This window comes from Amycolatopsis ultiminotia, assembly GCF_039536925.1.
GTDB classification, from domain to species: domain Bacteria; phylum Actinomycetota; class Actinomycetes; order Mycobacteriales; family Pseudonocardiaceae; genus Amycolatopsis; species Amycolatopsis ultiminotia.
Map to the genome: position 1 here is coordinate 56,566 of NZ_BAAAZN010000003.1, position 115,343 is coordinate 171,908.

General features: G+C 68.5%; 102 protein-coding genes (1 of these 102 running past the window's edge). 53 read left to right on the top strand and 49 right to left on the bottom strand.

Features of this window, described 5'->3' with window-relative positions; all coding sequences use genetic code 11:
- A protein-coding gene (locus ABD793_RS08000) for a VanZ family protein (protein ID WP_344857053.1) crosses the window boundary here: on the bottom strand, positions 1–456 show its 5' portion. 186 nt of this gene lie to the left of the window's left edge; only the first 456 of its 642 coding nucleotides appear in the window; the start codon lies at positions 454–456; its stop codon lies beyond the left edge, outside the window.
- A gap of 232 nt (positions 457–688) precedes the next feature.
- On the opposite strand from ABD793_RS08000, the gene ABD793_RS08005 reads away from it, so the two are divergent.
- Both ABD793_RS08005 and ABD793_RS08010 read left to right on the top strand, forming a co-directional pair.
- Positions 689–2,374 carry a bifunctional metallophosphatase/5'-nucleotidase gene (locus ABD793_RS08005; protein WP_344857056.1) on the top strand — a complete coding sequence of 562 codons (1,686 nt, stop codon included), beginning with the start codon at positions 689–691 and terminating at the stop codon, positions 2,372–2,374.
- Between the two features lie 205 nt (positions 2,375–2,579).
- A complete protein-coding gene (locus ABD793_RS08010) occupies positions 2,580–2,918 on the top strand; it encodes an MmcQ/YjbR family DNA-binding protein (RefSeq protein ID WP_425548670.1) in 339 nt (112 codons plus the stop codon).
- On the opposite strand, the gene ABD793_RS08015 is transcribed toward ABD793_RS08010, so the two are convergent.
- Genes ABD793_RS08015 through ABD793_RS08025 form a run of 3 tightly spaced genes read right to left on the bottom strand, consistent with a single transcriptional unit; the run spans position 2,908 to position 6,898 of the window.
- Positions 2,908–4,710: a VanW family protein gene (locus tag ABD793_RS08015; RefSeq protein WP_344857064.1), complete on the bottom strand. Its 1,803-nt coding sequence runs from the start codon at positions 4,708–4,710 to the stop codon at positions 2,908–2,910. The two genes, ABD793_RS08010 and ABD793_RS08015, sit on opposite strands and share 11 nt — an antisense overlap.
- A 24-nt stretch (positions 4,711–4,734) precedes the next feature.
- Positions 4,735–5,067, bottom strand: coding sequence for a GroES family chaperonin (locus ABD793_RS08020; RefSeq protein WP_344857067.1), 333 nt, complete (start codon positions 5,065–5,067; stop codon positions 4,735–4,737).
- A 1-nt stretch (position 5,068) separates the two neighbouring features.
- Positions 5,069–6,898 carry a thioredoxin-like domain-containing protein gene (locus ABD793_RS08025; protein WP_344858064.1) on the bottom strand — a complete coding sequence of 610 codons (1,830 nt, stop codon included), beginning with the start codon at positions 6,896–6,898 and terminating at the stop codon, positions 5,069–5,071.
- Between the two features lie 178 nt (positions 6,899–7,076).
- Here ABD793_RS08025 and ABD793_RS08030 point away from each other — a divergent pair, with 178 nt between their 5' ends.
- Entirely contained in the window at positions 7,077–7,652 is a 576-nt protein-coding gene (locus ABD793_RS08030) for a hypothetical protein (RefSeq protein WP_344857070.1), read from the top strand.
- 823 nt (positions 7,653–8,475) lie between these two features.
- On the opposite strand, the gene ABD793_RS08035 is transcribed toward ABD793_RS08030, so the two are convergent.
- The 5 genes from ABD793_RS08035 to ABD793_RS08055 form a co-directional block, all read right to left on the bottom strand.
- On the bottom strand, positions 8,476–8,934 hold the full coding sequence (locus ABD793_RS08035) for an SRPBCC family protein (protein ID WP_344857073.1): 459 nt from the start codon (positions 8,932–8,934) through the stop codon (positions 8,476–8,478).
- A 17-nt stretch (positions 8,935–8,951) separates the two neighbouring features.
- Positions 8,952–11,258, bottom strand: coding sequence for an oxidoreductase (locus tag ABD793_RS08040; protein ID WP_344857077.1), 2,307 nt, complete (start codon positions 11,256–11,258; stop codon positions 8,952–8,954).
- 277 nt (positions 11,259–11,535) lie between these two features.
- Complete coding sequence (locus ABD793_RS08045) at positions 11,536–12,309, bottom strand: amino acid ABC transporter ATP-binding protein (RefSeq protein ID WP_344857080.1); 774 nt, start codon at positions 12,307–12,309, stop codon at positions 11,536–11,538.
- Positions 12,306–13,265 carry an amino acid ABC transporter permease gene (locus ABD793_RS08050; RefSeq protein WP_344857084.1) on the bottom strand — a complete coding sequence of 320 codons (960 nt, stop codon included), beginning with the start codon at positions 13,263–13,265 and terminating at the stop codon, positions 12,306–12,308. The genes ABD793_RS08045 and ABD793_RS08050 overlap by 4 nt, the downstream gene beginning before the upstream one ends.
- Positions 13,266–13,283: 18 nt before the next feature.
- Positions 13,284–14,198: an ABC transporter substrate-binding protein gene (locus ABD793_RS08055; protein WP_344857087.1), complete on the bottom strand. Its 915-nt coding sequence runs from the start codon at positions 14,196–14,198 to the stop codon at positions 13,284–13,286.
- A 166-nt stretch (positions 14,199–14,364) separates the two neighbouring features.
- On the opposite strand from ABD793_RS08055, the gene ABD793_RS08060 reads away from it, so the two are divergent.
- From ABD793_RS08060 to ABD793_RS08070, 3 genes are read left to right on the top strand one after another with little or no spacing between them, the layout of a single operon-like run.
- A complete protein-coding gene (locus ABD793_RS08060) occupies positions 14,365–16,026 on the top strand; it encodes a circularly permuted type 2 ATP-grasp protein (RefSeq protein WP_344857088.1) in 1,662 nt (553 codons plus the stop codon).
- 13 nt (positions 16,027–16,039) lie between these two features.
- Positions 16,040–16,990: an alpha-E domain-containing protein gene (locus ABD793_RS08065; RefSeq protein ID WP_344858066.1), complete on the top strand. Its 951-nt coding sequence runs from the start codon at positions 16,040–16,042 to the stop codon at positions 16,988–16,990.
- Positions 16,987–17,829 carry a transglutaminase family protein gene (locus ABD793_RS08070; RefSeq protein ID WP_344857090.1) on the top strand — a complete coding sequence of 281 codons (843 nt, stop codon included), beginning with the start codon at positions 16,987–16,989 and terminating at the stop codon, positions 17,827–17,829. The genes ABD793_RS08065 and ABD793_RS08070 overlap by 4 nt, the downstream gene beginning before the upstream one ends.
- On the opposite strand, the gene ABD793_RS08075 is transcribed toward ABD793_RS08070, so the two are convergent.
- Together ABD793_RS08075 and ABD793_RS08080 are read right to left on the bottom strand one after the other, a co-directional pair.
- Complete coding sequence (locus ABD793_RS08075; protein WP_344857094.1) at positions 17,830–18,810, bottom strand: FecCD family ABC transporter permease; 981 nt, start codon at positions 18,808–18,810, stop codon at positions 17,830–17,832. It lies immediately after the preceding gene.
- Positions 18,807–19,823 carry a FecCD family ABC transporter permease gene (locus ABD793_RS08080; protein WP_344857097.1) on the bottom strand — a complete coding sequence of 339 codons (1,017 nt, stop codon included), beginning with the start codon at positions 19,821–19,823 and terminating at the stop codon, positions 18,807–18,809. Before ABD793_RS08080 ends, ABD793_RS08075 begins: the two co-directional genes overlap by 4 nt.
- A gap of 62 nt (positions 19,824–19,885) precedes the next feature.
- Here ABD793_RS08080 and ABD793_RS08085 point away from each other — a divergent pair, with 62 nt between their 5' ends.
- Entirely contained in the window at positions 19,886–20,893 is a 1,008-nt protein-coding gene (locus ABD793_RS08085; protein ID WP_344857099.1) for an ABC transporter substrate-binding protein, read from the top strand.
- A 38-nt stretch (positions 20,894–20,931) separates the two neighbouring features.
- Here ABD793_RS08085 and ABD793_RS08090 read toward each other — a convergent pair whose 3' ends face one another.
- Positions 20,932–22,353 (bottom strand): M20/M25/M40 family metallo-hydrolase, encoded by a 1,422-nt coding sequence (locus ABD793_RS08090; RefSeq protein WP_344857101.1) that lies wholly within the window; start codon positions 22,351–22,353, stop codon positions 20,932–20,934.
- Positions 22,354–22,711: 358 nt separating this feature from the next.
- Here ABD793_RS08090 and pdhA point away from each other — a divergent pair, with 358 nt between their 5' ends.
- The 11 genes from pdhA (at position 22,712) to ABD793_RS08145 (ending at position 37,656) form a co-directional block, all read left to right on the top strand.
- Positions 22,712–23,974, top strand: coding sequence for a pyruvate dehydrogenase (acetyl-transferring) E1 component subunit alpha (pdhA, locus tag ABD793_RS08095; protein ID WP_344857106.1), 1,263 nt, complete (start codon positions 22,712–22,714; stop codon positions 23,972–23,974).
- Positions 23,971–24,963: an alpha-ketoacid dehydrogenase subunit beta gene (locus tag ABD793_RS08100; protein WP_344858068.1), complete on the top strand. Its 993-nt coding sequence runs from the start codon at positions 23,971–23,973 to the stop codon at positions 24,961–24,963. Before pdhA ends, ABD793_RS08100 begins: the two co-directional genes overlap by 4 nt.
- A 16-nt stretch (positions 24,964–24,979) precedes the next feature.
- Complete coding sequence (locus tag ABD793_RS08105) at positions 24,980–26,386, top strand: dihydrolipoamide acetyltransferase family protein (protein WP_344857110.1); 1,407 nt, start codon at positions 24,980–24,982, stop codon at positions 26,384–26,386.
- A gap of 188 nt (positions 26,387–26,574) precedes the next feature.
- On the top strand, positions 26,575–30,360 hold the full coding sequence (locus ABD793_RS08110) for a Pls/PosA family non-ribosomal peptide synthetase (protein WP_344857113.1): 3,786 nt from the start codon (positions 26,575–26,577) through the stop codon (positions 30,358–30,360).
- 68 nt (positions 30,361–30,428) lie between these two features.
- The gene (locus ABD793_RS08115) at positions 30,429–31,028 is read left to right on the top strand and encodes a TetR/AcrR family transcriptional regulator (RefSeq protein ID WP_344857116.1); all 600 of its coding nucleotides are present in this window, start codon (positions 30,429–30,431) and stop codon (positions 31,026–31,028) included.
- A gap of 20 nt (positions 31,029–31,048) precedes the next feature.
- Entirely contained in the window at positions 31,049–32,977 is a 1,929-nt protein-coding gene (locus tag ABD793_RS08120) for an ABC transporter ATP-binding protein (RefSeq protein WP_344858071.1), read from the top strand.
- A 375-nt stretch (positions 32,978–33,352) separates the two neighbouring features.
- Positions 33,353–34,276: an alpha/beta fold hydrolase gene (locus ABD793_RS08125; RefSeq protein ID WP_344857120.1), complete on the top strand. Its 924-nt coding sequence runs from the start codon at positions 33,353–33,355 to the stop codon at positions 34,274–34,276.
- Between the two features lie 94 nt (positions 34,277–34,370).
- The gene (locus tag ABD793_RS08130; protein ID WP_344857124.1) at positions 34,371–34,955 is read left to right on the top strand and encodes an ABC transporter ATP-binding protein; all 585 of its coding nucleotides are present in this window, start codon (positions 34,371–34,373) and stop codon (positions 34,953–34,955) included.
- 61 nt (positions 34,956–35,016) lie between these two features.
- The gene (locus tag ABD793_RS08135; RefSeq protein ID WP_344857127.1) at positions 35,017–36,201 is read left to right on the top strand and encodes a hypothetical protein; all 1,185 of its coding nucleotides are present in this window, start codon (positions 35,017–35,019) and stop codon (positions 36,199–36,201) included.
- A 439-nt stretch (positions 36,202–36,640) separates the two neighbouring features.
- Positions 36,641–37,141, top strand: coding sequence for a P-loop NTPase family protein (locus tag ABD793_RS08140; RefSeq protein WP_344857130.1), 501 nt, complete (start codon positions 36,641–36,643; stop codon positions 37,139–37,141).
- Positions 37,142–37,185: 44 nt separating this feature from the next.
- Positions 37,186–37,656, top strand: a complete 471-nt coding sequence (locus ABD793_RS08145; protein ID WP_344857133.1) for an FxsA family protein — start codon at positions 37,186–37,188, stop codon at positions 37,654–37,656.
- Between the two features lie 965 nt (positions 37,657–38,621).
- On the opposite strand, the gene ABD793_RS08150 is transcribed toward ABD793_RS08145, so the two are convergent.
- The gene (locus ABD793_RS08150; protein ID WP_344857136.1) at positions 38,622–39,077 is read right to left on the bottom strand and encodes a very short patch repair endonuclease; all 456 of its coding nucleotides are present in this window, start codon (positions 39,075–39,077) and stop codon (positions 38,622–38,624) included.
- An 82-nt stretch (positions 39,078–39,159) separates the two neighbouring features.
- Here ABD793_RS08150 and ABD793_RS08155 point away from each other — a divergent pair, with 82 nt between their 5' ends.
- Positions 39,160–40,464, top strand: a complete 1,305-nt coding sequence (locus ABD793_RS08155) for a DNA cytosine methyltransferase (RefSeq protein ID WP_344857139.1) — start codon at positions 39,160–39,162, stop codon at positions 40,462–40,464.
- Here the strand turns inward: ABD793_RS08155 and ABD793_RS08160 are convergent.
- From ABD793_RS08160 to ABD793_RS08170, 3 genes are all read right to left on the bottom strand, one after another.
- Entirely contained in the window at positions 40,457–42,154 is a 1,698-nt protein-coding gene (locus ABD793_RS08160) for a DEAD/DEAH box helicase (RefSeq protein WP_344857142.1), read from the bottom strand. The genes ABD793_RS08155 and ABD793_RS08160 overlap by 8 nt on opposite strands.
- Before the next feature lie 125 nt (positions 42,155–42,279).
- Positions 42,280–43,677, bottom strand: coding sequence for a ParB N-terminal domain-containing protein (locus tag ABD793_RS08165; protein WP_344857145.1), 1,398 nt, complete (start codon positions 43,675–43,677; stop codon positions 42,280–42,282).
- Between the two features lie 72 nt (positions 43,678–43,749).
- A complete protein-coding gene (locus tag ABD793_RS08170) occupies positions 43,750–44,430 on the bottom strand; it encodes a hypothetical protein (protein ID WP_344857149.1) in 681 nt (226 codons plus the stop codon).
- A gap of 815 nt (positions 44,431–45,245) precedes the next feature.
- On the opposite strand from ABD793_RS08170, the gene ABD793_RS08175 reads away from it, so the two are divergent.
- Positions 45,246–46,055 (top strand): hypothetical protein, encoded by an 810-nt coding sequence (locus ABD793_RS08175; protein WP_344857151.1) that lies wholly within the window; start codon positions 45,246–45,248, stop codon positions 46,053–46,055.
- A 582-nt stretch (positions 46,056–46,637) separates the two neighbouring features.
- On the opposite strand, the gene ABD793_RS08180 is transcribed toward ABD793_RS08175, so the two are convergent.
- Together ABD793_RS08180 and ABD793_RS08185 are read right to left on the bottom strand one after the other, a co-directional pair.
- Positions 46,638–47,192 carry an SCP2 sterol-binding domain-containing protein gene (locus ABD793_RS08180; RefSeq protein WP_344858073.1) on the bottom strand — a complete coding sequence of 185 codons (555 nt, stop codon included), beginning with the start codon at positions 47,190–47,192 and terminating at the stop codon, positions 46,638–46,640.
- An 83-nt stretch (positions 47,193–47,275) separates the two neighbouring features.
- A complete protein-coding gene (locus tag ABD793_RS08185) occupies positions 47,276–47,920 on the bottom strand; it encodes an SCP2 sterol-binding domain-containing protein (protein ID WP_344857153.1) in 645 nt (214 codons plus the stop codon).
- A gap of 120 nt (positions 47,921–48,040) precedes the next feature.
- Between ABD793_RS08185 and ABD793_RS08190 the strand changes: the two genes are divergently transcribed.
- Positions 48,041–48,700: a TetR/AcrR family transcriptional regulator gene (locus ABD793_RS08190; RefSeq protein WP_344857156.1), complete on the top strand. Its 660-nt coding sequence runs from the start codon at positions 48,041–48,043 to the stop codon at positions 48,698–48,700.
- Here ABD793_RS08190 and ABD793_RS08195 read toward each other — a convergent pair.
- A complete protein-coding gene (locus ABD793_RS08195; RefSeq protein WP_344857158.1) occupies positions 48,689–49,528 on the bottom strand; it encodes a MaoC/PaaZ C-terminal domain-containing protein in 840 nt (279 codons plus the stop codon). The two genes, ABD793_RS08190 and ABD793_RS08195, sit on opposite strands and share 12 nt — an antisense overlap.
- Before the next feature lie 3 nt (positions 49,529–49,531).
- Positions 49,532–50,866: a 3-oxoacyl-ACP reductase gene (locus tag ABD793_RS08200; RefSeq protein ID WP_344857160.1), complete on the bottom strand. Its 1,335-nt coding sequence runs from the start codon at positions 50,864–50,866 to the stop codon at positions 49,532–49,534.
- 94 nt (positions 50,867–50,960) lie between these two features.
- Between ABD793_RS08200 and ABD793_RS08205 the strand changes: the two genes are divergently transcribed.
- Entirely contained in the window at positions 50,961–52,262 is a 1,302-nt protein-coding gene (locus tag ABD793_RS08205; RefSeq protein WP_344857162.1) for an acetyl-CoA C-acetyltransferase, read from the top strand.
- Between the two features lie 103 nt (positions 52,263–52,365).
- Here ABD793_RS08205 and ABD793_RS08210 read toward each other — a convergent pair whose 3' ends face one another.
- Positions 52,366–52,872, bottom strand: coding sequence for a DoxX family protein (locus ABD793_RS08210; protein WP_344857166.1), 507 nt, complete (start codon positions 52,870–52,872; stop codon positions 52,366–52,368).
- A 195-nt stretch (positions 52,873–53,067) separates the two neighbouring features.
- Here ABD793_RS08210 and ABD793_RS08215 point away from each other — a divergent pair, with 195 nt between their 5' ends.
- The 5 genes from ABD793_RS08215 to ABD793_RS08235 all read left to right on the top strand — a co-directional run bounded on the left by ABD793_RS08215 (position 53,068) and on the right by ABD793_RS08235 (position 56,522).
- Positions 53,068–53,817 (top strand): MerR family transcriptional regulator, encoded by a 750-nt coding sequence (locus ABD793_RS08215; protein WP_344857170.1) that lies wholly within the window; start codon positions 53,068–53,070, stop codon positions 53,815–53,817.
- Between the two features lie 169 nt (positions 53,818–53,986).
- Positions 53,987–55,177 (top strand): AAA family ATPase, encoded by a 1,191-nt coding sequence (locus ABD793_RS08220; protein ID WP_344857173.1) that lies wholly within the window; start codon positions 53,987–53,989, stop codon positions 55,175–55,177.
- 261 nt (positions 55,178–55,438) lie between these two features.
- Entirely contained in the window at positions 55,439–55,588 is a 150-nt protein-coding gene (locus ABD793_RS08225) for a hypothetical protein (RefSeq protein ID WP_344857176.1), read from the top strand.
- A gap of 259 nt (positions 55,589–55,847) precedes the next feature.
- Complete coding sequence (locus ABD793_RS08230; protein ID WP_344857180.1) at positions 55,848–56,234, top strand: hypothetical protein; 387 nt, start codon at positions 55,848–55,850, stop codon at positions 56,232–56,234.
- Positions 56,235–56,522 (top strand): hypothetical protein, encoded by a 288-nt coding sequence (locus tag ABD793_RS08235; RefSeq protein WP_344857184.1) that lies wholly within the window; start codon positions 56,235–56,237, stop codon positions 56,520–56,522.
- Here the strand turns inward: ABD793_RS08235 and ABD793_RS08240 are convergent.
- Entirely contained in the window at positions 56,510–57,085 is a 576-nt protein-coding gene (locus ABD793_RS08240; protein WP_344857187.1) for a peroxidase-related enzyme, read from the bottom strand. The two genes, ABD793_RS08235 and ABD793_RS08240, sit on opposite strands and share 13 nt — an antisense overlap.
- Positions 57,086–57,170: 85 nt before the next feature.
- On the opposite strand from ABD793_RS08240, the gene ABD793_RS08245 reads away from it, so the two are divergent.
- Positions 57,171–57,818 (top strand): hypothetical protein, encoded by a 648-nt coding sequence (locus tag ABD793_RS08245; RefSeq protein WP_344857190.1) that lies wholly within the window; start codon positions 57,171–57,173, stop codon positions 57,816–57,818.
- A gap of 3 nt (positions 57,819–57,821) precedes the next feature.
- On the opposite strand, the gene mctP is transcribed toward ABD793_RS08245, so the two are convergent.
- Both mctP and ABD793_RS08255 read right to left on the bottom strand, forming a co-directional pair.
- A complete protein-coding gene (mctP, locus tag ABD793_RS08250) occupies positions 57,822–59,486 on the bottom strand; it encodes a monocarboxylate uptake permease MctP (RefSeq protein ID WP_344857193.1) in 1,665 nt (554 codons plus the stop codon).
- Positions 59,483–59,761, bottom strand: a complete 279-nt coding sequence (locus ABD793_RS08255) for a DUF3311 domain-containing protein (protein WP_344857196.1) — start codon at positions 59,759–59,761, stop codon at positions 59,483–59,485. The genes mctP and ABD793_RS08255 overlap by 4 nt, the downstream gene beginning before the upstream one ends.
- 316 nt (positions 59,762–60,077) lie before the next feature.
- Here ABD793_RS08255 and ABD793_RS08260 point away from each other — a divergent pair, with 316 nt between their 5' ends.
- Entirely contained in the window at positions 60,078–60,347 is a 270-nt protein-coding gene (locus ABD793_RS08260) for a helix-turn-helix domain-containing protein (RefSeq protein ID WP_344857198.1), read from the top strand.
- A 688-nt stretch (positions 60,348–61,035) separates the two neighbouring features.
- On the opposite strand, the gene ABD793_RS08265 is transcribed toward ABD793_RS08260, so the two are convergent.
- The 11 genes from ABD793_RS08265 to ABD793_RS08315 all read right to left on the bottom strand — a co-directional run bounded on the left by ABD793_RS08265 (position 61,036) and on the right by ABD793_RS08315 (position 72,795).
- Entirely contained in the window at positions 61,036–61,611 is a 576-nt protein-coding gene (locus tag ABD793_RS08265; protein ID WP_344857200.1) for an EndoU domain-containing protein, read from the bottom strand.
- A gap of 45 nt (positions 61,612–61,656) precedes the next feature.
- Positions 61,657–62,934, bottom strand: a complete 1,278-nt coding sequence (locus ABD793_RS08270) for a DUF6297 family protein (RefSeq protein WP_344857202.1) — start codon at positions 62,932–62,934, stop codon at positions 61,657–61,659.
- Complete coding sequence (locus ABD793_RS08275; protein WP_344857204.1) at positions 62,928–63,533, bottom strand: ABC transporter ATP-binding protein; 606 nt, start codon at positions 63,531–63,533, stop codon at positions 62,928–62,930. The genes ABD793_RS08270 and ABD793_RS08275 overlap by 7 nt, the downstream gene beginning before the upstream one ends.
- Positions 63,530–64,423: an LLM class F420-dependent oxidoreductase gene (locus ABD793_RS08280; RefSeq protein ID WP_344857206.1), complete on the bottom strand. Its 894-nt coding sequence runs from the start codon at positions 64,421–64,423 to the stop codon at positions 63,530–63,532. Before ABD793_RS08280 ends, ABD793_RS08275 begins: the two co-directional genes overlap by 4 nt.
- Positions 64,424–64,525: 102 nt before the next feature.
- Positions 64,526–66,346: a phosphoenolpyruvate carboxykinase (GTP) gene (locus tag ABD793_RS08285; protein WP_344857209.1), complete on the bottom strand. Its 1,821-nt coding sequence runs from the start codon at positions 66,344–66,346 to the stop codon at positions 64,526–64,528.
- Positions 66,347–67,221: 875 nt separating this feature from the next.
- The gene (locus tag ABD793_RS08290) at positions 67,222–67,908 is read right to left on the bottom strand and encodes a hypothetical protein (protein ID WP_344857211.1); all 687 of its coding nucleotides are present in this window, start codon (positions 67,906–67,908) and stop codon (positions 67,222–67,224) included.
- A 127-nt stretch (positions 67,909–68,035) separates the two neighbouring features.
- Positions 68,036–69,862, bottom strand: a complete 1,827-nt coding sequence (locus ABD793_RS08295) for a dynamin family protein (RefSeq protein ID WP_344857213.1) — start codon at positions 69,860–69,862, stop codon at positions 68,036–68,038.
- Positions 69,859–70,305 (bottom strand): nucleotide exchange factor GrpE, encoded by a 447-nt coding sequence (grpE, locus tag ABD793_RS08300; RefSeq protein WP_344857215.1) that lies wholly within the window; start codon positions 70,303–70,305, stop codon positions 69,859–69,861. Before grpE ends, ABD793_RS08295 begins: the two co-directional genes overlap by 4 nt.
- A gap of 3 nt (positions 70,306–70,308) precedes the next feature.
- Positions 70,309–70,569, bottom strand: a complete 261-nt coding sequence (locus ABD793_RS42655) for a TetR/AcrR family transcriptional regulator (protein ID WP_425548674.1) — start codon at positions 70,567–70,569, stop codon at positions 70,309–70,311.
- A 39-nt stretch (positions 70,570–70,608) separates the two neighbouring features.
- Entirely contained in the window at positions 70,609–71,208 is a 600-nt protein-coding gene (locus ABD793_RS08310; RefSeq protein ID WP_344857217.1) for a hypothetical protein, read from the bottom strand.
- Between the two features lie 42 nt (positions 71,209–71,250).
- Positions 71,251–72,795 (bottom strand): dynamin family protein, encoded by a 1,545-nt coding sequence (locus ABD793_RS08315; RefSeq protein ID WP_344857219.1) that lies wholly within the window; start codon positions 72,793–72,795, stop codon positions 71,251–71,253.
- 167 nt (positions 72,796–72,962) lie between these two features.
- Between ABD793_RS08315 and ABD793_RS08320 the strand changes: the two genes are divergently transcribed.
- From ABD793_RS08320 to trmB, 8 genes are all read left to right on the top strand, one after another.
- Positions 72,963–74,144, top strand: coding sequence for a sensor histidine kinase (locus ABD793_RS08320; RefSeq protein ID WP_344858076.1), 1,182 nt, complete (start codon positions 72,963–72,965; stop codon positions 74,142–74,144).
- The gene (locus tag ABD793_RS08325; RefSeq protein ID WP_344857222.1) at positions 74,141–74,797 is read left to right on the top strand and encodes a response regulator; all 657 of its coding nucleotides are present in this window, start codon (positions 74,141–74,143) and stop codon (positions 74,795–74,797) included. Before ABD793_RS08320 ends, ABD793_RS08325 begins: the two co-directional genes overlap by 4 nt.
- A 231-nt stretch (positions 74,798–75,028) precedes the next feature.
- Positions 75,029–75,949, top strand: a complete 921-nt coding sequence (locus ABD793_RS08330; protein ID WP_344857224.1) for an ABC transporter ATP-binding protein — start codon at positions 75,029–75,031, stop codon at positions 75,947–75,949.
- 25 nt (positions 75,950–75,974) lie between these two features.
- Positions 75,975–76,724: an ABC transporter permease gene (locus ABD793_RS08335; RefSeq protein ID WP_344857227.1), complete on the top strand. Its 750-nt coding sequence runs from the start codon at positions 75,975–75,977 to the stop codon at positions 76,722–76,724.
- Between the two features lie 155 nt (positions 76,725–76,879).
- Positions 76,880–77,788, top strand: a complete 909-nt coding sequence (locus ABD793_RS08340) for an ABC transporter ATP-binding protein (protein WP_344857229.1) — start codon at positions 76,880–76,882, stop codon at positions 77,786–77,788.
- Entirely contained in the window at positions 77,785–78,528 is a 744-nt protein-coding gene (locus ABD793_RS08345; RefSeq protein ID WP_344857231.1) for a hypothetical protein, read from the top strand. The genes ABD793_RS08340 and ABD793_RS08345 overlap by 4 nt, the downstream gene beginning before the upstream one ends.
- 239 nt (positions 78,529–78,767) lie before the next feature.
- Entirely contained in the window at positions 78,768–79,262 is a 495-nt protein-coding gene (locus ABD793_RS08350) for a hypothetical protein (protein WP_344858079.1), read from the top strand.
- A 98-nt stretch (positions 79,263–79,360) separates the two neighbouring features.
- The gene (trmB, locus tag ABD793_RS08355; protein WP_344857233.1) at positions 79,361–80,068 is read left to right on the top strand and encodes a tRNA (guanosine(46)-N7)-methyltransferase TrmB; all 708 of its coding nucleotides are present in this window, start codon (positions 79,361–79,363) and stop codon (positions 80,066–80,068) included.
- Between the two features lie 297 nt (positions 80,069–80,365).
- Here trmB and ABD793_RS08360 read toward each other — a convergent pair whose 3' ends face one another.
- Both ABD793_RS08360 and ABD793_RS08365 read right to left on the bottom strand, forming a co-directional pair.
- Positions 80,366–82,633, bottom strand: coding sequence for an FtsX-like permease family protein (locus ABD793_RS08360; RefSeq protein WP_344857236.1), 2,268 nt, complete (start codon positions 82,631–82,633; stop codon positions 80,366–80,368).
- Entirely contained in the window at positions 82,630–83,325 is a 696-nt protein-coding gene (locus ABD793_RS08365; RefSeq protein WP_344857238.1) for an ABC transporter ATP-binding protein, read from the bottom strand. The genes ABD793_RS08360 and ABD793_RS08365 overlap by 4 nt, the downstream gene beginning before the upstream one ends.
- 248 nt (positions 83,326–83,573) lie before the next feature.
- Between ABD793_RS08365 and ABD793_RS08370 the strand changes: the two genes are divergently transcribed.
- Genes ABD793_RS08370 through ABD793_RS08380 form a run of 3 tightly spaced genes read left to right on the top strand, consistent with a single transcriptional unit; the run spans position 83,574 to position 87,315 of the window.
- Positions 83,574–85,301: a sensor histidine kinase gene (locus ABD793_RS08370; protein WP_344858081.1), complete on the top strand. Its 1,728-nt coding sequence runs from the start codon at positions 83,574–83,576 to the stop codon at positions 85,299–85,301.
- Entirely contained in the window at positions 85,298–85,948 is a 651-nt protein-coding gene (locus ABD793_RS08375) for a response regulator (protein ID WP_344857242.1), read from the top strand. Before ABD793_RS08370 ends, ABD793_RS08375 begins: the two co-directional genes overlap by 4 nt.
- Positions 85,949–86,007: 59 nt before the next feature.
- Positions 86,008–87,315 carry an amidohydrolase family protein gene (locus ABD793_RS08380; protein WP_344857245.1) on the top strand — a complete coding sequence of 436 codons (1,308 nt, stop codon included), beginning with the start codon at positions 86,008–86,010 and terminating at the stop codon, positions 87,313–87,315.
- A 110-nt stretch (positions 87,316–87,425) separates the two neighbouring features.
- Here the strand turns inward: ABD793_RS08380 and ABD793_RS08385 are convergent, their stop codons facing one another.
- From ABD793_RS08385 to ABD793_RS08420, 8 genes are all read right to left on the bottom strand, one after another.
- Positions 87,426–87,809, bottom strand: a complete 384-nt coding sequence (locus ABD793_RS08385; RefSeq protein WP_344857248.1) for a hypothetical protein — start codon at positions 87,807–87,809, stop codon at positions 87,426–87,428.
- 135 nt (positions 87,810–87,944) lie between these two features.
- Entirely contained in the window at positions 87,945–88,379 is a 435-nt protein-coding gene (locus ABD793_RS08390) for a hypothetical protein (RefSeq protein WP_344857250.1), read from the bottom strand.
- 296 nt (positions 88,380–88,675) lie between these two features.
- Complete coding sequence (locus tag ABD793_RS08395; RefSeq protein WP_344857252.1) at positions 88,676–89,353, bottom strand: SDR family oxidoreductase; 678 nt, start codon at positions 89,351–89,353, stop codon at positions 88,676–88,678.
- A gap of 17 nt (positions 89,354–89,370) precedes the next feature.
- Positions 89,371–91,050, bottom strand: a complete 1,680-nt coding sequence (locus tag ABD793_RS08400; RefSeq protein WP_344857255.1) for an arabinofuranosyltransferase AftB family protein — start codon at positions 91,048–91,050, stop codon at positions 89,371–89,373.
- Between the two features lie 84 nt (positions 91,051–91,134).
- Positions 91,135–92,589, bottom strand: coding sequence for a DUF7850 domain-containing protein (locus tag ABD793_RS08405; RefSeq protein WP_344857259.1), 1,455 nt, complete (start codon positions 92,587–92,589; stop codon positions 91,135–91,137).
- A 55-nt stretch (positions 92,590–92,644) separates the two neighbouring features.
- Positions 92,645–94,738 carry a PhoX family protein gene (locus ABD793_RS08410; RefSeq protein WP_344857263.1) on the bottom strand — a complete coding sequence of 698 codons (2,094 nt, stop codon included), beginning with the start codon at positions 94,736–94,738 and terminating at the stop codon, positions 92,645–92,647.
- A gap of 169 nt (positions 94,739–94,907) precedes the next feature.
- A complete protein-coding gene (locus ABD793_RS08415) occupies positions 94,908–96,128 on the bottom strand; it encodes an MFS transporter (RefSeq protein WP_344857265.1) in 1,221 nt (406 codons plus the stop codon).
- Positions 96,118–96,615 carry a MarR family winged helix-turn-helix transcriptional regulator gene (locus ABD793_RS08420; protein ID WP_344857268.1) on the bottom strand — a complete coding sequence of 166 codons (498 nt, stop codon included), beginning with the start codon at positions 96,613–96,615 and terminating at the stop codon, positions 96,118–96,120. The genes ABD793_RS08415 and ABD793_RS08420 overlap by 11 nt, the downstream gene beginning before the upstream one ends.
- A 65-nt stretch (positions 96,616–96,680) precedes the next feature.
- Between ABD793_RS08420 and ABD793_RS08425 the strand changes: the two genes are divergently transcribed.
- Positions 96,681–97,325: an HAD family hydrolase gene (locus ABD793_RS08425; protein ID WP_344857270.1), complete on the top strand. Its 645-nt coding sequence runs from the start codon at positions 96,681–96,683 to the stop codon at positions 97,323–97,325.
- Positions 97,326–97,434: 109 nt separating this feature from the next.
- Positions 97,435–98,292: an SAM-dependent methyltransferase gene (locus tag ABD793_RS08430; protein ID WP_344857272.1), complete on the top strand. Its 858-nt coding sequence runs from the start codon at positions 97,435–97,437 to the stop codon at positions 98,290–98,292.
- A gap of 43 nt (positions 98,293–98,335) precedes the next feature.
- Here ABD793_RS08430 and ABD793_RS08435 read toward each other — a convergent pair whose 3' ends face one another.
- On the bottom strand, positions 98,336–99,424 hold the full coding sequence (locus ABD793_RS08435) for an inositol-3-phosphate synthase (RefSeq protein WP_344857275.1): 1,089 nt from the start codon (positions 99,422–99,424) through the stop codon (positions 98,336–98,338).
- Positions 99,425–99,486: 62 nt separating this feature from the next.
- Positions 99,487–100,041 (bottom strand): PadR family transcriptional regulator, encoded by a 555-nt coding sequence (locus tag ABD793_RS08440; protein WP_344857277.1) that lies wholly within the window; start codon positions 100,039–100,041, stop codon positions 99,487–99,489.
- Positions 100,042–100,289: 248 nt separating this feature from the next.
- Between ABD793_RS08440 and ABD793_RS08445 the strand changes: the two genes are divergently transcribed.
- The 3 genes from ABD793_RS08445 (at position 100,290) to ABD793_RS08455 (ending at position 106,367) form a co-directional block, all read left to right on the top strand.
- Positions 100,290–100,691, top strand: coding sequence for a DUF5318 domain-containing protein (locus ABD793_RS08445; RefSeq protein ID WP_344857278.1), 402 nt, complete (start codon positions 100,290–100,292; stop codon positions 100,689–100,691).
- An 82-nt stretch (positions 100,692–100,773) separates the two neighbouring features.
- A complete protein-coding gene (locus ABD793_RS08450; RefSeq protein WP_344857280.1) occupies positions 100,774–103,698 on the top strand; it encodes a transglycosylase domain-containing protein in 2,925 nt (974 codons plus the stop codon).
- A gap of 374 nt (positions 103,699–104,072) precedes the next feature.
- Positions 104,073–106,367 (top strand): transglycosylase domain-containing protein, encoded by a 2,295-nt coding sequence (locus ABD793_RS08455; protein ID WP_344857282.1) that lies wholly within the window; start codon positions 104,073–104,075, stop codon positions 106,365–106,367.
- A gap of 83 nt (positions 106,368–106,450) precedes the next feature.
- On the opposite strand, the gene ABD793_RS08460 is transcribed toward ABD793_RS08455, so the two are convergent.
- Positions 106,451–107,515 (bottom strand): Gfo/Idh/MocA family oxidoreductase, encoded by a 1,065-nt coding sequence (locus ABD793_RS08460; RefSeq protein WP_344857285.1) that lies wholly within the window; start codon positions 107,513–107,515, stop codon positions 106,451–106,453.
- 56 nt (positions 107,516–107,571) lie between these two features.
- Between ABD793_RS08460 and ABD793_RS08465 the strand changes: the two genes are divergently transcribed.
- Both ABD793_RS08465 and ABD793_RS08470 read left to right on the top strand, forming a co-directional pair.
- On the top strand, positions 107,572–108,639 hold the full coding sequence (locus ABD793_RS08465) for an ROK family transcriptional regulator (RefSeq protein WP_344857287.1): 1,068 nt from the start codon (positions 107,572–107,574) through the stop codon (positions 108,637–108,639).
- Between the two features lie 36 nt (positions 108,640–108,675).
- Positions 108,676–110,265: a glycosyltransferase family 87 protein gene (locus ABD793_RS08470; RefSeq protein WP_344857290.1), complete on the top strand. Its 1,590-nt coding sequence runs from the start codon at positions 108,676–108,678 to the stop codon at positions 110,263–110,265.
- A gap of 44 nt (positions 110,266–110,309) precedes the next feature.
- On the opposite strand, the gene ABD793_RS08475 is transcribed toward ABD793_RS08470, so the two are convergent.
- Positions 110,310–111,083 (bottom strand): deoxyribonuclease IV, encoded by a 774-nt coding sequence (locus ABD793_RS08475; protein ID WP_344857292.1) that lies wholly within the window; start codon positions 111,081–111,083, stop codon positions 110,310–110,312.
- 108 nt (positions 111,084–111,191) lie between these two features.
- Here ABD793_RS08475 and ABD793_RS08480 point away from each other — a divergent pair, with 108 nt between their 5' ends.
- The 6 genes from ABD793_RS08480 to rpsR all read left to right on the top strand — a co-directional run bounded on the left by ABD793_RS08480 (position 111,192) and on the right by rpsR (position 115,342).
- A complete protein-coding gene (locus ABD793_RS08480) occupies positions 111,192–112,010 on the top strand; it encodes a hypothetical protein (RefSeq protein WP_344857296.1) in 819 nt (272 codons plus the stop codon).
- 129 nt (positions 112,011–112,139) lie between these two features.
- Complete coding sequence (locus ABD793_RS08485) at positions 112,140–113,057, top strand: hypothetical protein (RefSeq protein ID WP_344857298.1); 918 nt, start codon at positions 112,140–112,142, stop codon at positions 113,055–113,057.
- A 79-nt stretch (positions 113,058–113,136) separates the two neighbouring features.
- The gene (locus tag ABD793_RS08490; RefSeq protein WP_344857300.1) at positions 113,137–114,039 is read left to right on the top strand and encodes a hypothetical protein; all 903 of its coding nucleotides are present in this window, start codon (positions 113,137–113,139) and stop codon (positions 114,037–114,039) included.
- A gap of 123 nt (positions 114,040–114,162) precedes the next feature.
- Positions 114,163–114,489, top strand: a complete 327-nt coding sequence (rpsF, locus tag ABD793_RS08495) for a 30S ribosomal protein S6 (RefSeq protein WP_344857303.1) — start codon at positions 114,163–114,165, stop codon at positions 114,487–114,489.
- 18 nt (positions 114,490–114,507) lie between these two features.
- Positions 114,508–115,053, top strand: coding sequence for a single-stranded DNA-binding protein (locus ABD793_RS08500; protein ID WP_344857305.1), 546 nt, complete (start codon positions 114,508–114,510; stop codon positions 115,051–115,053).
- A 40-nt stretch (positions 115,054–115,093) separates the two neighbouring features.
- Positions 115,094–115,342, top strand: a complete 249-nt coding sequence (gene rpsR, locus ABD793_RS08505) for a 30S ribosomal protein S18 (protein ID WP_003098744.1) — start codon at positions 115,094–115,096, stop codon at positions 115,340–115,342.
- The last annotated feature ends 1 nt before the right edge of the window (position 115,343 follow it).

Consider the following 115,343-nt stretch of genomic DNA (forward strand, 5'->3'; position numbering starts at 1 on the left):
GGTGAGCTGGGTGATCTCGATGGCCAGTGACACGGCGCCGCCGATCAGCAGCGCGCCGACCACTCCACGGCGCCAGCACAGCCGGGCGAACAGGCCGAGCGGCACGAACAGCAGCACGTTCATCGCAGCCTGCTGGAAGGTCTGCGTGGTGAACCAGTGCGCGCTGGACAGCCCGTGCTTGAGCAGTTCGGTGTGGATGTCAGCAATCCACTGGAACGGATGCAGCTGCACGGTCTGTTCGAGCTGCCTGCTGTTCGGGCCGGGCAGCGGCAGGAAGACGACGGCGAGCGCGAGGCTCGCGTACAGGACGAAGCCCGCGGTGGTCGCGATGCGCCGCGGCCGCACCCGGCCGTAGCGCGCGAACTGCAGCACCAGCTGTGGGACGAGGATCGTCACCCACCCGGCGAGGAAACCGATGAGCCCGTACTGCAGGGCGGTGACCTGTGCGTTCGTCATACCCGAAACGTTATGGATGCCGCCCCCACCGGCACTTCGGTCGAAGAGCCGGACGGCCCGGCACCGGCATCAGCCATCCGGCCGATGCGGACGCACCGATCGGTCGGCCGAACGGCAGATGACATTTCCTCATCGGCCGACTTCTTCCTCTGGTGAGGTTCGCGGTCTTTGGGCAGACTGCACCGCCGGGCACCCGTTCCAGGGGACAACGGGTGCGAAAACCGGAGGAAACATGAGGTTCTTCACCCGGCTCTCGGTCGCCGCCGCGGCCGCGCTGGCCACTGTGGCCGTCGCGAGCGCGCCCGCATCCGCGGCCCAGCCGATCGACGTCCGGCTCATCACGCTCAACGACCTGCACGGCAATCTCGAGCCGCCGTCCGGTTCGAGCGGGCAGATCACGCTCGCGGACGGCAGCACGGTGGACGCGGGCGGCGCTGCCTACCTCGCCACCCACGTGAAGCAGCTCGAGTCGCAGGTCCGCAACTCGATCGTGCTTTCCAGCGGCGACAACGTCGGCGCGTCACCGGTGATCTCCGCGCTGTTCCACGACGAGCCGACCATCGACTTCCTGAACGGGCTGGGGGTGAAGGCCTCCGCGGTCGGCAACCACGAGTTCGACGAGGGCTACCAGGAGCTGCAGCGGATGCAGTTCGGCGGATGCCACCCGAGCGACGGCTGCCAGTTCGACAAGAGCTACGGCGGAGCGCACTTCCCGATCCTCGGGTCCAATGTGTCCTTCACCAACGGACTGCCCGCGCTGGCGCCGTTCAGCGTGCAGGTATCCGGCGGGGTGCCGATCGGCATCATCGGCGCCACGCTGAAGGACCTGCCTTCGGTCGTCGCGCCGGACGCGGTCAAGGGACTGAAATTCGGCGACGAGACCGAGGCGATCGACCGCACCGCGAACCTGCTCGACGGGCTCGGCATCAAGGCCCAGGTCGTGCTGCTGCACCAGGGCGACGAAGCGGTGCCCGGCGGTGGCCCTGACGACTGCAAGGTCGCGCCGGGCGGTCCGGCCGCGGCCATTGCGGGGAAGGTCAGCCCGAAGGTCGACGCGATCTTCACCGCACACACCCACCAGCAGTACAACTGCGTGCTCAACGACCCGGCAGGCCAGCCCCGTCCGGTGCTGCAGGGTGCTTCGTTCGGACGGCTGCTGTCCGTGCTCGACCTGAAGATCGACCCGCGCACCCGGGACGTCATCCGGGCACAGACCAAGGCGCACAACGACATCGTCACCCGCGACGGCACGCCGGACCCGGCGGTGGAGAAGCTCGTCGACGAGGCGAAGACCAAGGCCGCGCCGATTGCGAACAAGCAGGTCGGCACGATCACCGCGGACCTGCCCGCGGCAGGTGCGGCGTCCGGGGAGTCCCCGCTCGGCGACGTGCTCGCGGATGCCCAGCTGGAGGCGACCAAGTCGAACAACGCAGTCGTCGCGATGACCAACCCCGGCGGCATCCGCGCGGACCTCGCCTTCAAGTCCTCGTCGGCAGGCGAAGGCGACGGCGTGGTGACCTACGGCGAGGCGTTCACCGTGCAGCCGTTCTCGAACATCATGCAGACGATCACGCTCACCGGCGCCGACCTGAAGAACGTGCTGGAACAGCAGTGGGGTCCGAGCGGCACCAAGATCCTGCAGGTCTCGAGCTCGCTGCACTACACGTACTCGGCCGCGGCCCCGGTCGGCTCGCGCGTCTCGGCCATCACGGTGAACGGCACACCGGTCGACCCGGCCACGCCGTACCGGGTGTCGGTGAACAACTTCCTCGCCGCGGGCGGCGACGGATTCACCGAGTTCACCAAGGGCACCGACCTGGCAGGCGGACCGGTCGACCTGGACGCGTTCATCGCCTACCTCGGCGCACACCCCGGCATCGCCCCACCGCCGGCGGACCGCATCACCAGCACGCCCTAACGCCCCGCAAACCCAGCCAACCGGCCGGATCTGCCGCTGCGCAGATCCGGCCCGGCGTGGTGGCCGACCGAATACTCGAGCCGACTGATCACACCTTCCGACGGGCCTGCTTGGTCGCACCTTTTCGGACCACGAAACCCGAACGGCCACTGCGGGCTGGGCATCCGGCGTTTCGCCAAGACTTTCCGCCCCCGGCGCGCGCACGATGGTCCCCATGACAATGACCTGGGACGATGTGATCGCGCTGGCCGAACGGCTGCCCGAGACCGAGGTGTCGACCTCGTACCGCACCCCGGCGCTCAAGGTGGCAGGCAAGAGTTTCGCCCGGCTGCGCACCGAGGCCGAGGGTGGGCTGATGCTGTTCTGCGGTCTCGACGAGAAGGCGGCACTGCTCGCGTCCGGCGATCCGGCTTACTTCACCACCCCGCATTACGACGGCCACGGCGCGATCCTCGTGCACCTCGACCTGGTGGACCCGCAACAGCTGCGGGAGCTGCTCACCGACGCGTGGCGGTCGAAGGCCCCTGCCCGGCTCAGCACATGACGATCGGGCGCGGGGAGTAGGTGGTGGCACGGCTTTCCTCGCGGACCTCGGTGCCGGCGGCCAGGTCGTAGAACACCCGGGTGTCGGTGACACTGAACCCGGACGAACCCGCCGACGGCAGGCACGTGCCGCCGGGTCCGGGTCCGATCTGGACACTCGGCGGCACCTCGTCCGACTCCCCGCCGCTGCGGCCCTCGATGCGGTAATGCCTGGTGCCCCAGATCTTCACGGTCACCGCGCCCCCGCTCACACTGGTCTGGATCGCGAACCCGGTCGGATCGTTGTCGGCGATCTTCAGGTCCACCGGATTGCCCGCGTCGTCCACGGCCTTGGCATCGCGGCCCGCCGGGTAACGGCCGAGGAAATGGTCCTGCGCAGTGTGTCCACCGTCGCCGAGGCCGGCAAGGTAGCCTGCGTTGTACAAAGTGGACGCCAGTTGCGACAACCCGCCGCCGGGTACCGACGGTCCGTTGCCGTCCTCTTCCGCCGGCGCGGCGGCGTACCCACCGCCGCGGTGTGCGTCGAGGCTGAACGTCTCGCCCGGTTTCACGAGTACCCCGGAGATCCGGCCGGCGAGCAGGCGCACGTTCGTCTCGGCCGGTCCGCTCAACCCGCCGGTGGTGAACTCGCCGATGACCTCCTTGACGCCGAGCGCGTTGGCGCCGTCGGTGGTCAGGTCCGGCTTCTTCACGTCGTAGGCCACCGGCAGCACGCGCCCGGAGGACTTCGCCAGCACCGCGGCCAGTGGCTTGAACGTGGTGGCCCAGTTGATCTTCCGCCCGTCGGTGGAGGGCGTGACCGCGGGCGCGCCCGTGTCGAAGGTGATCTGCGCGTCCTTGCCTTCGGTCTCGGTCGGCGCGAGGTCCGATCCCACGGTCCGGCTGAGTTTCGCCTGATCGATGCGCAGTCCGAGACTGCCGCGGTCGCCCGGCACGAACTGGAACGCGGCCGCGATCTCCGCCGGTTGCACCGTGGCGTCCCTGCCTTGGCCGTGCAGCACGATCGGACCGGACACCGCAGGCACGACCACGCTGTCGAGCAGGGAGTGCACCCCGGCGGACGTCGCTTTCGTCGGCGTGATCGTCATGTTCAGCGTGACCCCCCGCGACGAAAGCCAACCGTCCACCACGGTCTGCACGGCCGAGGGCACGTCGGCCAGCTGCTGGCCCTGCCGCGGCTCCACCGGGTACGCGACGACGCCGTCCGGCTCCTTCGGTGCGAAGCCGATGCTGCCCTCGACCAGCGGATGGTCGAGGTGTTGCTGGGCGAGCTGCCGGATCGCCTGCGCTACCTGGAGGTGATCGCTGCGGGTGACGACGCCGACGTCCCTGGTGGTGAAAAACGAGAGCACCCGCGTGATCGGGCTCCACGGCTGGTGCCCGGCCTGTTCGAGGGTGCTGTGCCAGTCGAGCCCGAGGCCGGACTGCGCGGGCACCAGCGACGACGTGACGTCGCCTGCGTGCACCACCACCGGGCGGGTGAGCCGGGGCTGGAGTTCGGCGTGCAACTTGGCCTCGGCCTCGGCGTAGGACAGCCCGCCGACGTCGATCCCGGCGACCTGCACCCCGCGCGGCACGTCACCGGCGCTGGTGATCAGGTCGATCGCGTACAGCAGCACGAACAGACCCAGCAGACAGCCGACGATCATGAACGTGCGGCCGAGCCGCTTGCGGAACCGCCGCAGCCGGGTGTCCGGCGGCGGGGGAGCGTCTACCGCCCCGAAGATCTCCGTCGCCAGGTCGGGTTCGTCCAGCAGATCGTCGGCGAAGAACGCCGAATCTTCCTCACCCAACGCCTGCCTCCCCGGGTACGGGAACTACAGGTAGAGCCCCGTGCCGTGTTCGGTCCGCTCCGTGGCCACGGCGTGGATGTCGCGCTCGCGCATGACCAGGTGCCCTTCCCCCCTGATCTCGACCTCGAGCTGGTCCTCGGGGTTGAAGAGCACGCGGTCGCCTTGTTTGACGTTCCGCACACTGTTGCCGACCCCCAGTACATCACCCCAGGCGAGCCTGCGCGCCACTTCGGCCGTCGCCGGGATCACGATGCCGCCGCTGCTGCGACGCTCGCCTTCCTCCGGCGACAGCCGCACCAGCACACGGTCCTGCAGCATCTGGATCTCGAGCTTGGGCGTATCGGACACGCCGTGCATGTTACTGGCCGGAAGCCGCTCCCTTCGGCTCGCCCGCCATCACCAGGCTGAAGGTCTGCTCGCCCGAATCGTCGAACCGGATCGGCACACCCCAGTCCTGCCGGGTGATGCGGCACGCCGGGTGTTCGCCGCCGTCATCGCAACTGGCGGCCTGCGCCACGACCTGCAGGACGCCTTCGCTCACCCGGTCGGAGAACCGGATCCGGCGAACGAGGTCGGTGCCGACGCCACCGCCGTCGGCGAGCAGCTCCGGCGGCGACGCGGTGATCTCCAGCCGTGTCGACGGGCCGTAGCGCTCGTCCAGCTTTTCGCCCGGCGGCGGGGTGAAGACCACGGAGAAATCGACGTCGCCCGGGGCGAGCACGGTCGACGGACGGCGCACGGCGGTCCGGGTGCCGGCCACGGTGGTCGCCCGGCCGTCCCCGCCGAGCGGGACCACCCGGTTGCCCGCCGACTCGATCACGAAGAGTTCACCGTCGTGCAGTATCAGTCCCTGTGGCTCCGCCAAACCGGTCGCGAGCGTGCTGATCTCGCGGGTGAAGTAGTCGTACCGGCGGACCGCGCCGTTGTAGGTGTCGGCAATCGCGATCCGGCCGTCCGGCAGTACGGCCAGGCCCAACGGGTGCTGCAGCAAGGCCTGGCCGGCCGGGCCGTCCACGTGGCCGAAGGAGAACAGGTCCACGCCGACCGCGGTGTGCACGGCGAACGACTCGCCCGCGGGCTCGATCCAGCGCAAGGCGGACGTTTCCGCGTCGACCAGCCACAGCCGGTTCCCGTCCGCCGCGAGTCCGGAAGGCTGCGCGAAAAACGCCTCGTGCACGTCGCCGTCGCGAAGGCCCTCGACGGTGGTACCCGCGAACCGCCGGATGTCACCGGAGGACGGGTCGAACACGCTGAGCGTGTGGTTGCCCGCCATCGCGACCACGACCCCGCCTGCCGGAGCCCACCATGCGACGTCCCACGGGCTGGTGAGATCGATGTCCAGTGCCTTGCCGGTGTCGGTACCGTCGCGCCACTGCCGCCCGGTGCCTGCGACCGTCTTCACTTCGCCGGTGTTGAGGTCCAGACCGCGCAGCCGGTGCCCCGCGGTGTCCGCGACCACCGCGTGGTACCCGACGCGCTGGGCGATTTCGTTGGGCAGCAAGGCGATGCCGGACGGTTCGGTGAAGGTGGCGAGGTCGAACGGACCGTCCTGCGCACCGCGTTCGCCACTGCCGAACCGGCGGATCACCGTCTCACCGTCGGAAGCGAACTCGACGATCGAATGGTGGCCGGTGTCGGCCACCAGCACCCGCCCGCCCGCGGTGACCACGGCTTTGCTCGGAAACCGCAGCTCGGCACGTTGTTCCTCGACCGGCACGTACGGGCTGCCGCCACGCCGGAGCGTGCCTTTCGCCTCGTGCTTCGCGACCAGGTCGGCGACGACCCGGCGCAACGCCTCGCCGTGCCCCTCGCCCGCGGCGACGTGCACGACGTAGCCCTCCGGATCGACGAGCACGAGGGTCGGCCACGCCCGCACCGCGTACTGCGACCACAACTCCATCTTCGGGTCGTTGACCACCGGGTGCGGTACCTCGTACCGCCGCACCGCGGCCTCGATCGACGCGCGCTCTCCCTCGTGCAGGAACTTCGGCGAATGAACACCCACCGTGACCAGGACGTCGCTGAATTCCTCTTCGAGCGGCCGCAGCTCGTCGAGCACGTGCAGGCAGTTGATGCAGCCACTGGTCCAGAAGTCCAGCAGGACGACGCGGCCGCGCAGCTCGGCCAGGGTGAGCTGGTGGCCGCCGGTGTTGAGCCAGACGTCGCCGACGAGTTCGGGTGCGCGCACACGGGCCGGTGGCCGCGGCGCCGACTGTGGAGAGGTCACGGGACGAGTGAACTACATCTGTTCACGCTGTGTTCCGATATCCACGGCCTGAGAGAAGAACCTCACCCCGCCGAGGGAGGGGTCAACGAGCCGGAAAAGGACGCGCGACGACGGGGGCGGCGTCCGTACGCTTCTCGGTATGTCGACAGTCCACCCGGCCGAAGCCCTCACCGTGGAGGAGGCCCGTGTCCTCCAGCAGAACCTGGGCGAACCCCTGCGCCCTGGCCTCAGCCCGGCCGAACTGGACGACGTCGAGGAGCAGTTCGGTTTCGCCTTCTCCGCCGACCACCGCGTATTCCTGACCGCGGGCGTGCCGGTGGGCCAGCGGTGGCCGGACTGGCGGCACGGAAACCCGGACCAGCTGCGCAAACGCCTGGACTGGCCGGTGGACGGCGTGCTCTACGACGTGGAACACAACGATCTGTGGCTCCCCGAGTGGGGCACCCGCCCCCGGGTGCTGTCGAACGCACTGGCGTGTGCAAAACGGCAGCTGGCCCAGGTACCCCAGATGGTCCCGGTCTGCGGACACCGCTACCTACCGGGCATCCGAGGCGCAACCGGCCTGCCAGTCCTGTCGATCTACCAGACCGACATCGTGTACTACGGCTGGAACCTGCGCAGCTACCTACGCCACGAATTCGCCGGCCAGCCCCTGGAACCGCAACCACCGGAAGGCCCGCGAAGGGTGGAATTCTGGTCCCGGTTCATCGAATGAACCGCACCTCCCCGGCCGAGGCGCCAACCGGCGGGGTTGAAGTGGAGGATGTGGTTGGCGGGGTTGGGGTTGCCCGGTGATTGGTGGGGTTGGGGTGACTTGTGGGGATTGGGTTCGGTGGGACCGGCCGGGTTCGACTGGCTTGGCGAGGCAGTGCTAGCTGGGCTCGGCGGCTCGCTGGATATGGCGAGGCGGCCCCGGCTGAGCTCGGCAGGGCTCGCCGGATTCGGCGAAGCAGACCTCGCTGAGCTCGACAGGGCTCGCCGTCTAGCCGAGGTTGGCAGAGCCGGTCGTCTAGCCGAGGTTGGCAGGACTCACCGGCCGGCTGAGCTCGACAGGGCTCGCCGTCTAGCCGAGGTTGGCAGAGCTGGTCGTCTAGCTGAGCTCGACAGGGCTCACCGGCTTGCTGAGCTCGACAGGACTCGCCGTCTAGCCGAGCTCGACAGAGCTGGTCGTCTAGCTGAGCTCGACAGGGCTCACCGGCTTGCTGAGCTCGACAGGACTCGCCGTCTAGCCGAGCTCGACAGAGCTGGTCGTCTAGCTGAGCTCGACAGAGCTGGTCGTCTAGCTGAGCTCGGCGGTGCTCGCTGGATTCGGCGGCACCGGTTCGTTGTGTTCTGCTTACTGTGTCCTGCATCCGCCTTTCGCTGGCGTCGGTGCGCTGCCGGGGCATCGTCGCTACTTCTCCGCGCGCCGTTGTTGCCTCGCCGGGTGCCACTGTTGCGCCGTCGGGCACGTCGTTGCGCCGCCTGGGACACCACCGTCGCGGCGCCGGGGGTCGTCGTTGCGTCGCCTGGGACACCGCTGTTGTGTCGTGGCGGAGTTACTCTGCCGCAGCTTTGAGGTGGGCCAGCGTCGTGGCGATGTTCTTGTGGTTCGCGGCTGCTCGGTTCCACACGCCGGTGCCCAGCAGGGCCGGGATGCGGAACCATCCGGGCCGTCGTTCCCAGGTGCTCTCGGTGACCACGCAGCCTTCCGCGGTGGGCTCGATCAGGTATTCCCAGCGTGAGATCGGCACCGGGCCGAAGTCGACGTCGAAGGCGTACCGGCGGGCTTCCTCGGCGGCGGTGATGGTGACCGTCGTGGTCCAGCGGCGGCCACGGCGGTGGTTCGTGCCGCGAAATCGTGCGCCGACGGCAGGTCCGGTGGCGCCGTCCAGCCAGCGGTGCCGTGAATATTCGGCGGCCACGTCAGCGAGCCGGCCGGGGTCGCTGACCAGCGTGTACACCGTGGCCGGCGGGGCGCTGACGGCAATCCGGCCGGTGGCTGCGGGAGTAGTCACATACCGAGAGTATGCCCTCAGCTGTCCCGGCGCAGCATGCGGCTCACGCCGGCCGCGATGGTCGTCGCCAGTATCCAGCCGGACGCGGTGAAACCGGCGGACACCCAGTTGTCGGTGCCGTGCATGTACCACCGCGATTTGTTCCCGAAATCGACGATCGGCACCAGCAAATCGGCGGTATAAATCACCGGATTCCACTGCAGCCCGGTATCCTGCTGATTGACCAGACACCGCGGCCCGCTGATCGCGAATCGGCCGGAACGGTCTTGCGCGCAGCTGTCCGTACCCAGCCCGAACCACAGACTGCCGAGCACCAGCAGCGTCAACAACCAGCCCAGTGCCCGCACCGGACGATACCCGTAACCGACCATCGACCGTTGCAGCCAACTCCACGCCCGCACACCCGGGCCGAAAATCTTGAAGCCCTTCGCCAGCGCCTCATAGCGGAACTGCTGCTTGCGCAACGCCACCGTCGAGGCATGCTCCTCGTTACCGGCAGCACGCAGAGTCGCGGCGAGCTGGTCGTACGGACCGGGCCGATATCCACGCATTGCCTTGCGCAACAAGACGATCCGATGATCCAGCGCGTCGTCGTCGTCGAGCGCGACGCCATTCTTCAGCGCGTCATAACGGAAATCCTCGAGCTCGAGACCATCGGATGCGGCCCAGATCGCCTCGTTGTCGGCAAGTGAACCGCAATGCGCACGACGCAGCCGCACTGACCCGACCGGCGGCTCGGCCGGGGACAAAATGAATTCATCCGCGGCGACATCACTGGCGTCGAGCGCAATTCCGTGCTGCGGCAGGGAGCTGAGCTGTGCGCCGTTCATGTCCAATCGTCGAGCAATTTGCGCACCGTCAAGATTGACGCCACCTTCCGCAAGAAAAGGACGCTCCTTGTTCTCCGTGAGCACCAAATCGCGACCAATTCGTGCAGTTCGGATGTCCAGTGAGAAACTGCTTGAAGTCCGTTGTCCCGGCTCAGTGAGAACCGTACCGAAAAGGTTTACACTGCCGCCGACCTCCGCGCCCTGCAGCCGCAACGTGCCTTTCAGTGTGGCGTCGGTGAGCTGCAGATTTCCGGAGATCTTGGCGCGCCGAGCGGAGAACGCGTCCCGCCCGGAATGCAGGAACATCGAATTCCACGCGAGGAAATTGCCACCGACCGTCACATCGGCGAGGCGCAATTGCCCGACCGGAACCCGCAGGTTCGTCGCCTCGATGTCGCCACCGATCGAAGATCCGTCGAGGTGCAGCGCGCGGTCGTAATAGGGCGCGGCTTGCCCGCGAACCATGGTGATCTCCGCGCCGGCCAGCCGGAGCGATCCGCCGATGCGCGCATTGACCATGCGGAGTGTGCCGAACGCCCGCAGCCCGTCGGAGAGCTCGAGGTTGCCGTCGACTTTCAGCCGGTCGGCCACGAGCGCGGGCCGCGGATCGAGGTAGGGGTCGCCGGACTTCCACGCGTCCACCACCACCGGGCCCTGTTGATCGACCGTAAGACGCGCCTCTCGCAGTACGATGTCACTGTCCACAGTGGCGCTCGGCAAGTAGAGAATACCGTTCGCAGAAAAGCGCTTCCGCTCGCTCGGCGGACCGTAACTGTCGACCTCGCAAAGCAGGCTGCCACCGATGTGCAGGCCGTTTCCGTTGAACGCGAACCCGTCCGGATTGTCCAAAGTGGCCCCGGAGAAGTTCACATTACCGCCGGCCCGCATACCGGGCAGCCGCACCTCACCCTTGGCGACCATCCGGTAGGCCAGCAACGCACCCGTGACCACCAGCCGGTCGCCCTGGATCGCCTTGCCGTTCGGATGGCTGATCATGGTGCGGGTGAGCACGACCGAGCCGTCGATGACCGCGTCGGTGAAGTTGATCGCCGCGTTGGGCATGCCGCGCTCGCGGTCGTCACCACGCTGGATCGTCGTGGTCTCCTCGACCTCGTGGTCGCCAAGCGCGACCTCCACCACGCTGCGGATCAACCGCACGTCGTTGCGGCTGCGCAGATTGCGCGCCTTGAGTCCGGGCAGCCAGCACTTGCGGAAGACGAGCCCGAGCAAAGTCGCCTCGCGCACGTCCGGCGGATGCTCGAACCGGCACCGCTCGAACCGGAACAGAAAGTTCAGATCAGCCGCCCGCAGGTCGAAGGTGCCCGTGATGTAGGCGTCCTCCACCTGCACGATCGGCGCGTTCGTCGCCTGCCGCCGCCACCGGAGCAGCCCACCGGTGCCAGGTTTGAGCAGGTCCGCCGCCTTCACCTCGTACCGCTTGTCCGGCACCCCGGCAAACGGATCCAACGGCGGCAAGGTCGTGTCAGTCGGCACGTGCGCCCTTCTCCCCACAATGGTCGGTTCCCAGGGAATCGGATCAACGGCCCAGAGGCAAGGGGGCTAATGGAGTAGTGCCGAGGTCGGTCACCTAGCGCAGTCGGTTATTTACCTTTGGTAGTACGACCGCTCTCGGTTCTCTCGCTGAGCAGCGCCGGCCGGCGCACCTCGCCGCGAGCAGTCGACCCGCATCTCCCCGGCGTGGCAGCCCAGGCGAAACAAGCCACAACAGCCGGAAAAGGGGTGGCCGCCCCAGTGGGCAGCCACCCTTTTCTCAGGCGTTCGGGTTCAGGACCCGGGACAGGAACGTCTTCGTGCGTTCGTGCTGGGGAGATCCGATGACCTGGTCCGGCGGGCCGGACTCGACGACGATGCCGTCGTCCATGAAGAGGACCTTGTCGGCTACCTCGCGGGCGAATTGCATTTCGTGGGTCACCACGACCATCGTCATGCCGTCTTTCGCCAGCTGGCGCATGACGCCCAGTACGTCGCCGACCAGCTCCGGGTCCAATGCGGACGTCGGCTCGTCGAACAGCATCAGTTTGGGTTCCATGGCCAACGCGCGGGCGATGGCGACGCGTTGCTGCTGACCGCCGGACAGCTGGCCAGGGTACGAGCTTGCCTTGTCGGACAGGCCGACCCGCTCCAGCAGTTCCAGCGCCCGTTCCCGTACTTGCGCCCGCGGTTCGCGGCGAACCTGGACCGGCGCCTCCATCACGTTTTCCAGCGCGGTCATGTGCGGGAACAGGTTGAAGCGCTGGAACACCATACCGATGTCCTTGCGCTGGGCGGCGATGTCCTTGTCCCGCAACTCGTGCAGTTTGTCGCCGCGTTGCCGGTAACCCACCAGCACGCCGTCGACGTAGAGCCGTCCGGCGTCGATCTTCTCCAGGTGGTTGATGCAGCGCAGCAACGTCGACTTGCCGGAGCCGGACGGCCCGATCAGGCACAGCACTTCGCGCTCGTGCACCTCGAGGTCGATGCCTTTGAGCACATCGAGCGAACCGAAGCTCTTGCACACCTTCTGCGCGGAAACGACCGGGGTCACCGGGAAGCACCTCCACCCTCGCCGGCACCGGAACCGAGACGGAAGCCGAGCATCCGCGAACCCCATTTGTTCTGCCGCGGCCGGCTGTGCGAACTACCGCGTGCGAAATATCTCTCGATGTAGTACTGCGCGATGGTGAGCACCGTCGTCATGAACAGGTACCAGAGCGCGGCCGAAATCAGCAGCGGCACCGTCTGGTAGTTCTGCGAGTAGATGGTCCGGACCACCTGCATCAGCTCGAAATACCCGATCACCACGACCAGTGACGTGGTCTTCAACATCGAGATGGTCTCGTTGCCGGTGGGCGGGATGATCACCCGCATCGCCTGCGGCAGCACGATCCGGCGCAGTGTCTTGCCCCGGCTCATACCGAGCGCGGACGCGGCTTCCAGCTGGCCGGAATCGACCGACTGGATACCACCACGCACGATCTCGGCCATGTACGCGGCTTCGTTCAGCCCGAGCCCGAGCAGCGACGCGGTCAGCTGGGTGATCAGCGTGTTCGTGTCCCAGCTGACGAACGTCAGACCGAACGGAATACCGAGACCGATCCGGGAATAGGCCAGTCCGAGGAAGTTCCAGATGATCAGCTGGGTGATCAACGGGGTACCGCGCAACAACCAGATGTACACCGATGCGGCGCCGGACATCAGCGGGTTCGGCGAAAGCCGCATCACCGCAAGCAGAATGCCGCCGACGATGCCGATGACCATGGAAAGCACGGTCAGCAGCAGGGTGTTCTGCAGGCCGTGCAGGATCCGGTCGTCGAAGAGGTATTCGCCGACGACCGGCCACTGCAGTGCGTCGTTCGTGACCACGCTGCGGACCACGATGAACGCGAGGAACAGGATGATGACCCCGGCGATCCAGCGGCCGTAGTGCCGGACCGGGACCGCCTTGATCGGGGCGGCGTCGTTCGGCGCCCCGGTGGGGGGCGCTTCAGGGGATTGCGACACGAGAGACTAAATCCTCACTCAGGGGGCCGGGTTGATCTCCGAGGTGGTCACCGCACCGGAACCGGACAGACCCCATTTTTCGAGGATCTTCTTGTAGGTCCCGTTGTCGATGAGCTTCTGCACCGCGCCCTGCACGGCCTTGCCGTAATCGCCGCTGTTCTTCGGGAGCAGGATGCCGTACGGCGCGGTGTCGTACGGCGCGCCGACGACCTCGAGCTGCTCGTTGGTCTGCTGCACCGCGTAGTCGATCACCGGCGAATCGGCGAGTTCCGCCTGCACACGCTTCGCGGTCAGCGCGAGGTTCGCGTCGGTCTGGGCCTCGAAAGTGGTCACGTTGATCGCCGGCTTACCGGCGTCGGTGCACGCTTTGGTGCGCTTCTGCAGATCCTCCACCTGAGTGGTGCCCTGCTGAACGGCGACGTTCTTGCCACACAGCTTGTCGACGCTGAGCCCCTCCGGATTGCCTTTCAGCACCGCAAGTGAGGTGCCTGCCCGGTAGTAGGAGATCATATCGACCGACTTCATCCGGTCGGCGTTGATGGTGAACGACGAAATCCCCATCTCGTACTTCTGCGCGGCGATGCCGGGGATGACGCCGTCGAAGGTGGAGTTCTGGAATTCCGCCTTCAGGCCGAGCACCTGCGCGAGCGCGGTACCGAGGTCGACGTCGAACCCGGTGACCTTGTCGCCCGCGTCCTTGAACTCGTTCGGCGGATAGGTCTGGTCCTGGCCGACGACGATCTTGCCGTCCGCCTTGACGGCCGCGGGCAGCTGCGCGGCGAGCTTCTCGTCCTTCGCCTGCGCGGCGGTGTCTCCCGACGAGCCACCGGGGGCGGCCGAAGATGCCACCCCTCCCGCGCCGTTGCCGCCCGCGCCGCAGGCCATGGTCAGGCCTGCCAGCGCGAAGGCCGGGAGAAGGGCGAGTGCCTTCATCTGGTGTCCTCGGGCCACTTCGTCACTCCTCGTAGTTCTCAACCGTCGAGAGCACGCATATTGCCACTCGTAAGCGGGGATGCACAGCACCCGGACGTTACGGGGCAGTTTCGCACAGGACAGCCGGTGTCACGCAGGTCGCGCCGAGCTGGCACGGTGGGTAAGGATGGCGACCATGAACAGCACCTCCGGTCCCCGGCTGCCCCCGTCCGGACGACGTGCGCGAACGGTGCGCGGCAGGCGGGCGACCCGGCCAGGGGCCCAGTTCGACGGCTACCTCGCGCCGGAACGGCCGTACCCCGGCGCGTACGACGAAATGTTCGCACCCGACGGCACCGTGCGCGGTCCGTACCGCGCGCTGTACGGGTCGATCGCCGGGCTCGACGCCAGTGATCTGACGAACCGCGCGCAGGCCCTCGATCGCGCGATGGTGGATCAGGGGATCACGTTCTCGCTCTCCGGGCAGGAACGGCCGTTCCCGCTCGACCTCGTCCCGCGGGTCATCCAGGCGACCGAGTGGACGAGGCTGGAACGCGGGGTGGCGCAGCGGGTCCGTGCGCTCGAGGCGTTCCTCGCCGACGTGTACGGCGACCGGCAGATCCTGCGTGACGGGGTGCTGCCACGGCGGCTGATCACCTCGTGCGAGCACTTCCACCGCGAGGCCTACGGCGTCAAACCGCCGAACGGCGTACGCATCCACGTGTCCGGTGTGGACTTGGTGCGTGACGAAGAGGGCACGTTTCGCGTACTGGAGGACAACCTTCGCAACCCCTCCGGCGTGTCGTACGTGATGGAGAACCGGCGCACGATGGCGCGGGTCTTCCCGGATCTGTTCGCCCAGCACCGGGTTCGCCCGGTGGGTGACTACGCGGCACACCTGCTGCGCGCGCTGCGGGCGGCCGCGGCGCCGAACGTCGCCGATCCGACGGTCGTCGTGCTGACCCCGGGGGTGTACAACTCCGCCTACTTCGAGCACTCCCTGCTGGCCCGGCTGATGGGCGTGGAGCTGGTCGAGGGCCGCGACATGTTCTGCCGGGACAACGTGGTCTACCTGCGCACCACCGAGGGCGAGCGGCCGGTGGACGTGATCTACCGGCGGATCGACGACGAATTCCTCGATCCGGTGCACCACCGGCCGGATTCGGTACTCGGCGTGGCGGGCATCCTCAACGCCGCCCGCTCCGGCAACGTGGTGATCGCCAACGCGGTGGGCAACGGCGTCGGCGACGACAAGCTCGTCTACACCTACGTGCCGGAAATGGTGCGCTACTACCTGAACGAAAAGCCGATCCTGCCCAATGTGGACACCTTCCGGTGCTGGCTGCCGGACGAGCTCGAGCACGTGCTGGCACACCTGGACGAGCTGGTGGTGAAGCCGGTCGAGGGCTCCGGCGGCTACGGCATCGTGTTCGGACCGGACGCGAGCCGCAAGGAGCTGGAGGCGTTGCGCCGGAAGGTACGCGCCAACCGGCGGGGCTGGATCGCACAACCGGTGGTGCAGCTCTCCACCGTACCGTCCAATGTGGAGGACCGGCTCGCACCGCGGCACGTCGACCTGCGCCCGTTCGCGGTGAACGACGGCAAGGAGATCTTCGTGCTGCCCGGCGGGCTCACCCGGGTCGCACTGCCGGAGGGCAGTCTTGTGGTCAACTCCTCACAGGGCGGCGGTTCGAAGGACACCTGGGTGCTCGCCTCGCGCACCTCCACCGCGGAACGCGAACTCGACCGGCCCGCACTCGGCGAAGTGTCCGTTGTAGACGGATTGGCCGCGGACCAGGGTCCGGAGCTGTCCACATCGCAGCAGCAGCAACAGCAACAGCAGAGCTGAGGAAGGGTTCGTGATGCTGGCCCGCAACGCGGAATCGCTCTACTGGATCGGCCGTTACGTCGAACGCGCCGACGACACGTCCCGCATCCTCAACGTCTCGGTGCACCAGCTGCTGGAGGACGCGAGCGTGGACCCCGACCACGCCAGCCGTCAGCTGCTCGCCGTACTCGGCATCCCCAGCGCGGACGGGGACGGCGTACTCGACGTGTGGAAGCTGACCGAACTGGTTGCCTATGCCAAGGACAACCCCTCGTCCATCGTCGGCTCGATCAACTCCGCGCGGGAGAACACCCGGGGCGCACGGGAGGTCGTGTCCACCGAGCTGTGGGAGTGCCTCAACGCGACCTGGAACGCGGTGCCGGACCGGCAGCGCTACGCCCGCCGCGCCGGACCGCACGCCTTTCTGTCCTTTGTGGAGGAGCGAGCGGCGATGTTCGCCGGGCTCGCCGACTCCACGATGAGCCGGGACGACGGCTGGCTGTTCCTGGTGCTCGGCCGGTCGGTGGAGCGTGCGGACATGGTGGTGCGGCTGCTGCTTTCCCGGGTTTCGGACCGGGCCTCCTCGCCGGGCTGGATGACCGTGCTGCGCTCGGCCGGTGCGCAGGACACCTACCTGCGCACCAACCGGGGCGCACTCGACGCCGCCCGGGTCGTCCAGTTCATGTTGCGGGACACGCTGTTCCCCCGGTCGGTGTTCCACGCGCTGCGCCAGGCGGAGGATTGCCTGCAACAGCTCGACCACGGCCGCAACACGCGGGACAACGACAAGTCGGAGGCGGTCCGGCTGCTCGGCAGGGCACGCAGTGAACTGGAATTCCTGCACCCCTCGGCATTGCTGGACGATCTGCCCCGACGGCTGCAGGGGCTGCAGACGGCGATCAAGGACATCGGCGAAGCGGTGTCGATGCAGTATTTCCACACCTCGCCGTGGGTGGCGTGGAGCGGGGCGGAGGTTTCACTGTGACCTGGCAATTGCGCGTGACGCACCGCACCGGCTACCGGTACGCGACGCCGGCAACGCAGTCGTACAACGAAGCCCGCCTCACCCCGCGTTCGGATCGACGGCAAACCACACTGGCCACCCGGATCGAGACCAGTCCGGCAACGCGCGCCTACCGCTACACCGACTACTGGGGCACCGAGGTCACGTCGTTCGACCTGCACGCACCGCACACCGAATTCGCCGTGCTGGCGACGTCGGTGGTGGAGACCGCCGACGAAGCCGAGCCCGTGCACACTGCGACGTGGAAGGAACTGCACGGCGAGACCGTCGTGGACCACCGCACGGAGTACCTCACCCGTACGCCCTACACCCCGAACGACCAGGAACTGTCCAAACAGGCCCGTGCGCTGCGCAAGGGTCTCGACCCCGCCGATTCGGTACTGGCCGTGTGCGAGTGGGTCAACAAGCAACTCAAGTACCAGCCCGGTACCACCGGCGTGCACAGCACCGCGACCGATTCGTGGCGTGCCCGCGAAGGCGTGTGCCAGGACTTCGCACACGTGACGCTGGTGATGTTGCGGGCCATCGGGATTCCCGCCCGGTACGTCTCCGGGTACCTGCACACCAGGCCGGAGGCGAAGCTCGGCGAGACGGTGGAAGGCGAGAGCCACGCCTGGGTCGACGTGTGGACCGGCGGCTGGTGGGCCTACGACCCGACCAACGCGATCCCGGTCGGGCCGCGGCACGTGTGGGTGGCCACCGGCAGGGACTACGCGGACGTCGCGCCGTTGAAGGGGATTTTCACCGGCGCCAGTCAGTCCAGTTTGGACGTGTCCGTGCAGCTGACCCGGCTGGCCTGATCACGCGGTACGCCGGTTCCGCGAGATCGCCAGCAACCACAACAGGTACCCACCGCCCAGTGCCGCCGCCACCACGCCGACCGGCAGCAGCGAGGCGTCCAGGACGCGCTGGCCGAGGTAATCCGCGGCCAGTACCAGTACCGCGCCCATCGCCGCGGACGCCAAGAGGTTCGGCCCCGGCCGGTGGGTCAGGCGGAGGGCGAGCTGCGGTGCGGCCAGCGCGATGAACGGGATCGGCCCGGCCGCCGCGGTGGCGGAAGCGGCGAGCGCAACCGCCGCGACCAGCACCACGGCGCGCACCCGTGGAACCGCGACGCCGACCGCGACCGCCGCGTCGTCACCCATCTCCAGCATCCGCAGTGCGCGATTGTGCAGGAAGACGAACGGCGCGAACACCACCACCGCGAGGCACAGCGGGATGAAGTAGCTCCAGTCCCGGCCGGCGAGGTCGCCGGTCAGCCAGCCGACCGCCTGTGCCGCGGCTTCGAGTTTCGCCCGCACCAACAGATACCCGTTGACTCCGGCGAGTACCGCGCTCACCGCGACCCCCAGCAGCACCAGCCGGGAGCTGAGCAACCCGTGTGGCGCACACAACGCGGTGATGACCAGTGCGGTGAGCAGACCGCCCGCGATCGCCCCGACCGCGACCAGGCCGGGGCCGGCACCGAGCAGCAGGATCATCAGGATGCCGCCGGTCGCCGAACCCGTGGTGAACCCGATGATGTCCGGACTGCCGAGCGGATTCCGGGTCACCGTCTGGAAAACCGTTCCGGCGAGCGCGAGTGCGATGCCGACGAGCACCCCCACCAGTGCCCGCGGTAGCCGTCCGGTCACCACGAGGTACTGCGCCTTCGTGCCGGAGCCGGCGAGTGTGCGCAGCACCTCGGCCGGCGTCATCTCGTAATCCCCGGTCCCGACCGCCAGCACGACCAGCGCGCACGCTGCCACGGTCAGTACTGCCACGATCACCCAGAGCCTCATCGCCGCACCGCCTTCAGCCGCCGCGCCACGACCACGAACGCGAGGCCGCCGAGTACGTCGGTCAGCACGCCGACCTGGATCTCGCCGGAGCCACCGAGCAGCCGGCCGAGCACGTCGCAGCCGAGCAGCAGCACCGGGCCGAGTACCGCGGACAACGGCAGCACCCACCGCTCGTCCGGTCCGATCAACGCGCGCACGACGTGCGGGATCATCAGCCCGACAAAGGCAATCGGCCCGCACGCCGCGGTCGCCGTCGCGGACAGCAGGCCCACCGCGACCATGCCGCTCACCCGCACCAGCCCTGGGTTCGCACCGATCCCGCGTGCGGCGTCCTCGCCGAGCGCGATCGCGTTCAACGGCCGCGCCAGCACCGCCCCGAGCACGAGCGCGGCCACGAAGAACGGCAGCAACCCGGCCAGTCCGGCCAGATCCCGGTTCACCAGCGAACCGACGAGCCAGGCCCGCATCTGGTCGAGGCTGTGCGTGTTGATCATCTGCATGCCCTGGTTGATGCCGACGAACAGGGCCTGCACCGCAACCCCCGCGAGCACCAGCCGCAACGGGCTCACCGAACCGCCGATCACGGTGACCACCGCGGTACCCGCCAGCGCGCCGACGAACGCGAACCACACCAGCTGTCCCGGCGCGTGCACCGAAAAGACCGCGCTGCCGAGCACAATCGCCACTGCCGCGCCGTGGTTGATGCCGAGCAGGCCCGGATCGGCGACCGGATTGCGCGTGATCGACTGCAACAGCGCACCGGCCAGCCCGAGCGCGATCCCGACCGCGAGGCCGACCAGTGTGCGCGGCAACCGGTCGTCGCGGATCACCACGTCGTCGAACGTGCCGCTGTAGGCGAACAGGCCGTGCAGCACGCTGCCGAGCGACAACCGGTTGGACCCGAACCCGATCGACAGCAGCACCACGGCAATGAGTGCGACCACCGCTACCGCGAGTACCACTCCGGGTACTCCCCGGCGCCCCGGTGTGACGCGCTCCGCGAGCTGAACCATGGCGTCGAGGTTAAGGCAAGGCTAGCCTTATGCGGAACCGCACCCGAATTCCCGGAGCTGCCATGAACCTCTCGCCGCTGTCCCGCCGTGGATTCCTCGCCGGCACCGCCGCCGCCGGCGCACTCGGCCTGCTCAGCGCCTGTGGCTACCAGGACGACCAGTCCTCTTCGGACAGTGCAGCGACCTGGCGCTTCACCGACGACCGCGGCCGCAAGCTCGACGGTCCCCGGCCGGAGCGGATCGTCGCGCAGGTGACCGCGGCAGCCGCGCTGTGGGACTTCGGGGTGAAGTCGGTGGGCATCTTCGGCCCGTCCAAACTGCCCGACGGCAAGCCGGATCCACAGGCCGGTGGCGTCGATCCGAATGCGGTCACCTCACTGGGCAACGTGTGGAACGAGTTCAACTTCGACAAGTTCGTCTCGCTGAACCCGCAGCTGCTGGTCAGCGTGATCTACCTGAAACAGCAGATGTGGTACGTGCCGGACACCTTGGCGGACAAGGTGGACCAGGCCGCGCCGAGTGTCGGGATCGGACTGCAGGGCATCGCGATGCCGGAGGGGATCGCGAAGTTCGAGAAGCTGGCCAAGGCGCTGGGCGCGAACGTCGACACGGACGCGATCAAGCAGGCGAGGACGCAGTACGAGCAGGCGGACGCGAAACTCGGCGAGGCGATCAAGAAGGCGTCCGGGCTCAAGGTGCTGCTCGTGTCGGCGCAGAAGGACACCGTGTACGTGGCCAACCCGCCGGCCTTCGCGACCTCGAAGCATTACCAGGACAAGGGCATGAAATTCGTGCTGCCGGACCAGGTCGACGAGAGCCAGGGCGGCTACTACCAGGAAGTCAGCTGGGAGAACATCGGCAAGTACCCGGCCGACGTGATCATGTACGACTCCCGCGGCGGCTCGCTTTCCCTCGGCCCCGACGGCCTCGGCTCAGTACCCACCTGGCAGCAGCTGCCCGCGGTGCAGGCGGGCCGGCTGGTGGCGTGGAACAACGAGACGCCGTTCTCCTACCAGCGGTTCACCCCGGAGCTGAACCGGCTGGCCGAGGCGCTGGGCAAGTTCGCCTGAGCCGCCCTCGTGCGCGGGCACGAGGGCGGGCCGGAGAATCAGCCGCGGGCGTGCGCGTCGAGCAGGTGCGCGACGGCTTCGGTGACCCGCTGGGCGTAGTCCAGGTTCAGCCACTCGTCCGGCACGTGGATGTTCGAATCCGCACTGCACGCGCCGGTCACCAGGAACTGCGCGTCCGGGTACTTCTCGCCGAGCAGCCCCATGAACGGGATCGAGCCGCCCATCCCGGCCGCGCGGTGCGGACGGCCGAACACCTCGTCGTTCACGCGGCGCAGCGCGGCGGTGAGCCACGGCGCCTCCTCCGGCGCGTTCCAGCCGTTCTCCGCCTGGGCATCGTCTGCGATGGTCACCGCCGCGCCGTAGGGCACGTCCGTGGTCAGTGCCCGCTTGATCGCCGCCAGCGCCACGTCTGCCTGCGCGGTCGGCGGGAGACGGAAGCTCAACGTGAGCGTGGTGCTCTGCCGCAGCACGTTGCCCGCCTCGGCGGGCAGCGGCAGCCCCTCGCCGCCGATGATCGACAAGGTGGGCCGCCAGTAGTTGTTCAGCAGCAGCTCAAGCGCGTCTTCCGACACCGTCTTGCCGCCGCTGACCAGCGGGAACGCCGTGCGCAACGACTCCGGCGCCACCTCCGCCACGGCCTTGACCTCGGCGAGCCTGCTCTCCGGCACCTCGACGTTGAGCTCGGACAGCTTGATCTCGCCGGTCTCCGCGTCCTCGATCCGCTCCAGCAGCTGCCGCAGCACGCGGAACGAACTGGCCACGACACCGCTGGCCAGACCGGAGTGCTGCGCCGCGGCGAGCAACTGCACGGTGACCGTCAGGTGCACCATGCCGCGCAGGCTGGTGGTGAGCCACAGCCGTTCGTAGTCCATGCCGCCCGCGTCGAGGCAGACGACCAGGCTGACCTCGCCGAGCCGTCCGCTCAGGTGCTCGATGTAGGCGGGCAGGTCCGGGCTGCCGGATTCCTCGCCGGTTTCCAGCAGCAGTGCGATTCGCGCGTGTTCGCCGCCTGCTGCGTGCACGGCCTCCACCGCGGCACTGGCCGCGTACCCGGAGTAGCCGTCGTCGACCGAACCGCGGCCGTAGAGGCGGCCCTCGCGGATCACCGGCGTCCACGGGTCCAGCCCCTCGGACCAGCCGCCGACCGGGGGCTGTTTGTCGAGGTGGCCGTACATCAGCACGGTGCCCTCGGCCGAGGCGCCCGGGGTGGCCGGTACGTCGACGAACAGCAGCGGCGAACGGCCTTCGAGGCGGAGGACCTCGATCTGCGCGCCGGGCAGGTTCCGGCCCTCGAGATAGGTCTTCACGTGCTCGACAGCGGCCGCGAGATGACCGCTGGCCGCCCAGTCCGCGTCGAACGCCGGGGACAGCGCCGGGATCGCGACCAGACCGGAAAGGCTCGGTGTGACGTCGTTGGTCCACGTCGACACCACGGATTCACGTACGGATTTCTGTTCCACCCCGGCCATCCTGCCACGGTGACCGACATCACTGCGGTGGCCGAGTCACGGGCACCGCGGCGCCGGGACCGGCGCCCGGGTGCGCACGGCGCTGGTGAGACCGCGGATGGCCGCCCGACCGTTCCTGCTCCCATACTCGGGCTTCCGAACGTTTTCGCTGATCAGACGCTTTTTCTCAGCAACAAATCAGTATCCGTGGCTCACCATCGCGGCACCCTTCGTGCCAGGATGTGGCCACGAACCGTCAACGCCGACGGCGGTCCGGCGCCCCGACCCGGGGCTACCGGTCGCCGCCGGTGCAGTCGCTGTGGCCGCCACAAGCGGCCGTCAGCGGTGCCGACACCGAGGAGAACAACGCATGCCGTCCGAACGATGGACGCACCCGGAACCTGGAGACGGCCCGGCCGCGATCGCGGCCCAGCCCTCGCCCGAGCAGGTGATCGCGGGATTGCGCGCAACGAGTGAAGGTGGCGCTGAGCTGACTCAGCTGCTCACCCCCGAAGGCCAGCGGATTCCGTCCGAGCGATTCGACCCCTACGTCGCGGACGTCGACGACGAAACGCTGCGCAACCTCTACCGCGACATGGTGCTGGTGCGCCGCGCGGACCGTGAGGCCAACGCCATGCAGCGCCAGGGCCAGCTGGGCATCTGGGTTCCGCTGCTCGGCCAGGAGGCCGCGCAGGTCGGGTCCGGCCGGGCACTCGAACCCCGCGACATGGCCTTCCCGAGCTATCGCGAGCACGGCGTCGCCTACACCCGCGGGGTCGACATGCGCGATCTGCTCGGCATCTTCCGCTGCACCGACCACAGCGGCTGGGACTACCGGGCGCACGGCTTCCACCCGTACACCATCGTCATCGGCAACCAGGTGCTCAACGCCGCCGGTTACGCGATGGGGCAGAAGTTCGAGGGCCGGGTGGGAAACACAGATGGTGACGGCAATCCTTCCGACACTGACGAAGCCACCATCTGCTACTTCGGTGACGGCGCGACCTCGCAGGGCGACGTGCACGAGGGTTTCGTGTGGGCCGCGGTGTACGACGCGCCGCTGGTGTTCTTCTGCCAGAACAACCAGTGGGCGATCTCCGAGCCGACCGAACGCCAGTCGCGGCTGCCGCTCTATCAGCGCGCCCGTGGCTACGGCTTCCCCGGCATCCGGGTGGACGGCAACGACGTGCTCGCCTGCCTCGCGGTGACCCGGTGGGCACTCGAGCAGTGCCGGCACGGCAACGGCCCGGTGCTGATCGAGGCGTTCACCTACCGGATGGACGCGCACACCACCACCGACGACCCCACCCGTTACCGGCTCTCCGACGAGCTGGAGGAGTGGAAGCTGAAGGACCCGATCGAGCGGGTACGCGCCTACCTCGCCCGCGGCGGCGGCGCCGACCACGACTTCTTCGACCAGGTCCAGGCCGAGGCCGACGAGTTCGCCGCACAGCTGCGCGAGCACACGTTCAACATGCCGGAACCGCCGCCGGAACGGATCTTCGCCAACGTGTACGCCGAGCCTTCACCGGTGCTCGATGCACAGCGCGAGGAGTACCTGTCCTATCTCGACGGTTTCACGGCCGAAGAGCCGCTTGCGGGCTCGGGCATCCACAATCGGGGTGAGCACTGATGGACCTGCAGAAGCTCACCATCGGCAAGGCGCTCAACCTCGGTCTCCGGCATGCCATGGAGCAGGACCCGAAGGTCCTGATCATGGGGGAGGACGTCGGCAAGCTCGGCGGCGTCTTCCGGATCACCGACGGACTGCAGAAGGACTTCGGCGAACAGCGCGTGCTGGACACCCCGCTGGCCGAATCGGGCATCATCGGCACCGCGGTCGGCCTCGCCGTACGCGGATTCCGGCCGGTCTGCGAGATTCAGTTCGAGGGCTTCATCTTCCCCGGCTTCGACCAGATCTCCTCGCAGCTGGCCAAACTGCACTACCGCACCCAGGGCAAGGTCAAGATGCCGGTGGTGATCCGGGTTCCCTTCGGCGGCGGGATCGGCGCGGTGGAGCACCATTCCGAATCGCCGGAATCGCTGTTCGCGCACATCGCCGGGCTCAAGGTGGTCTCGATCTCGAACGCGGCGGACGCGTACTGGGGCATCCAGGAGGCGATCCGCTCCGACGATCCGGTCATGTTCTTCGAGCCCAAGAAGCTGTACCACTCGGGCGCGCTGAAGATGGAGATCGACACCGAGACCTCGCCGGGCCGCGTGTTCGGCTCGCACGTGGTGCGTGCGGGCACGACCGCGACAGTGGTCGCCTACGGCCCGTCGGTGAAGGTGGCGCTCGACGCCGCCGCGGCGGCCGAGGACGAGGGCAAGTCACTGGAAGTCATCGACCTGTGCACGCTCTCCCCGCTCGACCTCGGCCCGGTGTTCGAGTCGGTGCGCAAGACCGGACGGCTCGTCGCGGTCAGCGAGGCGCCCCTGGAATCGTCGCTGACCTCGGAAATTGCGGCCAGGGTGCAGCAGGAGTGCTTCTACTCCCTGGAGTCCCCAGTCCTGCGCGTGGCCGGTTTCGACACGCCGTACCCGCCGGCGAAGCTCGAGGAGCACTACCTCCCCGACCTCGACCGGGTACTGCACGCTGTCGACCGCTCACTCGCCTGGTAAGGGGGTTCCTTCCGATATGCCCGAATACAAACAATTCCCCCTGTCCGACACGGCGGAGGGGCTGACCGAGGCCGACATCCTCGCCTGGCGCGTGCAGCCGGGCGATCCGGTCACGGTCAACCAGATCGTGGTGGAGATCGAGACCGCGAAAGCGGCCGTCGAGCTGCCCATCCCGTGGGCCGGTGTGGTCACCGAACTGCACGTGGAACCGGGGCAGACGGTGGAGGTCGGCACGCCGATCCTGACCATGGACGTCGATCCGGACGGCAAGGCTGCTCCGGCTGCTGCGGCCACGGCTGCGGCCACGGCTGCGACTGCGGAGCAACCCGCCGAGGAGGAGATGAAGCCGCTGGTCGGCTACGGCTCCAAGACGGTGGCGACCAAACGGCGGGCGCGTACGGGTTCGGTGCCCGCGGCACCGGCTGCCGCTGCTCCGGTGGCTGCCGCTCCGGTGGCTGCCGCTCCGACTCCGGCTGCGGCTGCTCCGGTGGCTGCTGCCGCGCCGGCGGCCGTTGCTCCGGCTCCCGCTTCGGAGAAGCCGCGCGGCGGGTACGTGCCGCTGGCCAAGCCGCCGGTCCGCAAGCTCGCCAAGGACCTTGGCGTGGACCTGTACGCACTCACCGGCAGCGCGGACGGCGGTGTGATCACCAGGGCGGACGTCGAGCAGGCAGCCAACGGCTCGGCCCCTGCGGAGTCCACTGTGGACACCGGATACGATCCGGCCACGCGGGAGCGGCGCGTGCCGATCAAGGGTGTCCGCAAGGCCACCGCGGCGGCGATGGTGCGCAGCGCCTACACCGCACCGCACGTCACCGAGTTCCTCACCCTCGACGTCACGCCGATGATGGAACTGCGCGAAAAGCTCAAGAAGTCCAGGGAATTCGGCGGGGTCAAGCTGACGCCGCTCGCGTTCGCGGCAAAAGCCGTGTGCCTGGCGGTGCAGCGCACTCCGGACATCAACGCGGTGTGGGACGAAGCGGCACAGGAGATCGTCTACAAGGAATACGTGCATCTCGGCATCGCCGCCGCGACCCCGCGTGGGCTCGTGGTGCCGAAGATCAGGGACGCGGACGCGATGTCGCTCAAGGAGCTGGCCCTCGCGCTGACCGACCTCACCGACACCGCACGCGAGGGTAAAACCACGCCGGCGGCCATGCTGAACGGGACCTTCACGATCAGCAACGTCGGGGTCTTCGGCGTCGACACCGGTACGCCCATCATCAATCCGGGCGAGTCGGCAATCCTCGCGGTCGGGGCGATCCGCGACACCCCGTGGGTGGTGGACGGGCAGCTGCAAGTCCGCAAGGTGATGCAGCTCTCGCTGAGCTTCGACCACCGGGTGATCGACGGACAGCAGGGTTCGGAATTCCTCGCCGACGTCGGTGCACTGCTCGCCGATCCGGCCGTCGCCATCACCTACTGACGCGACCAGCACATTTCGGCAGGCGGGCAGCCGGTCCGCCTGCCGAAATGTGTGCTGCGGGTGAAAATACCGCCGGACAACGGCTTCGCTGCACAGCCGAGGCACAGCGGTCTGTCAGATTCGGGACAGGAAACGATCTTACGTTGGAAACGTAAGCGATCACCGACGCAGTTCGGGAGTTTCCGCACATGGGCAGTCCCGCCTCCACCCATCCTGAAATCCGCCCGCCGGGACTGGAACCACCGCCACCGGCCCGCACCCTCCTCGACATCCTCTCCGCGACCATCGCACGACACCCGAACGCACCCGCGCTCGACGACGGCACCAGCAGGCTGAGCTACCGGACGCTGGCCGACCGCGTCGACCAAGGGGCACGCCGACTCCGTTCGCACGGTATCGGGCCGGGTGACCGGGTCGGAATTTCCCGCCCGTCCGGACAGGTCGAGCTGTATCTCGGCATTCTGACCGTGCTCGCAGCCGGTGCGGCCTATGTTCCGGTCGACTTCGACGAAGCACCGGAACGGGCCGAACTGGTCTTCCGGGAAGCCGGGGTGTGCGCCGTGCTGGGGAAGAACCTCCAGCTGCGCCCGGACATCGCACCCGTACACCCGATCCGGCGGCCGCCCTTTCCCGGTGACGACGCATGGATCATCTTCACCTCCGGCTCGACCGGAAAGCCGAAAGGCGTCGCGGTGACCCACCGCTCGGCCGCCGCTTTCGTGGACGCCGAGGCCGGCCTGTTCCTGCGCGGTGGCCGTCCACTCGGCCCCGGAGATCGCGTGCTGGCCGGGCTTTCGGTCGGCTTTGACGCCTCGTGCGAGGAAATGTGGCTGGCCTGGCGGCACGGTGCCTGCCTCGTCACCGCACCGCGCGCGGTCGTGCGGTCGGGTCCGGACCTCGGGCCGTGGCTGGCCACGCACGGGATCACCGTGGTGTCGACGGTTCCGTCACTCGCCGCACTGTGGGCTCCCGAAGCACTCGACGGGGTCCGGCTGCTGATCTTCGGCGGTGAAGCCTGCCCGGCCGAACTGGTCGCCCGCGTCGACGACGGCAGGCGTGAGGTGTGGAACACCTACGGCCCGACCGAGGCGACCGTGGTGTCCACCGCAACCCGCCTGCACGCAGGGGAACCGGTGCGGATCGGCCATCCACTGCCCGGCTGGCAAGTGTCCATCGTGGACGCTCAGGGTCGTCCGGTGGCACCGGGGGAGACCGGGGAGCTGGTGATCGGCGGTGTCGGCCTCGCCCGCTACCTCGACCGCGAAAAGGACGCTGCCGCATACCCGCCGATGCCCGGTCTCGGCTGGGCTCGTGGCTACCGCAGCGGCGACCTGGTCCGCGCCGATCCGGCCGGTCTCGTGTTCGTCGGCCGCGCCGACGACCAGGTGAAGATCGGCGGCAGGCGAATCGAACTCGGCGAGGTCGAGGCCGCGCTGCGCACCCTGCCCGGGGTGTCCGCTGCCGCCGCGGTGGTGCGGGGCGGCACGGTGCTGGTCGGCTACCTGCTGGTGAACGGGCCGTTCGACCAGGCGGCCGCCAGGGCACAGCTGGCCAGGCAACTGCCGCACGGGCTCGTGCCCACCCTGGTCGTCGTTGCGGACTTCCCGCTGACCCCGGCGGGAAAGGTGGACCGCAAGGCACTCCCGTGGCCGCCACCGGCGGCGGAGGAGGGGCACGACGCCGATGTCGCCCCTGCACTGCGGGCGGACTTCGACTGGATTGCCGCACGTTGGCGTGAGCTCTTCGGCCGCACTCCGGGTCCGGCGACGGACTTCTTCGCCGAGGGTGGCACGAGCCTCGCCGCCGCGCAGTTGATTTCGCTGTTGCGAAAACGGTTTCCGTCCGCGGCGATCACCGATGTCTACCGCAACCCGACACCACTCGGGTTGGCCGAACGTCTTGCCGGCAGCGCACCCTCGACGCCGGCCACGACCACCCCGGTCGCTCCGCTGTCCCGCCGGGCGGGCTTCCTGCAGAGCCTGATCTCCGTGGCGTTGCTGTGGATTCCCGGGGTGCGCTGGGCGATCGCAGTGCTGGCGGGCACCGCGGTGTACGACGCACTGACCGGCGACGCGAGCGTTCCCTGGTGGGCGTGGACCGCGCTGGCCGGTGGCCTGCTGGTCACCACGACCAGCGCCGGACGCGTGCTGCTGGCCGCCCTCGGTGCGCGGACACTGCTGGCCGGGGTCCGGCCGGGGCGATACCGCAAGGGCGGCTCGGTCCATTTGCGACTGTGGACAACGGATCGGCTGGCCGCGACGATCGGAGTCGCCGGGCTGCCCGGAACCCCGTGGAACCTGCGCTACGCACGCCTGCTCGGCAACACCGTCGGCAAGGACGTCGACTTGCACACCCTGCCGCCGGTGACCGGCCTCGGCAAGTTCGACGACGGGTGCTCGGTGGAACCTGCCGCCGATCTTTCCGGATGGTGGCTCGATGGCGACACACTCCACATCGGACCGGTCCGGGTAGGAGCGAACGCAACGGTGGGTGCCCGTTCGACACTTCAGCCGGGCACGGTGGTCGCCCCGGGCGGCGTGGTGGAACCCGGCAAATCCGTGTCCGGGGCCGTCGCGGGCGGCACCCCCGTCCAGGAACCGGCACCGCGGCCCGCGCGCTGGCGGTTCGCCTACGCCGTCACCCCGGTGCTGACCGGACTGCTCACCCTGCTCGCCTTCCTGCCGTCCGCGGCGGCCTACACCTGGCTCGACCTTTCCTCGGTGAGCGGGCTGTTCTGGGTGATTCCGGTGCTGGGCCTGGTCACCCTGGTGCTGACCGCCGGATCGACTGCGCTGCTGGTGCGGCTGGTCGGCAGACGGCTGCGGCCGGGTGTGCATCCGGTGTACAGCAGGGAAGGCTGGGCGGCGTGGTTCGTCCAGCGATCGATGACCAGCGTCCGCGACACCGCGTTCCCGCTCTACGCCAGCCTTTTCACCGGGGCGTGGCTACGGTTGCTCGGAGCGCGGATCGGCCGTCGCACCGAGGCGTCCACTGTGGTCGGTCTGCCGCAGCTGATGTCCGTCGGCGCCGGCGCGTTCCTCGCCGATGACTCACACCTCGCGCCGTACCGGATGGCCGGTGGCCGGATGCTGCTCGGCCGGGCGAACGTCGCCGACCGCGCGTTCGTCGGCAATTCGGCGGAGGTGGCAGCCGGCCGGTCGGTGCCGACCGGAGCGCTGATCGGCGTGCTTTCCCAGGCACCCGGCCGTTCCGAAGCAGGCACCTCGTGGCTGGGCCGTCCTGCACTGGCCATCCCGAGGCAGGTCACCAACGCCGGCGCCGAACGCACGTACTCGCCGTCACGGTCGCTGGTGCTGCGCCGGACACTGGTGGAGCTGACCCGGCTGGTGCCGCTCGCGATCACCACGGTGCTCGGCTACGGCGTCTTCACGGTGCTCGAGTTCTTGTCCCAAAACCTCGGCATCGTGGCGATGTTCCTGTTGTCCGGCGCTGTCCTCATCGGTGCCGCACTGGTCGCCGCGGCAGCGTCGGTCACGGCGAAATGGGTGCTCAACGGCCGCGTCCGGCGTGGTGAACATCCACTGTGGAGCTCCTTCGTCTGGCGCAACGAACTGGTCGCGGTCTACCACGAGGAATTGGTCATGCGCTGGTTCGGCGCGACGATGCTCGGGTCGCCGTTGTTCAACGGACTGCTGCGGCTCTACGGAGCACGCATCGGGCGCGGCGTGGTGTGCGAGACGAAGTGGCTGCCGGAGCCGGATCTCGTGCACCTCGGCGACGGCGCCGTGATCAACCGGGGCTGTGTCGTGCAGACGCACCTGTTCCAGGACCGGGTGCTTCGGCTCGGCTCGGTGCACCTCGACGACGGCTCGACGCTCGGCCCGCACACCGTCACGCTGTTCGACACGCACCTGGGCGAGCACAGTTCGGTCGAGGCGAACTCGCTGGTGATGCGCGGGGAGACGGTGCCGGCCCAGCGCCGCTTCGGCGGCAACCCGATCGCACCCCGGTAAGCCCCGAGCGGGGGTCCGTCGAGCTCACCACTTGACGGAGTGAGTACTCACTCCGTACGGTGGCCGGTATGTCAGCCGAGACGAAACGACGGGCCCCCGCGATGGCGCCCGAGGACCGGCGCCAGATGATCGTGCGGGCGGTGCTGCCGCTGGTCGTCGAGCACGGGCGCGCGGTCACCACCAGTCAGATCGCCCGTGCCGCAGGCATCGGCGAGGGCACCATTTTCCGCGCCTTCCAGGACAAGGACGAACTGTTCGACGCGTGCGTGGTCACCGCGCTCGACCCGGGGGAAGCATTGGACATCATCGAGGAGATCCCCCGCGAGGAGCCACTCGAGCGACGGCTGCAGGAAGCGGTCGAAGCCCTCACCGCGCACCTGCAGCGGATGGGCGCGGTGATGGCCGCCGTCCACAAGGGACGTGAGCGGCCGGAGCAGGTGCGCAACCGGCAAGCGCCGAGCGGGGACAGCAGGCGTGCTTCGGTCGAGGCGATGCAGGCCGCGATCGAGCGGCTGTTCGAACCGGACGCAGACCAACTGCGGCTGCCGGTGGACAAGGCCTCCGCACTGTTTCTGACCATGCTGTTCGCGCACGCCCGCCCGATGCCGGGGACAGCGGGGGCGGCCGAGATGATCGACGTCTTCCTGCACGGCGCGGTGCAGGCGTGATCCCCGGCGGTGGCGCCGAGCTGTTCTTCGGCAGGCGCGGCCGTCGCCGTCCACCGCAGTCGGTACCGGACAGCGGGCTGACCGGGCCGGTCGACATCCCGGAGGCGGCGCAACCTCCGGAGCCGAAGGACCTGCGGTCACGGTTCGCGCGGATGCGCACGTCGATCGTCGGCACCGTGCGCGGACTGCCGAAGGTGGCGAGGCTGACCTGGCAGGCCAGTCCGGCTCTGACCATCCTGATCGCACTGGTCACGCTCGTGTCCGGGCTACTGCCGACGGTGACCGCGTACCTCGCCAAGATCCTGCTCGACTCGGTGGTCGCCGCGATCCAGCACCGCGGATCCACCGGCGACATCGTGCGGATCACGCTGTACCAGTTCGCGGTGCTGGCAGCGACCGCGATTACCAGTGCGATCACCACGATCACGCAGTCACTGCTGCAGGAACGGATGACGCTGACCATCCGGAACCAGGTGATGGCGCATGCGAGCAAGCTGCACCTGGCGTATTTCGAGGGCTCCGAGTCCTACGACATGCTCCGCCAGGCCGCACAGGAGGCGCCGAGCCGCCCGTTGTCGATGATGACCTCCGCACTGGGCCTGATCCGGACCACGATCACCTTCGCCAGCATGATCGCGTTACTGGTGTCGATCAGCCCGCTGCTCGCGCTCGTGTCGTTGCTCGCGCCGATCCCGGCGTTCATCTCGCAGTCGAGGTACGGCTCGCGCGCGTTCTGGCTGACCTTCCTGATGTCGCCGATCAAGCGACGGATGGACTACCTGTCCTCTTTGGTCACCACGGACCAGTACGCCAAGGAGACCAAGCTCTTCGGCCTCGGCCCGTACTTCGTGGACCGGTTCCGGAAGCTGGGCCAGGTTGCCTACGAACGGCAGCGGAAACTGACCGTCAACCGCAACGTCGCGGCCACGTCCTGGGGTCTGCTCAGCACGTTCGCCGGTTCGGCGATCGCACTGTACATCGCACTGCAGGCGGTGGGCGGTCAGCTGACCCTCGGCGATCTCGCGCTGTACACCGCGGCCGCGACCTCGGTGCAGACTTCGGTTTCCGGGTTGTTCACAGCATTTTCCGGGATGTACGAGAACAACCTGTACCTGGACACGCTCTACCGGTTCCTGCACACCGAACCGGAGATCGTCGCGCCGGCCCGGCCCCGGCCTTTGCCGTCCACTGTGGATGGTCACATCCGGTTCGAGTCGGTGAGCTTCAGCTACCCCGGGACCGACGAGCCGGCGCTGCACGGCGTGAGCTTCGAGATCCGGCCGGGTGAGACGGTGGCCGTGGTCGGGCGCAACGGCGCGGGCAAATCGACGCTGTTCAAGCTGCTGTGCCGGCTCTACGATCCGACCGCGGGCCGGATCCTGCTGGACGGCGTGGACATCCGCGAGTACGACCCGGACGAACTGCGCACCCGGATCAGCGCGATGTTCCAGGACTACGTGACCTACCAGGGCACCGCTGCGGAGAACATCGGCCTCGGCGACCTGAACCGGCTGACCGATCGCGAGCACATCGTCGACTCCGCCCGCCGTGCCGGCGCCGACGAGCGCATCTCCCGGCTACCCGCCGGTTACGACAGCCCGCTTGGCCGCTGGTTCGATCGGGGCGTGGCACTGTCCGGCGGCGAATGGCAGAAGATCGCACTGGCAAGGGCGTTCCAGCGAGAAGCCGCCATCCTGATCCTGGACGAGCCGACGTCCGCTTTGGACGCACAGGCCGAGCACGAGCTGTTCGCCAGGCTGGCGACCTTGGCCAGCGGCCGCACCACGCTGTACATCTCGCACCGCTTCTCCACCGTCCGCCAAGCCGAGCGGATCCTGTTGCTGGACCACGGCAAGGTCGCCGAATACGGCACCCACGAGGAGCTGATGACCGCCGAGGCAGGTTACGCGGAGCTGTTCACCCTGCAGGCGCAGGCGTACCTCGGTTAGCCGACTCGGGTGTTCCCGCATGGTATTCGCACCGCCATCACCGACCCCGACGGCTACTACCTCGCCAGCGCAGCCGAACTCTGGACATTCAGCAATCGCGGACGTGTGCCCACTCCGCCTGCCTTTCACCGCCGAAACACCACCGCGCCCCCGCCGTAGGGCCTCTGCGTGATCACGTCCCAGACGGCTCGTGCAACCGGTGAGGAAGCCGAGCAGCTCTGCCGCCGATCCGGCGGTCGCGAGCACAGTCCTGCGCACGGCGGCTCCAGAACCGGGCCGATATTGTCCTTACGGAGCCACGTATCCAGGGGTGACTCACCGGGTCCGCCCGCCCTGGCAGATCGACCGGATCCCCGATAACAGGAGTGCGACGGCATGGCGGAAGACACCGCGAGAGCGGCCGCGGCCCCGCTGGGGACGCGCTACAAGGTCTCCGGCGGAGCGATGCTGTTGCACCGCTCTGGCACCGGCGATCCGTCGGTGGTGTTCATGGCCAGCGGCGGGGCGTCTGGCGTGTACTACTGGAACGTGCACAACCTCGTCGCAGAGTTCACCACCAGCGTGATCTACGACCGGCTGGGCCTCGGCTGGAGCGACACGGTGGACCTGCCTCGCAGCGGCACGCAGGTGACCGACGACCTGCACGAGCTGCTGCGCGTCGCGGCTGTGCCCGGCCCGTACGTGCTGGTCGGGCATTCGCTCGGCGGCTTGTACGCGCGGCTTTACGCGAAGCGGTTCGCCGGCGAGATCGCCGGACTGGTCCTGCTCGACCCGACGCACGAGGACATCGTCGACTACCTGCCGGAGGAAAAGGCGCAGCGCCTTCCGGACTCGAACACCGACGATCTGTTCCCGCCCGGGCGGCTGGATGCGATGCGGACCGCATATCGGGCCGCGTTCAGCCGGTCGCTCGCCGGTTGGCCCGCCGAGATCCGCGAACCGCTGCTGGACCGGGGGTTCAGCCGCGGGGGTTACCGGCAGGCCCTGCGGGAGCCGCTGAACCTGCCGCGGCTGTTCGGCGAGGTCCGCGACGCCGGACCCGATCCCGACGTGCCGCTGATCTTCGTGTCTGCCATGGGGACCGACACGATCGCGGAGCAGTTGGTGCCGCCCGAAGCCCACGCCTCGCCGGCCGAGTCCAACCAGACCAAGCACCGGCTGTACACCGACCTGGTCGCGATGCTTCCCCAGGCCCAGATTCGCCGTCTGGACGACGCCGGGCACTCGGACATCACCTGGCTCAGGCCGGACGCCGTCGTTCAGGCAATCCGCGACACGCTGGCGCAGCTAGCCCACTAGCCCATCGCAGCGGGGGTTCGCGCTGGTCGTGCGTGCTAGCGTGGTGCCGGTTGACGTACTTCGTAGTCATGAGTGGGAACGACCGGGGGACGTTGTGCTCATCCGGACTCACGACCTGGGCGTCACGGCCGGCGAGACGGAGCTGTTCAGTGGCCTCGAACTCGCCGTCGGCGGGGGAGAATGCCTCGTGGTCAGCGGCGCCAACGGGGCAGGCAAATCGACCCTGCTGCGGTGCCTCTACGGCAGCCAGGCACCGACCTCGGGGTCGGTTTCCGTCTGTGGCGGGCAGCCGGACGAGCGGTCGGCCCGGTTCCGCCGCCGGGTCTCGGTGGTGTTCGACGATTCGGCGCTGTTCGACGAGCTGACCCCGCGCCAGCACCTCGACCTGCTGAGTCACTCGTTCGGCACGGAGGTCGACCTGGGTCCGGTGCCGGCCCCGGATGTCCCGGCCGCCGAACTGTCCGCAGGCCAGCGGCGTCGGCTGCTGCTGCACGCAGCGGTCGCACGCCCGCATGACGTGCTGCTTCTCGACGAACCCGAACGCGCACTGGACGCCGACGGTCGCGAGTGGCTGGAAGAACTGATCACCACCAGCGTGACTCGTGGCGCTGCAGTCGTCGTGGCAAGTCACCACACTCCGTTGACGGACACGGTGGCGGACTACGTAGTGGCGTTGTGATGGTCTCGAACCGCACTTCGGTGCGCAGCCGCTCGGACGCTCCGACGAACCTGGCGATCCCATGAAGCGCGCCGACGTCGTTCTTTCCCTCGTGGTTGCGGTCGGTGTGTTCGGCTCGCCGTTCTACAACACCGCCTTGGTGCGCGCGCAGCTGATCGGCGACGCGCCGGTGAGCGCGGCGGGCAGTGTGATCGTGTTGTGCACCGGCCTCGCACTGGCATGGCGGGCGACGCTGCATCGCAGTCACCTCTGGACCCACCCCGCGACGCTGACCTGGGCGGACTTCCACGGGAACCGACCGCGAACCCTCACCCGGCGGCTGCTGCGCGGCTGGGCCACCCGCTTCGCCGTGGCTGCGTACTTCTTCCTGGTCTCCGGGATGCTCATCGGCTTCCCTGCCGACGTGGGCGGGGTACTCGTGCTGTACGTCGCGGTGGCCGGGCTGGCGCTGGCGATGGCCCGCCGCGTGCGAATACCCGGGGAAAGCCTGCTACCGCTCGCACTGGCCGTGGCACTGCTTGTTCCACTGTGGACGTTCGCGGTGGTGACCGCGGTGTCAGCGGTGGCGCTGGCGTGGTCCGAGCCGTCCGCCCGCACCGTGTCACGGGGTGAACTGGTGCATGCCTTCACCGAACGCATGGTGCGCCGGACGTCGGCGGCATTCCTGGACGTGTGGGCGTTGCTCCCGGCCGGCCGTCCGGTGCCGTGGCGGAACGCGCTCGCCGGCCGGTTCGTCGTCACCCGTTACGTCGTGACCGGGACTCTCGCCCGCCGGCACGCGCTCGGCCTGCCGGTGTTCCTGGCACTCTCGGTACTCGCGGCGCACGCCACTTTCCCCGCGGTGACGTCTGGATGGCTCCTCGGCCTCGGCGGTTACCTGACGCTGCTGCCGTTCACCGCACCCGTCGCGCAGTTGCATCGGGTGCCCGGCCTGCGCCGCTGGCTGGACGCGTCCGACCTGCGGCTGCACGCCACGACGACCGGTCTGCTGTGCATCCTCGCGCTGATGTGGGCGGGAGTGATCGTGCTGCTCGGCCTGCCGGCTTCGGTGGGCGCGGCGGTGGCAGTGCTGGTCGCGGCGCTGGCCGCGGTCCGGTCGGTGACGCGCGGCCCGCTCGACTTCGGATCGATGGGCATGGTCCTGTACGAGGGGGTGCTGATCCCGGCCGGCCTGCTACGGCAGCTGGTGCGCGGCCCGGACCTGCTGCTACTCGGCCTGGTCGCGGCGAACTTCGTTCCGGTCTGACGCTCGGCGGCTGTGAAAGGTTGTCTTTGCTGCTGGTGGTGGGCATGGGCCTCGTTGCCAACGGTCTTGACACCAGATCGTGGTCATCGCGAGCAGAGGCTCTGCCTGCGGTGTACTCGATCACCGATCGGCCCGAACCGGCGCTGTCCGTTGGACACCACCGACGCCGAGTGGGGTTTGCCGGCACCGCCGACCCGTCCACGGCGTGCACCGCCCGCAAGATCACCGTGTGGATCGTCAAAAAGGACCACAGGGCAAACCGGCTTCGCCGTTCTCCCACCACACTGCGTGGAACAGCCGCTTTCCTGGGGCAGCCAAGCCCGCCGCACGGTCCGTGACTACGAACGCCTCCCCGAGCACTCCGAAACCTTCATCAACTGGCCCACGATCACCATCATGACCCGCCACAAAACCATGACCAGCCGCTAAGCTGCGCGGCGTGGGGCGGCGCATCGCGATCTTCGGAAATTCCGGGAGCGGCAAGTCGACTTTGGCCCGGCGGATCGGCGCGGTACTCGATCTGCCGGTCACCCACCTGGACCAGCTGTACTGGCGTCCCGGCTGGGTGCCCGCGCCGCCGGACGAGTTCCGCTCCGCGGTGGCGGCGGCCGCACGCACGCCGAGCTGGGTGATCGACGGCAACTACAGCCGCACTATGGACCTGCGCCTGCCGCTGGCCGACACGGTGCTCTTCCTGGACGCGCCACGCCGGGTCAGCCTGTACCGAGTGCTCGCGCGGCAGGTTCGGGAGCGCGGCCAGGACACCCAGGCTCCCGGCTGCATCTCGAAGGTCGACGCCGAACTGCTGAGCTGGATCTGGGGGTGGCCGGAGCGCCGGACGCGCCTGCTGGACCGCATCGCCGAGGACGCCCCGTCCGCCCGCCAAGTGCTGCTCCGCACCCCGCGAGAGGTCCGCGCTCTCCTCGCTGACCTGCACTGACAGCAGTCCGGGAGCAAAACGGAAGGCTCGTGCGTTGTACCGGTATGGCTGTCGCGTTCCTGCTCTACGTCATCGCCGAGGTCGCCGCCGTCTGGGCGGTCGGCTCGGCTGTCGGTGTGCTCGCCACGATCGGCCTGCTCATCGCGGGCGCGCTCGTGGGCTCCTGGCTGGCCCGCCGAGAGGGCGGCAAGGCGATGCGCGCCTTCGTCACCACGGCACAGTCCGGCCGCTCCCCGGAGAAGGAACTGACCGACGGCATGCTGGTCGCCGTGGGTGGCGTGCTGATCATGATCCCCGGCTTCGTCAGCGACGTACTGGGCCTGCTCTTCCTGCTACCCCCAACCCGCGCCGTGGCCCGCCGCCTATGGCTGAAACGAGCCGAAAAGCGAGCCATCCGCCACGCAAACCAACGACGCAGCCCAGCAATGGTGGTCGACAGCGAAGTGGTCCCAGAACAACCCCACCAGCAAACCCAACAACACCCGGTGATCGAGGGTCGCATCGTCGAGGGCTAGGACCGGGTTACCCGACATTGGGCAGATAATCCGGGCGGCGGATCTTTAAGCTGACGGCGAAGTGAGGCTTCGGCGGCAATGCTCCTAGTTGCGCCAGCGGACGTAGCCGGGCTACAGCGGCTTCCTGAGCAGGATGGAAGGGCCGTTGCTGCCATTGAGCTTGGCGGAACGCAGCGCCGCGAACTCGCACTCGATCTCCAGTTCAGCCACAAGGCGTTGCTGGTCGTGTAGACCAGCTTGACGCCGTGGCCGACGCGCCAGTTCCTGGCCTCGGTCTTGCCAGTGCGGGCCATCTTCGCGGCGAAGCCCGGGTCGCCGACCGATCTGCCATTTTCGTGCGCTGCCAGGTGATCCTGGCCTTATGCAGGACACGTCGGGTGGCCTCTGCGGACACGATCAACCGCTGGTGTTCACCCAGGTCGCAGCCTGGTCAGGGCTCCACGTGGTGAACGGCTGCCCGAGCGCGCTCGTAGCGGCACGAGCGATAGAGCAGACCAGACCGACGGGTGGCCGGACCGAATGTGGCCAACCACCGTTCCATTGTGGGTCCAACACCGCGAACCCGCTCGTTGGACCATGTAGATCACCACCCGCATGCAGGTCTCGACTACGGCGAACATCACCGAGATCTCGCTCACAGGCCGGCACTGCACCGAAGCCAGGACAACTCCGGCCCCGCACAGCCGGACCCCAGCCGTGTGTTGATCTGGTGATTTTCACCTGCGTTGGGCTTGTCCGGGTTCTCACTCGTGGACGAACACCTCGGGCTGACCAGCCATGGAGCCACCTCCACCGGGCAACCCGCCAGGCGTGATCAGCCTGCCGGCCTGGAGAGACTATCTACCAAGCCAATCTTGTGGGTTGCAGCACTAGGACGTACCGGACCAGCCTCAACGGCGAGACACACCGTCTAACGTTGCTGGTCAGAATCCATTTCACAGCTTAAGCTCGAACGCGTGTTCGCCCTAGAAGATCGCGCTCTCGACGGCCGAAACCGCCTCGGCGAGCGGCACGTGTTCCCAGACGCGGACTACCTGCCATCCAGCATCATGAAGAGCGTCGGTCGCTATGCGATCCCGTTCCATGTTCCGCTGCAACTTGGGCGTCCAGTACCACTCGTTGCTGACCGGTTGCCGTCCGTGTTCGGGGCATACGTGCCAAAAACAGCCATCAACGAACACCGCGACCTTTCGAGCGGTGAAAACAATATCGGGCCGGACACGAAGCCCGTCGAGGACAATCGGAAAGTCCTTGCGATACCGGTAACCCAAACGGTGCAGTTCCTTACGGAGAGCAATCTCCGGTTTGGTGTCGGTCCGACGGTTCGCCCGCATGTTGCGGGAGCGTCCTTCGCTGGCAGCAGCGGGATAACTCTGGCGACGCTGAGCAGCCTCACCAGGTCCAGAGCTTCGTTCAGGCATCAAGCAGGGACCTCAAAGGTGTGGTCATAGCGCCAGATAGTCTCAAGCAACTCTCCACACCGCCACCGCTGAAGGGACAAGGATGACCAGCACCCCCGAAGACACGGCCTTCGAGGTTGTTGAGATCTGTGCAGGCGCGGGCGGCCAGGCACTGGGGCTCGAGAAGGCGCGGTTCACTCACCGGCTGGCAGTAGAGCTGGACCCCAACGCTTACGAGACCTTGCGCACGAACCTTCCAGGAAAGATCCTGATCAACGGACAAGAGCGGGACATCGCGCGCAACGGCGACGTCGCAGATCCAGGTATCTTCAACCCAGTTGACCACAAGAAGGTCGCTTTGTTCGCCGGTGGAGTTCCTTGCCCGCCCTTCACTATCGCAGGTAAGCAGCTCGGTGCGAGCGACGAGCGCGACCTCTTCGCGTGGGCCGTCGAGCAAGTCGGCGCACTGGAACCGCAGGCCGTCCTCTTGGAGAACGTTCGTGGCCTGAGTCTCCCAAGGTTCGCTGGATACCGCCAGCACGTGCTGGACCGCCTCACCGATTTCGGCTACGCCGCCGAGTGGCGGCTGCTCAACGCTTCTGACTACGGAGTGCCCCAGCTTCGCCCTCGATTCGTTCTCATCGCAATGAAATCCGAACACATGGCCAACTTCTCATGGCCGGAACCCTCGGTACAGGCCGTCACGGTGAGCGAGGCAATCGCCGACCTTATGGGAGAGAACGGGTGGCCGCAGGTGGACGAGTGGGCCAAGCTGGCTGACAAAATCGCGCCTACCATCGTAGGGGGATCAAAGAAGCACGGTGGCGCCGATCTAGGGCCGACTCGCGCCAAGCGCGCGTGGCGCGAGCTCAGCGTCGACGCGATGGGACTCGCCAACGAAGCACCTGGCCCGGACGACTGGTTCGACCTCCAGAAGGGCGACGGCCCGAAGCTGACCAACGAAATGGTTGCTCGTATTCAAGGCTGGCTACCTGGTTACGAATGGACGTTCACCGGGCGCAAGACGTCCCGCTACCGTCAGATCGGTAACGCCTTTCCGCCGCCAGTCGCAGAGGCCTTGGGCAGAGCTATTAAAAGAGCGCTAAAAAACAGGAACAGGGACCAGGAGGAACGTCCCTCTACACCCCATGATCCAGTGTACCGGGTTCTCCGCGAATACGACGACTTCATCGCCACCGAAGATTTGATCGAAAAAGCTGGCCTGACACTAGGTATCGCCGACTTGGAACGACGCATCGCTCTCCTTAAACGTGATTTCGAGGTCTACAGTGAACCACGCGGAGACGGTGTCTTGAGTTACCGCCTCGGAAAGTTCAAGGCGTTCGTCGGCCAGGAAGACCACGAGCGGCACATTAAGTTTGCACAGAACCGGTCGAAGATCAGCTGACGTGCTTCGCAAGGTGCATTAGCAGGGCGTCGACGTCCGCTGCGTCCATGCCGGCAAGAGCTGAGGGCTCATCGTCGGGATCACCCAGTTGCTGGACCGCGGAATCATCCAGGATCCTGCCCATGAACTCGAGTTTCTCGTTGAGCCGCATTGCAACGACCTCATCAATCGTGCCACGAGCGGCCAAGACGGTGACATGGGTCTCCGTGCCGGGAGCGAGACCGAGCCGGTGGATCCGGTCGAGACTCTGCAAGAACCGGCCCGCTTGGAAGTCACGGTCGACGTAAACCGCGTCGTGGCACACCTGATGCAGGCTGATACCTTCACCGAGAGTCGCCGGGTTTGAGATCAAGACCCGGCAGCTGGGGTCACTGCGGAAACGATCGATCTGCTCCTGCCGGTTGGGGGAACCACCGTGCACTACCGCAGGCGCGAATTCACTCAAGAGGAGTTCCAAAGTGCTGATGCTGCGCACGAAACTGGCCCAGACCAGAGTCTTCCGTCCGTGCGCAGCGTTGGTCGCCACGATAGCAAGGGCTTCTTGGTATTTAGGTGGTATCTCATATTCACCAAGTGACCCGAGCAGCTCAAACAGCGGATCACTTTGTGGCAGTTCCAGAGGTGGAACTTGCAGAGATAGCGGTTCATAGCGTGAGGCCCCCAGCGCAAGCAGGGCCGGACTCGTCGCTGCCATAATAAGACGCAGAACCGTCCGGCCAATCGCGTCGAAATCAGACCTGCTCCTCTCTGCGCGTGGCGTGAACCGCCCCACTATCGCGTCGTAGATCTCCCGGTGCAGACGAGGCAACTCGACCGTACGGACCCGTAAACTGACCGGCGGAAGGCCAAGCTCCTGCTTCGTTGTACGGGTATACATTGGCTTGAGCACGCGGCTGGCGTGGCTCAGATCACCCCCTTGGACTGCCTGGCTGACCGCGCGCCGGCCGCGACCCGGCCAGACGAAGGACAGCAGGCTTTCCAAGTCCCGTGAACCATTGGGCGCCGGCGTTCCAGTGAGGATCATGCGTACCTCACTCAGAGGAGCGAGCGACATGCAAGCCATGCCATAAACTCCTGCGGTCCCTAGCTTCATGCGATGAGCCTCATCCAGGATCATCATCGCCGGACCAGCACTAAGCCATTCCGCGAGCACCTCGAGTGATCGCCCGAGCCTCTCGTAGTTGACGATCAGCAGGTCTGCCGCTCGGTAGCCCCAGCTGCCAAGCAATTTAACCGTCAGCCCCTCGCCAAAGCACTGAACACTTTCGTCAGTCCAGGCCTCATAAGCGGATTTCGGGCTGACTACGAGAACTCGTTCAGTCAAGCCCCTCTTACGCAAAGCAGCGAAAACGGCGAGAGCTACGCGGGTCTTGCCGGCACCGGGAACGCTGAAGTTGGCGCCGTGCCGTAACGACAAGAGTTTCGCCACGTCCCGACGCTGGAAATCGGTCAGATCAGCGGACCATTCACTGCCGAGCAACTCGGAAACCTCGTCAGCCGTAACGGCAGAGCCGTCGCTATCACCCGCTAAGATTCGCTGTGAACGTTCCGCGTCCTTGAGCATCTCTGTCGCCCTGACCCGGAAGGTTTCCTCCCACACGACAGACCCAGGGTCCGGCCATTTTGCGAGTTCTTCGAGCCCAGTCAGGAATTCGTCGATCGGTACTGAGGCGGCCAGACGGTCGACCATCCGGCCGCCCGGGAATCGCGCCATCAGGCTGGCGAGCGACTCCCGGTAAGACGCTCGTGCCCGGAGCTCGGCTCGCGTTCTCGTCGGGTCGAAGGTGACGTACAAGCTTGGCGATGCCTCATCCATCAGGCGCCGGGTCCCAGCATGAGATCGCGAAGCCAGCCAATACCCTCGCCGGGATCTTTGACCGTGCGCGCACTCTCAGCTGCGAGGAGGCGAAGTGTCTTCCTCAGCTTCAGTACAGCGTCGTTGAAGGCCTCCTCATCGAGTGAACGATCAGCCCGCGACATGACCAGATCTGTTACGCATTGATCAAGCTGGTCCACTGCGGACAGGACACGTTCCGGAGCCCTCTGCTTCTTCTTCCGGAGCTTCTGGTCACGGCCGGCCAGTTCGATCGCTTCCTCCATCAAGCCACGGACGAGCTCTAGCTCAGCTGATTCCCCGCTGGCGGAAATCGAGCTTTCTGTCTTCGCTCGCAGCACCTTGTCGGTGAGCACCCTTGCCTTGGCAGCGTCGTCCGAACCTGTCTTGACCGACATGCCCAGGCCGGGGACCTGAACCTCCGGCGACGAGTCCTCCGGGATGAACCCATCCGGCAGTTTAGGAACGAGATACCTGCTCAGGAAGTCCGACTCTACCCAGCGCACGTCCGTCTTCGAGAAGCCGAGAGCGATGGCCGTTAGACGGGCCTCCTTTGTGGTTTCGGCATCATCGGGACGGGTTGCCATGTCCCGATGATACTTTCTTGCGAGTTCTTTCAGTTTTTCCTGTTCCTCCTCGAATGCCACCAGAGGCAGGCGTTGCCCATTGTGCTCACTGCGCTCGATCATCGACTTGATGGCCGAGAAGACCCACAGGTCTTGCTCGCAAGCCGCAACGGTGCTGCGAAAAGTCTGAGCAATAGCAGGCATCGGGGTCCCCTGAGCAACCAGCTCATCAATTGCCAGCAGCCGGTTTATGTACGAATAGGCCCGCCGGTGCTCTTTCCTGAGCTGCAGAGAGAGCTCGACATCTCGGATGTCAACCCAGTCGCAAGACGCTGGAAGTACTGCGACCCGCATCTTTGCCTCGGGCCCTTCGAGCTGGACCAGGGCAGCACGGCGCGTGTTGCCGTTGACGAGGACACCTTCGACCGTGACTAGCCCGGGATCTGATTGCCCGTACTCCCTGAGACTCTGCATCAGTTCAGTGAAAGCTGGATCGATCCGCTGTGGATCAGCCGGTACCACTTTCAGCAGCTTCTCGAGATACTGCTGGCTTTCGAAAGACCACGGATCCTCATCCACCAGGGCGTCAAGCCGAGGATCGTGGCTGCGCTGCGCCCGGACGCGATGAGTGGCCGGGTTGTAATAGAGGTCCCCTACGCGCACATCGATGACCTCAAGATGGATCTGTTTGCCGCGCCAGTCGACAGTCTGCGTCTCCCGCGCACCGCGCGTGGACACCACCTCGCTGAGTCGCCGTTCGATGAGTGAGCGGGTCGCGCTTGCCCGCGGCGGCTGCCCATAATCCTTGATCATTATCACTCCTGCCCCGCCGGCTACCTCAACTTCACCGGGAACGATAGCCCGAACGCACATCAGGCATGTGTGTCAGCCCAATCCAAGTGCGCTGCGCACGCTGCTCCTAGCGTCAGCCGGCAGGGCTCGATATTCCGCCCATACCCGTTCGAGAGCACCGAGCTCTCGCTCGTCAGCCTCGATCCAGCTCGTCAGCACGCCACGATCCACCGTGCTCAGCAGCCCAGCCTTTTCCACGACGTTGTCTGCTCCGGCGACGAGATCACGCCCGCCCAGGCGACACCTCCGGCACTCCGCCACGAGCTGGACCTCGGTGCCACCGCCCGGCAACCGGACTTTGCGGCGCGCGACGTCCAGCTGCACACCCGCGCCCGTGTCTTCGTACGAGTCCCCCGGGGCGATACCGCAAGACCGGCACATGTTGCCGTCCCGCGAGATAATTTCACGCCGCCGTCCAGCACCGATCGCCGCCGCGTGCGCCGGCCTGGACGTCACACCCTTCTCCCACACCGGCTGACCACGTACAACGAAACGCTGCTGCGCCGCCGCAAGAGTAACGTCCTCCCTGTTGGTGTCGATCTGCCAGCCGAACCCCCGGAGGTCCCGGACCCGTCGATCGATCTGGGAGACACCAGGGAATGCCCGGCGCATTTCCTCCTTAGTAAACCGGTTTCCTTCTCCCACTTCAGAAACCAGCCACAGGGCCACCCTTTTCATGGAACCCAGGTTTCGATCTTGCCACGAGGGCAGCATGTCAGCTCCTTCAGAATTAGAGGTAGTCGCACACTCTTGCACCTTTGTACCACGGATCGGAAGACGTGTCTGCAGCGGGAAACAGGTTTTTTATTACAAAAACACAGTGACATTATTGCAATTTCTTTATTACATTCATTATTGCAAAAATTTGCTTTAGCAACTTTGCTTTAGCGAATATTCACCAAAGGGGCAAGTAGCTGCCGCAACGCAAGCAACGCTGCCCGAGCCAAACACTGCACGGACCGATCAGTGACGCACGGTATGCGCGTACGCGGCGTGTACGTGTCTTCGCACTCACGGCACTACCGCTGCATGATCACTTCACCACAGATTGCGTCTACGTCCGCCTCTCGCAAGCGAAGCAGCGCGAGGACGTTTCGATGGGCGCGAAGCGTGCTACGATCCTGCAAACTGCATCTCGCCCACGCTGAGTATTCGCCAACAAGCAGAGAGAGGGGCCTCAGACAGGACAAGCACAATCCACGCGGAGGCCACACCGGCGTTTCCGGACCGCATCGAAGGCTCCGGCCAGCTACAGGTACTGGCCGCGAACTCCTTGTAGTAGCACAGGTTCGACAAGTCAGCAGGAACGCGCACGCGTGAACAGGCGAGATGCAAACTTGGAACCGTAGAACCTTTGCAGCGCAGCAGCCGAGTGGTGGAGCCTGCCGTCGATCCACGTGAACACGACCGTCCTTGGACAACTAGCCCGAGGTCCGGGCATCGCGTCGGCCTCAGCTTCCCCAATCGCGTACACAAATTCCCAGGTCATTTACCTGACGGGCTACTGCCACCCGCGCAGGACGCTGAAGATGGGACGGAACATGCCAGCCTTGGGACAAGTCGGGAAACAAGCCGCGACCGCAGCGACCCCGGAGGTGGTCACGCTTGCCACCCGTTTCACGGAGCTGTACCACTGCCTGCCGTCAAATAGCATGGTGCGCAATGCTGCTGACCTGCACGTATCTCAGCCATCGCTGTCTCAGTACGCCAACGGCCAGCGAGTGCCACCAGTTTGGCTGCTCGTGACTATGCATCAGAAGGCGGCCACCCAGGCCGCTCAGGGCAACCTTGAACTCCCTTGCACTCTCGACGAGCTCCTTGAAGCACGCGCTGCCGCCAAAGCTAGCTTGCGCAGCATCCGCTTCGCCACGACTCGCCTTTCAACCCCGCCCCTGACCGGCAACCCAGCGATGAATCATGAAACCGCAGGAAATTTCGACCGGCGCAACGGCAAAACCAGTCCCAGTCACGACCGGCGCAACGAGAAATGCGGTGGGCCGCCCGCATCAACCTCACCACCGGGTGCCGCAACAGCCGGTCCGTCGTCGTCCACAGCCGCCGATGTGGTCGCCTTCGCGATCGACTGCATGCGGGCAGGCGACTGCGACACGGCCGAACATGTGCTCGGCAACCTGAAGACCGTCCTCGCTGACTTGACGGTCGACCCGAGCTCGAGAGCGCGAGCCCTCGGTATTGCGGTGAGCCCGGGGAGTTATGCGCACGATGCGGAACGCCACCCGAGCCAGGATCCGCCGCACAGGGACGACGACACCGGGCGAAAAGAGGTGCGTCGACGTCCAGGGCGCCGCTCAGCAGTTACTGAGAGTAAGCATTTGTGACGGCGCTTGCCAGCACCAAGGAGGAAGAGAAAGGGAAAGGACGTGGATGCACGATGAACATCCCATGAGCTGTTCCCGTGTTCACCCCGCAACCAACCAACTAGCAGGCGGCACATGTTCACGGGAGCTGCAGTGCAGCTGTGGATGAATTTCAGGAAGGAGCCCCGCCGGTCCAGCTTGGAGAGGCAACACCGGTCGGCCCCTTCCCTTCGGTACATCAGCTCGATCAACCATGAAAGGCGATGACCTGTGAGTAAGTGTAGTTGCGGCAGGCGCCGGCGGTGGCCCCGGAAGCATGCGACCACGCGACCCGGGCACAGGCTGCTGCAGATCAGGAGCTGCAGCAGCGTCAGCACCCGGCGACACTGGAAGGCACATCCGGAGGGCCGTCGCCGGGTGCTGGCTCCCGCTCCTGCCGGTGGTTCTCAAGTTCACGGTGAGTCACATTGGCGCCATCGCGCAGTTTCTTCACGTGCACGGACAGCCCTATCACGCAGAGTCCAGCTGCTCGTACTCTAAGTTTGCGTTGAGTACCTACGCAGGCCGGTGACGTAGCCGGCCACCCAACCAGCCACGTCACCGCTACTCGATCCCATTCGGTTTTGGGATGTCGAAGTAGTTCGAGAACCGTACGGCTGGGGCGTACTCGCCCTTGACCTTTACCTTTCCGGTTACGAACATTGTTGCTACTGCGGCGTTGCCGGTTGCCATGCGGATGAAATCGTCGACGGCGAGGGTGATCGTGGTGTCCGGGGTGCGGGTCAGGTCGGTGCTGGAGACGCACAGGCCGTCTTCGATCACGGTCTGGAAGCGGTCGTAGCCGTCCTCGCCGGCGCCGTCGGGGAAGCGCCAGGAGACCACGATGTCCACGTGTTCGGCTCGGTCCGGGCGGAAGTGTTCGGACATCCTGCGGAAGATCTCGTCCAGGAACACCGCGCGTAGCTGGGGGTGTTCGGCCAGTGCCTTGAGCTGTTCACGGGACGCCTGCGCCACCACGTCCACCAGTGCCTGCGTGGTCAGCGAGCTGAGCTCGATGCCGGCGCCGGCCGTGCCGAGCATGTGCAGGGTTTCCAGTAGCTGGACGAACTGCGGTGGGGTCAGCTTGGCGAACTCCAGCTTCCGCGCGAAACCGTTCACTGCGTGTTCGCCGGGAGAAACGGCGGCACGGGGGTGGGCGAACTTCCGCCACGGGACGCGGGGGCGCGGCACGGCGGGAGAGTCTACGCCGGCCGGGGGAGGTCGAAATAGCCGATCAAGCCCGCGGCGAAGGCCAGATCGCCTTTCACCTTGATCTTCCCGGTCACGAACAGCACCGCGGGGGTGGCCTGGTGAGTGACGATCCGGAAGAAATCCACCGGCGAGACGGTGATGGTGACCCGTGGTTTCTCCCGCATCTCGCGGGAGACGGTGCAGGCGCCCTGCGAAATCAGCGTCTCGTAGCGGTCGTAGCCGCCTTCGCCGACACCGCCGGAGAGGCGCCAGTGCACGACAGCGTGCAGCGATCGTGCCCGATCGACTCGGATGTGTGCCCCCATCCGCGCGAAGATCTCGTCCAGCACCCGCGTACGCAGGACGCGCTCGGCGACCACCGCCTCCAGCTGCGCCCGTGACGCGCGTGCGACCAGGGTGGCGAACCGCGCCGGGTCCACCTTCTCCAGTGCGAACGCGGGTGCCCGTTCGGCCAGCCGCAGCAGCGTGGCCAGAAGCCGGCGGAAGTCGTCCTTGCCCAGCTCACGAGGGTCGAAGGCGTCGGCGACCGCGTTCACGTCGGGCACTCCCACGTCCTCGACGTCGGCGCGATCCAGCGCGTCCAGCAGCGCGGCTGCGCGCAGGCCGGAACCGGCGCCGGCCGGGTTGTCGGCCATCCTCCACCCCTTCCCAAGCACTACGCGGCAAGGCTACCGGCGAGTAGATAAGCGGGCAAGCACGCCACGGGCCCGCCGCCCGGTACCGTTCCCTGCCAGCAAGAGGAGGTCAGAACCACAGTGCCCGACGAAGCTCAGCGCCCACCCGAGCGAGCCCGGCGGCTGCCAAGGGCGGTCCGCGAGCGGCAGATCCTGGACGCCGCCGTGCAGGTGTTCTCCCGGCACGGCTACCACGCGGCGTCCATGGACGAGATTTCCGACGTCGCCGGAGTCTCCAAGCCGATGATCTACACCTACCTCGGCTCGAAGGAGGACCTGTTCGGCAAGAGCATCCAGCGCGAGGCCACCCGCCTGCTGGAAGCCATCCAGGCCGGCGTGCAACCCGACCTGCCACCGGACATGCAGCTGTGGCACGGCCTTCGCTCGTTCTACCGGTTCGTCGCCGAGTACCGCGAATCCTGGACGGTGCTGCACCGCCAGGCGCTCACCGTCGGGGGCGCGTTCGCCGCGGAGATCACCGCGATGCGCACCAGGGCGATCGAACTGGTCGCCGCACTCGTGGTCTCCGCAGGCACCCGCAAGGGACTCGGCGAGCAGGCCGAGTTCTCCGGCGCGGGACTGTCCGCAGCGCTGGTCGGCGCGGCCGAATCGCTGGCCGACTGGGCACTGGACCATCCGGAGATCTCCGACGGCGTGCTCGCGTCGTGGCTGATGAACCTCGTCTGGCTCGGGTTCAACGACCTCGTCGAGGGCGCGGTCTGGAAACCGTCAGAGGGCTGAGATCACGCCGTCGAGGTGCGGCTTCGGCTTGCGGGCGTGCCACAGCTCGAAAGCCCAGCCCCCGTCGGTGTGCCAGCTCGTGAACGCTGCCTTTGCAGGCAACAGCACCGGCTGCTTGAACCGCACCTCCACGGTGAACGCGGAGGGCAGCCGTCCCTCGAAAGCCGCCAGCGCGTGCGCCTTGGTCCACATGCCATGGGCGATCGCCTTCGGGAAGCCGAACAGACGCGCGGTGAGCGGGTGCAGGTGAATCGGGTTGCGATCACCGGAAACCTCGGCGTACCGGCGGCCGATGTCGCCCGGCACCTGCCACAACGCGGTCGGCGTCGGAGGCGTCAGCTGTGCACGCGGACCGGACGAGCCCGACGAGCCGGAACCGCGGCGCAGGTACGTCGACACCTCGGTCCAGACGGTTTCCTCGCCCACCCGCAGCTCGCTCACCATGTCGAGCTGCTGGCCCTTCTCGTGCGGCCGCAGGTTCTCCGCGTGGACGCGCGCGCTGAACTTCTCGCCCAGCCGCAGCGGACGGTGCTGGGTGATCCGGTTCTCCACGTGCACCAGGCCGAGCAGCGGGAACGGGAAGCTCGGTTCGGTCATCAACGCCATCTGCAGCCCGAAGACGAGCATGTGCGGATACGTCGCGGGCAGCTCGTCGGAGTAGCGGAATCCGCACACCTCCGCGTAGCCCGCGACGTGTGCCGGATCCACGACGACCTCCGGGCGCACCAGTTCGGTGTCCGGCAGCGTCGAACCGCCGCCGCGGCGCAGCAGTGCCTTCGAGTACAGCGACGCCAGGTTCGGCGCACTGCTCAGCTCACGGACAGCCATCGTTCACGCTCCCAGCAGGGCCTGGCCGCACACGCGGACCACGTTGCCGTTGACCGCGGCCGACGCCGGATTCGCGTACCACGCGATGGTCTCGGCGACGTCGACCGGCAGCCCGCCCTGGCCGAGGCTCGACAGCCGTCGCCCGGCCTCGCGGATGAACAGCGGGACGGCGGCGGTCATCTTGGTCTCGATGAAGCCGGGAGCGACCGCGTTGATGGTGCCGCCGTACTCCGCGAGCTGCGGCGCGCCGACGTTCACCATGCCGATCACGCCCGCCTTCGACGTGGCGTAGTTGGTCTGTCCCACGTTGCCTGCGATACCGGCGATCGACGAGACCCCGACGATCCGGCCGTTGTCCTTCAGCACCTTGTCGGCGAGCAGTTTGTCGTTCACCGCCAGCTGCGCCGCGAGGTTCACCGTGAGCACAGAGTCCCAGCCGGACTCGGTCAGGTTGCCGAGCGTCTTGTCCCGGGTGATGCCGGCGTTGTGCACGACCACGTCCACGCCGTCGTGGCGGGTGGTCAGGTACTCCGCGAGCTTCGAGGGCGCATCGGCAGCGGTGATGTCCAGCTGCAGTGCCGAGCCGCCGATCCGGTTGGCCACTGTGGACAGATCACCGCCCTGTGCCGGGATGTCCAGCGCGACCACGTGCGCCCCGTCGCGGGCCAGCGTCTCGGCGATCGCCGCACCAATACCCCGTGAGGCACCGGTGACCAGTGCAACCTTGCCCTCGAGCGGCTTTTCCCAGTTCTGCGGTACAGGCGCGGTCGTGGTGTGCGTGCCGACCCGGATCACCTGCGCGTCCACAAACGCCGACTTCGCGGAAAGGAGGAACCGGAGCGTCGATTCGCTCGCCGCCTCGGCGCCCTCGGCCACGTACACCAGCTGTGCCGTCGCGCCGCGCTTGAGCTCCTTGCCGACCGAGCGCACGAACCCTTCCAGTGCCCGCTGCGCGATCCGCTCCCGGCCTTCGACCAGCTCCGGCGGGGTGCCGAGCACGACCACCCGGCCGGATGAGCCGACCTTGCGGATCACCGGGTGGAAGAACCGGTACACCGCACGCAGCTCGGCCGGGTCTTTGACACCGGTCGCGTCGAAGACGAGCGCCGCGTGCCGTTCGACCGGCGCGCTCAGCACCTCGATACCGGCGCCGGTGAGCTGGCTCCGGACGGTCTTCTCCAGCCGTCCGCCGGGCGCCGCGCCGAGAAGTGCGGGACCCTCGAGTGCGGGCTGGCCGGGACGGTACCGGCGCAGGGTGGCCGGACTGGGCAGGCCGAGCTTCGGCACCACGAACCTCCCCAGCGGGGTTTTCGTGAACTGCTGGTACCTGTCCGCCATCACGTGCCTCCCGTGCAGTCTGCGTCACGTCGCAGTCTAACCTACTCGCTAGTAGGTTACAGTGTGAAAGGGACGACTCAGAGAGGTGGACGTCATGGCGGCCAGGAAGACGACCCCGGGCAGTGCCACGGTGCGCAAGGTCGCGATCGTCGGCGGGAACCGGATCCCGTTCGCGCGATCGAACGGGCCCTACGCCCGTGCCTCGAACCAGGACATGTTCACCGCCGCGCTGGACGGGCTGGTCAGCCGGTTCTCGCTGCAGGACGAGCTGATCGGCGAAGTAGCCGCGGGTGCGGTGCTCAAGCACTCGAAGGACTTCAACCTCGCGCGGGAAAGCGTGCTCGGCAGCAAGCTCGCACCCGCGACGCCTGCCTCGGACGTGCAGATGGCGTGCGGCACCGGATTGCAGGCCGTGCTCACCGTCGCGCACAAGATCGCGCTCGGGGAGATCGATTCGGCGATCGCCGGCGGAGTGGACACGACGAGTGACGCGCCGCTCGCGGTGAACCCGGACCTGCGACAGATCCTCGTCCAGCTCAACGCCGCCAAGACGCTGGCCGACCGGCTCAAGCTCGTCGCGAAGATCCGGCCGGGCCACATCGTGCCGGAGATCCCGCGCAACTCCGAGCCGCGCACCGGGCTGTCGATGGGGGAGCACGCCGCGCTGACCGCGAAGGTCTGGGACGTCGCCCGCGAGGCGCAGGACGAGCTGGCCGCGACCAGCCACCGCAACCTCGCCGCCGCCTACGAGCGCGGGTTCTTCGACGATCTGGTCACCCCGTTCCTCAAGCTCGCGCGCGACCAGAACCTCCGGCCGGACTCCTCGCCGGAGAAGCTCGCGAAGCTCAAGCCGGTGTACGGCGGCGCAGACGGGACCATGACCGCGGGCAACTCGACGCCGCTGACCGACGGCGCATCCACCGTGCTGCTCGCGACCGACGAGTGGGCCAAGGCGCACCAGCTTCCGGTGCTGGCCTACCTCACGTTCAGCCAAACCGCCGCCGTCGACTACGTGCACGGTGATGAGGGGCTGCTGATGGCACCCGCCTACGCCGTACCGCGGATGCTGGACCGAGCGGGACTCGCACTGCAGGACTTCGACTTCTACGAGATCCACGAGGCGTTCGCGTCACAGGTGCTGGCCACGCTCAAGGCGTGGGAGGACCCGGCGTTCGCCAAGGAGAAGCTGGGACTGGACGCGCCGCTCGGTTCGATCGACCGCAGCAAGCTCAACGTGAACGGCTCGTCGCTGGCGGCCGGGCACCCGTTCGCCGCCACCGGCGGGCGGATCGTGGCGACGCTGGCGAAGCTGCTGCACGAGAAGGGTTCCGGCCGTGGCCTGATCTCCATCTGCGCGGCCGGCGGCCAGGGCGTGACGGCGATCCTGGAGAAGTAGGAAGCCTCCGCACCGCACCGCACTGCAGCCCGGCCGGCACCGGCCGGGCTGCAGTGCGGAACCGGTAGACCTGCGTCGGCACCCGGCGAACACCCGGGCAGACTCAGCCGGGCAGCGACTTCTCCGCCCTCTTGCTCAGCTTCTCGGCTCGTTTGCCGGTCTTCTTCGCCGCGCGGCGGGCTCGCCAGCCGAGTGACGGCCTGCCCGCCGTATCGCTCGCGGCCAGCAGCAGTCCACCGACCAGTCCGGCGTTCTTCAGGAAGTGCACCTGCTCCGCCTGTTTGACGGCGGGGTCGGACGCCTCCCAGAACCGGTGTCCGGCGAGCGTGGTCGGCACCAGCGAGCCGATCAGCGCCACCGCCGCCAGCCGCGGCGCCTTGCCGCCGGCCAGCGCGACCCCGGCACCGATCTTCACCGCCGCATCGATGCGCACCAGGGTGACCGGGTCGCGGGGCACCTGATCCGGCACCAGCCCGTCGACTTTGTCGAAGGCATCGCTGAGGAACGGCTCGGCCGCCTTCGCATGGCCTTGGGAGTCGCGGAGTGCGCCGATCCCGCCGAAGACGAAGATCGACGCGAGCAGTGGACGTGCCACCCGACGCAGTATCACGGTCTCGCCTCTCTGGTTGTGGTCCTTGCAGAGAACCTACAACCGGGAATGCCCTCCCGGCTCGTCGCCAAACCGGGCTAGTACTCACTAGTGGAATATCGGAAAAATTCTAGATTCTCGGATACGACTCTACTGACTTCGGCTTGACCTTGACGCAACGTTAACCTTTACCGTCGAAGAGGTCAGGAGGCCGGAATGGAATGGTCGATCCAGGAGATCGCCCGGTCCGCGGGCACGACGAGCCGGACCCTGCGGCACTACGACGCCGTGGGGCTCCTGCCGCCGACGCGGATCGGTGGCAACGGGTACCGCTACTACGACGAGCAGTCGCTCGTCCGGCTGCAGCGGATCCTGCTGCTGCGCGAGCTCGGCCTGGGACTGCCCATGATCGCCGAGGTGCTCGACGGCCAGCGCGACGGCGTGGCGGCCCTCGAAACGCACCTCGCCCTGCTCGAACAGCAGCGGCAGCGGATCGGCAGGCAGATCGACTCCGTCCGGGCGACCGTGGCGAAACTGAAGGGAGGTGAACAACTCATGGTGGAAGAAGTTTTCGACGGGTTCGACCACACGCAGTACCAGGAAGAGGTCACGCGGCGCTGGGGTGCCGAGGCCTACCGGACCGGCGACGAGTGGTGGCGTTCGTTGTCCGCTGCTGAAAAGGAAGCACACCAGCAAGAGCAGCGGGACATCGCGACGGCCTTCGCGGCCGCCCGCGGGGCCGGCCACAGTGCCGGCTCGGACGAGGCCCAGGCCGTGACACAGCGGTTGCACGCGTGGCTCCGTCCGGCCGTTCGATCGGTCTCGAAGGGCTACTTCGCGGGTCTCGGCCAGCTGTACGTGGACGACCCGCGCTACGGCGCGTACGACGAACAGCACGGGTCCGGCACCGCCGAGTACATCCGCGACGCAATGCGGATCTACGCGGAACGGAACCTGACGGACTAACGCTCCGTCGGAGTGGTGCTGGGGGTAGGGATGGACGGGGCTGCAGACCCGGCCATCCCTCACAACGCCGGACAAGGCCGAACAAGGCAACACCGAACGACGCCGACACGGGCTAGTGCGCTCTTCGGCAATATCGGGCCGGAGCTAGACAACCCGATACGGTGACAGAGTGGACCCCATCCGCAATCCGTTCGCGCCTGGCGCCGGGCAACGCCCGCCGGAGCTGGCGGGGCGGGAACGCGAACTGAAGGCGTTCGAGGTGGTCCTCGAACGCGTGGCCAGGGGACGTCCGGAGCGCAGCCTCGTGCTGACCGGGCTGCGCGGCGTCGGCAAGACGGTACTGCTCGGCGAACTGCGTGCGATGGCCGTGCGCCGCGGCTGGGGCGCGGGGAAGATCGAGGCACGGCCGGACGCCGATCTCCGCCGTCCGCTTTCCGCGGCACTGCACCGGGCGATCCGGGACCTCGCGGTACGCCACCGCGCACCGGACCGAGTGGAAACCGTGCTGGGCGTGCTCAAGGCGTTCGCACTGAAGGCGAGCAAGCCGGACGCGAAGCTGCGGGAGCGTTGGCAACCCGGCATCGACGCACCCGCGGCGCAGGGCCGGGCCGATTCCGGCGACATCGAGATCGACCTGGTCGAGCTGTTCACCGACGTCGCCGAACTGGCCGCGGACGTCGGCACCGGGGTGGCGCTGCTGATCGACGAAATCCAGGACCTGCAGCCGGACGACGTCTCGGCGCTGTGCGCGGCGTGCCACGAGCTGTCGCAGTCCGGCGCGCCGCTCGTGGTCGTCGGCGCCGGGCTGCCGCACGTGCCGGCGGTGTTGTCGGCGTCGAAGTCGTACTCGGAACGGCTTTTCCGCTACGCCCGGATCGACCGGCTCGACCGCGCGGACGCCGACCTGGCCGTACTGGCCCCGATCGAACGCGAAGAGGCCGGCATCGAGCCGGAGGCGCTGGACGCGCTGTTCGACGCATCCGGCGGCTACCCGTACTTCATCCAGGCCTACGGCAAGGCCGCGTGGGACGCCGCGCCCGACGATCCGATCACGGTCAAGGACGTGCAGGTTGCCGCGCCCGAGGCGGAATCCGAGCTGGCCGTCGGGTTCTTCGGCTCCCGCTACGAACGGGCGACCCCGGCCGAACGCGAGTACCTGCTGGCGATGGCCGAGCTGACCCAGGGCCGTGACGAGGCCGCGGGCACCGCCGACGTGGCCGTTTACCTTGGCCGCAAACCCTCGTCGCTGTCGCCGGCGCGGGACAGCCTGATGAAAAAGGGCCTGGTCTACTCCGCCGAGCGCGGGCAGATCGCCTTCACCGTGCCGCACTTCGGGCACTACCTGCTCGGCCGCGACTGACCTGCGGCCACTTCGGCACGATACCGGTCTATGCGGCTGACTAGAGCTTTATAGTGACAGAGCTATATCTTTGTAGATTTCTGTAGTGCGTTACTTCTTTGTGACTGCCGACACGAGATCTGTCCGGCGTAAACCCTGATCTTGCCGATGATTCTTCGGCAAGTGCGGCATATCACCGTTGAATCGTTGGAGTCCTTGTGAAAAAAGGTGCATACTAGAGGCATCGCACTCGAAGACCTTGCAAAGGGGATGCAGACACCAATGAGCAACATGGCCGCCAAGCTCCGTGCCCGCCGCGCCGAAGCGCGCACTCGCCGGGCACTGCACCGCGCGATCGACACCGCGGCCACTTCCACGGTCCGGCAGGAGCTCATCGCACTCGCACAGGCGCGTCAGCCGTTCATGCGCTGACCTGCACCGACAGTGGTGGGCAGATCACCAACGCGGGTGATCCAGACCACAACAAGGCAAGGGTGTAACGCCACGCGATCTGGCGTCGATACCCACTACGACCCCGTGATGCTGGCGGACCCCCGACCTGGCAGCATCACGGGGTTTCCATTTGTCCAGACCACCTCGTGCCCGATCCGCCCGCCGGCGCAAAACCCTTGCTCCGGACGAGCCCGCGGGTAATGCTTGACTCAGGCAACGATCGAGTCGAGGTGGTCAGGTGCCGGCAGTCGGCCTGGCCGAGCGGGTCACCGCGGTGCGCACCCCGAACCGGCTCGAAGCCGGCCCGGCCGCCGCACTCGCCGAGCGACCGGCCGCCGCCGAGCACTCCGGAAGCGAAGCGCGGACGTGGTTCGCAGTGAACCAACCGGACCGGCTTCAGGTCAGTGATCCACACAAGCAGCGCGCCTTCGGCGACGACTGCGCACGCCTGCCGCTCAGCCGCCTGACGACCCCGCAGCTGCCCGGTCGGGTGATGCACGGTCTGGTGATGCACAGTCGCCCGAGGGCGCAAGCGATCGCCGGACACGCCGGGCGCGGTGACCGGGAGCAGACCGGTGCATTCGGTCCACCCGTGCGCACTGCGATCCGGCGGGCGGAGTTCTAGATGTTCGTCGCGTACTGCGCGGTCTGCGACCGCCGCACACTACTCGGCGTCGACGAGGTCGACTGGGTCGAGAACCTCACGCATGGGGTGCTCTCGGTGTCCGGTCACTGCCCGAACGGGCACGAGGTCGTGATCCTCACCGGCGACGCGTTCACCCCGCACCAGGACCCGCGCCACTTCGGCCCGGCGCCGCGGGTGTGGACGAAACCGGTCAGCCGGCTGCGCGGCTGGCTGCGCCACCGGTTCGAGCTGAGCCGGGACCTGCCGGGGCCGTTCTACCGCTTCTGACGGCCCATCGCGAAGAACTCCGGGTTCGGCCGCAGCGCGGTCAGGTGCGCAAGCCGGTTGGACATCGCGAACAGGGCGGTGATCGCACCGACGTCCCACACCTCGTCCTCGGTGAGACCGGCCTCGCGCGCGGCGGCCAGGTCGGCTTCGCCGAACTGCGCGGAATCACGGGCCAGCGCCAACGCCAGGTCGACGATCGCGCGGCCGCGTTCGTCGAGCTCCACCTGCCACGGGTTGGCGGCCACCCGATCGGACAGCTCGGGGTCCTTCGCGCGGATCCGCAGGATCGCCCCGTGCGCGACCACGCAGTAGGTGCAGTGGTTCGCGCCGGACGTCGCGACCACGACCAGTTCCCGCTCGGCCTTGGTCAATCCGTCCTCGCGCTCCATCAGCGCGTCGTGGTAGTCGAGGAACGCCCGCAGCTCGGCAGGCCGGTGCCCGAGTGCGCGGAAGATGTTCGGCGTGAACCCGGACTTCTCCGCGATCACCCCGACCCTGGCCCGCAGATCGTCGGGCAGCTCTTCGAGTTCCGTCACCGGGAACCGGCTCACCGCGTCGCTCATGCGCCCACGGTAACCCGCGATTCGCCGGCAGGCGGGGCCCGACCCGGGCACCCGCCGTTCACCCGGAAGGGGTTTGCTTACCCCCGTGCACTGGACCGCGTATGTGGACGGCTACTGCGAACGTCTCGCGCCGGGGTTGTGGGGTGAACCGCTCAACGACGCGACCAATCTGGCGTTTCTCGTGGCGGCCGCACTGGTGTGGTGGCGGGCGCGCGGACAGCGGACCGGCCGGGTGCTGGCCGGGCTGATCGGACTGGTGTTCCTCGCCAGCAGCGTGTTCCACCTCGTCGCCACGCGCTGGGGTGCGGTCGCGGACTCGTCGGCGATTGCGGTCTTCCTGCTGTACTACGCGGCGATGTTCCCGTCCGCGTTCTTCGCGGTGCCGCTCAAGTGGTCGTGGCCGGCCGCGCCCGGGTTCGTCGGGTTGACGGTCGCGATGGCAGCGCTCGGCGGCGGGCTGTACCTGCCGGCGTTGGTCGGGCTCGCCGCGTTCGCGGTCGCGCTCGGAGTCGCGCGGGACTCCCACTGGACGCATTTCGCCGTCGCCGGAGCGGTGTTCGCGCTGTCACTGGCGTTTCGCAGTATCGACGGGGTGGTCTGCGGTGACTTCCCGGTGGGCACGCACTTCCTCTGGCATCTGCTCAACGCGGTGGTGCTCTACGTGGTCTCGAACGCCATGATCACCAAATTGGCCCCCGCACCGGTCGGTGCGAGGGCCAGTTCGGCTGCTTAGGACTCAGTGCGCGCCGATCGGGCGCAGGTCCTTGTCGTGTTCGTCGGCGTGGTAGTCCTCGGGTGCGGTCTGGTCGACACCCGGGTTCCACTTCAGCGCACGGGCGATCACCGACACCACCGCGGCGACCACGATGTTCGCGACCAGCGCGACGAAACCGGGGTAGATCTGCACCGCGTCCAGCCCGGTGCCCGCGAACGGGTGCCAGCCGAAAATCGACAGGTTGCCCATCGCCAGCGCGGAGCCGCCGAAGTGCAGCTTGCCGTTGGCCGGGTTGGGGATGCCGTACAGCATGATCAGGCCCCAGCCCATGCCCACGATCCAGCCGGCGATCAGACCGGCCTTGTGGAACCACCGCGTGTACAGCGCGATCGCGACCGCGGGCAGCGTCTGCAGGATCAGCACGCCACCGATGAGCTGCAGGTCGATGGAGAACTGCGGATCGATCAGGATGATCACCAGCACCGCACCCAGCTTCACGACCAGTGAGGCGAGCTTGGCCTGTTTGGCCTCCTGCTGCGGGGTCGCGTTCTTGCGGAGGTACTCCTTGTAGATGTTGCGGGTCCACAGGTTCGCCGCGGCGATCGACATGATCGCGGCGGGCACCAGCGCGCCGATGCCGATCGCGGCGAACGCGATCCCGGCGAACCAGTTCGCGAACTGCGAGTCGAACAGCAGCGGGACGATGGTGTTGCCGTCCGGTTTGCCGGTGGCGTTGTTCGTCAGCGGCTTGACGCCCGCGCTGATCGCCACGTAACCGAGCAACGCCAGCAGACCGAGCACGAACGAGTAGGCGGGCAGCGCCACCATGTTGCGCTTGATGACGTTGCGGCCACGCGAAGCGAGCACGCTCGTCAGCGAGTGCGGGTAGAGGAACAGCGCGAGCGCCGAACCGAGTGCGAGGGTCGCGTACTGCAGCTGGTTCGACGAGTTCAGCAGGATCGAGCCGGCCGGTTTGCCGGTGGTCGGGCTCGGCTTGGCCAGGGTTTCCTTGGCGCTGTCGAAGATGTGGCCCCAGCCGCCGAGCTTCGAGGGCAGGTAGATGATGGCCACGATGATCACGATGTAGATCAGGATGTCCTTGACGAACGCGATCAGCGCGGGCGCACGCAAGCCCGACTGGTAGGTGTAGAGCGCGAGGATCAGGAACGCGACCAGCAGCGGCAGGTGGCCGACGATGCCGGAGCCGTTGATGCCCATGGTGCGCAGCACGGCCTCGAGACCGACCAGCTGCAGTGCGATGTAGGGCATGGTCGCGACGATGCCGGTGATCGCGATCAGCAGCGCCAGCGTCGGTGAGCTGAACCGGCCGCGGACGAAGTCGGCAGGCGTCACGTAACCGCGGGAGCGGCTGACCGACCACATGCGCAACGCGGGCAGCAGCACGATCGGGTAGACGACGACCGTGTAGGGCAGCGCGTACATGCCGAGCGCGCCGGCGCTGAACACGAGCGCGGGCACCGCGACGAAGGTGTATGCGGTGTAGAGGTCACCACCGAGCAGGAACCAGGTGATCCACGAGCCGAACTTGCGACCGCCGAGGCCCCATTCGTCGAGGTGGTCGAGCGAGCCGCCGGCCTTCCACCGCGACGCGACGAAGCCGAGCACGGTGACCGCCACGAACAGCACGATGAAGATGACCAGCTCGACCCATTGGATGTGGTTCATCGGGTCTCTCCCTCGTCGAGGTCGTCCACACCCAGCTCATCGCGGGTTTCACTGGTCGGCTTCTTCCTCGTCGCCCAGTAGACGATGCCGGTGCACAGCACGCCCGCGAAGACGAACACCAGCTGGAACCAGTAGAAGAACGGCATGCCGATCAGGCGTGGCTCGTCGAAGTTGAACAGCGGCGTGACCAGGATCAACAACGGGATGATCAACAGCAGGTTCCAGGCGCTGAACTGGAACCCACGTACCCGCCTGCCCGGTTTGGCAGTGGACATGGAACCTCACCTAACACTTACGCAACACGGCGACCGCCTGACCCTAGAACCTCGGCGCGATGTGCGGCACTGGTGTCCCATATCGATTTGATCAGGCTGGTGCGGTAGTGGCGAGGCTGTGGACACAGCCGTGGAGAAACCCCGGGGAACGCCCGCGTACCGCCGATCGGCTCAACTGCGGAACCCCCATGTGCGGTGCAGTCCGGTACTGGAAGCCCCCAGCATTTGTGTTCCACCTGGTTGTCCACGGGAACGACCACCTTGTGCACAGAGTTATCCACAGGCAGTGGACAACTCTGTGGCTAAACTGGACGGCATGGTGCGCGTGCCCCTCACCGACGAAGAACGCTCCCGCGGCGAGCGGCTGGGTGTGCTGCTGCGCGCTGCCCGAGCCGGACGCAGTATGGCCGAGGTGGCCGCAGAAGCGGGGATCTCGGTGGAAACCCTGCGCAAGATCGAAACCGGCCGCATCCCGACCCCGGCGTTCTTCACGGTCGCCGCCATCGCCGACACCGTCGGCATCCCCCTGGACCGACTCCGCCTCGCCTGCGAGAGCGAAGCGACGGAACTTTCACAGGCCAGTTGACCCGGCACCGGCGGGCCGGGCTGACCGGCGGCCCCAGTCGACCCGCCGCGCCCGCGATCCCGGTTGACCCGCGGCGCCCGCGATCCCGGTTGACTCGCGGCACCCGCAGGCCCGGTTGGCCCGCGGCCTCCGCGGCCCCGGTTGACCCGAAGCCCTCGCAATCCCAGTTGACCGACAGCACTCGCAAGCACGCCCGGTTGACCCGCGGCACCCGCAGGCCCGGTTGACCCGAAGCCCTCGCAATCCCAGTTGACCGACAGCACTGGCAGGCAATCCCGGTTGACCCGCGGCCTCCGCAATCCCAGTTGACCCGCGGCACTGGCAGGCAGGCCCGGTTGACCCGCGGCCTCCGCGGGCCCGGTTGACCCGCGGCTCTGGCAGGTCGGTTGACCGGCGGTACTCGTCAGCTGGTTGGCCGGGCCTCGCAGTTCAGTTGACCCGCGAACCGCACCAGCCGGCTGTTCCCGCTAGCCTCGCCGGCCAGCTGACCGGGCACGCCCTGGCCCAGTTGCCAGAACCCTCATCAGCCGGCTGCCACCGCGAGCCTCGCCAGCCGGTGGACCTCGCGGCCAGCTGACCGGGCACTTCCTGACCCGACCACCCCATCACCGGCCGGTTTGGCCGCGGGTCTCTCGGCCTGGGTGACCTGTGCTCGTCGGCTCGGTTGTTCGGGGGCGGGTGCGGCGGCTCATGAGCGCAGGGTGCTGAGGAGGCGGTCCCGGTCGTTGAGGTAGGTGCATGCGCCGACCGGTACGTCGAAGGAGTTCAGCAGTTTCTCGAAGTCGGCGAATTCGTCTGCGGTGAGCCGGAAGCCGGTGTGCGTGAAGTGGGCGGCCATGGTGTCGGCGAGTTCCTCCCATTCGCCGGACCACTGCAGGTCGCGGTAGTGGTCGAGGTCCTCGGGAGTCAACCGATCCGACACCAGGTGCAGCAGGCTTTCGGTGAAGTAGCTGATCCGGTTGCCCGCTTGGTCGGCGACGGTCGGGTTCGCCGGATCGCGGGCGGCGTCCGGGTTGCGGACCACGCCGGGGCCGGAGACCGGGTAGCCGGTGTGCACCAGGCCATCGCCGTTGACCAGTACGACGACCTGCACGCCGTAGCGTTCGCCGGCGCACCGCCAGCGGCCGTTGTACTGCAGGCGGCGCGGTTCACCTGGATCGTTGGCCACGTCCTTGACCACCGCGATGATCTGTTCGGCGCTCCAGCCGGGCGGGAACTCGGTGGTCGCCCTGCGTCCGGTGCCTGCCGCGTGCCCACCGCCCATCTCGGCTCCTCTCGTCGGCACGGAGCCTAACCCCGCGGCGTTCGTTCAGCCGACCAGCGAGAGCACCAGGATTCCGACCGCAAGCAAATCCGGGCCGCGGAACAGCTGACGGACCAGGTTCGCCGGCATCGGGCCTGCCGGGGTGTCGACGAAACCGGCGCTGCTGTAGTCCACCGGTGCCCGGGTGACCGTGCGCAGCACGGACAACACCGACAGGACCACGGTGCTCCAGGCCAACGGCGAAACCGACGTGCCCACCGCCAGCAGCGCCACCGCGAGCAGCGCGGACCAGCCGAGCGCGACCGCCGCCAGAACCACCCCGTGCGCGATCACCAGCTCCCGCGACGACGAACCCAGCCACCGCCGTCGCCCCGGGTTGCGCCAGAGCACCCCAAGCCCGGCGCCGAACGGGGTCAGCGCCAGATAGGCGCCAAGGCCGACGAGCACCTGACCCGGCAAGGTCGGCACGGCCACGTGTCCCACCGCGACGGCCACCGCCACCAGCAGCAGCGCACCCGCGTACCGCGAGCGGCCGACCGCGCCCACCCAGGCCAATCGCAACGGCGTGGGACGGCGCAGCGACCACGAACCCGACGGCGCGGCCTCCGGCAGCATCATCATCGGATCGAGGAACGTGACCGCGACCGACCGCAGCACCCGAGCGTTCCAGCCCTCGAGCAGCACCGCGCGGCCTGCCCGGGTGACCGGCTGCCCGCCGAAGGCCAGCGCCAGCCCGCACAACGCGAACGCGGCGCCAACGTACTGCACGGTGGCCGCGTCGAGCCGGACCGCGGAAATCACCACCCCGACGACCGCCAGCACCAGCGGACCCACCGCCTCGGCCGGAAACGCGGTGCGCCGGGCCGTGGTGAACGCCAGCACGACACTGCCCGCGACGACCGCTGCCGCGGCCCGCCACTGGTCGAGCGAACCGCCGCCGACAGCCAGCATCAACGCCGCCAGGTAGCCGATCACCACGAAGAACCCGCTGAGCCCACCGGCCAGCCGTGCCGCGACCACCCGGCGCCGGTCCACGCGGGCGAAGTCCATCCAGGTCAGCTCGGCAGGCTCGGCCCACACGAACCCGCGCCGCAGCAGGCTCCGCCAGCCCACCGCGCAGCACAGCACGACCAGGCCGAGCACTGCCGGAAAGTCCACAGCGGACGGTCCGAAAAGGACTCGATGCCACGCGTCGGTGCGAAAGAAGGCGGTGAACAGGAAGCCGACCCCGAACAGCAGCAGGAAGGTGGCGCTGTCGCCGCTGAACACCCCGCCGAACCGCTTGCGACCGGGCACCCGCGGCCGCAGACCAAGGCTCACCACAGTTCGAGCACGCTGTCCGCGGCCTCCAGCAGCGGCTGGTGGTGCGTGGCCACGACCACCGCGGCACCCGCCGCGGTGGACCGCCCGATCAGCTCGACCAGCCATTCCTTGCCTGCCACGTCCAGCGCCCGCTCCGGCTCGTCGAGCAACAGCACGCGGTGCGGCCGCGCGGTGACCCCGAGCAGCAGCAATCGGCGCCGCTGCCCGGCAGAGAAGTGCCCTGCGGTGACCCTGGCCCGGTCGGCGAGCCCGGCGTCGGACAGCAGCGTGTCGAAGTCACCGAGGTCCTCGCCGAACGAACCGGCCAGCAGTTCCAGGTGCTGCCACGGGGTGAGTTCGGCGAAGAAGTCGGAGTCGTCGAACAGCACGGACACCTTGCGGCGGAAGGAAACACTGCGTTCGTCCGGCTTCGCGCCGTCGATCCGCACCCGGCCGCGCTGCGGCTCCTGCATACCGTAAAGACACCGCAACAGGGTCGATTTGCCGACCCCGTTGGGGCCGACCAGCACCGCGCATTCGCCCGGGTCGACGGAGAAGTCCAGGTCGTCGAGCAACCACAGGTCACCGGCCCGCACGCCGAGCCCACGCGCGTCGATCATCGGCCGCGCAACACCTCCAGCACCGGCGCGAACGATTCGAGGTACGGCTCGATGATCGTGTAGTAACTGATGCCGAACCGGTCGCGGTGCGCCAGCAGCTGCTCGGCGATCTCCTCCGGGGTGCCGACCAGCGCTGCCGGGGTACTCGCGAGCTGCTCCACCGTGAGTGCGCCACCGATCCGCTGGTGCAGCTCTTCGAGCGCCCGCTCCCGGTCGTCGGTCACCTGCGGGAAGTGCACGAGCAGGTTGAACTCGACCTCGCGCGCCCCCAGCCGCGCGGTGACGAACCGGGTGCGTTCCTCGATGTCCTCGGCACTCGCCGGCGTCATCGGTACTCCGTCGGCGTACTTGGCGGTGCCGGTGAACGCGATCACCGAGGCGTGCTCGGCGGCCAGTGTGAGCGACCGGTCGCCGCTGCCTGCCATCAGCAGCGGAGGACCGCCGTGCTGCGCGGGTTTCGGCTCGTACCCGGAGTCGGCGTAGAGCCGTTTGAGCTCCTTGATCGTGCGTTCGAGGTGGTCCACCCGCTCGCCCGCGCGCGGGAACGGCATCCCCGCCGCCTCGAACTCCTCCTTCACGTACCCGGCGCCGAGTCCCAGCTCCAGCCGCCCGCCGACGAACTGGTCGGTGCCCGCGACCTCCCGCGCGAGCAACGCCGGGTTGTAGAACGGTGTGTTGAGCACGAAAGTGTTGAGCCGGATCCGCTCGGTGACCGAACCGGCCAGCACGAGCGCGGGCAACGGCGGCGCCATGCCGAGGTGGTCGGCAGCGCCAAGCACGTCGTACCCGAGTTCTTCGACCCGGCGGCACTTCGCCACCCATGCCTCGCGCGTGCCCGGCAGCGTCAGGTTGACGCCGAAGCGGAAGGCCCGCGACTGCGAAATCGTCATGCGCCCACGCTACCGGCAGCCACCGACGAATTCCGTGGCCCGGCGCGACGAAGGGGACGTTCGTGCCGATCGGCACGAACGTCCCCTTCGGACACTTCGACGTCAGCCCAGCCGGTGGGCCAGCGCGTCCAGCTCGTCCCGCAGCGAGGTCGGCACCTCGCCGATCTTCTCGAACCACTCCTCGATCAGCGGCAGCTCGGCCCGCCACTCCTCGGGGTGCACGGCCAGCGCGGCATCGATGTCCTCGGCCGGCTCGGACAGGCCGTCCAGGTCGAGGTCCGCGGCGCTGGGCACGTACCCGATCGGCGTCTCGGTGGCGTTGCCCTTGCCCTCGACGCGCTCGAGCACCCACTTGAGCACGCGCGAGTTCTCGCTGAAGCCCGGCCACAGGAACCGGCCGTCGTCGCCGCGGCGGAACCAGTTGACGTAGAAGATCTTCGGCAGCTTGTTCGCGTCGGCGTTCTTGCCGAGGTCCAGCCAGTGCTTGAAGTAGTCACCGGCGTGGTAGCCGAGGAACGGCAGCATCGCCATCGGATCGCGCCGCACGTTGCCGACCGCGCCCGCGGCCGCGGCCGTGGTCTCCGACGACATGGTGGCGCCCATGAAGACCCCGTGCTGCCAGTCGCGGGCCTCGTTCACCAGCGGCACCGTGGTCTTGCGCCGCCCGCCGAACAGGATCGCCGAAATCGGCACGCCCTTCGGGTCGTCCCACTCCGGCGCCAGGATCGGGCACTGCGACATCGGCGTGCAGTACCGCGAGTTCGGGTGCGCGGCCTTCTCCTCGGAGTCCGGCGTCCAGTCCTGGTGCTTCCACGAAATGGCGTGCTCGGGCTTGTTCTCCATGCCCTCCCACCAGATGTCGCCCTCGTCGGTGAGCGCAACGTTGGTGAAGACCGTGTTGCCCTTTTCGATGGTGCGCATGGCGTTCGGGTTGGTGTGGTAGTCCGTGCCCGGCGCGACGCCGAAGAAACCGAACTCCGGGTTCACCGCGTACAGCCTGCCGTCCTCGCCGAACCGCATCCACGCGATGTCGTCGCCGAGGGTTTCCGCGCGCCAGCCCGGAATCGTCGGCTGGAGCATGGCGAGGTTGGTCTTGCCGCAGGCGCTCGGGAACGCCGCCGCGACGTAGTGGACCTTGTCCTCCGGTGAGATCAGCTTGAGGATCAGCATGTGCTCGGCGAGCCAGCCCTCGTCGCGCGCCATCACCGATGCGATCCGCAGCGAGTAGCATTTCTTGCCCAGCAACGAGTTTCCGCCGTAGCCAGAGCCGTAGCTCCAGATCGCGCGCTCCTCGGGGAAGTGCGAAATGTACTTCGTGTCGCTGCACGGCCAGGCGACGTCCTGCTGGCCCGGCTCCAGCGGCGCGCCGACGGAGTGCAGTGCGGGCACGAATTCCCGCTCGGTGCCCTCGGCCGTGACGAACTTGTCCAGCGCGGCCTTGCCGGCGCGGGTCATCACGCGCATCGACGCCACGACGTAGGCGAAGTCGGTGATTTCCAAACCCAGCTTGGGATTCTCGTCGCCGAGCGGACCCATGCAGAACGGGATCACGTACATCGTGCGGCCGCGCATACAGCCGCGGTACAGCTCGGTCATGGTGGCCTTCATCTCGGCCGGGTCCACCCAGTTGTTGGTGGGACCCGCGTCCTCGGGGCGCTGCGCGCAGATGAAGGTGCGGTCCTCGACCCGTGCGACGTCGCCGGGGTCCGAAGTGGCCCAGTAGGAGTTCGGCTTCGCCTTCAACTTGACGAAAGTGCCCGCCTCGACGAGCTCCTCGTTGATCCGGGCGGCCTCTTCGTCGGACCCGTCGACCCACACCACGCGGTCCGGGGTGGTCAGCTCGGCGACCTCCCGGACCCAGGACAGCACGCCGGTGTGCGTCGTCGGTGCGCTGTCCAGTCCGGGGATGGCGACTGCGGTCATCTCTACTCCTGACTCCGACGACAAAAGAGCCCACACCGCGAACGACAAGATGTTCTTGGTGCGGGCCTCATTGCCGGCGACCGAATGGCTTCGCACACCGGCGGCGGACCGGTGTGCGGTTTTTGGGATTCCCCGACTGTAGCCGGATGACCGGCAGGTAACCGAGAGCTGACCTGTCGGTTCTCTCACAAGAACGATAAGGGAATCGATTCAGTTTCACCGGAACGGTCCATCGCCGGAAATCTTTCCGGGTGGCCCGCGCCGCATTCGTGACCAATGCCCGGACGGCAGAGACGAACAGGGGCCCGGCGAGTGCCGGACCCCTGTTGTGACGTGAGTTACAGCCCGGTCCCGATGAGGCCGATCGGAACAGGTCAACCGCGACCGGCCCAAGCGGTTCGGTTCGGGCCGATCCGGTAGGCAACGCCCACCCGGATCAACCGGAGCCGGCCCCGCGAGCAGCTCGGTTCAGGTCAATCCGGTGGCCCGTGCCCGAGTAGCCGACCCGGTACCCAGTGCCCGAGCACGGTTCAGCCGAAGCCGACCCGGGTTGGCCAGCACCCGCACGGCTCAATCGAAGCCAATCCGGCAGCCAGTACCCGCACGGTTCAGCCGAAACCGATCCGCGTGGCCAGCACCCACGCGGCTCAGCCGAAACCGGTCCGGATGGCAAGTACCCGCGTGGTTCAGCCGAAGCTGATCCGGATGGCCATCGCACGGCTCAGCCGAAACCGATCCGCGTGGCCAACACCCACGCGGCCCAACCGAAACCGGTCCGGCAGCCGGTACCCGCGTGGTTCAGCCGAAACCAATCCGGATGGCCAGCACCCACGCGGCTCAGCCGAAACCGGTCCGGCAGCCGGTACCCGCGTGGTTCAGTTCGGGCTGATCCACTGGCCGGTGCCCGAGTCGATCCGGGCGACGCCGTTGAGCAGTTGGGTGCCCTCGCCGCCCCAGGCCGAGTCGGCGGCTGGGTCGAGTGCCTGGTTCGGGGCGCCGGTCGTCTCGGTCCACTCGCCGGTGCCGGTGTGCTCGTAGGTGGTGGTGCTGCCGTCCGAGCCGATCTCGACCGCGATGTCCGCCTCGCCGTCGCCGTCCGCGTCGGTGAAGGCGATGGTGCCGCCGGACTCCGAATCGACGATGGCGGTGTCGTTGTGCCCGTCGTGGTCGGTGTCGACGGTGGCGACACCGGCGTCGACCCCACCGTCGGGCAGGTCGGCGTGGATGTGCCCTGCGGTCGAGGTGTCCTGGGAGTCCGGGTCGGTGCCGTCGGAGTGTCCGTCGCCCGATTCGACCCATGCGCCGCTGGCCTCGTCGTACACCGCCTGGTCCACGACGTGCCCGCTCGAGTCCAGCACCGCGTACTGGTCGGCGGTGCCGTCGTGGTCACTGTCGAGGAAGGCCTGCGCGGTGCCGTCGTCGTGCTCCACGAGTGCGGTGTCGGAGACCCCGTCCTGGTCGATGTCGTAGTTGACCTCGGCCTGGTAGTCCTGGCCCTCGACGTGCACGGTCATGGCTTCGGGCCCGGTGGCGTCGGTCCCGCCGCTCTCGTCGACCCACATGGGTGGTGCCCCCTTTTGGTACGGCCGGTCTGCGCTTGTCGCACGGTATGACTCACGTTAGGCCGGTTCGGTTCCCGTCCACAAGCTGATCAACGACTGCCGGTCCGGCGGGCAGCAGCAGCGGAGGTCAGGCTCGGTCACGCAGCGACCGGATCCGCGAAAGGAGTGTTTCGGTCTTCGCGTGGCCCTCGGTGATTTCCTTCAGCCGTTTCGAGACCACCGCGATCTTCTTCGCCCGCTCCTGTGCGCCCATCTTGATCGTCTGGTCGACCTGCTTCAGCTCCGCCTCGATGGCTTCGATCCGACGGCCGAGTGCCTCGTCCAGTGCGAGGGACAGCTGCTGTTCTGCTTCGATGAGTTGTTCGGCGACCAGCTGGTCGAGGGTGGCGCGGGCGTCCGCGATGGCCTCGACCAGCCACTGCTTCAGATGCTGTTTGTCCGCCGCCTGCTTGCGGGTGCGCGCCATCCACCAGCCGGCGCCGAGGCCGATCACGATCGTCGCCGGGAGGACCACCGGGTTCAGCAGTGCGACGCCCGCCAGCGGCAGTGCGGCCAGCTTGCCCGCGCCGACCCCGCCGGAAATGCCCATGAACACGAGGAGTTTGTCCTCGGCGGTGGAGGGCTTCTTGTCCGGCGGACGCAGCACCACGGGTGGTCCGCCTGCCCTGGCGAACTGGCCGCGGATCACGTCCAGCTCCTCGGCCGAGAACAACTCCGCGAGCGCGACGTTCGTGACCTGGTTGAGCCGCTGCGAGAGCTGCATCGAGATCTGCTGCGACGTGGTCTGCAGCGTCAGGTCGACCTCCTGCGGCAGCGCGGCGAGGTCGTCGCGCTTCGCGACCTCGATGCGCTGGCGGAAGTGCGTCTGTGCGTCCCGCATCTCGCGGCTGCTCTCGTGCCCGACCTCGACCCGCGTGCGCTGGATCTCGCCACGCAACCGCAGCTGCCAGCCGCGGGTGGACGTGCGGCGTTCGGCCTGCAGGTGGTCCCGCCGTTCCCGCAGCTGCTCGGCCTCGGCCTCGCCCGCGGACAGCGCCCGGCTCTCCGCCTGCAGGTTCGCCTTGATCTCGGCCAGCGCACTGGAAAGCGCACGCAGGGTATTGGCCTCGTTGAGCATGATCGACCGGCCGACCAGCAGCTCCTGCAGTGCCACCTGCACGTCCGCGATCCCGGACTTCTCCCGCAGCATCGTGGCCACCCGCTCGTTCGGGGCCTTCGCCGCGGTCTCGAACACCCGCGCCGACACCGGGTGGAACGGCGCATCGGCGAACCGCGGCGCGTGCTCGGCGAGCAACCGCCGGTTCGCGTCCAGGATCTCCCGCCAGCCGCGGAACGCGTCGGTCTTGGCCAGCACGAAGACCACAGTCTCCACCCGGTCCGCGACATCGCGCAGGAACCGCAGCTCGGTGTTGGTGAACGGGGCCGAAGCGTCGACCACGAACACCAGCGCGGTCGCTTCCGCGGCGGCTTCCCTCGCCAGCGTGCCGTGCCGCGAATCGAGACCGCCGACGCCGGGGGTGTCCACCAGGCTCAGCCGTTCCAGCAGCGGAATCGGACCGGACACCTCGACGTAGCGGGGCGGGAGCTGACCCGGCGGCAGCTCATGCGCCGCGGACACCCAGTCGACCAGCTGTCCGAGGTCGAAGGGCACCGACGGGTGCTGACCGGGGTAGCAGGCCTGTGCACCCCACTGCGCCGCGTGCTCGAACACCAGGTACGTCGCGGTCGCCACGTCGGCGTCGACCGGGGACAGCCCCGGGCTCCCGAGCAGGGCGTTGACCAGTGAGCTCTTGCCCCGGTTGGTTTCCCCGACCACGACCACCGACGGCTTCTCCGAACGGGCCCGCCGCACGTCGGCAACCCACTTCGCGGCCGCCGGATCGATCTCGCGGACCACCTCGAGCAGCTGCTCGCGGGCAGCCTGGACCTGGGCGGGGAAGCTCGGAGCGGTCACGTCGCCCGCTTCGCGTACACAGTGACGATCGGCGCGCGCAGCAGCCGTTCGTGATCGGCGAAACCGATCACCTCGGTCTCCGCGACCACGCCGTCGAGCTCCGGATCATCGGTGGCAACGGCACCGCCCGCTTCGTGCCGGGCCGGATCGAACCGCTCGCCGTCCGGGCGCAGTGCGGTCACCCCGATTCCGGCCAGCCCTTGTTCCAGCCGCTCCACCACGCCATTGCTGCGGGCGCGGTCCAGCGCGTAGAGGCACAGCTGGATGAGCGCCTGCCGGTCGGCCAGCGCGCGATCCAGATCACCGGGAGTAGCTACGACGTCCACATCGGGTTCCGACGCTGCCGAGCCGTCCTCGGTTCCGTCCGTTTCGGCGATGATCCGCGCGATGTCCTCGGCCGCGATCTGACCGGTCGGCGCGTCACTGTCGGCGGAGCCAGCCATCCCTCACCCCCGTTCGTCCTCCGAGATTCCACCAGCCGGACGCACCGGAGCGCCAACCGGGCAGAGGAACCGGTCGAGCAGTTGCCGCGTCGGCCGCGGACAGCACCGGTGCCGGCCGCCCTTCCGGGTACCCCGTTCGACGAGTTCCGCCAGTCCGGCGCGCATCCGGTCGTCATTTCGGCGGACCAGTCCGGCGAACACCGCCCGCTTGCCGGGGAAGTAATGGAACAGGCTGCCCGAGCTGATTCCCGCGGCACGACAGATGTCCGCAGTGGTCGTCTTCTCGAAGCCGGTGCGCGCGACTCAGGCGAGCTCCCTGATCAGCGCGCGCATGGCGTGTTCGAGTGCCGGGACGTCCTCGGCGAACCGCGACGACACGAGCAGCTGCTGCTCCGCCGTGCGCAGCCAGACGTGCCCTGCCACCGGGATCTCCAGCACGGACAGCCGGAACGGACGGGCGCGGCGGCCCAGCTCCACCTCGGTTTCGCGGACCAGCTGGCCGAGCCGGTCACCCGCGACGATCTGCCGCCGGTGGAACGCGGACGCGACCGGACGGCGGGCTGCGGTGAAGTGCCTCGCCGCGGCCGGGGCGAAATGCTGTGCGGCGAGGTCGATCGCGGAGCCGTCCCCGGGCGCCGGGCCGGTGCGGCGGCGCATCGGTCGGCTTTCCCCACGCTGCCGGAGGAACTCCAGCAACCCGTTCCACCACCCCGGCCACTGCGCCTGCACCGCCGCACGGTCGATGGCGGGTGGCACCCGCACCGGGACCGCGGGTTCCACCGGAGGAAGCAGCTGCCCGTCGGCAACGGACAGCGCGAGAACGTCCCGGAGGTAGAGCGCCACGTCGATCTCGTGCTCGCTCCCCCAGTACGCCCGCCACGAGGTGGTGTTCTCCAGCCGCACGAAATCCAGCCTACGCGTCGCGGCGACCGCACCGAGGGTTCGTCACTGCTCGCGGATCTGTTGCCAAATCAGGAAATAGGCCCGGTGCACGACGTGCGCCACCCGGCTTTGCGCAGGCGTCGCCCCGAAGGAGGCGAACGAACGCCACCATCCGGCGCGTTCCAGCGCGTGCGCCACCAGTTCCGGCCGGCTCGCGCCGGGCAGGCCGAGCTGTGCACCGAGATCGGCGTTGCTGCCGACCCGCAGCACTTCCTCGGTGAGGTCGTCGGGCATCTCGACCGCACCGGAGGCGACCAGCGTCAGCGCCTCCAGCAGCCGCAGCTGGTGTGCCTCCGGACGGGCCAGCAGCACCTCGATCGCGTCGTGCACGCGCTGGCGTTCGGCCGGATCGCCGGACGAGTGTGCCAGCGCAGTCACCGAGGCGAGTGCGGCCGCGGCCTTGATGCCGTCCGCCCTGGCGGCGAACACCACCGACAGCCGCCTGCGCACGGCGTCGAGCCCGGAAGCGTCGAGCAGCGTGCGGCGCAGCGCTCCCGCGGTGATCTCCGGTTCGGCGCGGAGCCGGTCCACCGCGCACCGGATACCGAACAGGTCCAGCTTCTCCAGCAACCGCAGCCGCACCCCGGCCGGCACGTCGCATTCCCAGCTGGTGAAGATGTCGGCGGCAACCAGCATGGTCTCGAGCTCGTCCGGGTCGAGCCCGGCGAGCTGCCGCAACGCCTCCGCGTCGGCCGAGGTGAACCCGCCGGATTCGGCCGACTCGGCGATCAGGCCGATCACCGGCAGTACGTCGGCGACCCGCGGTTTGAGCGTGCTCGCCTGCTTCTGGGCAAGCAGCCGCGCGGCCTGCCACACGTCGCCCTCGGCGCCTTCGACGGTTTCCGCGACGATGGTGTCCGCCTTGTTCAGCACCGCGATCGCGTTGACCGGGCCCGCCTCGCGGCTCGCCGTGGCGGCGGTGAACGCGGCCAGCGCCTGCTGGTCGTCGGCCCGCACCCCCTGCGTCACCACGTAGAGCACGGCCTCGGCACCGGCGACCGCGTTGCGCGAGGTGTCGTCGAGGTCGTCGGAGCCCTCGTCCTGGTCGGCGGCGCCAAGCAGCTGCTCGGTCCGCGACACCGATGCCGCGTCGAGCGAGCCGAGCCCGGGGGTGTCGATCACCGTCATGTCCTGGAGCACGGCGTGGGTCAGGTACGCCTCCAGGTGCGAGACCTCGCTGATGTCCACCCCCAGCTCGGCCGGGATCGACCCGTCGGCGGCGAACGGCAGTACCTGCTTGCGGCCGTCGAGGAACACCACCTCGACCCGGTCGACGGTGCCGTACTGGAACCGGGTGACCAGCCGCGTGCACTCGCCGACGTCGGTGGGTGCCACCCGTCGCCCGATCAGCGCGTTGACCAGTGTCGACTTCCCCGATTTGATCCGCCCGGCGACGGCGACCTGCAGTGGCGCGCCGAGCCGGCGCAGCACCTCGGTGAAGCCGGCCGCGGTGCGCGGCGAGACCTGTGAGCGCAGCCGGTTGCACAACGCGGCCACCGAAGCCGACAGCGGACCTGCGTAGCGCCCCTGGTCCGCTGCTGCCGTCACTGCCCGCCTCCCCTTCGGCTCGTGTCTGCCCGCCCGCGGACGAATCGTGCCATGCCGGTCATCCTTCGGTCGCACCGAAGGTGCTACCCGAGGGCGACGCGGCCGGCTCCGAGCCGACCTACTGTTGACCGGTGCGACGGCTGAGTCTGTGGATGCGTGCCCACCCGATGGCCGGGGACACGCTGATCGCGGCACTGCTGTTGCTGGTCGACTTCCTGCTGTTCGTCAGCAACCGGGCGATGCCGGAGCAACCGACGATGCCACCCTGGTACGTCGCGATCCCGGTCGATCTCGCGGTCACCGTGCCGCTGGCCTTCCGCCGCAAGCGGCCCCTCGTCTCGGCCTACGTCGTGTACGTGGCCGCCATCGCGCACGGCGAACTGAACCTCGGCTTCGCCGGCGCCGCGGCGATGGGGCTGAGCCTCTACTCGGTCGTGGTCTACGTCGGGCGCAAGCAGGGGCTGATCTACGTCGGTGCACTTGTGCTGATGACCGCGGTGGGCACGCTGACCGACCAGGACCAGCAGACCATCGGCAACGCGGTGTTCGCCGTGCTCGGTCTCGCGCTGTTCTGGACGCTCGGCGAGTTCATGGGCGCCCGCCGCGCCTACCACAGCGAAGTGGAGGCCCGGCTGCACCTGCTGGAGGCCGAACGAGACCAGGCCACCCGCATCGCGGTCGCCGAAGAACGCGGACGGATCGCGCGGGAGCTGCACGACGTGGTCGCGCATTCGGTCAGCGTGATGGTGGTGCAGGCGGACGGCGCGAAACTCGCCCTGTCGGCCAATCCGGAGCTGGCCGAACGGGCGCTGCAGACGATCTCCGAGACCGGCCGCGGCGCGCTCGCCGAGCTGCGACGGCTGCTGGAGGTGCTGCGCGGCGACCAGGGCGACGGGGAGCCCCGGGTACCGCAGCCGGACGCGAACGCACTGTCGGATCTCGTCGAACGGATGCGTTCCTCGGGGGTGCCGGTGGCCCTGGAACTGGACGACGACCTCGGCATCCTGCCCACCGGGGTGTCACTCGGGATCTACCGGATCGTGCAGGAATCGCTCACCAACACGCTCAAGCACGCCGGCGTCGGCGCGCGGGCACAGGTACGCGTGCACCGCACCGATGATCTGGTCGAGGTCCTGGTCCGCGACGACGGCGCGGGCCGGGCCCGGCAGCTGGAGCAGGTCAGCGTGGCGGCGAAGAGCCGGCCGCCACGGTTGCAGGTGGCAGGCGGGAACGGGTTGATCGGGATGCGGGAACGGGCGAACGTGTACGGCGGAACGTTGGAGGTCGGCCCGGCACCCGGTGGCGGGTGGCAGGTGCACGCGATGCTCCCGGCTAGGTTGAACACGTGATCCGAGTAGTGATCGTCGACGACCAGGAACTGATGCGCGTCGGGTTCCGGATGGTGCTCGGCGCGCAATCCGACCTCGATGTGGTCGGCGAGGCAGGGGACGGCGCGCAGGCGGTGCGGATGGCCGACGAGCTACGGCCGGATGTCGTGCTGATGGACGTGCGGATGCCGGTGCTCGACGGGGTCGAGGCGACCAAGCGCATCGTCGCGGCAGGCACCGCGCGCGTGCTGGTGATGACCACCTTCGACCTCGACGAGTACGTGTACGCCGCACTGCAGGGCGGTGCCTCCGGCTTCCTGCTCAAGGACACCCAGCCGGATCACCTCGTCGCCGCGCTGCGCTCGGTCGCCGCGGGGGACGCAGTGGTTTCCCCGTCGGTCACCCGCCGGCTGCTTGACCGCTTCGTCGGCGCCGGTGGTTCCCCGGTGCGGGACGCCGGTGAACTCGAGGTGCTGACCGACCGGGAACGCGAGGTGCTCGTGCTCATCGCGAAGGGCCTGTCGAACCTGGAGATCGCCGAAGCGCTGTTCCTGTCCGAGGCGACGGTGAAAACGCACGTCGGGCGGATCCTGGCCAAGCTGGACCTGCGCGATCGGGTGCAAGCGGTGGTGCTCGCCTACGAAACCGGCCTCGCCCGGCCCGGCCTCGACTGAGCTCCACTTCGGACAGATCGGCCGGCCCGTTCCACTTCGGACGGCCTCGGGCACATCCGGGCTACGGGGAAGTTCAGGGTCGGCTCAGGGTTTTCACCGATCGTGCTCCACCAGGTAACCCGGTTGGGTACTACTCAGGTCGTGCATGGAGTTCGGCCCTCAGGATGACGCGGGGACCATGGCCGGTCCGTCACGATGTGACCGGTAAGCGACCGCATCGAGGGAGCAAGGATGATCGAGGCAGCAGGTCTCACCAAACGTTACGGGAACACGCTGGCGGTGAACAACCTGTCGTTCAGCGTGCCGACCGGGAAGGTCACCGGCTTCCTCGGGCCGAACGGGGCGGGCAAATCCACCACCATGCGGATGATGCTCGGGTTGGACAACCCGAGCGCCGGGGACGTCCGCATCGGCGGCAAGCACTACCACGATCTGAAGGATCCGCTGCGCACCGTCGGCGCGCTGCTCGACGCGAAGTGGGTGCACCCCAACCGCTCCGCCCGCGCGCACCTGACGTGGATGGCCCGGTCCAACCGGATCCCGAAGCAGCGGGTGGACGAGGTGCTCGATCTCGTCGGCCTCACCACCGTGGCGGGCAAACGCGCCGGGGGCTACTCACTGGGCATGTCGCAGCGGCTCGGCATTGCGGGTGCACTGCTCGGTGACCCGGAGGTGCTGCTGTTCGACGAACCGGTGAACGGCCTCGACCCGGAGGGCATCCTCTGGATCCGCCAGTTCATGCACCGGCTGGCCGACGAGGGCCGCACCGTGTTCGTGTCCAGTCACCTGCTTTCCGAAATGGCGCTGACCGCGAGCGAGCTCGTGGTGATCGGCAAGGGCCAGCTCATCGCGCAGTCCTCGACCGAGGAGTTCGTGGCCCGTGCCGCGGACAACACGGTGAAGGTGCGCTCACCGCAGCTGCCCGCACTGCACCAGCAGCTGGCACAGGCGAGCGCGCAGGTCGTCGATTCGGGCGAGGCCCTCATCGTGTCCGGAATGGACAGCGCGAAGATCGGCGAGATCGCGGCCGCGGCGAACATCGTGCTGCACGAGCTGAGTCCGCAGACCGGCTCGCTCGAACAGGCCTTCATGCAGATCACCGGCGACTCGGTGCAGTACCACACCGGTCTCGAAACGCCGGCCGCCCGCTGACCACCCACGCATCGGAAGAGAACCCATGAACTTGCTCGCGGTCGAACGCATCAAGCTGTTCACCACCCGCTCGCCGTGGTGGTGCGGTTTCATCGCCATCGCCCTCACCGCAGGCTTCGGCGCGATCCTCGCCGCCGCCTCGTCGGACGACAATCCCATCAGCATCGGCTCCACCCAGTTCGGGTACCAGTTCGGGGTAGCCGTGATCATGGTGCTGGCCGCACTCTCGGTCACCACCGAGTACCGCTTCGGCACCATCCGCACCACGTTCCAGGCCGTGCCGCACCGGACCTCGGTGCTGCTGGCCAAGGCCGGGGTGATCGCACTGGTATCACTGGTGATCGGTGAGATCGGCGCGTTCGGCGCGTGGGGCGTCTGCTACCTCATCCGCCCGCAGGACGGACTGGGGCTGAGCACTTCCGCGGACTGGATCAACGTCGCGGGGGTCGGCGTGCTGTTCGCGATCGCCGCGGTGATCGCACTGAGCGTCGGCGTGCTGGTGCGCCACAGTGCCGGCGCGATCGCGCTGCTGCTGATCTACGTGCTGGCGGTGGAGAACCTCGTGCAGGTGATCCCGAAGGTCGGTTCGAAGATCCACAACTGGATGCCGTTCACCGTCGCGGACAATTTCCTGCACGGGGCGAACTCCGCTCCGCCGGGCTCGGCAGCCTCGGACTCGGTCCTCTCGCAGGGCGAGTCACTGGCCTACTTCGCCGGCTTCGCCGTGGTGATGCTGGTGATCGCGATCGGCGTCGCGAAGAAGCGCGACGCGTAACAAGCCCGCCACAGGGAACGTTTCGCCGGCATCTGGTGGGGACCGGAAGCGGCGGAACACGGGGAAAAGGGGAACGAAAGATCCGGGTCGCCAATTCGGGGGGCGGCCCGGATTTTTCGTGCCGGTAGAGTTCGCCCGGCGAGGGAGGGGCGAACGTGCTCGAAGCGACCGGACTCACCAAGGCTTACCGCGACACCGTCGCGGTGCGGGACCTCACGTTCACCGCGCAGGCCGGACGGGTCACCGGCTTCCTCGGCCCGAACGGGGCGGGCAAGTCGACCACGATGCGGCTGCTGCTCGGGCTCGACGCGCCGACCGCGGGCACCGCGCACATCGAGGGGCGGCCCTACCGGCAGCTGACTGATCCACTCCGGACGGTCGGCGCACTGCTCGACGCAACCTGGCGGCATCCCGGCCGCAGTGCCCGTGCGCACCTGCGCTGGCTCGCCGCGACCAACGGACTGCCCGAAAGCCGGGTCGGCGAGGTGCTGCGGCTGGTCGGACTCGACCAGGTGGCGGGCAAACGGGCGGGCCAGTTCTCCCTCGGCATGCTGCAGCGGCTGGGCATCGCGACCGCGTTGCTGGGGGATCCACGGGTGCTGCTGTTCGACGAACCGGTCAACGGCCTCGATCCGGAGGGCGTGCAGTGGGTGCGTCACCTCCTGCACGGGCTCGCCGCGGAAGGCCGGACCGTGTTCGTGTCGAGCCATCTGCTGCCGGAGATGGAGCAAACCGCGCAGGACCTGGTGGTGATCGGCCGAGGACAGCTCACTTACCAGGGCACGATGGCCGAGTTCGTGGCAAGGGCGGCCTCCCGCGGGGTCCGCGTGCGCACCCCGCACCCGCAGCTGCTGCGTCGCGCACTCACCGAACGTGGCGTGGTGTTCACCGAGGATCCCGATGTGTTTTACGTGTCCGAAATGGACAGTGCACGGATCGGTGAGCTCGCGTTCACCGCGGGTGCCACCCTGTACGAGCTGAGCCCGCTCGCCGGTTCGCTGGAGCAGGCGTATCTGGAGCTGACCGGCCAGTCCGGCGAGTTCACCGGCGGAGGTGCCCGGTGAACGTGCTGCGGGCGGAACGGATCAAGCTCTTCAGCACCCGCGCGCCGTGGTGGTGCAGTGCACTCTCGGTGCTGGTGCCGATCGGGTTCACCGCACTGTTCTTCGGACTGGCCGGCACCGCGGTTCCTGCCGACGTCGGCAACACCCAGCTCGCCGCCGGCAACGGCCGGACCGTCGCGCTGGTGCTGGCGGTGCTCGCCGCGTCGTCCGACGCGAACTGGGGCACGCTGAAGCTCACCTTCCAGGCGGTGCCGACCCGGGTGCCCGCGCTGCTCGCCAAGGGCACCGTGGTGCTGCTGCTGTGCGCCCTGCTCGGGCTGCTGGCCGGGACCGGTTCGTGGGGACTGGCGCAGCTGGTCCGGCCGGAGGCCGACCTGGGTTTGCACAGCGCGGCGGACTGGCGGCTGGTGTTCGGGCAGACGGTCACCTTCGCGCTCACCGGACTGCTCGGCGTCGGCGTGGGGCTGCTGCTGCGCAGCACCGCGCTTTCGCTGGCGCTCGTGCTCGTGTGGTCCCAGCTGGTGGAGGGGCTCGTACTGCTGATTCCGAAGATCGGCGCCGACATCTACCAGTGGCTGCCGTTCTACGCCGCTTCCCAGTTCGCCGGTGGAGATTTCACCAGAAGCACCCTGAAACTGTCGGCGCCTCTCGGCCCGTGGGGATATCTCGCGTATTTCGCGGCGATCTGCATCGCGTTGTTCGCCGCCGGGGCAGGCACTGCGAACCGCCGGGACGCCTGAGGCTGCACGTGCGGATGCGCTTGTACCGCAGGCAAATGGATTAAGACCACGTTAAGCAGGTGTGGCTTCTCTCACAGCGAGCGGACATACTGTCACCACGCCCTGAATATTCAAAGGTAGAGCGCAAACCCGTCACAGCTCTCCGGAGGTGAACCTTGACGGTGGACGCTGGTCACGATCTCATCAGCGCCATTCCGGTGGCCCGCAGCGAAGCGGATCTTCAACCTCGGCTCGAACCCATGCTCGACCTCGAATGGTCGCAGGCGATCGAGCTTCCCCGATTCGCGCTGCCCGCGACGCGGCCGGGCGATCTGCGGCAGGCGTGGGTGCACCGCGCGGCCGAAGCCGAGGTGCTCACGCTGTACCTGCGCGCACGCCAGGCCGACGAGCAGCTGCCCGCACCGTGGTGGCTGCGTGCGATGGCAGGCGGGCGGCTCGAATCGCGCGAGCTCGGATTCCGCATCGAGGACCGCATCGCGCAACTGCTCACCCGCAGGCCGGGCTGGGAGTTCGTGCCGTGGGCCGCGGACGGCGAATCCGGGTACTGGGAGTTCATGCCGTCCGAACGCGGCAAATCCGGCCACAGCATCCCGACCACGGTCCTGAACACCGACCGGCACGACGGCTGGATCGACGTGCTGCCCGCGCATTCCAGCGGCACGCCTGCGCCGATCGCGGTGTCCGGGCTGTCCGGTCTGCGCGCCCGGCTCGGGGAATTCGAAGCGGTGCGCTGACCCGTACCGATCCGGCAGGGAAGCAGGCGGCAGCCGATCCGCGCGCAGCCGCGGTGTGGTCGGCTGGGCACGCCAAGCGCCCACAGTATGTTGTCCGGGTGGAAAACGAGGACCAGCCACGGCTGCGCAGCGTGGTCAGCTACGTCAACCGCGGCGGACGGATGACCGTCGGCCAGCAGCGGGCGTGGGAAGAGCACTGGCCGCAGCTGGGCCGGACGGTCGCCGAACTGCCGCCGGGACCCGTCGACTTCACGGAGTGGTTCGGCCGCGAGGCACCGGTACTGCTGGAGATCGGTTCCGGCATGGGGGAGACCACCTCGCAGCTGGCCGCCGCGGCGCCGGAACTCAACTACCTGGCCGCGGAGGTCTACGAACCCGGGCTCGGCCAGCTGATGTTGCGTGCGGAAAAGCTCGGCGTGACGAACTTGCGGCTGCTGCACGGCGACGCGGTGGTGCTGCTGACCGAACACGTCGCCCCCGGCGCGCTGTCCGGTGTGCGGCTGTTCTTCCCGGACCCGTGGCCGAAGAAGCGCCACCACAAACGGCGGATCGTGCAGCCGGAGTTCGTCGCGCTCGTGGCGTCCCGGCTCGCCCCAGGCGGCACCTTCCACCTGGCCACCGACTGGGAGCACTACGCGGAGCAGATGCTCGAGGTGTGCTCCGCGGAGCAGGCACTACGCAACCGGTACGCCGAGGAACCCGGCGGCTGGGCCCCGCGCCCGCCGTGGCGTCCGGTGACGAAGTTCGAACAGCGCGCCGACGCCGAAGGCCGCGTCTCGCACGACCTGATCTTCGAGAAGCGCTGATCTCCGGAAGGCGGAAGCCGGGAAGCAGCGCCGAGGCTCGCGAAGCGGTCTGAAAGGCACTGACCGGGAGGTACCGAGGCCCGGGAAGCGGCGTTGCGGTCCGGAAACGGCTGCAGCCTCGAGCGGCCCGAGCAGCTCCGAAGGCTCCGAAGGCTCCGAAGGCTCCGAAGGCTCCGAAGGCTCCGAAGGCTCCGAAACGGTAAAGGGCCGTTGCCGGGTTCCCATCCCCGGCAACGGCCCTTCCTCCCCCTCGCCCCTCGGTGCCCGTCCCGCCCCCGATCGCGGGGCGGGCACCGATCACTCGTCGCTCAGCGGTTCGGCCTGCACGCGCTTGAGCGCGGGGGTGCAGACCGAGGCCCCGAGCAGGGCCACCCCGACACCGAGCACCACCGGTGCGAGGACCCACGGACTGAGCGTGATGTCGCCTTCGCTGAAGAGGCTGAACAACCCGAGCCCGACCAAGATCCCGACCACCCCGGCACCGATCGTGGCCACCAGTGACGGCAGCGCGGCCTCCATGCGCAGTGCCCTGGCGAGCACCCGGACCGGCGTGCCTGCCGCGATCAGCGCGCCGAACGTGCGCCGCCGGTCCATCACCGCCCCCGCGGTGGCGACCGCCGCACTGCAGCCGGCAAGGATCCCCGCCGCGAGCAGCCCGATCACGGTCACCCGGCGCAGGTCGCCGAGCGTCTGCTGCTGGTCGTACAGGTGCTGGTCGCGGCTGCCGATCTCCGAACCGGCCGACACCGAGGCCAAGGCCGTCCGCACCATCTCACGGTCGGCGTCGGTGGTCGGCACCACGATGCTGACGTCCATCGGCTGCACACCGGCAGGCAGTGACGTCGGTTCGATCACGTACGAGGCGTAGACGTCCTGATCCAGCGTGTAACGACCGACTGGCACCGAACCGAGCGGTTTCGTGACCGCGTCGTTCCCGGCGTCGCCCTCCACCACGTACTGGGAGGTGTCGAACTCGTACGGTGCGTACAGGCCGACATCAGGCTTGCAGTCCTTTTCGCTGATGCCGAGCCGGGTCAGCCGAGCCGCGTCCGCACACGTCATCACGTACGTCCGCTGGATCCGATGCTGTCCTTCCGAAGCCTTCGAGAGGTACACGGTGGGCACCGCGACCGCCCGTTCCTGCACGCCGTCCTGGGCCAGCTTGCTGTTGGCCTGCTCGACCATCGCGCCGGCCTTCTCCGGGCTGACGTCCGCGTACAGCGCGGAGTCGACGTACTGGCGACCGCCACCGGAGAGCGACTCGAAGGACGGCAACAGGGTCAGCGCCATCGACCCGGCGAACACCGCAAGCACAATGCCCGCCGAAGCCCGGTACGCGCCCTTCGGGTCTTCACGCAGCCGCCGCCCGGCCAACAGGGTCGACGGCCGCCGCCAGATCCGCACGAAGGTGCCACCGACTGCCGAAGTGACCCACGGACCGACCACCATCGCCGAAGCCACGACGAGGAACAGGCCGAACAGCACCATCTCCCCACCGCCGCTCGAGTGCCTGCCGGTCACGATCGCGGTGAAGAAGAACAACCCCGCCGCGGGCAACGCCAGCAGCCGCCACCAGCGCAGCGGCTTCACCTGGTGCCCGCCGGTGGCGAACAGCGGCGTGCGCAGTACCCGGCGCAGGCCGAGCACCCCGGCCAGCACCACCAGCGCCGGGATGACCACCATGATCGCCACGGTCAGGCCGACCGGCAGGCTGAAGTCCGCAGCCAGCCAGGTCCCGCCTGCCCACGGGATGAACGTGGCCAGTCCGTGCAGAACCGGGCTGACCAGCAGGCCGAGCAGTGCCCCGGCCCCGGCGGACAGTCCGGTTTCCACGGCCACCATCGAGGTCACCTGTCCCGGCGTTGCGCCTGCCAGCCGGAGTGCGGCCAGCCGCTGTTCGCGCCGGGCCGCGGTCAGCCTCGCCGACGAGGCGACCAGTACCAGGCTCGGCACGAGCAACACGACGATGCCGACCCCGGCCAGCAGCGCGAGCACCCCGTCCGGTTTCGCCTGCCCGTCGGGGAAGTCGGCGACCGGCGTGCCCGCCACGCCGGTCAGCGCGTGCGCACCGCTGCCCTGCAGCTCCTGCGGACTGTGCCCGACGAGCGCGACCAGCTGCTCCGGATACCGCAACGCCTGTTCGCCAAGCGCATCGACCGGTTTGCCGAACCGGTCGCCGAGCTGGTTGCCCGGCACGGTGTTCAGCAGTTTGCCCAGTTCCGGCGACACGAGTGTCTCGCCGGGGCCCGGCAGCTTCGAAATACCGGCAGGCAGGTGCAGGTCCGAGGCGGAGCCGGTGAGCGCGACGTCGACGCGCACGATCTCCTTGCCGTCGAAGTAGTCCTTGGCCGAGTTGACCAGCATGCTCGACTTGCCCTCGTCGGAGTAGCCGTACGGCTCCTGCCACTGCGCCCGTTGCTCGCGGGCCTGCGTGGCGAACGGCAGCGCGGCCAGCAGCAGCACCAGCCCGGTCGCGACCGCGACCCCGACCATGGTGAGGATCGCCGAAGCGCGGGTCCGCCGGTCGACGCGGAGCACGCGCAGGGCGAGCTGGAAGGCGTTCATGCCGGCTGCCTCGTGGCGATCAGCCCGTCGCGGATCGCCACCGTGCGGGGCAGCGATTCGGCCAGCTCCCGGTCGTGCGTGACGACCAGCACCGCGGCGCCGGACTCCTGTGCGGCACCCAGCAGTGCGTTCATGGTCTCGCCACCGGTGCGGGTGTCCAACGCGCCGGTCGGCTCGTCGGCGAAGATCACCTTCGGCCGGTGGGTCAGCGCACGGGCGATCGCCACGCGCTGTGCCTCGCCACCGGAAAGCTCACCGGGACGGCGGCCCTCCTTGCCCGCCAGTCCGAGCCTGCCGAGCCATTCCCGGCCCGCGGCAACGGATTCCCGCCGGGTGTGCCCGGCGAGCAAGGACGGCAGCGCCACGTTCTCCTCGGCGGTCAGCTCCTGCACGAGCATCCCGGACTGGAAGACGAACCCGAACTCGGTGCGCCGCAGTTCACTGCGCTTCTTCTCCCCGAGCTGGTCGATTCGCCTGCCCTGCAAGTGGATTTCCCCACCGTCGGCGCGAAGGATGCCGGCGAGCACGTGCAGCAGCGAGGTCTTACCGGAGCCGGACGGGCCCACGATGGCCACCGCCTCACCCGGCCGGACATCGATGTCGATGCCCGCGAGCGCGTACTGCTCGCCGTAGCGCTTCACCAGTCCGCGCCCGGCGAGCACCGGTCCTGCGCTCCATTGTGGATTGCTCATCCGAGAGCTCTCTCCCTGTTCGATCTCCGACTGCGTTGGCAACAGCTTCGCCGAACCGGGCGAGCGGCCACTTCGGGCAGACGGCCGGTCCGCGTTGCCGGGGGGTCGGCCGATCGGCCGATGGGGGTGCAACCACCTGGCCAAGGTGCGCACGGACGGCGATCCTCTACCGTTTCGGTGTGTCCGAGCCACCACCGATTTCGTTTTCGACGCGCGCGACCGAGTTCGTGAACCGGGTCGGCGCGTCCATGCTGGTGCTGCTCGCCGCGCTGGCCTTCGACCTGGTCTACGTGACGAACGCAGCCCTCGACGAAATCGGCCGCCGGTTCGTGGACTTCGGGCTGTTCCCCGGCATCTTCGCGATGGCCGGGTGTGCGCTGTGGGCCCGCAAGCGGGCGGCCGTCGCAGGTATGACCGGTGCCATGGTGCTGGTGGGCTGCACGCTGTTCATCCGCTACTTCGGGGTGCCCGCGTATTCGAGCGTGCTCGCCAACCTGTCCATCACCGAGGTGGTGGCCGGGGTCGAGATGGTCTACTTCGCGGCCCGCCGGGTGCGCTTCGGTGCGGCGTTCTGCACGATCTCCACGCTGGTGGTGGCGACCTTGATCGCGGTGTTCGGCCGGGCCCCCGGCCACCGGATCTCCGCCACCCCGATCGTGCAGTCGATAGTGTTCGGCTTCGTGCTGCTCGCCGGCGCAGTGCTGACCGGGGTGATCGGACGGCCGCGGCCGACGCGCACCCCGCGTAGCGAGGAGGGGGCGCGGGTACTGCGCCGGATCAACGATCTGGCGATGGGCCAGTGGCCGCTGCTGATCATGCTCGGGTTCGCCCTGATCGTCGAGTTCAGCGTCGGCTACGACGCCGGAGCGCGGTCGTTCCCGATCCTGTTCTGCTCGATCCTCGCCGGGGTCGCGGCGATGCTCTCCCGGCGCAAACCCGCACAAGGCGCACTCGCGGTGGCCGGGCTGATCCTGCTTTCCGGGCTCGTGATGCCGTTGCTGCACTTCGGCTACCACTACCAGCCCGGCACCGCGATCCCGCCCGGCCAGGTGGTGGCCGGGCTCGGCGTGGTGGTGAACCTGGTCCGTGCGACGCCACTGCCGAAGGCGTGGTCGCGGATCGTCGCGCTGTCCGGGGCGGTCGCGGTATCGGTCCTGCTGAACTTCGACCGCCCGGGATTCCATCTGCTCACCGATCCGCAGACGATCGGTGTGCTGGTGGTGGTCGCCTCGCTGCTGCTGGGCTTCGCCATCGCGATCGGGCTGTTCCTGCGTTCCCGGGATTCCGAACGCCAGCAGGTGGTCAGGGCCGCGGTCACCGACGCGCAGACCTCCGAGCGGATGGCACTGGCCCGCGAACTGCACGACGTGGTCGCACACCACGTGACCGGGATCGTGGTGCAGGCGCAGGCCGCGCGGATGATGGGGGAGAAGAACCCGCAGCTCGCGCTCGAGGCGATGGGCCGCATCGAGGACGCCGGGGTGGAAGCGCTGGCCGCGATGCGCCGGCTGGTCCGCAGCATGCGCGGGGACGCGCCTGCCGGTTCGAGCGAGTTCAACGAGCAGGCCACCACCGACCTCGCCGCCGACCTGCGCCGCCTGGTCGAGGCGGGCAACCACGGGGTGCCGACGTCATTGCGGCTCGATCTGCCGCCGGACCTGCCGCAGGAGGTGGGCCGCTCCGCGCTGCGGCTGATCCAGGAGTCGCTGACCAACATCGGCAAGCACGCGGCGGACGCCAGCGAAGCACTGGTGCACGCCGAGGTCGTCGACGGAGAACTGCATCTGCGGGTGATGGACGACGGGCGCGAGCCGACGCACCGTCCGGCCGGCGGATCGGGCGGCTACGGTCTGGTCGGCATGCGCGAACGCGTCGCGCTGCTGCACGGCCGCCTCTCGGCCGGACGCGGGCCGGACGGCGGCTGGCGGGTCGAGGCTTGGCTGCCGCTCGAGCCGAACGGGGAGACGAACGGGTGATCCGGGTACTGATCGCAGACGACCAGGAAATGGTGCGGATGGGCTTCCGCATGATCCTGGACGCGCAGGACGACATCGAGGTGGTCGCGGACGTCGCGGACGGCGTGTCCGCGGTGACCAGCGCACGGGAGCTGCGCCCCGACGTGTGCCTGCTCGACATCCGGATGCCCGGCCTCGACGGGTTGGAGGTGACCAGGCAACTCGCCGGGCCGGAGGTCACCGATCCGCTCAAGGTCGTCGTGGTCACCACGTTCGACCTGGACGAATACGTGCACACCGCGTTGCGCAACGGGGCCAGCGGCTTCCTGCTCAAGGACGCCGGACCGGCGCTGCTGATCGAGGCCGTGCGTGCCGCGGAGCGCGGCGACGCACTCGTCTCCCCGCAGATCACCGTGCGGCTGCTGAAGCACTTCGACGGAAAAGCGGCCAAACCGGACGTCCCTGCCCCCGCGGAGCCGTTGACCGCGCGGGAGCTGGACGTGGTGCAGGCCGCCGCGCGGGGACTGACGAACACGGAGATCGGCGGCGAGCTGTACCTGTCGCTGTCCACGGTGAAGACGCATCTGGCGTCCGTGCAGTCCAAGATCGGTGCCCGCAACCGGGTGGAGATCGCGGCGTGGGCCTGGCGCAGCGGCGTGGTCGACTGAGCACCGCGGTGGCTTGCCGCTGACCTGGCGTCGAGGTCGCGCCCGTACCATCTCTCGGCATGCCCAGCCGTTTTCACGCTCCGGTCGTCCTGCCCGCCGATCCGTCCTGTTCCGTGCTGCGTTCCGGCGTCGTGGACGTCGACGACGGCGGCCGGATCACCTTCGCCGGACCGGAGACGGCCGCACCGGAGTTCACCGGCGAGGTCATCCGGCTGACCGGGATCCTGCTGCCCGGTCTGGTCAACACGCACGCGCACAGCCCGATGACGCTGCTGCGCGGGATGGGTGGCGATCTGCCGCTGTTGCGCTGGTTGCGGGAGATCATCTGGCCGACCGAGGCCAAGCTGAAGCCTGCGGACGTGCGCACCGGCATGCTGCTCGGTTCGGTCGAGATGCTCCGGCACGGCGTGACCACCAGCGCGGAGATGTACTTCGAGGGCGAGCAGCTGGTGGACGCGGTGCTGAGCACCGGTGGCCGGGTGCTCGCGGCGCCGCCGGTGATGGAGCTGCCGGGGATGGACTGGCAGAGTTCGCTGAAGAGCATCGAACGGTGGATCGACGCCGACGGTCTGCGGTTCGGCCCCGGCGAGCGGATCGAACTCGGCTACGGCCCGCATTCGGCGTACATGCTGAACCCGGACGGACTCCGGGCCACCGCCGAGTCCGCCGCGGCGCGCGGCGCGCTCGTGCAGATCCACGTCGCCGAGGCCGCGGACGAAGACCGCAAGCAGCGCGAGCAGCACGGTTCGGTGCCGAAGCTGCTCGATTCGCTCGGAGTGTTCGCCGGGCGCACACTCGCCGCGCACTCGGTCCATCTGTCCGATGAGGACATTGCGCTGTTCGCCGCGCGAGGGGTCGGCATGGCGCACTGCCCTGGTTCGAACGCGAAGCTGGCCTCGGGCATCGCGCGGATCAAGGACCTGCGGGCGGCGGGCGTCGCGATCGGGCTCGGCACCGACGGTCCCGCGTCGAACGACGACCTCGACCTGTGGGAGGAGCTGCAGCTCACCGCGATGCTGGCGCGGCTGGCCACCGCCGACTCCACCGTGCTGACCGCGGCGGACGTCTTCCTGATGGCCACCCGCGGCGGTGCGGACGCACTCGGCCGCGCCGACCTCGGCGTGCTCGAACCGGGCCGCTGGGCCGACCTGGTGCACGTGGATCTCGACGATCCGGCCTTCGCCGCGGGCCTGGACGTACCGGACGAGCACCTGCTGTCGAACCTCGTGTGGGCGGCCGGTTCCCGCCGCGTCCGCGACGTGTGGGTGGCAGGCGAGCAGGTCGTCGCGGATGCCGAACCAACCCGGGTCGACCGCGCCGCGATCCAGGCGTCCGCCACCGAAACCGCGGCGCGGCTGCGCACGTAGAGCGTGTTGCCGAGCCGGGTGGGCCGGTGCTCTCGTGGGTCAGCCGGCGTGGCCGCCTGACCCACGAGAGCCCTGGTCCCGCTACGCCCGCGCGCTAACCGGGCCGGGGATCAGCAGCGCGGATCCCCGCCGTACTTCCACTCGATCGCGTTCGCCGTGTCGAAGTTCCCGCAGACGACGAGCTGGCTCCCCTCGGCGTAAACCTTGTAGCCCTCCGCACCGCCGGTCAGGGTCTTCTCCCGACCGTCCTTGCTGAGCTTCACGTCGAAACCGGCGCCGACCGCAGCGTTGATCTGCGAACAGCCGGTGGTGATTGCTTTCGTCGCCTGGCCGGTGTGCAAAATTGCCTGGGCAGCGTAGTCGCCGCTGTTATTGCAGATCTGGAGCGGACGGTCCACGGCCGGAGCCGCGTCGGCCACCCCGGAGGTGCTCGCAATCGCCAAGGCGCCGACCACGAGACCGGCACCGAAAACCGAACGAATAAAGTGCGTCATCACAGATTCCTTGCTTGACTGGACAGTCCTGTCCCGCCGCCGCTCCACGGTATTTCCGAATACCGCTCCCTCAGCGAAGCGTTAACCGCGTGCTGCTTTTCCGCTCGGGGGATTGCGCGCCGGAACGGTCGTGGATCAGCAGCGCGGATCCCCGCCGTACCGCCAAGGGGTCAGGGACGCGTTGTCGAAGTCACCGCAGATGACGGCCTGGGTCCCCCATCCCCGGTAGACCTCTAAGCCACCGCCGTTCGCCAGCTCCTTCTTCCGACCTCCTGCACTGGTGATCCTCACCAGGAAGGTCGTCCCTTCGGGAACGTTGATCTGCGTGCAGCCGCTGAAGATCGCGCGCGTCGACTCACCCTGGGCCGGAATCGCCTGAGCCGAGTATCCGGTGCCGTTGTTGCAAACTTGGAGCGGACGGTCCACGGCCGGAGCCGCGTCGGCCACCCCGGAGGTGCCCGCAATCGCCAAGGCGCCGACCACGAGACCAGCACCGAAAACCGAACGAAGAAATGTGCGTGCCATCAGATTCCCTGCTTCTATAGACAATCCGGGCAGGCTGCCGCTCAACGGCATATCCGATTCATCGCGCTATGACTACGCCTGAGCACCAACCCTGATTCGAGGATGCTCCTGGAATCCGCACGACCTCCAGCAGATGCGCGGTTGTTGCCCGAAGACCCCTCCCGCCTTGCCCGAGCAGCCGACCGGAAGCGAAACGGACCGAGCGCGAACAGGAATTCGTGTGTCACTTCACACGTTGAAGCAACCGGGGCAGAAGCGGGGGAAACTCCGATTTGCCCGAAGAGTGAACTTGCCTCGGCGTGACGACCCGAACGAAGCTCGCCGGCACACCGCACCAGTGGTCAGCGGGGGCGGATAGTGATCTCGGTGAGCTGGGCTTCCGGGGTTGCGGTCACCGCGGTGAGTACGGCGGTCGCCACGGAATCCGGGCGGAGGTACCTGGCCGCGTCGTAGCTGCCGCCCTCGTGCGTCACCACGGCGCGCTGCATCTCGGTGTCGGTGCGGCCAGGGAAGATCGAGGTCACGCGCAGTTCGGGCTCTTCGACGCGGAGTGCGTCGGCGAACGCGCGGGCAGCGAACTTGCTCGCCGCGTACGGGGCCCAGCCCGGACGGGCGTTCAGCCCGGCGCCGGAGTTGATCACCACGACGTGCCCGCGGGCGGCGCGGAGTGCGGGCAGCAGCACCCGGGTCAGCTCCGCCACCGCCACCACGTTGACCTCGAGGCTGGTCCGCCACGCGTCCGCGGGCACCTCGGCGATCGTGCCGAGCCGTGCGGCACCCGCGGAGTGCACGAGCACGTCGAGTTCGCTGATCCGGCTCGCGGCGGCTTCGACGGCGGACGAATCGGTGAGGTCGACCCGCCACGGCTCGGCGCCGGGCAACTCCTCGGCCACCCTCGCGAGCGCGTCCTCGTCACGACCGCCGAGCAGCAGCCGGTGGGTCGGGGCGAGCTGATGGGCGATGGCCGCGCCGATGCCACGGGAGGCGCCGGTGACCAGTGCGAGCGGAAGGTCGGTCATACCGGCCACGGTAGGCCTCAGCAGCGGGCTGCCTCGCCGGGGTCACGGGGGTAGCGGATCTCCGTGCGGTGCCACGCCCCGGCGAAGTTGTCGATAAAGCGACTCCACGACATCTCGCCGCGGGTCGAGGTGAGCACGTCCTGTTCGGCCGGGCAGCGCAGGGCCGCACGGGCGGCGTCGATCTCGGCAGGCTGGAAGATCCGGATCTGGCCGTCGACAGCCAGGTCGCCGCGTCCGGCCGCGGCGATCTCCCATGCCCCGACCAGCCACTTCGAGTGCCCCGGCCGTCCGCCGGGGATGGACGCGGAGTGCGCGGCGAGGTCGCTGGCCAGCCCGTAGCCGTCGTGTACGCGGACGTCCACCGACACCATGTTGCTGATCGCACCCATGCTGTCCGCGGCCAACGTCACGTACGGCAGGTCGGTGGGGAAGCGGAACCACTGCTTCACGTCGCCGTAGCTGTAGACCAGCACCGCCGGGTCGCGCGTGCCCGCCACCGCGTCCACCGCCCGGTGGATGACGTCCTGGCCGAGGAAGTCCGTGGCCAGCACCGGATTGGCCTTCCCGGTCGCCCACGACCAGTACGACCGCTCATCGGTGACGCTCACCGCGAGGTGGTCGTTTTCGTACGGCACGCGCAGCCAGCCCCCGGCGGCCACCGCCCACACCCAGACGGCCACCACGAGCGCAACGGTCCGCCGGGTCAGCGGGACCGCCATCACCGGGAGCAGCACCACGAACAGCGCAGGCAGCAGCATCCGGCCGTGCATGAAGTCCCCGCCGACCCGCACCACGTACGCGGTGAGCAGCACCGCGGCGACCACCGGCGCGAGCGTCAGGATCCGCGAGCGGCGGACCAGCGCCGCCACGACGATCAGCAGCAGCAACGGCAGCCACAGCAGGTACGGGGTGACCAGGTCGGCGAGGTAGGCGAACCCCCTCGGCCAGTCGGCGTCGCCCGCCTCCTTGGCCAGCGCGGTGTTCGGCACGAGCAGGCCGTAGTAGCCCATCCGGAACACCTGGTACCCGACCGGCAGCGCCACTGCAGCGGCCAGCCAGCCGAGCGCGGTACGCAGCTTCGGCCGGCGCAGCAGGAGCAACGCGACGAACCCGACGACACTGAACAACGCCAGGTCGGGACGAACCAGCGGACCGAGTCCGAGCACGAGCGCGGTGACCACCGGCGCCTTGCCCCGCACCAGCAGCCACCAGCTCCCGCCGAGCCACAGCAGCGCCAGCCCGGTTTCCAGCCCTGACGTCGCGAAATCCCGGAACGGCGGCAGCACGCACACCACCAGCGCACCCGCCGGGGCGACCGCTGCGCCGTACAGCCGTCGCGCGCCGTCGAGCCCGAAGAACAGGCCACCGACCGCGCACAGCAGGCCCACGACCACCGCCACCCATTCCAGCGGCGGACCGGGGATGGCGCCGAATCCCGCGAGCAACCACGTCCACAAAGGACTGGTGCTCGCCTCGACCCGTTCCCCGACGTTGAACACCGGACCGTGCCCGGCCAGGATCTCCCGTACGGTGCGGAGCACGAGCAGCCCGTCGTCGCTCATCCAGCGCCGCTGCCAGCCGAGTACCGCGTAGAGCACCAGCGTGGCCGCGGTGGCGACCCAGGTCCAGGCCACCGGACGGCGGTACCAAGGGGACGGCTGCACGACAGGATCGCCGACGGTCGCTGCCGCGGTCATGGGTACTCCGGCCCTCCCCGAGGTGTGGTCTGCACCCCCAGTCTCGCATCCCGGAGCAGGTGACGCTCAGTGGTCAGGAAACCGTCACTCGGGCCCCGACGGAGCCACGGACGAAGCGGACGGTGACGACGGCGCGGGCGCGGACGAAGACGGTGGTGGCGGCGGAGGCGCGGACGACGACGTTGGTGGCGCAGGCGCGGGCGGCGCTGGTGCGGCGAGACCGAGATCCAGGTCCGTCCGCTCGCGGGTGGTGCCACCCAGGGTGAACGGCGCCGTGCACCCGGTCCCGGGATCGACGTCGGAGTCGAGGGCCGGGTCGCCGGCGGCGCGGCTGGTCGCGGTGAGCCCGTCCGGCAGCCCGTGCAGATCGAAGCAGACCTGGTAGGTGCCGTCCTTGCGCTTGTCGAACAGGTAGCTGCCGTCGGTTCCGGTGCGGACGGTGGCGACCGTGCCGCCTGCCCCGTCCTTGAGCGTGACCGGCAGATCGGCGTATCCGGGCTCACCGTCGTCCTGCAGGCCGTTGCGGTTGGCGTCGCGCCACACGCGGTCGCCGATCCTGCCGACCGCGGGCGGCGGCGTGACGGTGATCGTCGCGGTCGCCTTCTGGTCACCGAGCTGCCCGGCAGGCGAACTCGCCCCGGTGACGGTCGCGGTGTTCACGTGCCCGTCGTCGTCCTCGGTCAGGTTCGGGTGGTCGCAGGTCAGCGCGCGCGTCGCGCCCGCGGCGAGGTCGAACGCGGCGGGCAGGCCGGTGCACCACGGATCCTTCACCACCAGGCCGGTGAGTGGCTCCGAACCGGTGTTGGCGACGGTGATCCGGTAGTGCGCGGTCTGGCCGGCGGGGATCGGTGCGGAAGCACCCCATTCACCGCTGGCCGGGTTCTGCACTTCCTTCTTGACGGTGTAGGCCGCGAGATCGGCGCGCACGCAGTCCCACATGACCCAGTTGTGGTTGGTGGTGGCGAAGAACGTGGCCGCCGAGGTCTGCTCCGGCGCGGTGACCGGCGGGACGTCCTGGCGCACGAGCTTGCCGTCCGAGGCGACGTCGTGCGTCACGTCGAGCGGTTTCTCCAGCAGCGTCCGGCCCGCATTGTCGGCGAAGCGCAGCCCCACGCTGGTGGCGGCGCGCGCACCCAGCCCGGAGGAGGCGGTGCCGGTCCAGACGGACAGCGTGTAGATCCCGCCCGGCACCGGCTTCAGTGACTGGCTCGCCCAGCTGGCCCGGCCGTCCGGCGTCTGGATCTGCGCGTTGACCCCGCCGTCGACTGCGTGCGCGCTGCCGGTGGTGAGCTTCGGCAGCCGGTCCGGCGGGGTGCTGCGCGGGACCGGAGCGGCCGGGGTGAACAGGTAGTCCCGCGGCATACCGCCGGGCGAGACCTCGTCCTCGACACTCGGATTCGGTGCGATACCACCGCATTCCGGGGCTCCCGCGGCAGGCGCAGAACCCGGGAGGACGACGACGAGCGCGCCGGCCAGCACCGCTGTGCAGGCCACCGCGCCCGTCGACCGTCCGATCGCGACTCTCGTTACCCGCCTCACCCGGCGAAGCTATTACCCCGCACCGTGCGCGCGCAGCGGGAGCCACTCCAAAGAGTTACCGCTGTCCGATCTTGCCGACCAGCCCGAAACGGCCCTTCTTCCACACCGACACGATGGCGGGCCGCGGCTGGGTGCTGCCGCCGTCGGGCCAGTGCGACGTCGGGTTCGCCGAGCTGTCGGCGTTCTCGCCGGGGTGCTGCACCGCGACGAGCACCAGGTGGTCGGTCACCACCGGCCCGCAGGTCTCGGCTCCCACCGGTACGGAGAGGAACTGCTTCACCTGCCCGCGCTCGGGACCGGTCACCGGCACCGAGAACAGGCCGTCGTTCGCGCCGAGAGTGTTGCCGTCGGTGGAGATCCACAGATTGCCGTGCGGGTCGAAGGCGACGTTGTCCGGACAGGAGATCGGGCTCACCTGGTCCTTCGGGAAGCCGCCGAAGTAGGTGTCCGCGGTGGCCGGGTCGCCGCAGACCAGCAGCAGCCGCCAGGAAAACCGGGTCGCCGCCGCGTCGCCGCGCTGCTCCTGCCACTCCAGCACGTGGCCGTTCTTGTTGCCGGCCCGCGGGTTCGGCTCGTCCACCCCCGCCTTGCCCGCGGCGCCACGGTCGGTGTTGTTGGTCAGTGCCGCGTAGATCCGCCCGTTCACCGGATTCGGCTCGATGTCCTCCGGACGGTCCATTTTGGTCGCTCCGGCCCGGTCGGCGGCCTGCCGGGTGAAGACGTAGACCTCTTCCGCGGTAAATCCGTCCACAAAGGACTTGTTGCCGCTCGCCAGCGGAATCCATTCGCCGGCACCGTCGAACTCACCGTCGGCAGGCAGTGTGCCGGAACCGTCGATCTCCCCGGGGCTGTCGCCGGTGAACTTGGCGACGTAGAGCGTGCCGTCGTCGAGCAACGCGGAGTTGTGCCGCCGGGCGAGCGCGGAGCTGCCCTTCTTGTACCTGCCGTTGGAGACGAACTTGTAGATGTACTCGAACCGCTCGTCGTCGCCGGAGTACACCGCGAGCCGCCCGTCGGCGGTGATCTTCACGTTCGCCGCTTCGTGCTTGAACCGGCCGAGTGCGGTGTGCTTGATCGGCGTGGAGTGCGGGTCGTTCGGGTCGATCTCCACGACCCAGCCGAACCGGTTCGGCTCGTTGGGCTCCCGCGGCACGTCCCAGCGCCGGTCGAAGCGCTCCCACTTGCGCGTGCTCTCCCCGGTGCCGATCAGGTAGCGCTCGAGCCGCGCGGCCTGCTTCGGGTCGGTGACCTGGTCCGCGTTGGCGAAGTACTGGTGGAAGTTCTCCTCGCCGGAGAGCACCGTGCCCCACGGCGTGACGCCGCCGGAGCAGTTGTTCTGCGTGCCGCGCACCCGCTTGCCCGACGGATCGGCGGACGTCTTGAGGTACTTCGAACCGGCCGCCGGACCACGCACCTCGAAGATCGTGTCGAGGGTGATCCGTCGGTTGAGCGGGCTCGGCACGGTACGCAGCGCACCGCCGATCGGATCGCGCAGCGTCTGCACCACCGACAACCCGTGCGCGGCCCAGGCGATCTTCGCCTGTTCCGCGGTGGGGTTGTCCGGGTCGTACTGGTCGGCGGGGAACAGGTGCACCTCGGTGGTGTACTCGTGGTTGACCACGAGCAGGTTGCGCAGCCCCAGCGGGTCCTGCGGGATCAGGCCGACGAAATCGTTGTTGTAACCGAACTGCTTCGCCTGTGCCGCCGCGGTCTGTGCGCGGAAGTCGAACTTCGGCGCACCTGCCACCACCGGGTCACCCCAGCGGATCACCACGTGCTGGTCGTAACCGTCGGGGATGCTCACCCGGTCGAGCTGGTTCGGCGGCACCGGCTCGAAGTCGGTGCCGGGCACCGGACGGGAGCCCTTCGCCGGAGCCGGGGCCGCGGACGCAGGCGTGCCGACCGGCGTGGCGGCAGCGGTACCGGACATCGCGGCGAAGCCACCGGCCGCGGCGGCCATCACGGCGCCTGCCTTGAACACCCCACGGCGCGAGACACCCTTCGCGATGTCGCCGAAGTACTCGTTGGCGGTCGGATTCGGCGCCTCGTGCGCGCACGCGTTGCCGCACCGGTATTCGCAGGTGATCGGGGAACGGCCGCCGGGGTGGACGGCGAGCAAGGGCAGCAGTCGCACGGGCTCCTCAGACACTGGGCCTCCAGGTCACTTCAGTAGGGGAACGAAGCGACCGTATGTGGGAAAACCCGAGTAAATCGGACCACAAGGTGAACAACCGGTGTATTTGCCGCAATCAGGACCTAATCCGCGATCACCCCTGAACGGACAGTCCAGGGGTGATCGCCGAGTGTCGCGAGACGGCTCAGAATTCCTCGTCGCCGACCAGCGCGGCCTCCTTGGGCAGCACGTGCGGATCCGCCTTCTTTTCCCGCAGTGACAGCAGCACGGCGGCGATCAGGCACAGCACCGCGGCGACCACGAACGGTCCCTGCTGCCAGCCGAGCCAGTCCGCGACGTGGCCGACCAGCGTGGCCGCGACCGCACCGCCGAGCCAGCGGCAGAAGTTGTACCCCGCGCTGGCGACCGGACGCGGAGCGTCGCTGATGGACATCGCGGTTCCGGTGAACAACGTGTTCAGCAGCCCGGAAACCAGGCCGGACAGGATGATCCCGACGACCACCACCGGTTTGCTGGGAATGGCCAGCACCAGCATCAGCACGGTGTAGCCGGCGACCGCCAGCGCAGCCGCGTGCCGTTCGCCGAAGCGGCCGGCCAGCTTCGGTGCCAGCGCCACCCCGGCCACCGCAACGCACAGGCCCCAGCCGCAGAAGATCAGGCCGACCGCGATCGCGTTCCAGCCGAGCACGAACGGCGACCAGGCCAGCACCGCGAAGAACGCCGCGGTGTAGAGCGCCGAGGCGACCGAGGTGCGCAGCAGTCCGGGGTGCTTCAGCGCACGGATCGGGTCGAGCAGTTTGATCGGATCCCGCTTCTGGTGCGAATCGCTGCTCAGGAACACCGCGCACAACACCAGCGCACCGGCCATCAGCACCGCGGTGCCGAGGAACGGCCCGCGCCACGAGATCGAGCCGAGCAGCGCACCGAGCAGCGGCCCCACCGCCAGCCCGACCCCGAGCGCGGCTTCGTAGAGCAGGATCGCGCCGCTCTGCCCGCCGGTGGCCGCACCGACGATCACCGACAACGCGGTGGCGATGAAGAACGCGTTGCCGAGACCCCACACCGCACGCAGGCCGACGAGCTGTTCGATCGAACCGGCCGCGGCGCACAGTGCGGTCGCGGCGACGATCAGCGTGAGGCCGACGAGCACGGTCCGCTTGGCACCGAAACGCGCGGACATCGCACCGGTGAACAGCATTGCGATCACCTGCACCCCGAGGTACGAGGTGAACAGCAGGGTGACCTGTGACGGCGTGGCGTCGAGGCCCTTCGCGATGGACAGCAGGATCGGATCGACGAGCCCGATGCCCATGAACGCGATGACCGCGGCGAACGCGGTGATCCACACCTGTTTGGGCTGGCCCTTGACCGCGTCCAGCAGGCTCGAGTGGTGCTCAGCGCTCATCGCGGATCAGTTCCTCCTTCGGGTTTTCCTGGTTGGGCAAGTGGTGCACCGGGTCGTCCCGGTGGAAATCGGCGATCAGCTTGGTGAGTGCGGGCAGCGCGGCGTCGATCGCGCAGCGTTCGTCCTCGTCCAGCCGCAGCAGCCGCTCCCGCAGCTCTGCCTCCCGTCCCGCGATCAGCTCCGCGTAGAACCGTTCGCCTTCCGGGGTGGCCGCCACGAGCACGGCACGGCGGTCGTCCGGATCCGGACGACGGGTCACCATGCCGAGCCGTTCGAGCCTGCCGACGACGTCGGTCATCGACGGCATGCGCACGCCCTCGATCCGGGCGAGCCTGCTCATCCGGCTCGGCCCGCGGCCGACCAGTTCGGCCAGCACCGAGCCCTGGGTGAGGGTGAGCAGCTGGGCCGTCTCCCTGCGCACGAGGTAATACAGCCGGAAGACCACCGGCCGCAGCCGGCCGGCCAGATCGACGATCGGGGAAGTCACTTAGCCAGCCTAACAAATTTAGTTAGGGTAGCGAAGTAATTGCCCTCACAGGTTAGGCTGCCGGCATGGATGCGGTGATCTTCGACCTCGACGGCGTGCTGGTGGATTCCGAGCAGACCTGGGACGAGGTGCGCCGCTCGGTGGTCGCCGCGCACGGTGGAACCTGGCGACCGGAGGCGACCAGGGCACAGCAGGGGATGAGCACCCCGGAATGGGCGCGCTACCTGGTGGACACCCTTGGCGCACAACTGAGTACGGACGAGATCGCGAACACCGTGATCGACGAGATGGCGCACCGCTACGCCGAGGGGCCGCCGGTGATCGACGGCGCGGCGGACGTGGTGCGCGAGATCGCCCGGCAGTGGCCGGTCGCGATCGCGAGTTCGTCGCCGCCGGTGCTGATCCACGCCTTCCTCACCGCGTGCGACCTCACGTCACTGGTCCCGGTCGCGGTGTCGAGCGAGGAGGTCGCGGCGGGCAAGCCCGCCCCGGACGTCTACCTGCGCGCGGCCGCACTGCTGGAGATCGCACCGCAGCGGTGCGCGGCAGTGGAGGACACCACCAACGGCCTGCGTGCGGCGCTGGCGGCGGGGATGACGGTGTACGGCGTGCCGAATCCGCACTTCCCACCCGACCCCGACGTGCTCGGGCAAGCCACCGTGCTGTCCGCCATCACCGAACTGCCGTCGGCGGTCCGCACAGCTCGGTGATGCAGCTCACAGACGGCAAATACCGGCATAACGTTCACTCCGCGCATCCGGCTGATCGCGCAATGCCATCCTGAACCCGGCTTTCCGGATACGGCGAGAGGGATGGACGTTGGCAGCGACGGACCGGCAGTGGGACATCGTCAGCAGTATCGGGCTCACCGCACTCGGCGTCGCGGCGGCACGGGCGGTCGAAACGAACTCCCCGGAGCCGCTGATCGACGATCCGTTCGCGGCGGAGTTCGTGCGCGCCGCGGCGCCGCCGCGGCCGCTGCCGACCGAACCGGTCGAGGACGAGCTCTGGACCGCGATGACCGGTTACATGGCGTTGCGCTCGCAGTTTTTCGACGCGGTGGTCACCGGTTCGGACACCCCGCAGGTGGTCATCCTCGCCGCCGGGCTCGACGCGCGGGCCTACCGGCTCGACCTGACCGGCCGCGACGTCTACGAGGTGGACCAGCCGCGGGTGCTCGAGTTCAAGCAGCAGGTGCTCGACCGCCTCCGCGCCGAGCCCCGCTGCCGCCGGCACCCGGTGGCCGCCGATCTGCGCGAGGACTGGCCGGCCGCACTGGAACTGGCCGGGTTCGACCGGACCCGGCCCACCACCTGGCTCGCCGAAGGGCTGCTGCCCTATCTGCCTGCGCACGCGGAGGAGCAGCTGTTCGACCTGGTGCACGCCCGCTCCGCGCCGGGCAGCCGGATCGGCGTGGAGCAGTTCGCGACGAGCCACCTGGAGAGCGTCACGAACAGCATGCAGGCACTCGACGCCGGCGAGCGGCTCGGCGTGAACATCTCGCAGCTGTTCTCCGGCGATCCCCGCCGGGACCCGATCACCTGGCTGGCCGAACAGGGCTGGCAGGTCGAGGTCGACCATCCGGACGAGCTCGCCGACCGGTTCGGCAGGCAGCTGCCGGACCTGCTCGTCGACACGATGGCCAAGGCCGAACTGGTCCGCGCCGACCTGCCCTGAACCCGGAAAGAGGGGCCGCTGCCTGCAGCGGCCCCTCTTTCGCTCAGCGCTCGCGCGCGCCTTCGATGAATTCGTCGACCGCGTCGCGGGCGGTCGAGTCGTCGTACTGCTCCGGCGGCGACTTCATGAAGTAGGACGACGCGGACAGGATCGGCCCGCCGATCCCGCGGTCCTTGGCGATCTTCGCGGCGCGCACCGCGTCGATGATGATGCCCGCCGAGTTCGGCGAGTCCCACACCTCGAGCTTGTACTCCAGGTTCAGCGGCACGTCGCCGAACGCACGGCCCTCGAGCCGCACGTAGGCCCATTTGCGGTCGTCGAGCCACTGCACGTAGTCCGACGGTCCGATGTGGACGTTGCCCTTGCCGAGCTCGCGGTCGACCTGCGAGGTGACCGACTGGGTTTTCGAGATCTTCTTCGACTCCAGCCGCTCGAGCTCCTTCATGTTCAGGAAGTCCATGTTCCCGCCCACGTTGAGCTGCATCGTGCGGTCGAGCTGCACGCCGCGGTCCTCGAACAGCTTCGCCAGCACGCGGTGCGTGATGGTGGCGCCGACCTGGGACTTGATGTCGTCGCCGACGATCGGCACGCCGGCGTCGGTGAACTTCTTCGCCCACTCCGGATCGGAGGCGATGAACACCGGGAGCGCGTTGACGAACGCCACCCCCGCGTCGATCGCGGCCTGCGCGTAGAACTTGTCCGCCACCTCGGACCCCACCGGCAGGTAGGAGACCAGCACGTCGACCTGCGCCTCGCGCAGCGCCGCGACGATGTCGACCGGCTGCTCGTCGGACTCCTCGATGGTCTCGCGGTAGAACCGGCCGAGCCCGTCGTGGGTGTGCCCGCGCTGCACGGTGACCCCGAGCGGCGGCACATCGGCGATCTTGATCGTGTTGTTCTCGCTGGCGAAGATCGCCTCCGAGAGATCACGGCCGACCTTCTTCGCGTCCACGTCGAACGCCGCGACGAACTCCACGTCACCGACGTGGTACTCGCCGAACTGGACGTGCATCAAACCGGGGACGCGTGTGCCGGGATCCGCATCGCCGTAGTACTGGACACCCTGGACCAGCGACGAGGCGCAGTTGCCGACGCCCACGATGGCCACCCGAACGCGGCGCTTGGAGCCCATGCCGGTTTCTCCTTCAATCCGTTCCTTACATCTGCAGGTCTGCCGCCACGCTGCGGCACCGCTCAGCGCCCCGGTTGGTCCGGGCCGCGCTGCTCGGCTTGTTCGTGCGCGATCAGCTCGTTGAGCCAGCGCACCTCCCGCTCGCTGGTCTCCAGCCCCAGCCGGTGCAGCTCGCGGGTATAGCGGTCGATCCTCTCCTCGGTCCTTGCCAGCGCGTCGCGCAAACCCTCGCGACGCTCCTCCACACGACGGCGCCTTCCCTCCAGGATTCGCATCCTGACGTCGGCCGGTGTCCGCGAGAAGAAGGCGAGGTGGACGCCGAACCCCTCGTCGTCCCACGTCGTCGGACCCGCGTCGCCGAGCAGTTCCGCGAAGCGCTCCTTGCCCTCGGCGGTGAGCTTGTAGACGCGGCGGCCGCGCCGGGACCACGCCCGGTCGTCCGCCTCGTCCAGCTCCTCGACGAGGTAACCGGCCCGCAGCAGCCGACGCAGGGTCGGGTACAGCGAGCCGTACGAGAACGTCCGGAACATGCCGAGCGTCTCGTGCAAACGCTTGCGCAACACGTAGCCATGCATCGGCGTCTCGTGCAGCAATCCGAGGATCGCGAGTTCGAGCACACCGCACCCCACCATCGGGAATAGACCACGGCCGGCTCCGTTGACCATCCGGAACCGGCTCTGCCAACCTACTCGGCCACTATATCGCGCCGATACATCGAAGTGGCGGAAATAACCTTCACCGGTGACCGGAACCGGACGAAAGTCACCAGAGAGTTATCGAATCCTCGGCGTGTCCGGGCAGTTGCGTGTGGTACCGGTCGGCCGGGGGCGCCACCTGCACAGCAAGAGCCCGTACTCTGTCTCTCGTGCGAAACCAGCGGCAGGTCGTGGACTACGCCTTGCAGCGCCGTGCGCTGCTGGCGGCCGTCCGCTCCGGACGCGTCGGCGACCATGAGGTCTGCGACGCGGGCCCCTACCTGCTCCGGGCGGCGAAGTTCCACGGCAGGCCGGAGGAACGGGCCTGTCCAATGTGCCGCCGGGCGCCACTGACCCTGGTCTCCTGGGTCTACGGCGACGAGCTCAAGCACGTCTCGGGATCAGCCCGCACACCTGACGAACTGGCCCGGATGGCGGGGCATTTCGCCGAGTTCACCGTCTACGACGTAGAGGTGTGCCGGACGTGTCACTGGAACCACCTGGTCTGCTCCTACGTGCTCGGCACGGAGGAACCGCAGCCCACCCGGCCACGAAGGACCGCCGGCCAGTGACGAGTACCACAACCGCTGCAGAGCACAGGGCGGCGCGCCCCCGCTTTCCCCGAAGCCCGGCGCCGGCCTGGGAGGCCCATTCGTGAACGACGATCGCAACCGCTCCTGGCCCGGCCAAGAGCCAGATGCACCTCGCCGTGCCCGCCGGCCGGAGGACGACTCCGGTCCCGCCTGGCCCGCAGAGGAGGTCCCCCGGCGGCCTGCCCAGCCCCGCCGTCGCCCGACCGGCGATCCTCGTCGGCCCGCGCCGCCCGCCCCGCGCAGCGCCGGTCCGGCGTGGCCCAGTGGCGGCGACGCTCCCGAATGGCCCAGTTCCGACGAGCCGGGACCGCAGTGGCCCTCCGGCGACGAGCCGCCCCGCCGTCCGCAGCGGCCACCGCAGACCCGCACGTCGCAGATCCTGGACGGCGGGAACCGTCCCGGGCCGCCGCCGCGACGTCAGCCACCACCGCCACCACCCGGCGCCGGCCGTCCAGACCCGAACAGCAGCCCTGCCCAGGGTTTCCGCCAGCCCCCGCCTCCCGGCGCCTCGTCCGGGCCGGTCCGGCGTCCGCCGCAGGGCCGTCCGGCGCCCCCGCCGGCACCGGCGTACCCGGACCGCGAACCGGATCTGATCACGCACGCCGCGCACAACGGCACGGAGTTCGGCTACGACCCGTACGACGACCGCTATGACGACCGGTACGCCGACTACGACGAGGAGACGCGTTTCGCGCAGTACTCCGACGACGAGGGCTTCGACGATCCGGAAGCGGACGAGGACGGCAAGAAGGGCAAGGGGAACAAGGGCCCGCTCACTCCGAAGCAACGCAAGAAGCGCCGGTGGAAGATCGTCCGGCGGGTGCTCTACGCACTGGTCGGGCTGTTCGTGGTGGTCCCCGCGATCGCCTTCGTGATCACCTACTTCACCGTCTCGGTGCCGACCCCGCAGGACATCAAGGCACTGCAGAGCCAGCCGATCACCTTCTACTACGCGAACAACCAGGTGATGGGCCGGTCGGTGCCGGAGGGCGGCGACCGCGAACTGCTGCAGCCCAACCAGGTGCCCGAGGTCGTGAAGCACGCCGTGTACGCGGCCGAGGACGCGACGTTCGAGACCAACTCCGGCTTCAACGTGATGGCCATCGTGCGATCGGCCTACAACCAGGTCAGCGGCGGCAGCGGTGGCGGTTCGACCATTTCGCAGCAGTACATCAAGCAGGCCACCAAGAACGACGACCCCACGCTGACCCGCAAGTGGAGCGAGCTGGTCAAGTCGTTCAAGCTGAACAACGAGACGTCCAAATCGGACATCATCACCGGGTACCTCAACATCGTGTACTTCGGCCGCGGCGCCAACGGGATCGCGGCCGCGGCCAAGGCGTACTACGGCAAGGACGTCTCGCAGCTCAACGCTTCCGAGGCGGCCCTGCTGGCCGGGCTGATCCAGGGCCCCGGCCGATCCGAGGACCACACGTACTCGGAGAAGCGCTGGAACTACGTGATGGACCAGATGGTGGCGAACCACTGGCTCACCCCCGCGGACCGGAAGTCCGCGCAGTTCCCCACGCTGGTGCCGAAGGGTTCGCAGAGCAAGAAGGACGCCGGCACGCTGGACTACTTCATCCAGCAGCGCATCCTCGACGAGCTCGAAGCCAAGGGCTACGACGAGGACAAGCTGTACAACACCGGCGCGAAGATCCACACCACGATCGACCCCGAAGCGCAGAAACAGGCGGTCCAAGCCGTTCAGGACAATATGAAGGGCCAGACCGACGACAACATCCGGGGAGCTCTGGTCGCGGTCGATCCGAGAAACGGCGGGGTCCTCGCCTACTACGGGGGCCCCACCACGGTCAAGGACGACAAGGGCAACGATCAGCTCGCCACGGACTGGGCGAACACCCCGCAGAACCCGGGTTCGTCGATGAAGGCCTACGACCTCACCGCGTTCCTCAAGATGGGCAAGGGACTCGGGGAGACCTACGACGGCAGCAACAACCGGATGCTCGGCGGCCGCGTGGTGCGCAACGCGGGCGACAGTTCCAGTTGCAGCAAGCAGTGCACGGTCAAGAAGGCCATGGAACTGTCGGTGAACACGGTGTTCTACGACATGGTGCTGAACGACGTGAAACCCGCGCGGGTCGCGGATGCCGCCAAGGAGGCCGGCGTGCAGGCCGCACCGGATGGCCGGGCGAAGCTGGGCACCTCGGACGCGAACATCTCGCTCGGTGGTGGTGCCACCGCGGTCACCCCGGAGGACATGGCAGCGGGCTATTCGTCGTTCGCCTCCGGCGGGGTGCGCCGTGATCAGCACTTCGTGTCGAAGCTGACGAACTCCCAAGACGAGGTCGTGTTCGACCTGACGACGAATGCGGGCAAGCCGGCGTTCGACAGCGACGCCGACAAGAGCAAGCAGATCGCGGGCAACGTGACCGAGGCGCTCAAGCCGGTGATCTCGCACTCCAAGCTGAAGTGCCCGAGCGGACACGACTGCGCCGGCAAGACCGGTACCCAGCAGTACTCGCCGCAGGACAATGATCCGAAGTCCTACGACGACCGCAACGCGCAGACCTGGATGGTGGGCTACACCCCGTCCGTCTCGGTCGCGGCGTGGATCGGCGGCGACGGCAACAAGCCGTTGCACGACAAGAAGGGGCAGCCGATCTACGGGGCCACGATCGCCGGTCCGACGTGGCAGGACTTCATCGACGCCTACCTCAAGGGCAAACCGTCGGAGAAGTTCGACAAGGTGGACCCGATCGGCAAGGAGGCGGTCGAAACCCCCTCCACGACCAGCCGGCCCACCACGACGCAGCAGGACAACCCCGACACGTCCACCACGACGACGCCGCCGAGCTCGACGACCAGCTCGCCGACGACGTCGAGTGAGACGTCCACCTCGGAGACCACCTCTGAGCGGCCACCGATCTTCGGCGGCCCTGGCGACGGCACCGGTCCCGGCGGTGCCGGTGGCGGTGGCAGCGGCGGGGGAGTGAACGGAGAGCCGCCGAGAAAGACAGGCTGACGAAGCGAAGGGCCCTTCCCGCACGGGAGGGGCCCTTCGCCGTCTTCCGGACAAGTACGCCCGGCCCAGTGAACCTCGGTGCGGGTACCGCGTCCTCTACGGAGAGGGTTCTGCGTCCGCAGCACGCCCCTGTCCGAGAAGAGGATTCGCACGTGAACGACGACCGCCCCCGTTCCTGGCCGGACCGGGATCCCGATCCGCGGCGTCAACCCCGATCCGGACAGCCGGTGCCGCCGCCGTGGGCCCGCGGCCCACAGCGTCCCGGCAGCCCGCCGCCCCCGCCGGGTTCCCGGCAGGCACCCGGCTTCCGGCCGCCGCCACCGGGACCGTGGCGTCCCGGCCCGCCGCCGGGACCACAGCCCGAACCCGAGCTGATGACGCACCGATTCCACGACGGTCGTACCGATCAGGGTTTTCCGGAAGCCGGGCACCGACCGGACGAAGGCTTTTCCGCCGGGCCCGAGCTGGACAAGAAGGGCCGCACCCCGGCGCAGCGCAGGAAGCGGCGCTGGAAGATCGCCCGGCGCTGTGCGTACGCGTTCGTCGGCATCTTCATCGTGCTCCCGGCGATCGCGTTCGTGATCACCTATTTCAGCGTCGACGTGCCCTCACCGCAGAGCGTCGCGCAGGGGCAGAACCAGGCCGTCACGTACCTCTACGCGGACGGCAGCCCGATGGGCAAGGACGTGCCGCCTGGTGGCAACCGGCAGATCCTCACCGCGGACCAGATCCCGGACGTGGTCAAGCACGCGGTGATCGCGACCGAGGACTCGACGTTCGAGACCAACTCCGGCTTCGACCTCACCGGCCTGCTGCGCGCCGGCTTCAACCAGCTGACCGGCGGTACCGGCGGCGGATCCACGATTTCCCAGCAGTACGTCAAAAAGGCCACCGACAACGACGCACCCACGCTCACCCGCAAGTGGACCGAGCTGGCCAAGTCGTTCAAGATGAACCAGACGTACGAGAAGCAGGACATCATCACCGCGTACCTGAACATCATCTACTTCGGACGCGGGGCGTACGGCATCGGCGCAGCGTCGCAGGCCTTCTTCCACAAGGACGTCGGACAGCTGGACTACTCGCAGGCCGCACTGCTGGCCGGCCTGATCCAGCAGCCCGGCCGGTCGGAGAACACGAAGGTGGCCACGGGCCGCTGGAACACCGCGCTGAACCGGATGCTGGAAAACCACTACCTCACGCCGCAGCAGCGGCAATCCGCCCGGTTCCCGACGCCGATCCCGCTGTCGGAGTCCAAGGACGACTCGAGCGCGCCGTACCGCTTCATCTCCGAGCAGGTGAAGGCCGAACTGGCGCAGCAGGGCATCACCGAGGACAAGTACTACTCCGGCGGGTACACCGTCCAGACCACCGTCGACAAGAAAGCACAGGACACCGCCACCAAGGCGGCGACCGACGCGCTCAAGAACCAGTCGGACGACCGGCTGCTCAACGCACTGGTCGCGGTCGATCCCAAGACCGGCGGCGTGCTCGCATACTACGGCGGCCCGGGGATCGTCGAGGTCAACGGACAGCAGCAGGCGGCCCGCGACTGGGCGAGCACCCCGCAGAACCCGGGTTCGTCGATGAAACCGTTCGATCTCACCGCGTTCCTCAAGATGGGCGACGGGATCAACGAGACCTTCGACGGCAGCAACAACCGGGTGTTCGACGGCCGCACCGTGCGCAACGCCGGGCCGAGTTCCAGCTGCCCCGGTCCGTGCACGGTGGCCGAGGCAATGAAGCGTTCGGTGAACACGGTCTTCTACGACATGGTCCTCAACCGGACCAAGCAGGGCCCGGTCAAGCAGGCGGCCGAGGAGGCAGGCGTGCGGACCAAGGAGGACGGCGGCCAGTCGGAGATCTCCACCAAGGACAACAACATCTCACTCGGCGGTGGCGACACCCGGATCACGCCGATGGACATGGCCTCCGCGTACGCCACATTCGCCGCGAACGGCGTCCAGCGCGACCGGCATTTCGTGCTCAAGGTGACGAATTCGCAGAACGAGGTTGCCTACCAGGCGGCGGAAAGCCCCGGCAAAACGGCATTCGCCGACTCCGACGCAGACCTCAGCAAGCAGATCGCGGGCAACGTGACCAGCGCGCTGAAGCCGGTGATCGGGTTCTCGAAACTGCAGTGCCCGTCCGGCCACGAATGCGCGGGCAAGACCGGTACCCAGCAGCACACGAAACGCTCGGGTGAACCGTCGTGGGCGGCGAACGCGAACGCGCAGACCTGGATGGTCGGCTACACACCGTCGGTGTCGGTCGCCGCATGGGTCGGCGCGGACGGCGACCAAGCCTTGCACGGCAAGGGGAATTCGCCGATCTACGGCTCGACCATCGCGGGCCCGATGTGGCAGAAGTTCATCAAGGGCTACCTCACCGGCACACCGGGCGAGAAGTTCGACCAGGTGCCACTGATCGGCGCCGCGACGCCACCGGCATCGGGCGTCGCCGACTCCCCGGGCACCGGCGACCAGCCGACCGGTACGAACACCCCGGACCCGGACCAGCCCGGCGATGGCGGAGCCGTCGAGCCGACCGAACCCACCGATTCGGACGGCACCGGCCCGCCTTCGGGGTCCCCGCATTCGCCGAAACCGCCGAAGCACACCCCGACCGGGGACAGCACGCCGCCGGAGGAGGAGCCGGACGGCGGGTGAGCCGACGGCAGAAGGCCGTGGCCACGGCGTTGGGGGGAGGGCGCCGTGGCCACGGCCGACCTGGGGGTGGTGCGCACCCGGCGTCAGCCGAGCGTGACCACCTGTCCTTCGGCGCCGGAGCGATGCGCCGCCTCGAGCACCCGCAATGCGGCGACCGCGCCCGCCGGATCGACCGGGAAGTCCGCGTCGCCCCGCAGCGCGTCGGCGACCTGGGCGTAGAAGGCCTCGTAGCGGCCGACCTCGGTGGGCACCGTTTCGATCCGGTCGGTACCGTCGTCAACTCCGAGCCTGCCCGCGTCCGCGTCGGGTTCCACCCCCCAGCCGGCGTCGCCAGGGCGGAGACCTTCCTTGATCTGCGGTTCCTGCACGTCGAGGCCGTACTTGGTGAACGTCGCCCGGTCGCCGAGCACGCGGAAGCGCGGGTTGCGGATGCCGGCGAGCGTGGAGGACCACAGGTGCGAACGAACCCCGTTGGCGTGGCGCAGTGCGATGAACACGTCGTCATCGACCGCCACGCCGGGACGGCGCCGGTCGACCTCGGCGTAGACCTGGGTGACCGGTCCGAACAACTGCAGGGCCTGGTCCACGATGTGCGCGCCGAGGTCGTAGAGCACGCCGCCCGCCTCGGCGGGGTCACCGAACTCGCGCCAGTTGTCCTTCGGCTTCGGCACCCAGCGGTCGTAGCGGGATTCGAAGCGGAACACCTCGCCGAGCGTGCCGGATTCGAGCACCTTGCGCACGGTCCGGAAATCGGAGTCCCAGCGGCGGTTCTGGAACACGGTGAGGCCGACGCCGTTGTCCCGCGCGGCGGCGACGACGCGTTCGGCCTCGGCCGCGGTCGGCGCGAACGGCTTGTCCACGACAACCGGAAGGCCCAGTTCGATCGCCCGCAACGCGAGCGGCACGTGCGTCCGGTTCGGCGTGCTCACCACCACCAGGTCGAGCTCGGCCGCGCGGGCGAACAGCGCGTCCGCGTCCGCGACCACCTCGGCGTCCGGGTACTCCGCCTGCGCCTGCCCCGCCCGCTGCGGGTTCCCGGTCGTGATCACCGCCGGGGTCAGGCCAGGGGTGGCTTCGACCAGTGGCGCGTGGAAAACCCGGCCGCCGATCCCGTACCCGAGGATGCCGACCCGTGCGTCATCAGCCATGGCGCCATTAAACAACACTGTTGCGTAATTAGCCACCTCTCCTGGAGGATCCCCGGATGACCGAAACCGGCGCCAACCTGCGTGGGCTGCGCCGCCACAACCGGGCGCTGCTGCTCGGGCACATTCTGCGCGCGGGCGGGCTCAGCCGGGTGGAACTGGCCGAACGGTCCGGGCTGACCCAGCAGGCCGTGTCGAAGATCGTGGCCGATCTGCTGCCGGAACGCCTGCTCGACGTCGAACGGCAGGCAGCCGCCGGGGTCGGCAAACCGCGCACCCTGCTGCGGCTGCGCGCCGACGCCCGCTGCGCACTCGGTGCCCAGCTCGACCGCGATGGTTTCCTCGTGCTGCGAACCGGGCTGACCGGCGAGGTGGAGGATCTCGTCGAAGGCTCGCTGCCGGTCGGATTCGGCCCGCAGCAGGCGGTGGATGCGGTGGCCGACGCCGTCCGCAGGCTGCTCGGCGACGTCGATCCGGTGCGCGTGCTCGGTCTCGGTGTCGGCGCGGTGGGGCCGCTCGACCATCACCAGGGCCGACTCCGCGACGCGACCAACATGCCCGGCTGGCACGACGTCCCGCTGCGCGATCTGCTTGCCGAACGCACCGGCCTTCCGGTCATCCTGGACAAGAACACGAACGCGGCTGCCTTTGCGCATTCCTGGCCGGAGGAGACACCGGCAGCGACCGCGGTCGTGCTCGTCGGCACCGGGATCGGCGTCGGGCTGCTGATCGACGGCCGGGTCTACCGCGGACCGCGCACGAACGCCGGTGAGTTCGGGCACACCACCATCGCCTACGCCGGTCCGCACTGCGCATGCGGCCGACGGGGATGTGTGGAGGTGATGCACCAGACCGCGGCCACCCGCCACGATGCGGCCCGGCTGCTCGGCATCGGGCTCGCCGACCTGGTGCAGGTTCTCGATCTGGAGCGGATCGTCCTGTTCGGACGGACCATCCGCGCGGCGCCGGAGGTGTACCGGGAGACGGTCGGGCAGCAGTTGCGGGATCTGCTGCCGGTGCCGTACTGGCAGCGGATCGATCTGGAAGTGAGCGATCTCGACGAGGAGGCAGTGGCCCTCGGTGCCGCGTTCGAGGTGCTTGCCGGGTTTTACGCCGATCCGAAATGACGGGCAGCCCACTCGCGGACCGATAGCATCCGCGGCGTGCCCGACGAGTCCATCCCCGCAGCCGTCGATCCGGATCCGGCTGTCCGCACGCTGACCCCGGCGGAGCGGATCGCGCCCAGCAGGCAGGACCCGCTGGTGGCTGCGGCGACCAGACCGGTCGGCGGCGCACTCGGCGAGCACGCCGCGGTGGGCAGGCACTGGTTCTGGTCGCCGCAGCGGGTCGGCCTCGGGCTCGCGGTACTCGCGCTGGTGTTGTGCTGGTTCGGCAAGGCCTCGTGCATCCAGCAGTACACCGACTCCAGCGGCGCGAACCAGCTCGACTGGCGTTCCGGGCGTCCGTTCGTCGCGATGTGCTACTCGGACATCGTCCCGCTCTACAGCTCGGAGAAGCTCGACGATCCGCGCACGTTCCCGTACGTCTCTTCGTGGCGCGAGGATTCGCAGACCGCGCAGGACCAGACCCGGTACATGGAGTACCCGGTGGTCACCGGCCTGTTCCAGTGGATCAACGCGAAACTGACCGCAGGCTGGCTGACGATCGCCGACGCCGGCTGGCTGCCCAGTGCACTGCCGGTGGCGGTGTACTTCAACATCACCGCGTTCTGGCTCGCGCTGGCCTGGCTGGTCACCGTGTGGGCGACCGGGCGGACGACGAGACGCCGGCCGTGGGACGCGGTGCTGGTGGCGATCTCCCCGCTGGTACTGGTGCACACGTTCACGAACTTCGACGCCATCGCCACCGCATGCACCGCGGCCGGGATACTGGCGTGGGCACGCAGACGGCCGGAGGTCGCCGGGGTGCTGCTCGGCCTCGGCGCGGCGGCGAAGCTGTACCCGTTGCTGCTGCTGGGTGTGCTGTTCGTGCTGTGCCTGCGGGCCGGGAAGCTGCGGACGTGGGGCAGAGCCGCGCTCTTCACGGTGCTCGCCTGGCTGGTGGTGAACGTCCCGTTCATCCTCGTCGCGACCCGCGGCTGGTGGGAGTTCTTCCGGCTCAACGCACTGCGCCCGATGGACCCGGATTCGCTCTACACCGTGGTCTCGCACACCACCGGCTGGGCGGGCTTCGACGGCGTGCTCCAAAAAGGACAGACACCGGCCGTGCTGAACACCGTGGTCGCCGTGCTGTTCGTGGCCTGCTGCGTGGGCATCGGCTACGTCGCGCTGACCGCGGCCCGGCGCCCGCGGGTCGGTCAGCTCGCCTTCCTGGTGGTCGCTGCGTTCCTGCTGACGAACAAGGTGTGGAGCCCGCAGTACTCGCTGTGGCTGGTCCCGCTGGCGGTGCTGGCGATCCCGCGCTGGCGTCCGCTGCTCGGCTGGATGGTGCTCGACGCACTGGTCTGGGTACCGCGGATGTTCTACTACCTCGGCATCGACCACAAAGGACTGCCGGAAGGCTGGTTCCTCGCCACCGTGGTGGTCCGCGATCTGGCCGTGGTCGGGCTGTGCGTACTGGTGCTGCGCGAGATCTACCGCCCCCGCACCGACCTGGTCCGCCTCGCCGGCGACGACGACCCGGCCGGCGGGGTCCTCGAACGCGCAAGGGACCGGGTGCGGCTGCCGGGTCTGCGCAGCCGCCGCAACACCCGGGCCATCACCGGGTCCCCGGGGACGGCAGGCTCCACCTGAGCGGCGCCGCCTGCCGGACCGCGCGGCCGAGCAGGCCGGACCACTCAGCCGAGCTGTTTGCGCAGGTAAGCGATGTCGGCTGATTGTCCGTCCGCGGGGGTTTCCACCACCACCGGTGCACCGGCCTTGCGCACGACCTCGGCGAGCAGCTCCGGATCGATCGTGCCCTCGCCGTCGACCACGCTCGCGTGGCGGTCGCGGTTGGAGCCGAACTCGTCGCGGGAGTTGTTGCAGTGCACGAGATCGATCCGGCCGGTGATCGCGATGACCCGTTCCACCGCGGTGGACAGGTCCCATCCCGCGGCGTAGGCGTGACAGGTGTCCAGGCAGAACCCGGCGCCGAACTCCCCGACCCGGTCCCACAACCGGGCGATGACGTCGAGCTCGCGGGTCATCGCGTGGTCACCGCCCGCGGTGTTCTCGATCAGGACCGGCACCGCGAAGCCGCCCTTGTCCGCTTCGCGTTCGAAGAGCTTGCGCCAGTTGGCAAGGCCGTCCTCGATCTCGGCGTCGGCGCCGACGTGCCCACCGTGCACGATCAGCCCGTTCGCGCCGATCGCCGCCGCCCCGCTCGCGTGCTGCGCCACGTTCTTACGGGATGGGATGCGGATCCGGTTGTTCAGCGACGCGACGTTGATCAAGTACGGCGCGTGGATGAAGACCTCGACCGCGGATTCCTTGATCGTCTCGCCGTGCGGATGCGGCTGCGGAGCCTTCCATCCCTGCGGGTCAGAGAGGAAAAACTGGACGACGTCGGCTTCTCGCTCGGCGACGGCGGCCAGCGGATCGTCGTCGCGGACATGGGCGCCAATCTGCATGCCCTGACGCTACCCCCGAGTGAATCGCCCCCTTCGCCCCCAGCTGGTCACGCTCGTGGAGTACCGTGAGCGCGTTCCGTGATCCAGTTCGGGCCGACGGAGGGGCGCATGGGGAAGTACGCTGGCCGAAAGTTGTCACTGGGTATCGCTCTCGCGATACCGGTGCTGTCGGCGGCTCTCGCCTTCCCGAACACGGCAATGGCCGATCCGGGGACGCCCGATCCGAGTCCCACGCTCAACGGTGACTGCGCGGCCACCCTGCAAAACGACAAGGACGGACAAGGTCTCGCGCTCGACGCGGGTGCCCCGCTGAACGCGCCGGACCGCGTCACCGTCGGCCTCGATTCGAAGGCCAAGCAGGCGGACGGAAAAGACCCGCTGCTCACCGTGCCGGTTGGCGACGTCGCACGCACGCTCCGCGTCGGGGAGACTCCGGCGGTCGGTGACGTGGCCGCGAAAACGGTGTGCCCGGTCGCGCAGAACACGGTGAACGGCGTCGGCAACACCACCCAGCAGCTGATCAAACAGGTGCCGGTCACCCCGCCGGGCGAAACCCCGGAGCCCCCCGCACCGCAACCACCGCCGCAGCCGGAACCGCCGGGCGGGTCCACGCCCGACCCCGGCAGCACGCCGAACCCCGATGAGACCGTGGGTCCGGATGACCTCGACTCGATCTCCGGCATCTGCACCGGTGGGGCGATGCTGCCCGCGAGTTTCGTGCAGGCTCCGGTGGTCACCCAGGTCATCCCGGGTCAGCTGCCGCAGAACCCGGTGCCGCCGACGGTCGACGAGAAGAAGTCCGGGTCCGCACAGGCGCTGCCTGCCGCGGCCGCACCGGACCGGCTGCCGCTGCTGCTCGCCGTGCTCGCGCTGGCCATCGTGGCCGCGGCGCTGGTGCGTGCGTGGCTGCGCCGCAAGCCCGCCTGACGCCGGTCATCCCCGAACCGTCCGTTTCCACCCGATTGCCCGACATCGGACAGGCGGCGGGCGTCACTCGTGTTCGTTACCGTCGTTGTCCTTGGCAGGGAGTCGAAGGCGGCGAAGGGGTCGACGGCCATGCAGGATCGGACACGGAGGGCCACCGCGCTGAGCGCCGCGGCCTTCGTCCTCGCCGGCTCGGCCGCGTTGGCCGCACCCGGTACCGCCTCGGCGGACACCCGCACCGCACCCTGTGGCGCCACGATCACGGCCAAGCCGGGTGACCACGTCAAGGGGACCACGCCGCTGCTCGGCCTGCCGCTCGACCTCGGTGTGGTCGGTACTGCCTCCGGGGTGCTGACCGGGACCGTCAACGCGGTGCTCGGTACCGTCTGCAAGGTCACGGTGCAGGTGGTGGACACCGTCGTCTCACCGGTCCCGGTGGTCGGCGCACCGGTCGCGGGCGCGGTGGACGGCGCGGTCTCCGGCACCACGAACACCGCACAGCAAGGGCTTTCCGCGGCGAACAAGGCACTCGGCGGTGCACCGGCTGCGCAGAAGCCCGGTCCCGACCCGCAGAAACCGCCCTCCGGTGGCGCCCCGCAACAGGGCGGTGACCCCGCCGCGCAGAACCCGATCCCCGGCGTCAACAGCCCGCTGCTGCCGACCGGCGGAGGTGCCGGACCGCTGTCCTCGCTGGTGCCGAACTTCGGCAGCCTGCCGTTCGGCTCCTCGACCGGCTACGCCCCGATGCGCGACTACAGCGGGATCCCGATGGCGATGGCCGGACTGTTCAGCCCGTCGCCCGCACTTCGCTACGGCAGCCAGATCCCGGGCTACGCGCCGCAGTACGGCCTCCCGAACCCGAATGGCGCCCCTGCCGGCGGCGATCGGACGGTGCAGAACGCGGGGCAGGCCCAGGCGTTGCCCACCACCGACGGCAATCACGCGAACGGGTTGGACTGGCCGGTACTGATTGCGGTTCTGGCACTCTCCGGAGTCAGCGCCGGTTTGGTCCGCACCTGGGTGCTCCGCCGGATGGCCGCTGCCGGTTAGTCCGACTCACCAGTATCTTCGGTGGTACCGGCTCGTTGTTCCTGATGCAATGACCCACGCCCGCGGACCCCGGAGGATTGTGCTCGTGCGGAAGACCCCCACCTGGCAGCGAACTCGTCGAACACTCACTGTCACCGCGCTGGCCGCCCTCGTCACCGGAGGCACCTTCCTCGGCACCGGGACCGCGTCCGCCGCGACCACACTGGCAGGCGAGTGCACGGGCGCGGTCAGCGGCAGCATGGGCGACACGGTCGCGGTGCCGGGCACGGCGGTCAAGGAGGTCGTCCGCAAGGCCGCGCAGGAGCAGGTCGGCCTGTTCAACTTCCTCACCGTATGGCCGGATTCGCTGGCCGACACGATCGCGGACAAGGGCAATCTCACGGTCGGCCAGATCCCCGACTCCTCCGGCGGGACCATCGGCGGCGACGCGATCGGCACGGTCGTGGCGAAGGACCTCAAGGGCGCCAAGGGGCTCGGCGTGCTGCCGGACACCCAGAACAAGGTGCTCGCCGCGATCGAGAAGAAGCTCACCTCTTCCTGCGGCCTGACCACCGTGGCCACGAACTACTCGGCGCCGTCGTCGAGTACGCCCACCAGCACCGCACCGGACCACGGCGGCTACTCCACACCGGACAACTCCCCGCTCGGCAGCTACCAGCCGGGCAGCACCGGCACGGTGCCGCCGCGCGACTACGGCTCCATCCCGACCGCCACCCCCGGCACCGCGATCGCCCCGGGCGCGCGCTACCCCAACGGCGGCGCACTGCCCGGCTCCGGCGCGATCCCGCAGACCTCGACCGGACCGGCCGGGCAGGATCCGCAGGGGCAGGGTCCGGACATCCGCAACGCAGGCAACGCCGAGGCGCTGGCAACCCACGGCGGCGGCTCCGAGGTGCAGCTGCCGATGCTGCTCGCGGTGATCGTGCTGGCCGGGGTCACCGCGGGCCTGGTCCGCACGTGGGTGCTGCGCCGGGTGTCCTGACCTCGGCACCCGTCCGCGGCACCCGCCGCACCGGAGTGTGCACCGCGCCGGGTACGCTTACCTGGACAAACCCTCCTGCTACGGATTGTCCGTGGCCGCAGAGCCCATAGGAGGTGAGTGGTTGTGTCACGCCATTACGAGGTAATGGTCATCCTGGACCCCACGCTCGACGAGCGCACGGTCGCCCCGACGCTGGACAACTTCCTCAACGTGATCCGCAATTCGGGCGGAAGCGTGGAGAAGGTCGACGTCTGGGGCCGTCGCCGGCTCTCGTACGAGATCAAGAAGCACGCCGAGGGCATCTACGCGCTGCTCGACCTGAACTCCGACGCGGACGCGGTCAAGGAGCTCGACCGGCAGCTGTCGCTGCAGGAGACCGTCCTGCGCACCAAGGTCATGCGCCGCGAGGTCAAGAGCGCCGCGGCCAAGCCCGCGCCCGCCAAGGCCTGATCCGAAAGGACGCCATCCGTGGCTGGAGACACCGTCATCACCGTGGTCGGGAACCTGACTTCCGACCCGGAACTGCGCTTCACCCCGTCCGGTGCGGCGGTCGCGAACTTCACCGTCGCGTCCACCCCGCGCACCCTCGACCGGCAGACCGGCGAGTGGAAAGACGGCGAGGCGCTGTTCCTGCGCTGCAACATCTGGCGGCAGGCGGCGGAAAACGTCGCCGAATCGCTCACGCGGGGTGCCCGCGTCGTGGTGCAGGGGCGGCTGAAGCAGCGGTCGTTCGAAACCAAGGAAGGCGAGAAGCGCACCGTCGTCGAGCTCGAGGTCGACGAGATCGGCCCCTCGCTGCGTTACGCCACGGCGAAGGTCAACAAGGTCAGCCGCGGTGGCGGCGGCGGTGGTGACTTCGGCGGTGGTGGCGGCGGTGGTGGCGGCGGTTTCGGCGGCGGAGGCGGCGGCAACCGCGGTGGCGGTGGCGGCGCACCTGCCGACGACCCGTGGGGCTCTGCCCCGCCCGCGGGCGGTGGCGGCGGTGGCGGCTTCTCCGACGAGCCCCCGTTCTGATCTCTTTCTCTACCCGAAGATTTGATTCCAGGAGTACACAGTGGCCAAGCCACCCATTCGTAAGCCCAAGAAGAAGGTCTGCGTGTTCTGCAAGGCCGAGAAGAAGGGCCGTCCGGAACTGATCGACTACAAGGACACCAACCTGCTGCGGAAGTACATCTCCGACCGCGGCAAGATCCGTGCCCGTCGCGTCACCGGCAACTGCAGCCAGCACCAGCGCGACATCGCCATCGCGGTGAAGAACTCGCGCGAGATGGCCCTGCTGCCCTACACGTCGACCGCGCGCTGAG

What these genes read in the sequence shown, in the direction of transcription:
- ABD793_RS08005 (WP_344857056.1), top strand. Translation starts at nt 689, where the DNA reads ATGAGGTTCTTCACCCGGCTCTCGGTCGCCGCCGCGGCCGCGCTGGCC.
- ABD793_RS08010 (WP_425548670.1), top strand. Translation starts at nt 2,580, where the DNA reads ATGGTCCCCATGACAATGACCTGGGACGATGTGATCGCGCTGGCCGAA.
- ABD793_RS08020 (WP_344857067.1), bottom strand. Translation starts at nt 5,067, where the DNA reads ATGCACGGCGTGTCCGATACGCCCAAGCTCGAGATCCAGATGCTGCAG.
- ABD793_RS08030 (WP_344857070.1), top strand. Translation starts at nt 7,077, where the DNA reads ATGTCGACAGTCCACCCGGCCGAAGCCCTCACCGTGGAGGAGGCCCGT.
- ABD793_RS08055 (WP_344857087.1), bottom strand. Translation starts at nt 14,198, where the DNA reads ATGAAGGCACTCGCCCTTCTCCCGGCCTTCGCGCTGGCAGGCCTGACC.
- ABD793_RS08060 (WP_344857088.1), top strand. Translation starts at nt 14,365, where the DNA reads ATGGCGACCATGAACAGCACCTCCGGTCCCCGGCTGCCCCCGTCCGGA.
- ABD793_RS08065 (WP_344858066.1), top strand. Translation starts at nt 16,040, where the DNA reads ATGCTGGCCCGCAACGCGGAATCGCTCTACTGGATCGGCCGTTACGTC.
- ABD793_RS08075 (WP_344857094.1), bottom strand. Translation starts at nt 18,810, where the DNA reads ATGAGGCTCTGGGTGATCGTGGCAGTACTGACCGTGGCAGCGTGCGCG.
- ABD793_RS08080 (WP_344857097.1), bottom strand. Translation starts at nt 19,823, where the DNA reads ATGGTTCAGCTCGCGGAGCGCGTCACACCGGGGCGCCGGGGAGTACCC.
- ABD793_RS08085 (WP_344857099.1), top strand. Translation starts at nt 19,886, where the DNA reads ATGAACCTCTCGCCGCTGTCCCGCCGTGGATTCCTCGCCGGCACCGCC.
- pdhA (WP_344857106.1), top strand. Translation starts at nt 22,712, where the DNA reads ATGCCGTCCGAACGATGGACGCACCCGGAACCTGGAGACGGCCCGGCC.
- ABD793_RS08105 (WP_344857110.1), top strand. Translation starts at nt 24,980, where the DNA reads ATGCCCGAATACAAACAATTCCCCCTGTCCGACACGGCGGAGGGGCTG.
- ABD793_RS08110 (WP_344857113.1), top strand. Translation starts at nt 26,575, where the DNA reads ATGGGCAGTCCCGCCTCCACCCATCCTGAAATCCGCCCGCCGGGACTG.
- ABD793_RS08115 (WP_344857116.1), top strand. Translation starts at nt 30,429, where the DNA reads ATGTCAGCCGAGACGAAACGACGGGCCCCCGCGATGGCGCCCGAGGAC.
- ABD793_RS08125 (WP_344857120.1), top strand. Translation starts at nt 33,353, where the DNA reads ATGGCGGAAGACACCGCGAGAGCGGCCGCGGCCCCGCTGGGGACGCGC.
- ABD793_RS08135 (WP_344857127.1), top strand. Translation starts at nt 35,017, where the DNA reads ATGAAGCGCGCCGACGTCGTTCTTTCCCTCGTGGTTGCGGTCGGTGTG.
- ABD793_RS08145 (WP_344857133.1), top strand. Translation starts at nt 37,186, where the DNA reads ATGGCTGTCGCGTTCCTGCTCTACGTCATCGCCGAGGTCGCCGCCGTC.
- ABD793_RS08150 (WP_344857136.1), bottom strand. Translation starts at nt 39,077, where the DNA reads ATGCCTGAACGAAGCTCTGGACCTGGTGAGGCTGCTCAGCGTCGCCAG.
- ABD793_RS08155 (WP_344857139.1), top strand. Translation starts at nt 39,160, where the DNA reads ATGACCAGCACCCCCGAAGACACGGCCTTCGAGGTTGTTGAGATCTGT.
- ABD793_RS08160 (WP_344857142.1), bottom strand. Translation starts at nt 42,154, where the DNA reads ATGGTCGACCGTCTGGCCGCCTCAGTACCGATCGACGAATTCCTGACT.
- ABD793_RS08165 (WP_344857145.1), bottom strand. Translation starts at nt 43,677, where the DNA reads ATGATCAAGGATTATGGGCAGCCGCCGCGGGCAAGCGCGACCCGCTCA.
- ABD793_RS08170 (WP_344857149.1), bottom strand. Translation starts at nt 44,430, where the DNA reads ATGCTGCCCTCGTGGCAAGATCGAAACCTGGGTTCCATGAAAAGGGTG.
- ABD793_RS08175 (WP_344857151.1), top strand. Translation starts at nt 45,246, where the DNA reads ATGGGACGGAACATGCCAGCCTTGGGACAAGTCGGGAAACAAGCCGCG.
- ABD793_RS08185 (WP_344857153.1), bottom strand. Translation starts at nt 47,920, where the DNA reads ATGGCCGACAACCCGGCCGGCGCCGGTTCCGGCCTGCGCGCAGCCGCG.
- ABD793_RS08195 (WP_344857158.1), bottom strand. Translation starts at nt 49,528, where the DNA reads ATGGCTGTCCGTGAGCTGAGCAGTGCGCCGAACCTGGCGTCGCTGTAC.
- ABD793_RS08200 (WP_344857160.1), bottom strand. Translation starts at nt 50,866, where the DNA reads ATGGCGGACAGGTACCAGCAGTTCACGAAAACCCCGCTGGGGAGGTTC.
- ABD793_RS08205 (WP_344857162.1), top strand. Translation starts at nt 50,961, where the DNA reads ATGGCGGCCAGGAAGACGACCCCGGGCAGTGCCACGGTGCGCAAGGTC.
- ABD793_RS08215 (WP_344857170.1), top strand. Translation starts at nt 53,068, where the DNA reads ATGGAATGGTCGATCCAGGAGATCGCCCGGTCCGCGGGCACGACGAGC.
- ABD793_RS08225 (WP_344857176.1), top strand. Translation starts at nt 55,439, where the DNA reads ATGAGCAACATGGCCGCCAAGCTCCGTGCCCGCCGCGCCGAAGCGCGC.
- ABD793_RS08235 (WP_344857184.1), top strand. Translation starts at nt 56,235, where the DNA reads ATGTTCGTCGCGTACTGCGCGGTCTGCGACCGCCGCACACTACTCGGC.
- ABD793_RS08240 (WP_344857187.1), bottom strand. Translation starts at nt 57,085, where the DNA reads ATGAGCGACGCGGTGAGCCGGTTCCCGGTGACGGAACTCGAAGAGCTG.
- mctP (WP_344857193.1), bottom strand. Translation starts at nt 59,486, where the DNA reads ATGAACCACATCCAATGGGTCGAGCTGGTCATCTTCATCGTGCTGTTC.
- ABD793_RS08255 (WP_344857196.1), bottom strand. Translation starts at nt 59,761, where the DNA reads ATGTCCACTGCCAAACCGGGCAGGCGGGTACGTGGGTTCCAGTTCAGC.
- ABD793_RS08260 (WP_344857198.1), top strand. Translation starts at nt 60,078, where the DNA reads ATGGTGCGCGTGCCCCTCACCGACGAAGAACGCTCCCGCGGCGAGCGG.
- ABD793_RS08265 (WP_344857200.1), bottom strand. Translation starts at nt 61,611, where the DNA reads ATGGGCGGTGGGCACGCGGCAGGCACCGGACGCAGGGCGACCACCGAG.
- ABD793_RS08275 (WP_344857204.1), bottom strand. Translation starts at nt 63,533, where the DNA reads ATGATCGACGCGCGTGGGCTCGGCGTGCGGGCCGGTGACCTGTGGTTG.
- ABD793_RS08280 (WP_344857206.1), bottom strand. Translation starts at nt 64,423, where the DNA reads ATGACGATTTCGCAGTCGCGGGCCTTCCGCTTCGGCGTCAACCTGACG.
- ABD793_RS08285 (WP_344857209.1), bottom strand. Translation starts at nt 66,346, where the DNA reads ATGACCGCAGTCGCCATCCCCGGACTGGACAGCGCACCGACGACGCAC.
- ABD793_RS08290 (WP_344857211.1), bottom strand. Translation starts at nt 67,908, where the DNA reads ATGTGGGTCGACGAGAGCGGCGGGACCGACGCCACCGGGCCCGAAGCC.
- grpE (WP_344857215.1), bottom strand. Translation starts at nt 70,305, where the DNA reads ATGGCTGGCTCCGCCGACAGTGACGCGCCGACCGGTCAGATCGCGGCC.
- ABD793_RS08320 (WP_344858076.1), top strand. Translation starts at nt 72,963, where the DNA reads ATGGCCGGGGACACGCTGATCGCGGCACTGCTGTTGCTGGTCGACTTC.
- ABD793_RS08330 (WP_344857224.1), top strand. Translation starts at nt 75,029, where the DNA reads ATGATCGAGGCAGCAGGTCTCACCAAACGTTACGGGAACACGCTGGCG.
- ABD793_RS08335 (WP_344857227.1), top strand. Translation starts at nt 75,975, where the DNA reads ATGAACTTGCTCGCGGTCGAACGCATCAAGCTGTTCACCACCCGCTCG.
- ABD793_RS08350 (WP_344858079.1), top strand. Translation starts at nt 78,768, where the DNA reads ATGCTCGACCTCGAATGGTCGCAGGCGATCGAGCTTCCCCGATTCGCG.
- ABD793_RS08360 (WP_344857236.1), bottom strand. Translation starts at nt 82,633, where the DNA reads ATGAACGCCTTCCAGCTCGCCCTGCGCGTGCTCCGCGTCGACCGGCGG.
- ABD793_RS08365 (WP_344857238.1), bottom strand. Translation starts at nt 83,325, where the DNA reads ATGAGCAATCCACAATGGAGCGCAGGACCGGTGCTCGCCGGGCGCGGA.
- ABD793_RS08370 (WP_344858081.1), top strand. Translation starts at nt 83,574, where the DNA reads ATGCTGGTGCTGCTCGCCGCGCTGGCCTTCGACCTGGTCTACGTGACG.
- ABD793_RS08380 (WP_344857245.1), top strand. Translation starts at nt 86,008, where the DNA reads ATGCCCAGCCGTTTTCACGCTCCGGTCGTCCTGCCCGCCGATCCGTCC.
- ABD793_RS08385 (WP_344857248.1), bottom strand. Translation starts at nt 87,809, where the DNA reads ATGACGCACTTTATTCGTTCGGTTTTCGGTGCCGGTCTCGTGGTCGGC.
- ABD793_RS08395 (WP_344857252.1), bottom strand. Translation starts at nt 89,353, where the DNA reads ATGACCGACCTTCCGCTCGCACTGGTCACCGGCGCCTCCCGTGGCATC.
- ABD793_RS08400 (WP_344857255.1), bottom strand. Translation starts at nt 91,050, where the DNA reads ATGACCGCGGCAGCGACCGTCGGCGATCCTGTCGTGCAGCCGTCCCCT.
- ABD793_RS08415 (WP_344857265.1), bottom strand. Translation starts at nt 96,128, where the DNA reads ATGAGCGCTGAGCACCACTCGAGCCTGCTGGACGCGGTCAAGGGCCAG.
- ABD793_RS08425 (WP_344857270.1), top strand. Translation starts at nt 96,681, where the DNA reads ATGGATGCGGTGATCTTCGACCTCGACGGCGTGCTGGTGGATTCCGAG.
- ABD793_RS08435 (WP_344857275.1), bottom strand. Translation starts at nt 99,424, where the DNA reads ATGGGCTCCAAGCGCCGCGTTCGGGTGGCCATCGTGGGCGTCGGCAAC.
- ABD793_RS08455 (WP_344857282.1), top strand. Translation starts at nt 104,073, where the DNA reads ATGACGCACCGATTCCACGACGGTCGTACCGATCAGGGTTTTCCGGAA.
- ABD793_RS08460 (WP_344857285.1), bottom strand. Translation starts at nt 107,515, where the DNA reads ATGGCTGATGACGCACGGGTCGGCATCCTCGGGTACGGGATCGGCGGC.
- ABD793_RS08465 (WP_344857287.1), top strand. Translation starts at nt 107,572, where the DNA reads ATGACCGAAACCGGCGCCAACCTGCGTGGGCTGCGCCGCCACAACCGG.
- ABD793_RS08475 (WP_344857292.1), bottom strand. Translation starts at nt 111,083, where the DNA reads ATGCAGATTGGCGCCCATGTCCGCGACGACGATCCGCTGGCCGCCGTC.
- ABD793_RS08480 (WP_344857296.1), top strand. Translation starts at nt 111,192, where the DNA reads ATGGGGAAGTACGCTGGCCGAAAGTTGTCACTGGGTATCGCTCTCGCG.
- ABD793_RS08485 (WP_344857298.1), top strand. Translation starts at nt 112,140, where the DNA reads ATGCAGGATCGGACACGGAGGGCCACCGCGCTGAGCGCCGCGGCCTTC.